Origin of the sequence: Chryseobacterium paridis (genome assembly GCF_016595215.1) — a bacterium.
GTDB classification, from domain to species: Bacteria; Bacteroidota; Bacteroidia; order Flavobacteriales; family Weeksellaceae; genus Chryseobacterium; species Chryseobacterium paridis.
On record NZ_JAENHK010000007.1, the window covers coordinates 230,685 to 346,027 of the forward strand.

Annotated in this window: 87 protein-coding genes (2 of these 87 cut by a window edge); 47 read left to right on the forward strand and 40 right to left on the reverse strand. The window is 35.0% G+C overall.

All coding sequences use genetic code 11. From position 1 onward, the window contains the following. The 5 genes from JHL15_RS07975 to alaS all read right to left on the reverse strand — a co-directional run. On the reverse strand, window positions 1–1,234 hold the 5' portion of the coding sequence (locus tag JHL15_RS07975) for a M20/M25/M40 family metallo-hydrolase (RefSeq protein WP_200244835.1). The gene continues 236 nt to the left of window position 1, outside the view; only the first 1,234 of its 1,470 coding nucleotides appear in the window; its start codon is at window positions 1,232–1,234; its stop codon lies beyond the left edge, outside the window. Between the two features lie 11 nt (window positions 1,235–1,245). Then, on the reverse strand, window positions 1,246–1,482 hold the full coding sequence (locus tag JHL15_RS07980; RefSeq protein WP_089029527.1) for a hypothetical protein: 237 nt from the start codon (window positions 1,480–1,482) through the stop codon (window positions 1,246–1,248). 10 nt (window positions 1,483–1,492) lie between these two features. Continuing rightward, the gene (locus tag JHL15_RS07985) at window positions 1,493–3,694 is read right to left on the reverse strand and encodes a hypothetical protein (RefSeq protein WP_200244837.1); all 2,202 of its coding nucleotides are present in this window, start codon (window positions 3,692–3,694) and stop codon (window positions 1,493–1,495) included. Between the two features lie 160 nt (window positions 3,695–3,854). Beyond that, window positions 3,855–6,308 (reverse strand): DUF5686 family protein, encoded by a 2,454-nt coding sequence (locus JHL15_RS07990; protein ID WP_200244838.1) that lies wholly within the window; start codon window positions 6,306–6,308, stop codon window positions 3,855–3,857. A 114-nt stretch (window positions 6,309–6,422) separates the two neighbouring features. Next, window positions 6,423–9,026: an alanine--tRNA ligase gene (alaS, locus tag JHL15_RS07995; RefSeq protein ID WP_200244843.1), complete on the reverse strand. Its 2,604-nt coding sequence runs from the start codon at window positions 9,024–9,026 to the stop codon at window positions 6,423–6,425. A gap of 353 nt (window positions 9,027–9,379) precedes the next feature. On the opposite strand from alaS, the gene JHL15_RS08000 reads away from it, so the two are divergent. The 4 genes from JHL15_RS08000 (at window position 9,380) to msrB (ending at window position 11,851) form a co-directional block, all read left to right on the forward strand. Further along, entirely contained in the window at window positions 9,380–9,934 is a 555-nt protein-coding gene (locus JHL15_RS08000; RefSeq protein ID WP_200244844.1) for a sigma-70 family RNA polymerase sigma factor, read from the forward strand. Between the two features lie 11 nt (window positions 9,935–9,945). Next, window positions 9,946–10,218: a hypothetical protein gene (locus JHL15_RS08005; protein ID WP_200244845.1), complete on the forward strand. Its 273-nt coding sequence runs from the start codon at window positions 9,946–9,948 to the stop codon at window positions 10,216–10,218. Between the two features lie 80 nt (window positions 10,219–10,298). Further along, window positions 10,299–10,748: a DUF417 family protein gene (locus JHL15_RS08010; RefSeq protein WP_200244849.1), complete on the forward strand. Its 450-nt coding sequence runs from the start codon at window positions 10,299–10,301 to the stop codon at window positions 10,746–10,748. 17 nt (window positions 10,749–10,765) lie between these two features. After that, window positions 10,766–11,851 carry a peptide-methionine (R)-S-oxide reductase MsrB gene (msrB, locus tag JHL15_RS08015; protein ID WP_200244852.1) on the forward strand — a complete coding sequence of 362 codons (1,086 nt, stop codon included), beginning with the start codon at window positions 10,766–10,768 and terminating at the stop codon, window positions 11,849–11,851. A 297-nt stretch (window positions 11,852–12,148) separates the two neighbouring features. Here the strand turns inward: msrB and JHL15_RS08020 are convergent, their stop codons facing one another. Continuing rightward, window positions 12,149–12,994, reverse strand: coding sequence for an ABC transporter permease (locus tag JHL15_RS08020; protein WP_200244854.1), 846 nt, complete (start codon window positions 12,992–12,994; stop codon window positions 12,149–12,151). Next, window positions 12,987–13,898 (reverse strand): ABC transporter ATP-binding protein, encoded by a 912-nt coding sequence (locus JHL15_RS08025; protein ID WP_200244860.1) that lies wholly within the window; start codon window positions 13,896–13,898, stop codon window positions 12,987–12,989. Before JHL15_RS08025 ends, JHL15_RS08020 begins: the two co-directional genes overlap by 8 nt. 119 nt (window positions 13,899–14,017) lie before the next feature. On the opposite strand from JHL15_RS08025, the gene JHL15_RS08030 reads away from it, so the two are divergent. The 4 genes from JHL15_RS08030 to JHL15_RS08045 all read left to right on the forward strand — a co-directional run bounded on the left by JHL15_RS08030 (window position 14,018) and on the right by JHL15_RS08045 (window position 18,610). Then, window positions 14,018–15,382: an AAA family ATPase gene (locus tag JHL15_RS08030; protein WP_200244861.1), complete on the forward strand. Its 1,365-nt coding sequence runs from the start codon at window positions 14,018–14,020 to the stop codon at window positions 15,380–15,382. 35 nt (window positions 15,383–15,417) lie between these two features. Further along, window positions 15,418–16,530, forward strand: coding sequence for an NAD(P)/FAD-dependent oxidoreductase (locus tag JHL15_RS08035; RefSeq protein WP_200244863.1), 1,113 nt, complete (start codon window positions 15,418–15,420; stop codon window positions 16,528–16,530). A 184-nt stretch (window positions 16,531–16,714) separates the two neighbouring features. Then, window positions 16,715–17,827: a peptide chain release factor 2 gene (gene prfB, locus JHL15_RS08040; protein WP_200244864.1), complete on the forward strand. Its 1,113-nt coding sequence runs from the start codon at window positions 16,715–16,717 to the stop codon at window positions 17,825–17,827. A gap of 87 nt (window positions 17,828–17,914) precedes the next feature. Then, window positions 17,915–18,610: a DedA family protein gene (locus JHL15_RS08045; protein ID WP_200244865.1), complete on the forward strand. Its 696-nt coding sequence runs from the start codon at window positions 17,915–17,917 to the stop codon at window positions 18,608–18,610. Between the two features lie 44 nt (window positions 18,611–18,654). Here JHL15_RS08045 and JHL15_RS08050 read toward each other — a convergent pair whose 3' ends face one another. From JHL15_RS08050 to JHL15_RS08065, 4 genes are all read right to left on the reverse strand, one after another. After that, on the reverse strand, window positions 18,655–19,524 hold the full coding sequence (locus JHL15_RS08050; protein ID WP_200244866.1) for an alpha/beta hydrolase: 870 nt from the start codon (window positions 19,522–19,524) through the stop codon (window positions 18,655–18,657). Window positions 19,525–19,580: 56 nt separating this feature from the next. Then, the gene (locus JHL15_RS08055; protein ID WP_200244867.1) at window positions 19,581–20,009 is read right to left on the reverse strand and encodes an SRPBCC domain-containing protein; all 429 of its coding nucleotides are present in this window, start codon (window positions 20,007–20,009) and stop codon (window positions 19,581–19,583) included. 61 nt (window positions 20,010–20,070) lie between these two features. Continuing rightward, window positions 20,071–20,664 (reverse strand): Crp/Fnr family transcriptional regulator, encoded by a 594-nt coding sequence (locus JHL15_RS08060; protein WP_200244868.1) that lies wholly within the window; start codon window positions 20,662–20,664, stop codon window positions 20,071–20,073. Continuing rightward, window positions 20,661–21,158 carry a tetratricopeptide repeat protein gene (locus JHL15_RS08065; RefSeq protein ID WP_200244869.1) on the reverse strand — a complete coding sequence of 166 codons (498 nt, stop codon included), beginning with the start codon at window positions 21,156–21,158 and terminating at the stop codon, window positions 20,661–20,663. The genes JHL15_RS08060 and JHL15_RS08065 overlap by 4 nt, the downstream gene beginning before the upstream one ends. Window positions 21,159–21,340: 182 nt before the next feature. Between JHL15_RS08065 and JHL15_RS08070 the strand changes: the two genes are divergently transcribed. Together JHL15_RS08070 and JHL15_RS08075 are read left to right on the forward strand one after the other, a co-directional pair. Beyond that, entirely contained in the window at window positions 21,341–22,222 is an 882-nt protein-coding gene (locus JHL15_RS08070) for a DUF808 family protein (RefSeq protein ID WP_200244870.1), read from the forward strand. Between the two features lie 90 nt (window positions 22,223–22,312). Then, a complete protein-coding gene (locus JHL15_RS08075; protein WP_200244871.1) occupies window positions 22,313–23,221 on the forward strand; it encodes an acyltransferase family protein in 909 nt (302 codons plus the stop codon). 106 nt (window positions 23,222–23,327) lie between these two features. Here the strand turns inward: JHL15_RS08075 and JHL15_RS08080 are convergent, their stop codons facing one another. From JHL15_RS08080 to proS, 6 genes are all read right to left on the reverse strand, one after another. After that, window positions 23,328–23,786, reverse strand: coding sequence for a hypothetical protein (locus JHL15_RS08080; RefSeq protein ID WP_200244873.1), 459 nt, complete (start codon window positions 23,784–23,786; stop codon window positions 23,328–23,330). A gap of 79 nt (window positions 23,787–23,865) precedes the next feature. Next, a complete protein-coding gene (dnaJ, locus tag JHL15_RS08085; protein WP_200244874.1) occupies window positions 23,866–24,987 on the reverse strand; it encodes a molecular chaperone DnaJ in 1,122 nt (373 codons plus the stop codon). Window positions 24,988–25,084: 97 nt separating this feature from the next. After that, a complete protein-coding gene (locus JHL15_RS08090; protein ID WP_200244875.1) occupies window positions 25,085–25,621 on the reverse strand; it encodes a nucleotide exchange factor GrpE in 537 nt (178 codons plus the stop codon). Window positions 25,622–25,697: 76 nt separating this feature from the next. Next, a complete protein-coding gene (locus JHL15_RS08095; RefSeq protein WP_200244877.1) occupies window positions 25,698–27,032 on the reverse strand; it encodes an Nramp family divalent metal transporter in 1,335 nt (444 codons plus the stop codon). A gap of 112 nt (window positions 27,033–27,144) precedes the next feature. Further along, entirely contained in the window at window positions 27,145–28,476 is a 1,332-nt protein-coding gene (locus JHL15_RS08100) for an OmpA family protein (protein ID WP_200244879.1), read from the reverse strand. A gap of 117 nt (window positions 28,477–28,593) precedes the next feature. Continuing rightward, a complete protein-coding gene (proS, locus tag JHL15_RS08105) occupies window positions 28,594–30,069 on the reverse strand; it encodes a proline--tRNA ligase (RefSeq protein WP_200244881.1) in 1,476 nt (491 codons plus the stop codon). 176 nt (window positions 30,070–30,245) lie between these two features. Here proS and JHL15_RS21340 point away from each other — a divergent pair, with 176 nt between their 5' ends. Then, window positions 30,246–31,316 (forward strand): prolyl-tRNA synthetase, encoded by a 1,071-nt coding sequence (locus JHL15_RS21340; RefSeq protein ID WP_317193024.1) that lies wholly within the window; start codon window positions 30,246–30,248, stop codon window positions 31,314–31,316. A 29-nt stretch (window positions 31,317–31,345) separates the two neighbouring features. Then, window positions 31,346–32,770 carry an OmpP1/FadL family transporter gene (locus JHL15_RS08115; protein WP_200244883.1) on the forward strand — a complete coding sequence of 475 codons (1,425 nt, stop codon included), beginning with the start codon at window positions 31,346–31,348 and terminating at the stop codon, window positions 32,768–32,770. Between the two features lie 71 nt (window positions 32,771–32,841). On the opposite strand, the gene JHL15_RS08120 is transcribed toward JHL15_RS08115, so the two are convergent. The 4 genes from JHL15_RS08120 to JHL15_RS08135 all read right to left on the reverse strand — a co-directional run bounded on the left by JHL15_RS08120 (window position 32,842) and on the right by JHL15_RS08135 (window position 38,880). Next, the gene (locus tag JHL15_RS08120; RefSeq protein WP_200244884.1) at window positions 32,842–34,494 is read right to left on the reverse strand and encodes a RagB/SusD family nutrient uptake outer membrane protein; all 1,653 of its coding nucleotides are present in this window, start codon (window positions 34,492–34,494) and stop codon (window positions 32,842–32,844) included. A 13-nt stretch (window positions 34,495–34,507) separates the two neighbouring features. Then, complete coding sequence (locus JHL15_RS08125; protein ID WP_200244887.1) at window positions 34,508–37,255, reverse strand: SusC/RagA family TonB-linked outer membrane protein; 2,748 nt, start codon at window positions 37,253–37,255, stop codon at window positions 34,508–34,510. Window positions 37,256–37,447: 192 nt separating this feature from the next. Then, a complete protein-coding gene (locus JHL15_RS08130) occupies window positions 37,448–38,155 on the reverse strand; it encodes a ZIP family metal transporter (protein WP_234047715.1) in 708 nt (235 codons plus the stop codon). Continuing rightward, window positions 38,152–38,880, reverse strand: coding sequence for a class I SAM-dependent methyltransferase (locus JHL15_RS08135; RefSeq protein WP_200244889.1), 729 nt, complete (start codon window positions 38,878–38,880; stop codon window positions 38,152–38,154). The genes JHL15_RS08130 and JHL15_RS08135 overlap by 4 nt, the downstream gene beginning before the upstream one ends. 135 nt (window positions 38,881–39,015) lie before the next feature. Between JHL15_RS08135 and JHL15_RS08140 the strand changes: the two genes are divergently transcribed. The 3 genes from JHL15_RS08140 to JHL15_RS08150 all read left to right on the forward strand — a co-directional run bounded on the left by JHL15_RS08140 (window position 39,016) and on the right by JHL15_RS08150 (window position 42,324). Further along, window positions 39,016–40,179 carry a THUMP domain-containing class I SAM-dependent RNA methyltransferase gene (locus tag JHL15_RS08140; protein WP_200244891.1) on the forward strand — a complete coding sequence of 388 codons (1,164 nt, stop codon included), beginning with the start codon at window positions 39,016–39,018 and terminating at the stop codon, window positions 40,177–40,179. Between the two features lie 68 nt (window positions 40,180–40,247). Further along, entirely contained in the window at window positions 40,248–40,646 is a 399-nt protein-coding gene (locus tag JHL15_RS08145; RefSeq protein ID WP_200244893.1) for a branched-chain amino acid ABC transporter substrate-binding protein, read from the forward strand. Window positions 40,647–40,893: 247 nt separating this feature from the next. Beyond that, window positions 40,894–42,324 (forward strand): endo-beta-N-acetylglucosaminidase H, encoded by a 1,431-nt coding sequence (locus tag JHL15_RS08150; protein WP_200244898.1) that lies wholly within the window; start codon window positions 40,894–40,896, stop codon window positions 42,322–42,324. A 73-nt stretch (window positions 42,325–42,397) separates the two neighbouring features. On the opposite strand, the gene JHL15_RS08155 is transcribed toward JHL15_RS08150, so the two are convergent. Beyond that, on the reverse strand, window positions 42,398–43,204 hold the full coding sequence (locus JHL15_RS08155) for a helix-turn-helix domain-containing protein (protein ID WP_200244899.1): 807 nt from the start codon (window positions 43,202–43,204) through the stop codon (window positions 42,398–42,400). A gap of 42 nt (window positions 43,205–43,246) precedes the next feature. Further along, window positions 43,247–44,257, reverse strand: coding sequence for an SDR family NAD(P)-dependent oxidoreductase (locus JHL15_RS08160; RefSeq protein WP_200244901.1), 1,011 nt, complete (start codon window positions 44,255–44,257; stop codon window positions 43,247–43,249). Between the two features lie 195 nt (window positions 44,258–44,452). On the opposite strand from JHL15_RS08160, the gene JHL15_RS08165 reads away from it, so the two are divergent. Continuing rightward, complete coding sequence (locus JHL15_RS08165; RefSeq protein ID WP_200244902.1) at window positions 44,453–45,484, forward strand: glycosyltransferase; 1,032 nt, start codon at window positions 44,453–44,455, stop codon at window positions 45,482–45,484. A 40-nt stretch (window positions 45,485–45,524) separates the two neighbouring features. Here JHL15_RS08165 and JHL15_RS08170 read toward each other — a convergent pair whose 3' ends face one another. Then, window positions 45,525–46,751 carry an aminotransferase class I/II-fold pyridoxal phosphate-dependent enzyme gene (locus tag JHL15_RS08170; RefSeq protein WP_200244904.1) on the reverse strand — a complete coding sequence of 409 codons (1,227 nt, stop codon included), beginning with the start codon at window positions 46,749–46,751 and terminating at the stop codon, window positions 45,525–45,527. A 145-nt stretch (window positions 46,752–46,896) separates the two neighbouring features. Between JHL15_RS08170 and JHL15_RS08175 the strand changes: the two genes are divergently transcribed. After that, entirely contained in the window at window positions 46,897–47,355 is a 459-nt protein-coding gene (locus tag JHL15_RS08175; RefSeq protein ID WP_200244905.1) for an Lrp/AsnC family transcriptional regulator, read from the forward strand. An 8-nt stretch (window positions 47,356–47,363) separates the two neighbouring features. Here the strand turns inward: JHL15_RS08175 and JHL15_RS08180 are convergent, their stop codons facing one another. From JHL15_RS08180 to JHL15_RS08190, 3 genes are all read right to left on the reverse strand, one after another. After that, a complete protein-coding gene (locus JHL15_RS08180; RefSeq protein ID WP_200244906.1) occupies window positions 47,364–48,386 on the reverse strand; it encodes a bestrophin family protein in 1,023 nt (340 codons plus the stop codon). A 208-nt stretch (window positions 48,387–48,594) separates the two neighbouring features. Next, on the reverse strand, window positions 48,595–50,667 hold the full coding sequence (locus JHL15_RS08185; protein ID WP_200244907.1) for an alpha-ketoacid dehydrogenase subunit alpha/beta: 2,073 nt from the start codon (window positions 50,665–50,667) through the stop codon (window positions 48,595–48,597). Between the two features lie 75 nt (window positions 50,668–50,742). Next, complete coding sequence (locus tag JHL15_RS08190) at window positions 50,743–52,857, reverse strand: S8 family peptidase (protein WP_200244909.1); 2,115 nt, start codon at window positions 52,855–52,857, stop codon at window positions 50,743–50,745. Between the two features lie 338 nt (window positions 52,858–53,195). Between JHL15_RS08190 and dnaE the strand changes: the two genes are divergently transcribed. The 4 genes from dnaE to JHL15_RS08210 all read left to right on the forward strand — a co-directional run bounded on the left by dnaE (window position 53,196) and on the right by JHL15_RS08210 (window position 65,058). Next, window positions 53,196–57,860 (forward strand): DNA polymerase III subunit alpha, encoded by a 4,665-nt coding sequence (gene dnaE, locus JHL15_RS08195; protein WP_200244910.1) that lies wholly within the window; start codon window positions 53,196–53,198, stop codon window positions 57,858–57,860. A 340-nt stretch (window positions 57,861–58,200) separates the two neighbouring features. Then, a complete protein-coding gene (locus JHL15_RS08200; RefSeq protein WP_200244912.1) occupies window positions 58,201–60,894 on the forward strand; it encodes a T9SS type A sorting domain-containing protein in 2,694 nt (897 codons plus the stop codon). A 114-nt stretch (window positions 60,895–61,008) separates the two neighbouring features. Further along, the gene (locus JHL15_RS08205) at window positions 61,009–62,970 is read left to right on the forward strand and encodes a T9SS type A sorting domain-containing protein (protein WP_200244918.1); all 1,962 of its coding nucleotides are present in this window, start codon (window positions 61,009–61,011) and stop codon (window positions 62,968–62,970) included. A 111-nt stretch (window positions 62,971–63,081) separates the two neighbouring features. Continuing rightward, complete coding sequence (locus tag JHL15_RS08210; RefSeq protein ID WP_200244923.1) at window positions 63,082–65,058, forward strand: T9SS type A sorting domain-containing protein; 1,977 nt, start codon at window positions 63,082–63,084, stop codon at window positions 65,056–65,058. A 46-nt stretch (window positions 65,059–65,104) separates the two neighbouring features. On the opposite strand, the gene JHL15_RS08215 is transcribed toward JHL15_RS08210, so the two are convergent. Then, a complete protein-coding gene (locus JHL15_RS08215; RefSeq protein WP_200244925.1) occupies window positions 65,105–65,263 on the reverse strand; it encodes a hypothetical protein in 159 nt (52 codons plus the stop codon). Window positions 65,264–65,306: 43 nt separating this feature from the next. Then, window positions 65,307–66,134 (reverse strand): ion transporter, encoded by an 828-nt coding sequence (locus tag JHL15_RS08220; RefSeq protein ID WP_200244927.1) that lies wholly within the window; start codon window positions 66,132–66,134, stop codon window positions 65,307–65,309. A gap of 60 nt (window positions 66,135–66,194) precedes the next feature. Here JHL15_RS08220 and JHL15_RS08225 point away from each other — a divergent pair, with 60 nt between their 5' ends. Both JHL15_RS08225 and JHL15_RS08230 read left to right on the forward strand, forming a co-directional pair. Next, the gene (locus JHL15_RS08225; protein ID WP_200244930.1) at window positions 66,195–67,292 is read left to right on the forward strand and encodes a Nif3-like dinuclear metal center hexameric protein; all 1,098 of its coding nucleotides are present in this window, start codon (window positions 66,195–66,197) and stop codon (window positions 67,290–67,292) included. Window positions 67,293–67,294: 2 nt separating this feature from the next. Further along, window positions 67,295–68,071, forward strand: coding sequence for a zinc ribbon domain-containing protein (locus tag JHL15_RS08230; RefSeq protein WP_200244931.1), 777 nt, complete (start codon window positions 67,295–67,297; stop codon window positions 68,069–68,071). Window positions 68,072–68,409: 338 nt separating this feature from the next. Here JHL15_RS08230 and JHL15_RS08235 read toward each other — a convergent pair whose 3' ends face one another. Further along, window positions 68,410–70,188, reverse strand: coding sequence for an AMP-dependent synthetase/ligase (locus JHL15_RS08235; RefSeq protein WP_200244933.1), 1,779 nt, complete (start codon window positions 70,186–70,188; stop codon window positions 68,410–68,412). 145 nt (window positions 70,189–70,333) lie between these two features. Between JHL15_RS08235 and JHL15_RS08240 the strand changes: the two genes are divergently transcribed. Further along, window positions 70,334–71,473 carry an acyl-CoA dehydrogenase gene (locus JHL15_RS08240; RefSeq protein WP_200244936.1) on the forward strand — a complete coding sequence of 380 codons (1,140 nt, stop codon included), beginning with the start codon at window positions 70,334–70,336 and terminating at the stop codon, window positions 71,471–71,473. Window positions 71,474–71,497: 24 nt separating this feature from the next. Beyond that, entirely contained in the window at window positions 71,498–71,863 is a 366-nt protein-coding gene (locus tag JHL15_RS08245) for a hypothetical protein (RefSeq protein WP_200244938.1), read from the forward strand. A 278-nt stretch (window positions 71,864–72,141) separates the two neighbouring features. Here the strand turns inward: JHL15_RS08245 and JHL15_RS08250 are convergent, their stop codons facing one another. Together JHL15_RS08250 and JHL15_RS08255 are read right to left on the reverse strand one after the other, a co-directional pair. Continuing rightward, window positions 72,142–73,074, reverse strand: a complete 933-nt coding sequence (locus tag JHL15_RS08250; protein ID WP_200244940.1) for a DUF4349 domain-containing protein — start codon at window positions 73,072–73,074, stop codon at window positions 72,142–72,144. A gap of 355 nt (window positions 73,075–73,429) precedes the next feature. Further along, window positions 73,430–75,022 (reverse strand): peptide chain release factor 3, encoded by a 1,593-nt coding sequence (locus JHL15_RS08255; protein WP_200244942.1) that lies wholly within the window; start codon window positions 75,020–75,022, stop codon window positions 73,430–73,432. Window positions 75,023–75,252: 230 nt separating this feature from the next. Here JHL15_RS08255 and JHL15_RS08260 point away from each other — a divergent pair, with 230 nt between their 5' ends. The 8 genes from JHL15_RS08260 to JHL15_RS08295 all read left to right on the forward strand — a co-directional run bounded on the left by JHL15_RS08260 (window position 75,253) and on the right by JHL15_RS08295 (window position 87,905). Continuing rightward, complete coding sequence (locus tag JHL15_RS08260; RefSeq protein WP_200244944.1) at window positions 75,253–76,083, forward strand: CPBP family intramembrane glutamic endopeptidase; 831 nt, start codon at window positions 75,253–75,255, stop codon at window positions 76,081–76,083. A gap of 9 nt (window positions 76,084–76,092) precedes the next feature. After that, window positions 76,093–76,689, forward strand: a complete 597-nt coding sequence (gene rdgB, locus JHL15_RS08265; RefSeq protein ID WP_200244950.1) for an RdgB/HAM1 family non-canonical purine NTP pyrophosphatase — start codon at window positions 76,093–76,095, stop codon at window positions 76,687–76,689. Between the two features lie 66 nt (window positions 76,690–76,755). Beyond that, on the forward strand, window positions 76,756–77,670 hold the full coding sequence (locus JHL15_RS08270) for a ribonuclease Z (RefSeq protein WP_200244951.1): 915 nt from the start codon (window positions 76,756–76,758) through the stop codon (window positions 77,668–77,670). Window positions 77,671–77,678: 8 nt separating this feature from the next. Continuing rightward, window positions 77,679–78,446, forward strand: a complete 768-nt coding sequence (locus JHL15_RS08275; protein WP_200244952.1) for a TIGR02757 family protein — start codon at window positions 77,679–77,681, stop codon at window positions 78,444–78,446. Between the two features lie 10 nt (window positions 78,447–78,456). Further along, on the forward strand, window positions 78,457–79,008 hold the full coding sequence (locus tag JHL15_RS08280) for a DUF1003 domain-containing protein (protein WP_200244953.1): 552 nt from the start codon (window positions 78,457–78,459) through the stop codon (window positions 79,006–79,008). Between the two features lie 251 nt (window positions 79,009–79,259). Beyond that, window positions 79,260–81,644, forward strand: coding sequence for a choice-of-anchor L domain-containing protein (locus JHL15_RS08285; RefSeq protein WP_200244956.1), 2,385 nt, complete (start codon window positions 79,260–79,262; stop codon window positions 81,642–81,644). A 171-nt stretch (window positions 81,645–81,815) separates the two neighbouring features. Further along, window positions 81,816–85,403 (forward strand): choice-of-anchor L domain-containing protein, encoded by a 3,588-nt coding sequence (locus JHL15_RS08290; RefSeq protein WP_200244962.1) that lies wholly within the window; start codon window positions 81,816–81,818, stop codon window positions 85,401–85,403. Window positions 85,404–85,529: 126 nt separating this feature from the next. After that, a complete protein-coding gene (locus JHL15_RS08295; protein WP_200244964.1) occupies window positions 85,530–87,905 on the forward strand; it encodes a choice-of-anchor L domain-containing protein in 2,376 nt (791 codons plus the stop codon). A 74-nt stretch (window positions 87,906–87,979) separates the two neighbouring features. On the opposite strand, the gene rsmA is transcribed toward JHL15_RS08295, so the two are convergent. Then, window positions 87,980–88,750 (reverse strand): 16S rRNA (adenine(1518)-N(6)/adenine(1519)-N(6))-dimethyltransferase RsmA, encoded by a 771-nt coding sequence (gene rsmA / locus JHL15_RS08300; protein WP_200244966.1) that lies wholly within the window; start codon window positions 88,748–88,750, stop codon window positions 87,980–87,982. Window positions 88,751–88,841: 91 nt separating this feature from the next. Here rsmA and JHL15_RS08305 point away from each other — a divergent pair, with 91 nt between their 5' ends. From JHL15_RS08305 to rluF, 6 genes are all read left to right on the forward strand, one after another. Further along, a complete protein-coding gene (locus JHL15_RS08305) occupies window positions 88,842–89,741 on the forward strand; it encodes a cell division protein FtsX (RefSeq protein ID WP_200244968.1) in 900 nt (299 codons plus the stop codon). A gap of 4 nt (window positions 89,742–89,745) precedes the next feature. Further along, window positions 89,746–90,042 carry a DUF3098 domain-containing protein gene (locus JHL15_RS08310; protein ID WP_200244969.1) on the forward strand — a complete coding sequence of 99 codons (297 nt, stop codon included), beginning with the start codon at window positions 89,746–89,748 and terminating at the stop codon, window positions 90,040–90,042. 80 nt (window positions 90,043–90,122) lie between these two features. Next, the gene (locus JHL15_RS08315) at window positions 90,123–90,941 is read left to right on the forward strand and encodes an undecaprenyl-diphosphate phosphatase (RefSeq protein ID WP_200244971.1); all 819 of its coding nucleotides are present in this window, start codon (window positions 90,123–90,125) and stop codon (window positions 90,939–90,941) included. A 29-nt stretch (window positions 90,942–90,970) separates the two neighbouring features. After that, window positions 90,971–91,669 carry a tRNA pseudouridine(55) synthase TruB gene (truB, locus tag JHL15_RS08320; RefSeq protein ID WP_200244972.1) on the forward strand — a complete coding sequence of 233 codons (699 nt, stop codon included), beginning with the start codon at window positions 90,971–90,973 and terminating at the stop codon, window positions 91,667–91,669. Between the two features lie 80 nt (window positions 91,670–91,749). Then, window positions 91,750–92,259, forward strand: a complete 510-nt coding sequence (locus JHL15_RS08325) for a hypothetical protein (RefSeq protein WP_200244973.1) — start codon at window positions 91,750–91,752, stop codon at window positions 92,257–92,259. Further along, on the forward strand, window positions 92,260–92,982 hold the full coding sequence (gene rluF / locus JHL15_RS08330) for a 23S rRNA pseudouridine(2604) synthase RluF (protein WP_200244975.1): 723 nt from the start codon (window positions 92,260–92,262) through the stop codon (window positions 92,980–92,982). Window positions 92,983–93,141: 159 nt separating this feature from the next. Here the strand turns inward: rluF and JHL15_RS08335 are convergent, their stop codons facing one another. The 3 genes from JHL15_RS08335 to JHL15_RS08345 all read right to left on the reverse strand — a co-directional run bounded on the left by JHL15_RS08335 (window position 93,142) and on the right by JHL15_RS08345 (window position 95,626). Next, window positions 93,142–94,431 carry a helix-hairpin-helix domain-containing protein gene (locus JHL15_RS08335; RefSeq protein ID WP_200244977.1) on the reverse strand — a complete coding sequence of 430 codons (1,290 nt, stop codon included), beginning with the start codon at window positions 94,429–94,431 and terminating at the stop codon, window positions 93,142–93,144. A 237-nt stretch (window positions 94,432–94,668) separates the two neighbouring features. Next, window positions 94,669–95,082 carry a copper resistance protein NlpE N-terminal domain-containing protein gene (locus JHL15_RS08340; protein ID WP_200244980.1) on the reverse strand — a complete coding sequence of 138 codons (414 nt, stop codon included), beginning with the start codon at window positions 95,080–95,082 and terminating at the stop codon, window positions 94,669–94,671. 199 nt (window positions 95,083–95,281) lie between these two features. Continuing rightward, on the reverse strand, window positions 95,282–95,626 hold the full coding sequence (locus JHL15_RS08345) for a MerR family transcriptional regulator (protein WP_200244982.1): 345 nt from the start codon (window positions 95,624–95,626) through the stop codon (window positions 95,282–95,284). Between the two features lie 155 nt (window positions 95,627–95,781). On the opposite strand from JHL15_RS08345, the gene JHL15_RS08350 reads away from it, so the two are divergent. Continuing rightward, the gene (locus tag JHL15_RS08350) at window positions 95,782–96,663 is read left to right on the forward strand and encodes an AraC family transcriptional regulator (RefSeq protein WP_200244984.1); all 882 of its coding nucleotides are present in this window, start codon (window positions 95,782–95,784) and stop codon (window positions 96,661–96,663) included. A gap of 10 nt (window positions 96,664–96,673) precedes the next feature. Here JHL15_RS08350 and ccoG read toward each other — a convergent pair whose 3' ends face one another. Further along, window positions 96,674–98,116, reverse strand: coding sequence for a cytochrome c oxidase accessory protein CcoG (gene ccoG, locus JHL15_RS08355; protein ID WP_200244986.1), 1,443 nt, complete (start codon window positions 98,114–98,116; stop codon window positions 96,674–96,676). Window positions 98,117–98,416: 300 nt separating this feature from the next. Here ccoG and JHL15_RS08360 point away from each other — a divergent pair, with 300 nt between their 5' ends. Both JHL15_RS08360 and JHL15_RS08365 read left to right on the forward strand, forming a co-directional pair. Beyond that, complete coding sequence (locus JHL15_RS08360; RefSeq protein ID WP_200244987.1) at window positions 98,417–99,310, forward strand: SMP-30/gluconolactonase/LRE family protein; 894 nt, start codon at window positions 98,417–98,419, stop codon at window positions 99,308–99,310. A 390-nt stretch (window positions 99,311–99,700) separates the two neighbouring features. Then, window positions 99,701–102,382, forward strand: a complete 2,682-nt coding sequence (locus JHL15_RS08365; protein ID WP_200244990.1) for a reprolysin-like metallopeptidase — start codon at window positions 99,701–99,703, stop codon at window positions 102,380–102,382. 78 nt (window positions 102,383–102,460) lie between these two features. Here JHL15_RS08365 and JHL15_RS08370 read toward each other — a convergent pair whose 3' ends face one another. Further along, entirely contained in the window at window positions 102,461–103,768 is a 1,308-nt protein-coding gene (locus tag JHL15_RS08370; protein WP_200244997.1) for a DEAD/DEAH box helicase, read from the reverse strand. Window positions 103,769–104,206: 438 nt separating this feature from the next. Here JHL15_RS08370 and rpsA point away from each other — a divergent pair, with 438 nt between their 5' ends. The 4 genes from rpsA to JHL15_RS08390 all read left to right on the forward strand — a co-directional run bounded on the left by rpsA (window position 104,207) and on the right by JHL15_RS08390 (window position 111,045). Beyond that, entirely contained in the window at window positions 104,207–106,003 is a 1,797-nt protein-coding gene (gene rpsA / locus JHL15_RS08375) for a 30S ribosomal protein S1 (RefSeq protein ID WP_200244998.1), read from the forward strand. A gap of 269 nt (window positions 106,004–106,272) precedes the next feature. Continuing rightward, a complete protein-coding gene (locus JHL15_RS08380; RefSeq protein WP_234047716.1) occupies window positions 106,273–108,858 on the forward strand; it encodes a T9SS-dependent M36 family metallopeptidase in 2,586 nt (861 codons plus the stop codon). 127 nt (window positions 108,859–108,985) lie between these two features. Then, the gene (locus JHL15_RS08385) at window positions 108,986–109,966 is read left to right on the forward strand and encodes an EamA family transporter (RefSeq protein WP_200245002.1); all 981 of its coding nucleotides are present in this window, start codon (window positions 108,986–108,988) and stop codon (window positions 109,964–109,966) included. Window positions 109,967–110,049: 83 nt separating this feature from the next. Further along, window positions 110,050–111,045 carry an alpha/beta fold hydrolase gene (locus tag JHL15_RS08390; RefSeq protein WP_200245003.1) on the forward strand — a complete coding sequence of 332 codons (996 nt, stop codon included), beginning with the start codon at window positions 110,050–110,052 and terminating at the stop codon, window positions 111,043–111,045. Window positions 111,046–111,149: 104 nt separating this feature from the next. Here JHL15_RS08390 and rplS read toward each other — a convergent pair whose 3' ends face one another. Beyond that, window positions 111,150–111,506 (reverse strand): 50S ribosomal protein L19, encoded by a 357-nt coding sequence (gene rplS / locus JHL15_RS08395; RefSeq protein WP_200245004.1) that lies wholly within the window; start codon window positions 111,504–111,506, stop codon window positions 111,150–111,152. Between the two features lie 298 nt (window positions 111,507–111,804). Between rplS and JHL15_RS08400 the strand changes: the two genes are divergently transcribed. Next, the gene (locus JHL15_RS08400) at window positions 111,805–114,546 is read left to right on the forward strand and encodes a fibronectin type III domain-containing protein (protein ID WP_200245005.1); all 2,742 of its coding nucleotides are present in this window, start codon (window positions 111,805–111,807) and stop codon (window positions 114,544–114,546) included. A 69-nt stretch (window positions 114,547–114,615) separates the two neighbouring features. On the opposite strand, the gene JHL15_RS08405 is transcribed toward JHL15_RS08400, so the two are convergent. After that, on the reverse strand, window positions 114,616–115,343 hold the 3' end of the coding sequence (locus JHL15_RS08405) for a membrane-binding protein (RefSeq protein WP_200245006.1). The gene runs 796 nt beyond the window's last position; the window shows 728 of its 1,524 coding nt (coding positions 797–1,524); its start codon lies beyond the right edge, outside the window — the gene reads right to left on this strand; its stop codon occupies window positions 114,616–114,618.

Here is a 115,343-nt window from a genome sequence, read left to right on the forward strand (position 1 = left end):
GATTAGGAGAATCCCAATCTTTCAGATATTTGAATTTGGTACTTTCATTATTGGCTTCCTCTGCCATTTTTACTAATTCTTCAGAGTTTTTGTGAGGGGCATTTCCTCCTAATAAAGCAGCTTCTTCAAGGCTGTTTCGTCCGATCATGTCACCGTTTAACACAGCAACAATCTGTTCTTTTGGGACCACGGGATGTGAGGCATGCCATCTCGATCCTAATAATCCCCTTTCTTCAGCACCGTGAAAAACAAAAAGGATACTTCTCTTTCCAGGTTGCTTTTTATAGGCTCTTGCCATAGCTAACATCGCAACACAAGTACTGGCATTATCATCGGCACCATTGTAGATCGTATCGTTTTTAACAGGGTGTCTTATTCCGTCATGATCCTGATGTCCACTGATTAAAACGTATTCATTTTTTAGCTTAGCGTCCGTTCCTTCAATTTTTCCAATAACGTTCACTGAAGGATATTTATAAGTTTCAGTAATTAGGTGTAAAGAAATTTTAGGATTGTTTTTTACCCATCCTGCATTTTCTCTTTTGATCCATAAAACAGGAATGTTATTCGTTACACTTTCCCGTAAACCTTCAACTCCATAAGAACCTCTTGTCATCTGAGGAAGAACCTCAACCCAACTTTTTTCTGAAGTTTCATCAGTGATAAAAATGATCGCTTTAGCACCAAGGCTTAAGGCTGTATTATAATATTTTGTTCTTACAAATCCGGGATACCTTCTGATAAAAAGGGTCATCTCTTTATCAATGTTTTTGTCTGAAGCATTGATAGCAAGAACTTTTCCTTTCAAATCTAATTTTGATAGATCTTCAGGTTCTGTATTTCCGGCATATACAACGTCTGCATCTAAATTAGCATTCACCGGTTCCGCAACGAGAAAGTCTTTCCATAATTTTAGTGTCGTTCCTCCCAGTTTCATACTGCTTTGCGGAATAACCTGATGCCTGTACATATCAAAATATTGGAAAAAAGTTCCATTATCACCTGCAGGACTCATTCCGGCTTCTTTTGCTTTATCAGCCAGCCACATTGAAACTTTAAGCTCATTTAATGTACCTGCTTCACGTCCCCAAAACTGATCTGCAGCCATTTCATACATGTCTTTTTTGATGTCGGATTCTTTGATAGCAGATACTAAAGGTTTTTTATAGCTTTGGGCATTGCCAAAACATACCATAAATAGGCCTAATAAAGACAGAAAATAATTCTTATTCATAACATTTGCTATTAATTAAGTGGAGCTAACTTTTCAGAAAACTGCTTGGAAAACTCTTTTCTATCTTCTTCTAACTTCTCCTTGTCTGCCGGTAAAATATAATTGAAAAGAATCTTTTCCTCACGATCGATAAAAATGATCTCTTTCTCTTCACCATCAATCATCTGTAGGAAGATCTCCCACATCGAAACATCTTTTAATCGTAATAATTCAAAAAAATCGTCTGCTTTTATTTCTATTTTTTTCATGTCCTAATTATTAAAATTCTAATAGCTTTAACTTAAACTGTATCGCAAAATTTTGCTTGAAGTTAGAGGTCGTATAATAACCCACTCTATAAAATACCCCTAAATTAAAATAGCTTGAAAGGAAGTTATTCCACTCTACACCTACTTCCTGATACAAATGATCCAGCTTTTTAAATTTGAAATCATGATACTCAGGATGCTTCATATCTCCTATCGTTCCCCTTAAAATAAAATCGAAACTCGATACGTTTTGTCCAATACTCTTTAAATAAAGCGGAAGCTTGTGAGTGAGGTAGTATGCTATAAATTTATCATTATAATATTTTCCTCCTTCTAATGTAGCAAATCCAAGGTACGAAGTAAGGTTAAAATTAATATCTCTTCCCGGAGAAGCCAAACCATTCATCGTGAAATTTTTCCAGATGGGAGCTTCCCCTAAAACTAATCCACCATACAATCTTACCCCTGTAGTTCCCAGTACTGTTTTAAAGTTATGAACAAAAAGAGCATCGAATCGGGTGTAATTGAAATCACCACCCAAAAGTTTGTAACTCTGTTCATAATTAAGATAGAGTTCAGGATATTTCTGGTCAATAATAGACTTACCCTGTGGCGTCATAATATTGGTAGAATTGGGAGAAAACTTTAATGTAAATAACGTGTTGAAATTTTCAAATGCCGGACCGCTATTTCTAAACTGATAATCGAACATCGCCTGTTCAAAGTTCCTCCTTGCCGCAAAAACCAAGGTAAGACCGTTCGTAATATCATTCAGATAGGATAGGGAAGCGCCTCTGAAATGATAATATCTGTCGTTATTTAAGTTGTTTCCATAATTCATCATCCGCATTTTAAAGTTCCACAGCCTTCTGTAGAATTCCCCTGAGGCGGTTACATCATTATAGTATTCAATTCTAAAGAATGAGTTTTTCTCAAGGGTGGTTTTCATATCTAGCCCAATTCCATACTTCCATTTATCATCCTTGAATCCGTAGGCGAAATAATAATCCGGAGAGAAATAAGGATTAAAAGTTTCATTTAATTTGGCTTTTAAACCCAGCCTGAATCCCTCGTATAAGTTGTAATTTACAATTTCATCTACCGCAAAATCGACAATGCCCAACCTGATCTGTCCATTGATGAGACCGGTTAATAATTTTGCTTTGTTGTCGATATTATAAATCTTGCCCAGACTATCGATTGTAGTGTATGTATTTCTTTCCCGATCTGTAAGAGGATCCGTTCTGTATTGATCCAGAGATCTTCCATCAGCATTTTTTACAGAAAAAGTATATCCTTTAAAATCTTTGGGATTCTCTTCAATAGGGGATTGGAAATCAAAATACCTAGAGGTCAGAAAGGCGTAGGTTCCAAAACTATTTTTGGTCTTTTTTAAAGAATCTTCATCGTGTTCCTTACCTTCATCCTTCATGGCCATTTTGCTCATGCGTAGTTTTACCTTTTCATGAGCTAAAAACCATTTATTATTATAGAAAACCCACGTACTGGTAATAATTCCGTCGTTTTTATTTTTACTGAAGTTTTCAATTTTTTTAATACCGTAGGTTTCAGTATCTATATAAATTGCTCCGTTATATTTTCTCTTTTTATCTGATTTTTTGTAATTCACCTCCCGAAAACGAATGACAAAATTTTTTCTTCCATCCAATTCGATTGTATCGGTAAGAAAATATCTGTACAAACCTCTGTTTTCCTGTTTAACTTGATTAGGAATATGATCTCTGTTACTTTGCTGTAGAGCAATCATCTCATAAATTGGCTGTTTGAGACCGGAAATTCTATTATCTAAAATATTAACCTTTTCCCCATATTTTTTTGAATACAAAAATTCCTGAGCTCTTTCCCAAAGGAATAGCTTACTTTTTGAAAATATCTTTCTGGCTGAGATGTTATTTAATGAGTCTTTCTGCCTTTTCTTTTTGAAGAAATTGGTGTCGTTGAAAAATTGATTAAACTGAGTAATGCTGTCTTCATCAATATCTAAAGATACTTTTTCATATGATTTAAAGGCATAAGAGTTCAGTGTTTTAGGGGAATTTTGTTTAAAAAGCTGATTAACCTTTTTTAATATTTCCAAAGCTCTGGGATCACTTTTATCTGCTATGACAACAGCTTCAATGGATGTAACTTTTGATTGTGAATAACCAAAAATGTAGACCCAGAAAAATATAAATAATAAAACCCTTTTCATGTAAAAAATCTTGGTAAAATTAATAATATTAATTGTCTTGGGAAAGTTTTGTTAATTGATATTAATATCATCTTTAATTGAATTTACCTTTTAGAATTAAATAGAAAAAACTCTAGAAATTTTCTAGAGTTTTTCTGTTGTATGTAAGAGATTTTATTTTTTAAAGGACATTGAATCTGATTTTGATACCCACATTATCTTTGAATTGTGATGTTTGATAATATCCAAGTCTATATGATAATCCTACACCAAAGCTAGTACCCAAAAATCTGTTCCAGACAAATCCGACTTCCTGATAATAATGGTCGAGTACCTGAAAGTCAAACTGATGGTCTGCTCTGTTTTTAAAGCCTCCTATAGCAGACTGATATTCGATTTCGATATTGGAATATTTCTTACCAACAGTTTTAAATCTGAATGGTAAATATTGTGAAATTTTAAATCCAACAAATTTATCTGCAAAGAAAGTTCCGGAAGGCATTGTTATAAAGCCTAAATTAGAAGGAGTATTGATATTGGAATACCATTTATCAGAATTCTGATCTTTTTGACCTGCTATTTCAAAGTTTTTCCAGATCGGAGCGGTTCCCGAAGATATTCCTCCAAAAAGCTTAATGTTGGTGTATCCCAGCTTAGATCTGAACTGATGAATAATCAAGGCATCTAAGCGGTGATAATCGAGATCCCCACCTAAAGCATCAAAGCCTTTTTCATAATTGACAAAGAACTGAGGATAACTTTTTTCATAGGTGAATTTTCCACCGGGAGTCATGATGTTTTTGTCGTTGGGGGCATATTTTAAAGATAATGTGGTACTCACATTGTCAAAAGCATTACCCATGTTTTTATATTGATAATCGAAAAGAGCCTGCTGTTTTTCCTTATTTACAGCAATTTTCATACTTAATGAATTGGAAATGTCATAAAGGAATGAAGCTCCCCATTTTTGACTTTTATAGAAAGTTCCATTGTGAAGATCTAAATTGATATCCGAAACCTTCATCATCATATCCCACATGTTATTGCTGAATCTTCCTGCTGCAAAGACATCATCTGCATAATCAATACGGAAAACAGATGTTCTTTTTGCGGATAATTTCACATCCAGACCCAAACCATATTTCCAGTGATGATCTTTGAAACCATATCCGAAATAACCATCAGGAGAGAAGATTTTATTGAACTTTTCATTCAATTTTATCCCGGCTCCCAAACGTACACCCTGGTATTTATCGTAACTGAAAATCTTGGTGAGATCAAAATCAATCATTTTATAACGCAGGTTTCCTCTCATCAGCTGTGTTAAAAAACTAAGCTTCTTCTCAAAATCGTGCTTTTGTACAAAACTATCTATTTTAGCATAGGTAGCACTTTCTCTTGCCGTAAGGCTGTTGGTTCTGTACTTCTGAAGCAAACTTCCATCCGAGTTTTTTATTTCAAGAGAATAGCCTTTGAAATCAGATGCTTTCTGCGTTTCATTGATTTCAAAATCGAAAAATCGGTTTTTTACATACAGATAAGTTCCAAATTTCTTTTTATTATATTTTACCTTTTCTCCTTCTTTTAAACTGTCTTTTTTAGAAGTATTAAAGCTTTGGCTGCTCATTTTAAACTTAATATCTTCATAATCTAAAAACCATTTGTTATTAATAGGTTTCCAGACAGAAACGATATTTCCTTCGTTTTGTTTTTTGTTGGTACTTTCAAACTTTTTTAATGCAAAGCTTTGTGCGTCAACATATATTTTCCCATTGAATTTTCTGGGATTTTGTTTTTTCTTATCTGTAATTTCTTTGAACTTAATGACGTATGTTTTTCGGCCATCCAGCTCTAAAGTATCCGAAAGATAAAAATTAAACAGTTCCCTGTTTTCAGGTCTCAATTGTCTTGGGGTTCTGTCTAAATTAGAAAAATTAATTGCCAATGCTTCATAAATAGGATTTTTAAATCCTGACATTCTGTTGTCTATGATATTGGTTTTTTCTCCATAATTTTTGGAGTATTTGTATTCTGAGGCTTTTTCCCAAAGGAACATCTGGCTTTCCTGAGATGCACTGAGGAGATCTTCATTGATCAGCGAATCCTTCTTTTCACCCTCTTTCTGCTTGAAATTCTTATGATCTACTTTGGAAAGAGAATCTTTTCTGATGGCTAAAAAGTTTTTAAAAGTATCGATAGAATCTTTATCTACATCAATAGAAGATTTGCTATATGATTTAAATTGATAAGACTCTAAAGACTTCGGAGAGTTATCTTTGGCTCTCTTATTGACTTCATCCAATATTTTTAATGCTCTCGGATCACTTTTATCATTAATGACAACCCTGTCAATATTGTCTATTTTTTCAGAAGACGGTTTTAGTGATACTTCCATCGACTTTTTTACATCAACCAAAGCATCTTCAAAATTGCTGGCAAGAATTTCTACTTTTTTACATTTTGTTTTAAAAGATACTACACCTTCATGATCGGTCTTTCCAAGTAGATTATCATCGCAATAAACTGCGGCATTTTGAATGGGCTTGTTATTATTTTTACTGAATACCTTCAGCTGCGTCTGGCCGAAAAATAATACCGTGAAGAATAAAAATAGGGAAGAGAAAAATTTTGCCATTAACTTTTTATAGATAAGACAACACTATGGATAGGAAAGTTACAAAATAGTATGAAAAAATAAAAAGCAGCTGTTAAAAAACAGCTGCTTTATTATATTTTGCTTGTAATAAAATTAAATATTCAAAGCTTTTTGATAAGCATTTTCCAAACCTGCAAGATTTTTTCCACCTGCAGTAGCAAAACCTGGATTTCCACCACCACCGCCTTGGATTTCTTTAGCAAGCTCTTTAATAATAGCTCCAGCCTGATAGCTGGCAGCCAGATCATCAGAAACACCTACTGTGATCATTGGCTTATCATCAGCATTGGAAAGAACGATCGTCACAGAAGTTGGGATCTCTTTTTTCAGCTGGAAAACAATATCTTTTACCGAACCGGCATCTAATGATGTTTTCTTAACCAATAATTGTTTATCTCCTTTCTGTTCATAAGAACCTTTCCAATCACCAATTTCTCCTTTAGCTTTTTCTTTTTTCAAAGAATCTACTTCAGATTTCAGAGATGCATTTTCCTCAATTAACTTTTCGATAGATCTTACAACATCTTTCGATTTTAATAATTGAGAAAGTTCTGTTATTTGCTGCTCAATATTTTTGAAGTATTCAGCGGATTTATCTCCGGAAATAGCTTCAATTCTTCTGATCCCTGCAGCAGCAGAGTTTTCGGAAGTGATTTTAAAGTGACCGATTTCGCTGGTGTTCTTAACGTGAGTTCCCCCACATAATTCTTTTGAACTTCCAAACTGGATCATTCTTACATTATCACCATATTTTTCACCAAACAAAGCCATTGCGCCTTTGTCTATCGCTTCCTGGATCGGAATATTTCTGAATTCCTGTAAAGCGATGCTATCTTTGATCTTTTGATTTACTTTTTCCTCTATTACAGCTAATTCTTCCTCTGTCATTTTATTAAAATGAGAGAAATCGAAACGTAAATAATCCGGACCTACATAAGAACCCTTTTGCTCCACATGAGTTCCAAGAACTTCTCTTAGAGCTTCATGTAAAAGGTGGGTAACAGAGTGATTCGCCTGAGAATTTTTTCTTTCCGTAGCATTTACTTTAGCATAAAAAACAGCACCGGCATCTTTTGGAAGACCGCTGATCAATGAAATGATCAATCCGTTTTCCTTTTTAGTTTCTAAGACCTCAAAGCTTTCAGTAGCATTTTCTAAAACACCCTTATCTCCGATTTGTCCACCCCCTTCAGGATAGAATGGAGAGCTGCTTAAAACAACCTGATAAAATTCACCATCTTTATTTTCTACTTTTCTGTATCTTGTTATATACGTTTCAGATTCAAGCTGATCATATCCAACAAAAGTCTCCGGTTTTTCTTCTAAAACTACCCAGTCATAAACCTTTGAAGCAGAATCTTTTTTAGAACGCTGCTTTTGTTTTTCCATTTCAGCTTTAAATCCTGCCTCATCAATGGTCAATCCTTTTTCTTCTGCAATGATTCTCGTTAAGTCATCCGGAAAACCATAGGTATCATACAATTCAAAAACCTCAACAGAAGGGAGTACTTTTAAATCGTCAGTAATTGTTTGCTGAATCAGTTTTTCAACTCTTACCAAACCACTCTCGATTGTTTTCAGGAATGATTCTTCTTCACTTTTAATTACTTCTGTAACAAGATTTCCTTGTTTTTCCAATTCAGGGAAATAAGGTCCCATCTGATCTTTAAGTACTGATACCAGTTCGAAAAGGAAAGGTTCCTTCATTCCTAAAAAACGATAAGAGTAAGAAATCGCTCTTCTTAAAATTCTTCTGATCACATATCCAGCACCTCCGTTGGAAGGTAATTGCCCATCAGCTATCGCAAAAGAAACAGCTCTGATGTGGTCCACAACTACACGGATAGCAATATCTTTTTCGTCCTCTAAAATTCCTGTATACTTTTTACCTGAAAGTTCTTCAACTTTAGCAATAAGCGGAGTGAAAACATCGGTGTCATAGTTGGATGATTTGCCCTGTAACGCCATACAAAGACGCTCAAATCCCATTCCTGTATCAACATGCTGTTGCGGAAGTTTCTCTAAGCTTTTGTCAGCCTTTCTGTTGAATTCCATGAAAACCAGATTCCAAACCTCTACCACCTGTGGGTGATCATTGTTTACCAATTCCAATCCGGAAATTTTGGCTTTTTCTTCAGGAGTCCTAAGGTCAATATGGATTTCAGAACAAGGTCCGCAAGGTCCGCTTTCACCCATTTCCCAGAAGTTATCTTTTTTGTTTCCGTTGATAATTCTGTCTTCAGAAATATGAGATTTCCAGAAGTCATACGCATCCTGATCTCTTTCCAGATTTTCAGAAGCATCCCCTTCAAAAATAGTTACATACAAGTTCTCTTTCGGAATTCCGTAAACTTCCGTCAACAATTCCCAGGCAAAAGCAATAGCATCTTTTTTAAAATAATCACCAAAAGACCAGTTTCCTAACATCTCGAACATGGTATGGTGGTAAGTATCTCTACCTACATCATCCAAATCATTATGCTTCCCTGAAACTCTCAAACATTTTTGGGTATCGGCAATTCTAGGGGCTGTAGGTGTTTTATAACCTAAGAAAAAATCTTTGAACTGCGTCATTCCAGAATTGGAAAACATGAGGGTAGGGTCATCTTTCAACACGATAGGTGCTGAAGGAACGATAAGGTGGCCTTTACTTTTAAAATAATCTAAAAATTTTTGACGTATCTCTTGTGATGTCATAAGTATGTATATTGCTTTGCTTTTATGATAAGATGCAAATTTAATGTTTTTAGGTGATTCTGTTTTAATTTATTGATACTTTTGGAAAGATTTGTATCAATAATCGCAAACAATTTCAGGAGCTATTTCCCGCTTTCCGCACTCGCTATTTTTCTTTTGCAAAGAAAAATGAGCTCAAACAAATGTGCAATCGGGGCTAGGAGAAAAATGCCGTTGGAAGCTACCTCGTCAAAATTCTTTTATAATTTTCTACAAGTCTCTTAAGGAAGCTGATTTTCATGCTGTATATTTTCTTGTACTTTTCCGTTTAACTTACTATCTTCGTTATCATCTGAAAAAGATAAAAGTGTACTATGACTAAAAATGAAGTGCTGAAAACCTGGGTTGAAAAGTATTCGGGATCGCTATTGAAAAGGGCGGCATATCTACTTTCAGACAAAGATGATGCAAAGGATATTGTTCAGGAAGTTTTTCTTTCAGCATTGTCAGCGTATGACTCTTTTGAAGGGAAAAGCCAGCCGTTAACATGGCTCACTACTATCCTTAACCGAAAGGTTGCTGATTTTTATCGTGGAAAATATAAATCTGAACCTCAGATTAAACTCGATCATTTTTTTGATGAAACAGGTTCATGGAAAAATAATGGGGTGCTAGCTGATTGGAACATTTCTAATAAGGAACCAGAGCTTTTAGACGACCTGAATTTTAATAAAACTCTGGAAGATTGTATTGAAGAATTACCGCTCCGATGGAAGATTCCGGTGAAAATGTATTATCTTCAAGAAAAAAAGGCTCCGGAAGTAAGTCAGGAATTGAATATTTCTACGACTAATCTATGGAAGATTTTACAAAGAAGTAGAATGCAGCTGCGAGAGTGTCTGGATTTTAATTGGTTTGCAAAATCATAAACTGTTTAAAAATGCTTAGGAAAATTATACACTTATTGTTTCTTCCCTGTAGTACAGCTACATTGCTTATGGAAAAGAAAAATGCAGGATCCATCTCTCCAAAAGAGGATCGGAAACTTTCTATGCATTTAAGAATTTGCAAATGGTGCCGGGCCTATCAAAAAAAACTGGAACTTCTGGATGATATCATGAAAAGAACTTTTACCCTGAAAGAAAATGATAAAATTAATGATGCTGATATTCAGGATTTTAAAGATGATATGATCAAAAAAATAGATTTTTGATACATATTCTGTCAGGATTTTGAATCTGTTCCGACTATACTTTTGAAAATAATAAAATAGTCATTCAAAATCTTAAAATTATGAACGGAACATCAAACCAACTAACCAAAGAATACCCGACGTATAAGCTTGGTTATTACATTTCTCTTTACGGAGCAGCACTTATTTTATTGTGGATTGGAATTTTCAAATTTACACCCACCGAAGCGCAAGGAATAAAAAGCCTGGTTGAAAACCATTTTCTAACTTTTTTCGTATATAAAATAGCAAGTGTTCAACTGGTGTCAAATGCTATCGGAACGATAGAAATTATCATTGCATTACTACTCATATTTAGTCCGAAATTTGTAGCTCTGAAAAAGTATGCAGGAATAGGAATGATTGTTACTTTCCTCGTTACTTTAAGCTATTTATTTACAACACCCGGAATCTGGAAAGTGGTGGATGGAGTACCCGTAACGGATTTCTTTATTCTCAAAGACTTGATGCTTTTAGGATTTGGACTGATGATATTTCAAAAAAATAAATAATGAATAAAAAGATAAAAATGAAAAGTATATTAATATTACTGGCAGTAATTTTAGGTATTGCAGTATTCGCACGCAGTTGCGGAGATTCAAAAAAATCAACAGAAACTAAAAAAGAAAATGAGACCATTATGGACAGTAAAAATGTAAAAGAAGTTTATTTTGCAGGCGGATGTTTTTGGGGAACAGAGCACTTTTTTCAACAAATCCGTGGAGTAGTAGGAACAGAAGTTGGATATGCCAACGGAAACAAAACCAATCCTACATATGAAGAAGTTGTAAGTCATTCTACAGGTTTTGCCGAAACGGTAAAAGTAAAATATGATCCTGAACAAGTTGATTTGAAATTATTAATTGATCTATATTTCAAAACAATAGATCCTACAAGTGTAAACAAGCAGGGAAATGATAGAGGAGATCAATACAGAACAGGTATTTACTCTACAGATAAAGATACAGAAGCTATTATAAAAGAAGAGGTTCAGAAATTAGCTAAAAATTATAACAAGCCGGTTGTAGTAGAAACGATTCCTTTGAAGAATTTCTACAGAGCGGAGGATTATCATCAGGATTATTTAGACAAAAACCCTGGAGGTTATTGCCACATTGAACCAGAACTTTTTGAAATGGCCAAAAATGCAAATCCACTTCCAAAAGCTAAATATCAAAAACAGGATAAAAAGGTTTTAAAAGAAAAACTGACTGCTGAACAATATAGTGTAACGCAGGAAAATGCTACAGAAAGACCTTTTCAAAATGAATATGATAAAGAGTTTCGTGAAGGGATTTATGTAGATATTACAACAGGAGAGCCATTATTTATCTCAACAGATAAATTTGAATCCGGTTGTGGATGGCCAAGTTTTTCCAAACCGATTACTAAAAATGTAATTGATGAGAAAATTGATAAGTCTGTTGGAATGACTAGAGTAGAAGTAAGAAGTAAAACAGGAGATGCTCATTTAGGACATGTTTTTACAGATGGACCTAAGGATAAAGGAGGTTTACGTTACTGTATCAACAGTGCTTCTCTTAAGTTTGTACCAAAAGCTGAAATGGAGAAAAAAGGATATGGTGAATATCTTCCGTTACTCGAGAAAAAATAATTTGTAAAGGTTGCTGAAAAGCAACCTTTTTTATTTTTATGTCATTCAGAACACAGACTGAAGGTCTGCGAACGTTGTTCAGTAGCGTAGTGTGGAATCTAAACTTACCAATAACAAAATTTGATCTGGATTCCTACGGAATGACAATGTGCTGTTGATCACTTTAGCTCAATTTATGTACTTGAATGGATTCTTTAAAACTTAGCATTGACACGAGTTTAAAAATAAAAAAGTGATTCATTTGAATCACTTTTAATATTTTAATTTTTCAATCTTTTAATCTTTCAATTAAAAAAACTACCAATCTCTCTTCCTCAAAATCCAGTAAGAACCAAAAATAAATACTCCACTCCAAACAATACAGGCGATTAAGCTTTCTGTAGGATAGGTAAACTCGTATTTCATTCCCATTGCTTTGGCCATGTCTAATCTCATGATGGGATTGGGTATCAGGTTGGACATACTTTCTAAAGGTAAAAGATGAGTGATGAAAAAATCATCCTTCATGATTTTCATTCTTTCCAGTTGTTGAGTACCACGAACTTTTTGAAATATTTCAATAGCACTTAATATTCCTTCTCCAATCCAGTACACAAAGAACCCAAGAAATACAAACATTGATTTTCTAAGAAGTACTGAAAGAAACATTAAGAAGCAGAAAAAGGTAAACAGTTTTACAAAATAGTTTCCTATAAAGAACATTTCTTTAAAGACCATGGCTGAATCTGTAGTCTTGGAATAACTCTGTCCCAAAAACAAGGTGATAATAAAAACAAGAATGGTTGAAACAGTAGTAAATACAGTTATTGTTAATAATTTTGATCCAATAAATTCCTTTCTGCTTAATCCATCAATAGTATTTTGTTTGAACATTCTGTTACTGAATTCCTGAGAGATTGAAAAGACAATGATCAATCCCAGGAAGATCTTTAATAACGCTACGATCCAGGTCGTAAAATTCCATATTTCAGGGAAGTTATAGATTCCTTGTTCTTTTAAATTGATTGTAGCTCCAAAAATATCCAGATCCACTAATCCGATGAAGAGAAGGGCTACTAATATGGCAAAATATAATAGGGTAAAAACTCTGAATGGTTGATAATTCAGGTTTTTGTAGTATTCGAGTTTTAGTAATTTAAGCATGGGTATCTGTGTTTTTTACAAGTTCAAGGAATTGAGTTTCAAGCGAAAGTTTTTTCTTAGACAAATGAGATAAGAAAATACCTTTTTCTGCTAATTTTTGATTCAGACTGGAAGCGGAAATTGAAGCATCCTCACGGATCTGAGCTTTTATAATATCATTTTCCATTGTTACGGAACTGAACCATTGGAGCTCTTCCAAAGCATTTAACAGCAGTGTATTATTATCAGCTTTTAATTCAAAAAAGCCTTTATTGTTGGTGATCTCATCTACCCGTCCACTATAAATGGAATTCCCTTCTTTTAAAACAATAACATGACTGCATATTTTTTCGATTTCATCCAAAAGGTGACTCGCAATAATGATGGTAATACCTTGTTTTGCAATATTGGAAATGATCTCTCTGATCTGAATAATACCTTCCGGATCCAGCCCGTTGGTAGGCTCATCCAGAATCATTACTTCAGGATTGTTTAGCATAGCAGAAGCGATAGCCAAACGCTGTTTCATTCCCAGTGAAAAGGTTTTAAAAGTATCTTTTTTTCTTTCTAAAAGATTAACTATGGTAAGGACTTCGTCAATTCTTTCATACGGAGCCCCTTTTATTTCAGCGACGATCTTTAAGTTGGTTTCTGCACTCAGATAAGGATAAAAATTAGGCTGTTCGATAATCGCTCCGATTTTTTTTAACGTTTCCGGGTCTGTGCCTTTTTTTCCAAACCAATACCAATCACCACTGGTAGGATTTATAGTAGAAAGAAGCATTCCGAATGTAGTTGATTTTCCACTTCCGTTGGGACCCAGAAGCCCATACACATTACCTCTTTCTACATCAAATGAGATATTGTTTACAACGACTCTCTTGAATTTTTTGGTTAAATTCTTTACTGACAAAACTTTTTCCATGTAATTTGTTTTACATAGTAGTAGTCTTTGTTATACAGAGAATGTTACAATAATTAATCAAATTGTTTGATATCTATTAAGATTAAAATATTAAATTTGATAGAATTAATCGGGTAGTTATGAAGTTAATTGAACTTGCAAAAGAATTAAATATTTCAGCAGAAGCGATCAAACAATTTATCCAGGATTTTGATCTGGAGTTGGGAGTATGTATGAGTGCTAATTTTGAGATCAAACAGGATTTTGAAAAATTTGCTCGCGAGAATATTGATTTTTTAAGGCGTTATGAAAAAGATCTCGACAAAAATAAAACACTGGAACAAATTGCCGAGACGATCAATCAGCCAAAGGAAAAAATAGAAAAGGCAATACAGGATACGACACCTAATATTTTTGATAACGGATTGTTCCGTTCCTCAATTTCCAGTTATGGAATTGATAATAAATTAGGTGGAAATTATCAGTTTGTGTATAACTATTTTGGGCACAAAACAAGTCTTCAACACAGAGATTTCATCGGATACCGAGATCTCTTCTTTTATATCTCAAGCGTTTTAGAACCTTTTTTAAATAAACAACAGATCAAAGACTGGGGCATTAATAAACCTGCAGGAATTATCCTTTATGGGCCTCCTGGAAGTGGTAAGATCTTCTGGGCAAATAAGATTGCAGAAATTATTAATTACCAGTTTAGAGAAGTTAAAAAGCACTATTTAGGGACCTCTTTAATAGATGGCAACAAAACGAACTTCAATGATTTTCTGATGAAGATGATGACGGAGGATAAAGTTCTTCTTTTTATGGATGATTTTGATGAAATTATGATGGAAAGAAGTGCAGAAAACAATGTGGCTTCCTGCAATCTGGAAACTCAGGAAATTATCCTTCATTATATAGGAAAATTTGCTAAAGAAGATATGGTGATGGTAGGATCTGCTAAGTCTGTTTCTGAAATCGATGAAGAAATACTTGCTCCCGGCAGATTTGATGTAATGATTCCCGTTTTCCCTCCAAATGCTTCGGAGCGCGCAGAAATTATCCTATATGGAATGACCAAAGGGTTGGAGAGCGATTCCCTACTATATAAGATTCTTAAAAATAATAAAGCAGATAAAGTTCCTTTCTGGAGCGAGAGTTCCTCAAAAATGAAAGCTTTTAGCAATACCATGCTAATGGATTTTACGCAAAGTCTGAAAAAAAGGATCAAAAATCTGTATCAACGGACTAAAAATGAAAAACTTGTTATTGACCAGACCCTTTTAAGTGGAGCTTTGAGAGATGCTGCAGGTAAACTTACTGAAGAGTATCTGGAACAAGTTGAAAGATTTTTGAATGATGCGATTATCAATAATTTTGATGATTTCCAATACAGAATAAAATCCCTAAGAACCGAACTTGAAACGTATAAAGTTGTAGAAGAACCACAAAGGATTATTGGATTTCATCATAATGGAGAAGATGGGGATGAAGAAGATAAGGGGTAATTATCTTAGTATTAATCATTATTAACCATCGCATGATGAGTCCAAGTATTTGGGAACTTGAAACCTTTTACAGAAAAAGGGATGTCATTATTATTGGAGCCGGTTTTACCGGGCTTTGGACTGCTATTTCCATTAAAGAGAAATATCCTGATCGATCTGTACTCATCATTGAAAGGAATTCAATTCCTTTAGGTGCTTCGACAAGGAATGCCGGTTTCGCCTGTTTTGGAAGTTTAACAGAGATTATTTCAGATCAAAATAAAATGGGCTGGGATAAAACTCTGGAATTGGTTCAGATGAGGTTTGAGGGACTTCAGAAAATTCAGAATTATTTTAAAAACTCAGAAATTGATTTTGAGTTGAGTGGTGGTTTTGAGATTTTAAATAATGATGAGCCTTTACAAAAAATGGAGGAAGTCAATGAAAAACTTATTTCCATTACAGGAATTCCAAATACCTATTCTTTACAACAAAACAGAATTCATGAATTTGGTTTAGGAAAATCTGACTTTCTTATTGAAAACCCATGTGAAGGAAGCCTACATTCAGGAAAACTTTTACAGAAACTCCTTGAAAAGTGTCATGATCTCAAAATTGAATTTATTTTCGGGAAGGAAGTAGTGGATACAACTGAAAATACGGATGGAGTTTCTGTCCAACTTTCGGATTCACTATCCATTCAGGCAGATCAGCTTATTCATTGTACCAATGCTTTTAGCTCAAAATTTTTGGAAAGTGAAGAAATAATTCCAGCACGAGGCCAGATTTTACTGACAGAACCTATTCAAAATTTAAAATTAAAAGGAACCTTCCACTATGATGAGGGGTTTTACTATTTCAGAAACCTGGGAAATCGGATTTTATTTGGTGGTGGAAGAAATCAGGATTTTAAAACAGAAGAAACAACAGATTTTGAAACAACAGAATTTTTACAACTTCACCTTGAAAATTTCCTAAAAGAAGTAATTTTACCCAATCGGGATTTTAAAGTTTCATTACGCTGGTCGGGAATTATGGCAATGGGATCTGAAAAAACTCCGATTGTAAAACAACTATCAGCAAGACAGTTTTGCGCTGTAAGACTCTCTGGAATGGGGGTTGCACTGGCTCCGAAAATAGGAGAGATCGTAGCAGACTTGATTCGATAATTATTGCTAAAATTGAAAATTGAAAGTGGAAAGAGGAAAATGGAAAAAAGAAATTTTTCTTGTTACATACTTTAATCTGTAATTTCCAACCTTCAACTCTCAACTCTCAACTTTCCATTTTCAACTTTCAACTTATAACTCCTAATCCCACTTTTATCCTTATTTTTGCACAAAAGAAAATTTCGTGATTAATAACGACCATATAAAAGATGTTCAAGCCAGAATTGAAGATCTCCATAAATACCTTCAGATTGAAAAGAAGAAAATAGAAATTTCCAATGACGATGAGAAAACTGCAGCCCCTGAATTTTGGGATAATCCAAAAGAAGCTGAGGCTTTTTTAAAGCAGCTTCGTTCCAAGAAAAGATGGGTAGAAGATTATGAAGAGATTACTACTCAGTTTGATGATCTACAGGTTTTAATGGAATTCGCAAAAGAAGATCCGGATTCTGAAAAAGAATTGGATGAAGTATTTCCTAAGCTGGTAGAAAAAATTGAAGATCTTGAATTCAAGAACATGCTTTCTAATGAAGGTGATGAACTTTCAGCAGTTATACAGATCACTGCAGGAGCCGGAGGTACTGAAAGTTGCGATTGGGCTGCCATGTTGATGAGGATGTATACTATGTGGGCAGAAAAACAAGGGTATAAGATCCGTGAATTAAACTACCAGGAAGGGGATGTAGCAGGAGTGAAAACAGTTACCCTGGAAATGGATGGTGAATACGCTTTTGGATATCTTAAAGGGGAGAACGGAGTTCATAGATTGGTTAGAATTTCGCCTTTTGATAGTAATGCAAAAAGACATACGAGTTTCGTTTCTGTATATGTATACCCATTGGTAGATGATACCATTGAAATTAATATCAATCCTGCAGATATTTCATTTGAAACCATGCGAAGCTCGGGAGCAGGAGGACAGAACGTAAACAAGGTGGAAACAGCCGTACGTCTTCGTCACGCACCTACAGGAATCATTATAGAGAATTCGGAATCTCGTTCGCAGCTTCAGAACAAAGAAAAAGCGATGCAATTACTTCGTTCAAGATTATATGAAATGGAGCTTGAAGAGCGTATGAAAGCCCGAAATGAAATAGAATCTAATAAAATGAAAATCGAGTGGGGAAGTCAGATCAGAAATTACGTTATGCATCCTTATAAACTGGTAAAAGATGTACGTTCCGGACATGAAACTTCTGATGTGGATTCTGTGATGAACGGAAATCTTACTCCATTCCTGAAAGCATTTCTAATGGCCGATGGAACGGCAGTTTCTGATGATGATCTGGACCTGTAAAATATTATTTTAGTTTTTTAGTTAAAATCTTATAATTAATTTCCTATTCAGAGTTTTTAGACCTATTTTTGTTACTTATCAATATGTATGGAAGATTTCAATAGCTGGAAAGATTTATTAAACCCAGAATTTTATATAAAAATGGGTGGGTTTTGGCTTATTCTATTTATTATTTTTGCTGAAACTGGTCTTTTTGTAGGATTTTTTTTACCAGGAGACTCTTTATTGTTTGTTTCAGGAATTTATGCCGTTGAAATCATCAAAGAGACTTTTGGCTCCACAGGGAGTGATCTTTTAGATACAACGATTCTAGCGACTTCTGTTGCTTTTGCTGCTATTGTTGGTAATGAAGTAGGATATTACTTTGGAGTGAAAGCTGGCCCGGCTTTATATAAGAAGCAGGATACTTTCTTATTCAAGAAAAAATATTTGTACCAGGCTCATGACTTTTTTGAAAAGCATGGTGCTTTAGCCATTATTATGGCCAGATTCTTACCTGTTGTAAGAACTTTTACGCCTATCGTTGCCGGAATTGTAAAGATGGACAAAAAAGAGTTTTTAAGGGATAATGTGATCGGTGCTGTACTGTGGTCATTTATCCTGATTTTTGCAGGTCACTATCTGGATAAATTATTCCAGGAGCAATTTGGAATCAACCTTAAGGAAAAACTTGAATTGATCATTATTGTTATTGTCCTTGTTACAACGCTTCCGATTATTATTAAGTTTCTATTTGGAAAGAAAGAGGATCATTCTAAGTATGAAGATAATTCAACTGAATAAAATTATAGTGAATATAAAATATAGTAACCTGCTTTTTTAGTAGGTTATTTTTTTATCCACTCCAGAATATTAGGATAAATAATACTGTCTCTTTTATGTTTACTGAAAAACCTTGGAGCATGACCTGTATTTTTCATGAAAACAAGTTTATGTATAACGTTTTGGTTGGCTAAAGCAGAATCTAATGCCAGACCTTGGTTTTTATTGACCAGGAAATCCTGGTTCCCCTGAAATATCAGAGTCGGTACATTCGTAATATTTGCGATAGGGCTTGCCTTTTTAAACTCCTCAGATAGATTATTACGCTCAAATTTTACTCCTACAACTTTTTGTATCGTTGGTGAAGTATATTTGGAATAAAATGATTGTAAAAATTCAGAAGAATAAAAATCGGTAGGGCCACTTAAAGAAATAATTTTTTTAATCTGATCAGGGTTTTGATACCCATACAATAGTGCCAAGTGACCACCAGCACTTTCTCCTAAAATAATATAATTATCAGGTTGCAGTTGTGCTTTTTCAGCTAAAGAATTAAATTTCTCAATAACCAGGCTAATGTCTTCCAGCTGCTCCCTGTAGGTGATTTTCTTAGATTTTGAAACCAGTCTGTAATTAATGTTAATGCTCGGAACATTATTTTTAAAAAGCATTTTCTGGATCTGGATCATATGTTCCTTTCTTCCATACTTCCATGCTCCACCATGCACAATAAGTACTACAGGAGAATTCTCAGAATAAACAGATGGAAGAAAAACATCCATCTTTTGTCTTTTATGTTCGCCGTACTTTAAATTGTAAATTTTCTGCTGATTGTTATCCCCCACCCAAACTCTGAATCTTGTATTACATGAATTTAATAAAAAGCCAATACACCCTAGAATAAAAAAATGATATCTGAGTATGAGCTTTTTCATAGATCAAATGTAAGGAAAATATGGGGATTGTAAGGATCGTAGATTCCTGTAATCTATCAGCTTTGCTCTGCCAGTTCTTTCAATTTCTGATTCATGGCATTGAATCCGGTAGCAGTACCATCAAAATTAAAAAAAGGAACGAGAAGTCCTGAGAATTTCTCTGATTGAACAAATCTTGTTGTACCGTTGTTATTATCGATCAGTTCAAACCTATGCTCCCCATCAAATAATCCCTTGAATAATAATGTACCTAACCATGCCAACTCTCTATTATCTTTTTTTGATATGATTACTGGTTTGAAGGTCATTCCTTTTCCTTTTTGTGGTTCAATTTTGACTTGTATCCGATTGCCTTCTTCTATTGCTCCCTGAATATCGGTAATAAATGGATTCCAATCTGGAAATTTTTTAAAATCAGTCAGTATCTCCCATATTTTTTCGGGGCTTGCATGAATCGTAATTTCTGTTTCAATTTTCTTTGACATGATAAAAATGATTTATAAGGACAAAGGTCGTTCAGAATACAATAGATCCACTTGATAAAAATCAAGGATTTCCAGTTGCTATTTTATTTCTTATCCTGCTGAAAGTTTCTGAGGTCATCCCAAGCATTGATGCGATGTACTGTAAAGGAATCTGATTAAATAATTTAGGATTTTCATTAAAAAAACATCTGTATCTTTCTTCAGCAGTCATTGATAAATGACTATAGATCCTGGTTTCCATCGTAGTAAAACAATGAACAATAAATGCTTTTTCCAGAATCTGCCACTTGGGAACACGATCCTGTAGTTTTTCATAATCGCTTTTGTCGATCGTATACAATTGAGTATCAGTAAGCGCCTGAATTGTCCAACGTGCCGGAATATCAGACATAAAGCTTGATAGATCTGTTACAAAATGACCTTTTGTGGAGATCCACTGTGTAATTTCCTTCTTTTCTGTTTCACAAAAAATTCTTAGAAATCCGGACTGGATAAAACTCAGTTTTGTGCTTTTCTTTCCAGCTGTTAGGAAAAACTGATTTTTCTTGATCACTTCTGGTTTGAAGAAAGACACAATTGTTTTCAGATCATCATGTTCAATGTTTGTAAAGTATGAAATAAGACTTAGCTCAAGATCGGTTGTTATCGGATTCATTTTTGGTGTGTTTCTAAATTTTCAGCATATCTGTACAATGAGTTGTTGTACCTTGGAAGATGCCGGGATAATGCTTTTAAAGTTAAAGATAATGCCTCTTTGTTTTCTCCTGCTGAATAAAGAGAAAGTGCTAAAAAGGAGTCAACAGCATCATCCAATTCATCTGATTGATTTGATTTTTCTTCCCTAAGAATCCGGATGCTTTCTTCAATTTTACCATTGTTTCTTAAAGTGCTGGACAACTGAATTCTGGCTCTCCTTCTTCGTAATCCCGATAATCCAAGCTCTAATGCTGATCTGTACAATGGTTCGGCTTCTATTTCGTTTCCTGTTGAGTCAAATGCGCATGCCATTTCAAAATCAGCGATAGCTTTTGAGTCTAAGAGCTGACCTGTATGATCTTTTATTTGCTGGATAAAATCCTCATTGTCTATTTTTCCTAATTGCTGCCAAATAGATTGCAGATCCTTTTCCCAATTTTCTGTTGCCGTCATAGTATAAAATTATCCTGTTGAGAATACAAATATGGGAAGATAATTGGATACGAAAAAAATAATGCTGGATGTTTAATATTCCATTTTTTATTCTGGTTTTTTTTCTCTGCTAAAATGATTTTAAAAGAAAATGAGAAATAGAATTAAATAGTTATTTTTGCTGATAAATAATAACGAAAAATATGGCATCTGGTTTTTTTGCAATTTTAGATGATCTTGCTGCTTTAATGGATGATGTAGCTGTAACAAGTAAAATAGCTACCCAAAAAACGGCGGGGATCTTAGGGGATGATTTAGCTGTAAATGCAGAAAAAGCCACAGGTTTTATTTCTTCGCGTGAAATACCCGTTTTATGGGCGATCACAAAAGGATCATTTATTAATAAACTGATTATACTTCCCATTGCATTCTTGCTTCATTGGCTATATAAACCGGCCATAGAGATCATATTGGTTTTAGGAGGTTTTTATCTTGCATTTGAAGGGGTAGAAAAGATTATTGAATTTTTATTCCACCGCGACAAAAAAGGGCATGAAGTAGTAGAAGAGAGTGTAATAGATGAAGATGAAGGCAATTCTGAGAAATCAAAAATAAGGTCTGCAATTACTACGGACTTTATCCTTTCCATAGAGATTGTTATTATTGCTCTAGGAACAGTTCTGGAGGAGCAGCACCCACTATTAACACAAATCATTACAGTAAGTCTTGTTTCATTTTTGGCAACAATAGGAGTATATGGTATTGTGGCTCTGATTGTAAGGATGGATGATGCCGGTTTTAAACTGATCAAAAAGAGTAACGATAAAGGGTTTTTTTCTAAATTGGGGCATTTATTAGTAAAAGCTTTGCCTGTGATTATTAAAATATTGGCAATTGTTGGAACGATAGCTCTGATTCTGGTTTCAGGTGGTATTTTTGCCCATAATATATCTTATTTACATCATTTCCTGCCTACGTGGCCTTCTGCTCTTAAAGATCTTGTTTTGGGGTTGAGTGGAGGATTGCTTGCAGTAGCTCTTTTTACGATAGGCAAAAAGATTTATACACTGGCAATTCGTAAATAGTTAAAGGAAATTCAACCTCTGAAATTGAAAATATCAAACAAAACGATTCAGTATAATTACATATGGTAGTGTATCCGGTTTATTGATGTTATGAGAAACCTGTCGATTGATATATTAAAAATTATCCTTGCATTCTTCGTTGTTTTCCTGCACATGCATCTTCTTCGGGACTCTTATCCTGTTTTAAGCTTTGTGCTTGTTAATGGAATTTTCAGAATGGCCGTACCTACCTTTTTAGTTATTACGGGCTATTATTTTTATTATGTTGATGATAAGAATAAACTGAAGAAGTGGTTAATAAGGATATTCATACTGTATTTGATCTGGTCCATTATTTATATACCTTTTTGGAAAGAAGGAGATGCGTGGATGAATATTATATTTGGTTATCATCATTTATGGTACCTGATCGGAACCTTCTTTTCCGGGATTATTTTGTTTTTTATGAGGAAAATATCTGTTAATTTATTAGCAGGGCTTGCTGTTTTATTATTTAGCCTGGGATATGGAATACAGACTTTAGGAAACCTCCATTATTTTGAATATGAAACCGATTCGGTGATCAACCTTTTTCCATCATACAGGAACTTTCTCTTAGTATGCTTTCCTTTTTTGACTATTGGATACCTGATCAATAAACTGAATCTTGATAGGAAGTACAAGTTTTCCTTGATAGATGTGGTTATTGCAATGGGGTCTGTTGCTTTAGAATCGCTTTTCAACTATAAAATGATCAATTCAAGGGAGAATATTGATTTATTATTTTCTCTGTTAATTGCTTGTCCCGTACTGTTTATCTATTGTAAAAATCTTTCTGTGATGGTAGATACTAAGCTTTTAGCAAGCCTTTCCACAGCGATTTATGTTATACATCCATTGATCATGAAGTGGGTGTTGGACAAGTATTATCCATTCGAAATTCCCATTTTTATTATCATAGTGTTGATTTCCAGTTTTATTCTTGTATTGGCTAACCGGAAACTAAAGTATCTGTTGTAGGAAACGTTTGGTTAGTTGTCTGTAATTTTCAGTCCATTGATAAATGCAAGTTTAACTTTTCTGCATAAATGAGTTTTTAATGAACTTCAATGTTTTAAAGCAATAATTAATATTTGCCACAGAAATTTTTTATGTTTTGATCAAAGGAATAAGCTATCGTGAGAAAATTAGCATCTCTATTAGAGAATTCAATTTGGTTCAAAATTTTTTTTTGAGCTATATCATACACTTCGTCATGAGCTTTCATGAAATCAATTTGCATTTCGGGCTTGGGGTATCTCTTTAATGCAATGGAATAACATGAGTCATCTATTTCAAATTCTCTTTTTACAAAGTCACAAAAGCTTAAATTTTTTTTATCTAAAGAATTCAAGAGCGTAATGAATTTCTTTTTATCATTTTCATGTCGTATTTTATATAATACTTTCTCTCGGAATTCATCATTTGGCAAACTATATTTTTTAATCTCCATTTTATTATTCTCAATAATCAGTTTTCTTTTTTCCTCCTTACAAGAAATAATCAAAGTTAATAGGAGTAAAAATAAAGTAGTTATTTTTTTCAAGGTAATTTATTTGCTTACTAAAATAATATAAGCTACATTAATAAAAAAAGGGATTCCGTAAAGAACCCCTTTTATATATTTAGTTGAATAAATCTTTTACTTTATCAAAGAACGTTTTTTCCTTTCCGGAAGGTTCTGCAACCATTTCTCCGCTGGACATTTGCTTTTCGAAAAAGTCTTTCTGATCTTTCGTTAGTTTTTGTGGTGTCCATACGTTGATGTGTATAAACATATCACCTTTACCATAGCTATCGATGCTTGGTAAACCTTTTCCTGCCAATCTTAAGATTTTTCCAGATTGTGTTCCAGGGTCAACGGTGATCTTTACTTTTCCACCTACTGTAGGTACTTCTTTTTTAGTTCCCAATGCAGCCTCTGCAAAGGAGATATACAATTCCTGATGAAGGTTATCCCCCTCTCTTTTAATTGTTTTATCCACTTCCTCTTCTACGATTACAAGTAGATCTCCTGCAATACCTCCAAAAGGAGCATCATTACCTTTTCCTCTTACGTTAAGCTGAATCCCATCTCTTGCTCCTGCCGGAATGTTGATGGTAATTTCCTCTTCGTCTTTTATTAAACCTTGTGCGTTAGCTCCTGCCGGAATTTTATCGGCAACCTTTCCGATACCCTGACAAGTTCCGCAAGTTGTTTGAGTCTGCATTTGTCCGAACATGGTGTTCATTACTTTCAGCTGAACTCCGGATCCGTTACATGTAGGACATGTTTTTGAAGTGGCACCTTCTGCCATCTTCATTTTTTTTACTTTAAGAGTCTTTTGGGTTCCATTCACCATTTCTTCAAGGTTCAGCTTGATTCTGATTCTTAAATTAGAACCTTTCACCTGCTGACGTCCTCCGCCTCCGCCGAAACCTCCGCCACCGAAATGACCACCGAAAATATCTCCAAACTGACTGAAAATATCTTCCATATTCATTCCGCCTCCGAATCCGCCACCTCCGAATCCGCCATTTCCACCAACACCTGCGTGACCGTATTGGTCATATCTTGCACGTTTTTGGTCGTCGCTTAGTATTTCGTAAGCTTCAGCAGCTTCTTTGAATTTTTCCTCGGCCGCTGTATCACCCGGATTTTTATCTGGGTGAAATTTGATAGCCATTTTACGGTATGCTTTCTTTATTTCGTCGGCTGAAGCAGATTTGCTTATCTCAAGAACCTCGTAATAATCTCTTTTTGACATGACAATTGTATAATTGATTAGATAAATGACAATAGATATTCAGAGTGTATAAAGTGAAATAGATCAATTACCACTCACCATTTATCATTTATTAATATTAGTTTCCTGTTACTACTTTAGCAAAACGAATTACTTTATCACCTAACATATAACCTGTTTCGATAACATCTACGATTTTACCTTTCAGATCATCAGATGGAGCAGGAATTTGAGTAATTGCTTCGTGAAGATCTACATTAAATGAATCTCCAGCTCTTACCTCCATTGTTTTCAGTCCTTTTTCAGTAAGTTTATTTTTGAATTTTTGATAGATAAGTTCAACACCTTGTAAGTCTGCTGCATTTCCATTTTTAGCAATTTCTTTTAATGCTCTTTCGAAATCATCCAATACTCCAAGCATAGAAACCATCATATCCTGGTTTGCGTACTGGAAAAACTCCATTTTCTCTTTTGAAGTTCTCTTTTTATAATTTTCAAATTCAGCATAAAGACGAATATAACGGTCTTTTTCTTCTGACAAAAGTTCTTCTGCAGTTGGAGTATTTGTCACATTTTCTTCAGAAGTATTTTCATTCTGAATATTGTCTTCTTGTTGCTTATTGATGTTTTCTTCGTTGATATCCTGATTTTCCATATTCAATAACTATTTTACAGAGTTGTTTGTCAAAGATTCTGCCAAATAGCAAATATGGACATTAAGGCAGAAAAAATTATTTGCCTGAAAATGTCTGATACAATAAATAAACATTCAGAATAATAATGATGATAGAAATAGCCCAAACACAGATCTTCATGAATGGTTTATTGACGAAATCGCCCATTTTAGCTTTATCATTGGTGAACATAACGAGAGGGACTACAGCAAAGCTGAGTTGCATAGATAATATGACCTGGCTTAAAACCAATAGGTCTGTTGTTCCCTTTTCACCATACAGGATGGCTACTATTAAAGCTGGAATCACTGCAATAAGTCTGGTTATTAATCTTCTCAACCAGGGTTTTAATCTGATATTTAAAAAGCCTTCCATTACAATTTGTCCTGCTAAAGTTCCTGTTAATGTAGAATTTTGACCCGAAGCCAATAAAGCGATTGCGAAAGCAATACTTGCCATAGAGGCTCCCAGAATAGGGGTAAGCATTTTATAAGCATCATGGATATCTGCAACATGTTTATTTCCGGTAATATGGAAAGTAGCAGCAGCAAGAATCAGAATAGCAGCATTAATGAAAAAAGCGAGCATTAGAGAAATAGTACTATCTAGTGTAGCAAATTTTATAGCCTCTTTTTTACCTTCTTTATCACGGGTATAATCTCTTGTTTGTACAATACTGCTGTGTAGATAAAGATTGTGAGGCATTACGGTTGCTCCCAGGATTCCGATCGCGATATAGAGCATGGCAGGATTTTGAATGATTTCCTTTTGAGGAATCAGTCCTCCTAACATTTCATTAATTGCAGGTTTGGAAATGACAATTTCATAAACGAAACAAGCAAGGATAATAAAGATAAGCCCACCTACAATACTCTCTATCCATCTGAATCCTTTTGCTTGTAGCAAGAGAATAAGTAATACATCTACTGTAGTGATCACAATACCCCAGGTCAATGGAATATGGAAAAGCAGGTTAAGAGCAATTGCTGAACCTATGACTTCCGCGAGATCACAAGCTGCGATAGCAATTTCACAAAGTATCCATAAAATAAAATTAGTGGTAGGATTAAAATGATCCCTACAGGCCTGTGCAAGATCTCTTTCCGTTGCTACACCTAATTTTACAGATAAATGCTGTAAAACCATTGCAAAAATATTAGAGATGAGTATAACTGAAAGTAAGGTATAGCCAAACTGTGCACCACCTGCAATGTCAGTGGCCCAATTTCCAGGATCCATATATCCTACGGCAATCATTAAACCAGGTCCGGCAAATGCAAGATATTTCCTCCAAAAAGAACCATTTTTTGGGACTTTTATGGATGAGTATACTTCTGGTAATGAATGGAGTGTTTTATCTTTTCGCCAAGGCGCCTTTGTATTTAAATTCATAAATGTTAGAAATGACTAACAAATTTAATTAAATAAATGAAAATAGAAAACTTAATGACAAAAAAATCCCGAAAAAAACTTTCGGGATTTATGTGTAATGTATTCTTTTAGATTATTTTGCGAATCTGATAGACATTTTTCTGTCTACGGCTCTTTCTGCATCAGAAGCTTTAGCATCTACTGTAGCAAATTTACTTCCGTATCCATCAGCTCCTATTACTTGTGCTCCAAGATTTTGTTTTCCTAGCCAATCTTTAATATAATTAGCTCTTGCAGCAGAAAGTTTTACGTTGGAAGCTTCATTACCTGTTTTATCAGTATATCCTCCAATCTTAATTTTTGCTTCCGGGAAAGCTTTTAAAATAGCCACCAGGTTTTCTAACTGTCCTTGAGAACCTGCTTCTAATTCAGTAGAGCTTCCCATTTTGAAGTTGACATGGTCAAAGTCATACCAGGTAGTTTTCAATGCAGCATCGTCAGCAGCATTTTTATATCCACCAGATTTTAAGAATGCAATCATTTTGTCTTCCATTCCTCCTTTATAACCCTTAAGAGCAGTACCATTCAGGTCAATGTTCTCATCAACTTTTGCAGGCGCAGCCACTGTTGCTGCTGTATCTGTAGGAGATACTGCTGTAGCGGTATCAGAATGTGTTCCAGTAGAATCTGCTCCCATTGTTGTGGTAGTCGTTTCTTTTTTCTCACATTGCTTCCATAAGAAATATCCTGCAGCAATCAATAATAAAAGTGGAAGTAACCATTTCCAGATTGACCCTCCACCTTGATTGTTGTTGTTATTATTGTTAAATTGTTCTTTTATTTCTCTTGTTCCCTCTGATACACTTTCTTTGGCTGTAGCAACACCTTCAGCGATGTTATCTTTGGCTGTAGAGGTAACTGATGAAACCGTTTCTTTAGCCTGACCAAACCAGTTTTCTGCTCCCAAGCCAAAAGAAGCTAAAGAAAGTCCTGCTGGTAATAAAGAAGAAACAATGCCTTTTTGGTCATTTAATAAACTTGAAATTCCAGATTGGCCCAAGTTATTATCAGCTGCGTATTTTCCTACTGTACCTACTGTTGCCCCTGTTACTAAGTTGAGCAAAGAGCTGGAGGAATTATTACTAATTCCAGCAAAAGTAGCAATAGAATTGACTAAGCCACTAACCTTGTCACCAAATATGGAGGATAATAGGCCTGTGATTACAGAATTATTTGAAGAACCACCTAATAAATTACTTAAAATTCCACTAGATGAAGCTCCGGAAATTGCATCTAAAACACCAGGATTATCAGCATTATTAGCTAATCCACCCACAACTGCAGGCAATAGCCCGCCAATTGCTTTTGAAATACCAGACTCACTTTCTCCAAACTGTGAAGCAGCCTGAGAAACTAATGCGGGACCCAATTGTCCTTTAATTAAATCAATAACGTTTAAAGACATAATAAATATTTTTTTAGATTAATGTTGACATAAAATTAAACAAAAATCTGTCCAAATGTCATTTTTTTTAAATATTTATTTGAATTTCAACGTTTTTTTTGTAAATGATTAAAAAAATTAATACGCTTTAGCGAACAGAACTCGTCTTTTTGAAGGCTTTCCTGAAACAAGAGAAATTCCCTCTTCAACATCATCATCCAAAGGAATACATCGGATTGTTGCCTTTGTTTCTTCTTTTATTTGTTCCTCTTCTTCAGCTGTACCATCCCAGTGAGCATAAATAAAGCCACCTTTTTCTTCCAGTACTTTTTTAAACTCTTCATAGGTATCAACCTTAGTCAGATTATCTTTCCTGAAATTAAAGGCTTTATCGTAAAGGTCTTTTTGAATTGTTTTTAATAACTCTTCAATATGAGAATCTAACCCTTCAAGAGAGTGGGTTTCTTTGGTAAGATTATCTCTTCGAGCTATTTCAACCGATTTGTTTTCAAGATCTTTTGGACCAATGGCAATTCTTATTGGAACTCCTTTTAGTTCATATTCAGCAAATTTCCAACCTGGTTTATTTTGAGTATCATTGTCAAATTTCACAGAAATACCTTTAGCCTTCAATTTAGCCTGGATGTCCGAAGCAACTTCACTTATTTCGTTTAATTGTTCCTCTCCTTTGAAGATTGGAACGATTACAACTTGGATTGGAGCAAGGGTAGGAGGTAACACCAATCCGAAGTCATCAGAGTGTGTCATAATAAGTGCCCCCATCAATCGGGTAGATGTTCCCCAGGATGTAGCCCATGCATGTTCAATTTTTCCTTCTTTATTGGTGAATTTTACGTCAAATGCTTTTGCAAAGTTTTGACCTAAGAAATGAGAAGTTCCAGCCTGAAGGGCTTTCCCATCCTGCATTAATGCTTCTATACAGTAAGTTTCATCAGCTCCTGCGAATCTTTCAGATGGAGTTTTTAATCCCTGAACAACAGGCATTGCCATAAAGTTCTCAGCAAAATCTGCATAAACGTTATTCATTTTTTCTGCTTCTTCAATAGCCTCATCTTTAGTAGCGTGAGCGGTATGCCCTTCCTGCCATAAGAACTCGGAAGTTCTCAGGAATAAACGTGTTCTCATTTCCCAACGTACCACATTGGCCCATTGGTTGATCAGGATAGGTAGATCTCTGTATGATTGGATCCAGCTTTTATAAGTGTTCCAGATGATCGCTTCTGAAGTTGGACGAACAATAAGTTCTTCCTCCAGCTTAGCATCCGGATCTACTATTAGTTTATGAGGATTATTAGGATCTGTTTTTAATCTGTAGTGAGTAACAACGGCGCATTCTTTTGCAAAACCTTCTGCATTTTTTTCTTCAGCCTCAAATAAGCTCTTGGGCACAAAAAGCGGGAAATAAGCATTAACGTGACCTGTTTCTTTGAACTTTCTGTCCATTTCATCACGCATTTTCTCCCAGATTGCATATCCATATGGTTTAATAACCATACTTCCGCGCACTCCTGAATTTTCAGCCAGATCTGCTTTTACAACTAACTCGTTATACCACTTGCTGTAATCTTCGCTCCTTGCGGTTAATTTCGCCATTATTATTTAATTTTTTTTTAACTTTTTAACATTATTGTTATCTAAAAATAAAAATCTATTTTTGATAGATTTTTTAACCGATGTTTGGTACATTTTTGGTACACATTGCAAATATAATTTAAATTAAAAATTTTTACGTTATCATGAAAAAAAATATACATAAAAATTTATTTGGTATGCTAAAATCCAAAGGCGTTTTAGCAATATCAGGTGGATTGCTACTGATGTCTTGTGGTGCGCAAATGGGTGGGTACAGCGAGACCGACGGGGTCTATTATGATCCCAATAAAGATACGCTGCCAGAGGGAGTGATCATCAATGGAGGAAACAGGGTAGGTGAATATTATGATTACTACCAGGATTCAAACGTTATCCAAAATGCCGAAACGAATTCTAAAGATCAGGATAACAAATACAGCACGTGGGGAGGAAACTCTTGGAACAATACAGCTACAGATTCTGACTGGGGCTCTTTTGCCGGAAGTCAAACCAACTACTACGACAATTCCTGGGGTTCGCCTTGGGGCTGGGGAGGCTGGTATGGCGGTTATAGCCCTTATTGGGGCTGGAACCGAGGCTGGGGTATGTCCTTTGGTTGGGGCGGTTCATGGGGTTGGGGCGGCTCTTGGGGCTGGGGCAATCCTTGGGGCTGGAACTACGGATTTGGTGGATTTTATGACCCATTCTGGGGTGGTGGCTACTATGGTGGTTATTACGGAAACCCATACTGGGGCTGGGGAGGCGGATACTGGGGTAATGGATATTACAACAGACCTGATTACCGAAGAAGTGGAGCTAATGGAAGACTTGGTTATGGTTTAAACGGATATAACGGAAGCAATGGTTCCGTGTATAGAAATAATATTAACAATTCAGCATTTAGAAATAATTCAGCCGGTTCCGGATTCAGAAACAACAATAATGGCTCTGGATTCAGAAATAACAATGGCAATTATACTGGTGGATTCAGAAATAATAATTCAGGATTCAGAAATGGAAATATGAGTGGTAACAATAACGGATTTAGAAATAATAATTCCGGTTACCGTAATCCTAATATGAACACACAAAGTCCTAGACCAAACTACGACAGCCAACCTAGATACAGAAATGACAGTGGATTCAGATCTGGTGGATTTAATTCCGGATCAGGCGGTGGCGGATTCAGAGGAGGTTCTTCCGGTGGTGGCGGTGGATTTAGATCTGGCGGCGGCGGTGGCGGCGGTTTCAGATCAGGAGGTAGATAATTTTCAACTTAATAACTATTCAAAAAATAATGTTAAAAAAATCTTTAGTAGTGATGAGTATTTCTGTGGCTTATTTTGCACAGGCGCAGGATGTCTCTACGATCAGGAACTCCATTGATGTTTACTCTAATACTCCAATGATAGGTTCGTCAAAGTTCAATGCGATGGCGGGATCTAATGGAGCGTTGGGAGGAGATGCTACTTCATTGATGACCAACCCTGCCGGATTGGGTGTTGCTATAGCAGGAGATGTATCTGCGACTTTATTTCTTTCTAACAGTAAGAATACAAGTTCTATAGCTGGATCTTCAGTTGACTATAAAATTGATAAATTTACTCTTGGAAATGCCGGAGGTGTGGCGACGATTCAATTGATGACAGAGTCTCCATGGAAATTTATTAACATAGGTGCCAACCTCTCAACACAATCTATAGAGGATTATATTGAAAGCCCGGGAAATACGAATATCAAAATTCCTAAGAATTTGGTAGATGCTGGTGGAAATGCTGTTGTAGGAAATCTGTCTTATATGGGACATGCATATAACAGATATGGAAATCAGACCAAATTTAATCTGGGTGTAGGGGCTAATTATAACAACTCATTATATCTTGGTGCCAGTATCAATATGCACTATGCTGAAATTGATCAATACGACAGTGCTATGTTGGGGCTTAACTTAGATGGATCTGTTAATACATTTGATAAACAATATTCTCCCTTCTCTGAAAAATCAAGTGGTTTTTCAGCGACAGTTGGGGTTATTGGAAAGTTAAGTAACCAGTTTAGATTAGGTGCGGCAATTGAGACACCAACATGGTGGAACATAGACAGAGTTTTTCGTGAGTATTCAATAGGAAATGATGGTGTTTTATATAACAACTATGTAGAAGACAGAAACTTCAGATCGCCAATGAAGGCAACTGTAAGTGGAGCCTTTGTTCCTAATAAAAACTTTGCCATCAACGTAGACTATACTTTAGGTTTAACAAAGCCTAAATACGAAGTACAGGGTGCTGCTGAAAGAGAGTTGAATTCTTTCTTTAGTGATAACTACAAAAACCTCTCAGAAGTAAAAGTAGGGGCAGAATATAGAATTAAAGCATTTAGATTAAGAGGTGGTTATTCTTACGCCTCAAGTCCTTTTGATGCTGTAACAATCAATGCTTATTCAAATGCAGGAGTTGCCGGAGATACTAATTACAGTAATCTGATCCTTGGTGAAAGAAATACGATAGGAGCTGGTGTTGGATATGATTTTGGAAACTTTTACGTAGATGCAGCTTACCAGAATGTTAGTTCAAAATATAATAACCCGTTCCTTCAGGGCAGTGCCGCTAATGGAACAGGATACTACTCGGGAGATTTTGATGTGAATACACCAACCTCTGTTGTTTCTAGTGTAAAAAATAACAGAAGTAACTTCTTCCTTACAGTCGGCTGGAAATTCTAATTTCCGGATTGTGTAGCGAGTGATTAAATTGAGGCTCCGAATTTTTAAATTCGGAGCTTTATTTATTATAATCAGTCTGGATTTTGAACCAGATTAGGCTGAATTTGTATCTGTTGTTCAGGAATATATTCTATTATTCTGTTGTTTGTATAAGGTACAGTATAGAATGGATTGTTTCCGCTCAGATGGGTACCTGGATACTCTCTGTTAAGGGTTAGTTTATTTCTGAAAATATCATACTTTCTTTGCGCTTCAAAAGCCAGCTCAAGTCTTCTTTCTTCAAGAGTCGTATCTAAAAGAGTTTGTCCGGCAGGAACAGAGGTGTATGCCGGAATTCCAGCTCTTACTCTGATCGTATTAATATCTGCCAGTGCAGAAGCTGTATTTCCTTTTTTTGCAAATGCTTCAGCTCTGTTAAGGTATATTTCTGCTAGCCTTAAAATAACCGGAGACCACAATTGGGGAACACCTTCCTGCAAAGAACATTTTAAGATATAAAATTTAGGATATCCATTTCTTTTATCCATATCATTTCCTAAATTGACATAGGTTTTACTACCTCCTGAATTAATGAAGTAATAATTGGTTTTATTAGGGAGTACTTCAGAGAATACCTGATAATTGATATTATTCATTGTAAAATAGGTGTTGCTACCTTGCTGAAATGTTTTCTGAAAGCTATAATTATAAGTTACTCCTCCTGAAGCATTCGTGCCTTGCTGTACCCAATAAGCGACCGGTGTAGCAGGAGTGATGTATTTTGGAGAAATAAATTTCAATCTTGCATCCTGTGGATTTTTATTAATGAGATCCAGATACGAAGAAGATGCATACATTTCGCCCCAACCTACATTTTGAATAGTTGCATACATGGATCCTATGGTATACCAACCATCACTATAATCACCGTCTCTGTTATATTTGAATGCAAAGATGGTTTCTTTATTTGTTTCAGGGGTCTTGGTTGCATAAGAAGGTAGTTCAGCATTAGACAAGAGAGAATACTTCCCTGAATTGATCACCTTATCAGCATATTCGATTGCTTTATCATTATTTTCCATGTACAGATATACTCTGGACAGTAGTGCCTGGGCTGCTTCTTTAGAGGCATATGTATTGTTTTTATCAAGGGTCATCAGCTGTTCGGCCTTTTTAAGGTCACTTACGACCTGATCATATATGGCACCAACTGTTGCCCGACCAGGTAGTTCGTTCACGTCATCAGAAGTCTTTAATGGTACTCCAAGATTTGCTGTTCCCTGACTGTAAGGTTTTCCAAATACATTTACCAGTGAGAAGTATACATAAGCCCTAAGGAAATAATTTTCACCAATCAGTTGATCGGTATTGGCGTCTTTTCCTTCAGAGATTTTTGAAATCACCCGATTACAGCCGATAATTGCTTTGTACCCCGCATTCCAGATCGTATTGGATCGGCCATTATTTTTAATGCTTCGGTAATTATAATAGTAGAAAAACTGATCAGTTGTGGTTCCGCTGATATCGATATTATCACCTCCATATTCACCAATTCTGTAAAGGTTATTGAAAAAACCACCTCCGTCTGCATCTCCTTTTAAAAGAGCATAGTTTCCAAGCGTAATGGTTTGTAATCCTGTGGGATCTGTTAATATTTCGTCAGATTCTTTGGAGTTGTATGGAGATCGGTCTATGTCGCATGCAGTCAGGGTTAATGCTGCTAATACTAAAAATATTTTTTTCATGATTTTTTACAATTTAAAATGAGAAGTTAATACCTAAAGAAAATCTTCTTGGGATGGGATATATTGCTCCAGCGGTGCCAGAGTATGTGGTTTGACTATCTGCCGGCCCTACTTCCGGATCTACTCCTGAGAATTTAGTGATGGTAAATAAGTTTTCCCCCATAATGTAAATACTTGCTGAGGTTACTTTGATCTTTTCTGTCAGTGATACCGGGAAATTATAACCTAACCTCACTGATCTTAGCTTCAGGTAGCTCGCATCTTCCAGGTAGCGTGAAGAAGGTTTGTTGGTCAGGGTATTGTTATTGAAAATGGCTACCGGATGGGTTGCAATATCACCAGGTTTTTCCCATCTGTTCCAGCCATCTTTTAATGCCATTTGATTATAGTAAGGATAAGCTCCATCGGAATCAAATAATTCCCTGTATGAATTATAAATCAGCCCTCCTTGTGAGAAATAGACATTCGCATTAAGGTAGAAACTCTTTACCGTGAGATTGGTACTTACAGATCCATAATAATCTGGTGTAGCTGCACCAACGATCTGTAGGGTAGCCTGATTGTAATTGGAGGTCAGGCTTTTGCTTCCATCAGCATTGACTACTTCCCATTGTCCGGCACCATTGTCTGGATTTACACCCATCCATTTTCTCATATAAAATGAAGTAACATCATTTCCGGCAATCGCCGCCCGGTTATTAGATAAAAGCTGTGTACTATTATTTCTCGTCGAAAGAACCCTGTTTTTATAGGTGCTGATATTAAACCCGAAATCCCAATTAACATTATCTGATTTCAGGATCGCATAATTGAAACTAAATTCCCAGCCCTTGTTCCGAACATCTCCAACATTCAAATATTGTTGGTCAACCCCCGTTAATGAAGGAAGAGTAACCAGCATTAATAAGTTTTTAGTTTTATTATTAAAATAATCAATATTCAGACTTAATCTGTTGTTGAATGCTCTGATGTCCGTACCAATATTATTCTGATAGATCGACTCCCATGTTAAATTCGGATTCCCTAACTGGTTCCAGGTTGCACCAATTTGCCCATTATAAGTTTGTGTCAAACTATATAGATCCTGCCATCCATAATTTGGGCTTGGGGTATTTCCTACAAGGCCTCTGCTGGCTCTTAACTTCCATTCATTAATCTGTTTTACATGGAAGAATTTTTCCTTTTGAATGTTCCAACCTATACTATAAGAATAAAATAATCCATTTCTTTGACTGGCTCCGAATGCAGAAGAAGATTCACTTCTTAATGATCCCTGAACGAAATATTTTTTATCATAAACATATTCAGCGTTGAACAGGAAAGCATTGTAGGCTCTGTCATACTTAGTTCCCGATGGCTTCCTTCCTGTTGTGGCCCCGGTGTCAAAGATGTCTGTTCCGGGAACTACACCATAAACACCTGCTTTTGATAATTTGTAGTACCTGTCGGTATATTCATAGGCTGCTAAAGCATTTACATTGTGGATGCCAAAGTCTTTATCAAATTTCAACATCTGATTAAAAAACTTGCTTATATCCTTAAGATAAGATTCTGTTAATTCACCTTTATTACTTACTCCAGGTATAGATCTGGGATCTACATATTTCATATCATCAAAATTTTTATAAGTGACATTATTAGTAGTGACAAACTTCAGGTAATCCGTAAATTTAATTTCTGCATCTAGATTCCCAATCAAATCCAACTGATTGCTTTTACCGTAATTCCATTGCAAATCATATAAATAATTATTGAAATCCCTTCCATACCATGTTCCTTTATAAGCTTCATCCAGTCTGATTAATTCTCCATTGCTGTCTCTGGGATTATCCCATGGCATGTTGAGATACATTTGATAGAGTGAGCCTTGTCTGTCTTTTCCAGTCGTATATGATAAGCTTACTTTTGGCTTTAAGGTTAGCCAGGATTGTACTTTTTGTTCATGGTTGATTCTAAATGATAATCTATTGAAATCATAACTTTTTACGGTTCCGGTTTCATTATAGTAATTTCCTGAAATGTAGGTTTTGGAAGTCTGGGAGCCTCCTCTGAAGTCTATCGTATAGTTTTGTACTGCACCCGTTTGCGTTCCATTTTTCAGCCAGTCGTAACCTTTGTTTCTAACTTCTCCGGGTAATGCTGGTGCATTTTTGAGTGAGGTGAAGTAGTCATAGAGCTGGATTCCATCCATGAGCTTAAAGCGCCCATTATTAAAAGTGTTAAAAGAATTGTTCATGGAAACACTTAATGTTCCCTTTCCGGAAGTACCGGACTTTGTAAATACCTGAACAATACCATTTGCTCCTCTGGATCCATAGAGTGCCGTGGAGGTAGCATCTTTTAGGATATTAATACTTTCTATCTGGTTGGGATCCAAATTCGGGGTCCCGGTCATCATAACTCCATCTACGACCCATAAAGCCTGGCTGGGACCATTGATAGTAGAAGTTCCTCTTATTTTTACAGTGGCCGAAGATCCCGGGGCACCACCTCCTAAGCTAACCTGAGCTCCGGATGCTTTTCCTTGTAGAAGACTTGATACATCTGAAGTGTTCGCGTCTTTTAATTTCTTGTCAGAGATAATTGAAACTGCTGCTGTAAGGCTGGATCTTTTCTGTGTTTTGTATCCAACGACGACAACGTCTTCAATGCTATGTTCTCGTAAAGAATCTGTCTTGTTCTGGGTTTGAGCCGATAGTAATCCGGACAATAAGAAAAAGAAGACCCCCGTCTTCTTGAGATTTTTTGTTTTAAAGGTCATACATGTGATTTCTGGTATGCCGAATATACAAAAAATTGTCAACTAGATCTCTGATAAGTGATAAATTGTGTTAATTCATTAAGTTAAATTTAAATTATAGTGGTGAAATAAGTATTAATTGCAATTAATAAGTGTTTTTTTTGCAGATGTAAAAATTGTAATTTACGCTATATGTTGCTTATAATAAGGGCTTTAATGCGAGTGTGAAAGATGCATAAGAAGTGCCAGAGAAACTCCTACACAAACCAATCCTATTTTAGTCCAGTCAATATTATGATTTTTATTGCTTTCAAAAATAATTACCGAAGAGATATGGAGGAAAATACCACCTACGACAGCCAGGAAGTAAGGTTGGAGATCAGGATTAAAATAGTTACCCAGGAGCATTCCCATTGGTGAAGCGAGCGCAAACAATGCGATGATCATGTAGGTAGGATAGGGTGACCTGCTCTGACCTTCCTTTCTGTTGAATAAGAACGCTCCCAAAATAAAGGAAATAGGAATATTATGAAAAACAATTCCTAAAAGGTAAGGTGATAAAACCTCCTTTTCATTAGCCAAAGGGATTCCTTCTATAAAAGCATGCACAAATAAGCCTACCATGAGGGCAACAGGTAGAATATTATGGTCACTGTGATGATGGAAATGACCGTGTTCGAAACCTTTGGTTAAAGCCTCTAAAATCATTTGCAGCAGAACTCCAAAGATGACAAAAATACCTATCACACTGCTTTTCTCTGAAGTATAAACCTGTGGGAAAACCTCATTCAAACAAATGGTGATCAAAAAACCTGCACTTAGAATCAAAAGATTCTTTGCTAGCTTTTCTTTTTTACCAAAATGCTTTCCAAGGAATACCCCTGCAATTACACTTAAAATCAGTAGAAGAACTATGATCATGCTTTTTTCTTAAATAAATTGATACAACGAGGTGAATCTTCTTTTTTAAAATCGTTCAACTGATAATCACCCCATATTTTTATTCTTTCAAAACCACATTCCAAAGCGTATGAGTTGATCTCTTCCAATGTATGAAGTTTTACTTTTTCAAAGAAATGATAAGGTTTGCCTTTTGATTCAAAGCGGATATCCTTGATAATATGTCTTCCTTCGATCTTTTTACGAATTTTAAAATCGATATCTCCACGATTAATAATAGATTCAGGAACGATCTTGTTTCTTACATATTCCTCGTTAAGATAGTCCAATACAAAATAACCTCCAGGCTTTAGAACAGAATAAACAGATTGAAAAACCTTTTTGTCATCACTTTCCCGGTCGAAATATCCAAAACTCGTAAACAAATTGAAAACAGCGTCCATAGGATCAGCATCAATAGGATTTCGCATATCGTGAACATTAAAGATAAGAGTCTGATTTTCAAATTGCTTGTCAAACTCTATACTTTGTCTTGATAAATCGAGCCCTAAAACGTCATATCCTAATTTATTAAGGAACACTGAATGTCTTCCCTTTCCACAAGCTAAGTCGATAATTTTAGATGAAGGAGGTAGCTGAAGACTAGCAGTAAGCTCTGTAATGAAGTTTTCTGCTTCCGTATAATCTCTATTGCTATAAAGTAAATGATAATAAGGGGTATCAAACCAAGATTCAAACCATTCCATAATGCAAAAATAACTAAATTTGTGCGGTAAAAGGAAAAGTATTTTAATATTGAGAGATTGAAAAATTCAATTGATTCAGATATTGAGCAGCTAATCTTTTAGTTTTTAAATTATTAAATCTTTCAATGACTATTTATGGATACAGAAAATATAAAAATTCAGATAAAAACCTTCTTTGGGCTGGAGCAAGTTTTAGCAGAGGAAATTAAGAAATTAGGAGGTAGAAATGTTGAGGTGAAAAACCGTGCAGTAAATTGTGAAGGAGATCTGGGTTTTCTTTATAAAATCAATTATTCAGCAAGAACAGCGTTGAAAATTTTGGTGCCGGTTTTTGAGTTCAAAGCTTTTAATCAACACCAATTCTATGATAAGCTTTTTAAGATGGAATGGGAACAGTTTATGGATGTGGATCAGTCATTTGCAATCGATTCCACTGTAAACTCTGAAACATTTAAGCATTCGCAATTTGTTACGCTTAAAATGAAAGATGCTATTGTAGATTACTTTCAGGAAAAATTCAAAAGACGTCCTAATGTAGAACCTAAAAATCCAGACATTAAATTCCATCTGCATATCGATAGGGAACTGGTGACCATTTCTTTAGATTCTTCCGGTGATCCTTTATTTAAGAGAGGATATAGAAAAGAACAAGGTGAAGCACCGATCAATGAAGTATTAGCCAGTGGAATGCTTCAGCTTGCAGGTTGGGATGGGAAAGGGAATTTTCTTGACCCGATGTGTGGTTCGGGAACTCTTTTAATAGAAGCTGCAATGATTGCTCTGGATCTTCCTGCTCAGATTTTCAGAAGGAGATTTGCATTCCAGAACTGGAATAATTATGATGCTGATTTATTCACAAAGATCAAAGAATTCAGAGTTAACAGAGTACGAGAGTTTCATGGAAAGATCATAGGTTACGATATTGATGGAAAAATGCTGAATGCTGCCAGTGTAAATATTGAAGCTGCTGAAATGGAAGATATCATCGAAGTTAAGAGACAAAACTTTTTTGAATCTAAAAAGGAACTTTTCCCATTACTCATGGTCTTTAACCCTCCGTATGATGAAAGAATCTCGATTAATGATGATGATTTTTATAAGAAAATAGGAGACACCTTCAAAACACATTATCCGAATACTTTGGCTTGGCTGATCTCTTCAGATCTGGAAGCTGTAAAGAAAATAGGACTTCGCCCATCGAGAAAAATTAAGTTATTCAATGGTAAATTGGAAACAAGATTTTTGCAGTACGAAATGTATGAGGGAACGAAAAAAGTTCATAAACTTGAAAATCAATAAATATGATATAAAGCCTTCCAATCTGGAAGGCTTTTTGCTTTCTGATGGTCAGATTAAAATATGCATGAATGTCCTGGAATATTTTTGAAATTATAGATGTTACTCTTGATGCGTTGGATTTGTTGGGTGGCTCATCTACACCTAATTGGAAAAGAGATCAAAGGCCTAAGAAAAGAAAAAAATCAACATATAATGTAGAATGGATGAGTGTTGGTATGGCTTTTATAAGTGCCGTTATCCTATTTTCTATTCTTAAAGAGCCTCTACCTGTACAATATCCTGTTCAAACAATGGTTATTGCCGCGTTAATTGGGATTTCTATATCGGCAGTGGGATTTATTGGACTCTATTTTGTGGAATTATTTTATTTCAGGAATATATTTTCTATGATCTTTTTCTGCTCTTCCGTAATCTTTTTTTCAACATCATTACTATTATGGTTGTATTTTAAGTCTGGTTTGTTCTAATGAAGGATTAACAGCATAATTTTATTTTATGTTTTTGTTAAATTTTAAGGTATTTTATTGTACGTCTGCTTATTTGAAATAACATGATCATTTTTATGATTTTTTTAATGTCATTGTTGTTTTGTTTTATTGTTAATTAATGATTTTAAATTTCGTTGATAAAATAGTAGGTGATTTTGATAATTTATTATTAATTAATTGTTAAGGTTTGTTTTAGATTCGTAATAAACAGTTAAATACTTTTATTATGAAAAAAATTAGTGTACAATCTCTACTTATCCTATTGATAGGTGTTTTCAGTGTAATCTCGTGTAATTCCGACCGCTTGGAGGAATCAGGTGCTCCTCAAGGAGAGTCCTTATCGAATAAAGGCAATCAAACCTCAAAGGTTGCAGCTTTTGGGAAAAATCCACTTTCTATCATGTATGTAGAAGTAAACAGCAATGATATTAGAGAGGTAGGGAAATACAAACTGGCAGATGGAAGGCAGCTTTTTGATGTTGCTATTATTTTTGCTGCAAACATCAACTACAATACTTCTACTCAAAAAGCATATTTATCTTTTAACACTCAGGTTACAAATGTTCTTACTAATAAAGATACCTACATAAAACCTCTACAGGATAAAGGGATCAAAGTAATGCTGTCCATCCTTGGAAATCATCAGGGAGCCGGATTTGCTAATTTTCCAAACCAGGCAGCTGCTCAGGCTTTTGCTCAGGAATTGGCTGATGCAGTAAATACCTATGGCCTGGATGGAATTGACTTTGATGATGAATATGCAAATTATGGTGCAAATGGAACAGGACAGGCTAATCAGTATTCATTTGTTTATCTCGTGACAGCATTGAGAGATTTACTTCCTAATAAGATTATTTCTTTTTACAATATTGGTCCTTCTGCAAGTAATCTTTCTTACAATGGTGTGACAGTTGGGTCAAAAGTTGATTATGCCTGGAATCCATATTACAGTACTTATTCTGCTCCTAATATTCCAGGGTTGGATAATGCCCATAAAGGTGCAGCAGCTGTAAATGTAAATCCTTCTACTTCAAGTTTTACAAGCAGTTCTACAGTGAATAATTATGCGCAGAGAACTAAAGATGATGGATATGGTGTTTTCTTATATTATGATTTAGGAGCGACCAATATAGCCTCTTATTTTTCCGGAGCTACTAATATACTGTATGGACAAAACACGACTTATGGAGATGGGACAACAACGCCAACTACCGGAATTACCTCAGGTGCGACTTATCAGTTGGTTTCCGGGACTAACGGAACAAGTATGCTGGATGTTTTGAATGCTGGTACGACAGATGGTACCAAGGTTCAGCTATGGGGATCTAATGGTAACACTGCACAAAAATGGAAAATTACCGATGTAGGAGGAGGGTATTATAAACTTCAGCCTTTAAATGCTCCTACGAAATCTTTAGATGTATCCAATTCAGGCACTACAAATGGAACACAAGTTCAGATTTATACTGATAATGGGACTAATGCTCAGAAATGGAAAATAACATCTGTAGGAAACGATTATTATACATTGTCGCCTGCTCATGCTTCAGGTTTTAATCTTGATGTAAATAATGGTTCTGCGACTAATGGGACAAAAATTCAGATTTGGACAGCTAATACAGGGAATGCCCAAAAATGGAAATTGGTAAAACTATAATTTTTAGTAATAATTTGTAATAATTAATTGTAAGGGCAAATTTCAAATTGAAATTTGCCCTTTTTTGTTTCTTTTATCTGATCATAGATGGTGCATAACCATATTGTTTTTTAAAAGCATATGAAAAATGTGATAAATCTTCAAAGCCTACTTCCATGAAGATATCGGAGGGTTTCTTATTCTTTTCGGTAAGATGATAAAAAGCCAGTTCCAACCGTTTCTGTGTAAGCCAGCGTTGAGGGGTTTCCTGATAGGTTTTCCTGAAATCCCGATTGAATGTTGATAGGCTTCTGCCTGTGAGATACCCAAATCTTTCTAACGGCATATTGAACATATAATTCTTCTCCATAAAGTCAACCAGATTGATCTTTCCAGGTTCTTCAAAATCAGCTAAAACACGATCAATATCCGGATTTATTTCTCTTAGAATACTGATTGATTCCATGATTTTTAGTGAAGCAATATTTTCCGGAAAAGGCTGTGTCATTTCAAAATAAGGGATTAAAGAAGCCAGGCAGCTTTCCAATAAAGGATGATTACTAAAGCTAAAAATCTCAGGATCCTTTCGTATTATGGTTTGTTCTGTATCAATATGAGAATAGAATTCTTTCAGGCGCTCCGTGGTAAGATGCATGACCACGGCTTTATGTGGACGTCCATCCTTTGGATAATTTATGATCGTGGCTAACTGATTTCTGGGTATAAGAAAGATATCTCCCGACGTAAAATGGTAAGAACGATCCGCCTGAATTATTTTCGTTTCACCGGATATAAACCATACCAACATATGAAACTCAAAAACAGTTTCAGTCTTGAAGAGCTTGTCATCATAGGTAGAAAGTTTGATATCCGGTGTAATATATTTGATATGAAAATCCATGATTTTTAGTTTTCAATAACAAAATTATTCATTTATAATTCATTATTCAACATTGAAATGAATTCCTGTCATTTCTTCGCTTAGTTTCCATAAACGTTCTGCATTTCCTTTATCCAGAGAATAATATTGTACACCTCGTATGGTTGAAGGCTGATCAAATCTGTGCTCAATTTGGCCATTATCAATTTCTGCAATGTCACAATTTTCACAATATACACCTCCGATAGTATCTAACAACGGACTTGTTGCACACCAAACAGTAGTTGCCGCTCCCTGTGGGATTGTTTTTAAGCTTGCTTCTACTTCGGGTTTTATGTTTCCGTCAGCATCATGCGTTCCCAATTGTTTAAAAAGTTCAATAGGCTCTTCTCTGCCAAGATCCGTTCCGTAAACAGACCCGGGGTGTAAAGAATAGGCTCTTACATTAAATGCTTTAGCTTTTGCATCCAATTCAACGGCAAAAAGATTACTTGCAGTCTTTGATTGTCCATATCCTAATAACGTCTGGTACTCACGGTTTTCAAAATTCGGATCATCGAAATCAAACGGTGCCATCTGATGTCCATAAGATGAAACATTGATAACTCTTGCTCCATTGGCTTTTTTGAGTGCGGGCCATAATCTTGCAGTTAACTGAAACTGTCCTAGATAATTGGTTGCTAATTGCGATTCAATTCCTCGGCTATCTCTTCGTAAAGGAACCCACATAATGCCCGCATTATTGATCAGCAAATCTAGTTTTCTATCTGAAGAAAGAAATTTCTTTGCAAATGAATCTATAGAAATCGGATCTATCAGATCGAGTTGTTCGATTTCAATATTTTGGATACCAGATAAGTTCCTTGTTGCTTTTTCAATATCTCTTGCTGGAACAATTACTTGTGCTCCGGCTGAAACCAATGTTTTGGTGGTTTCTAAACCTATTCCGGCATAACCGCCTGTAATAATCACTGTCTTTCCTGTAAGATCAATTCCTTTGATCACATCCGTAGTAGTAGATTGTGCATTAAAACCTGAATGGATAGGATTCTGTAAATTTTTGTCTTGTATCATTTTTTTTATCTTTAATTGTAAGACAAAGGTATGGGGTGTAATGAATTTTCATTTTGTTTAAAATGTCAATTTACTTTGTTTAAAATTTCATTCTTTTTAAAGATTAAAAGAATTTTGCTATATATCTGCCTGGATATACTATTAGGTGTTAATTTCGGTGAATACCTGTTAAACTGTTTGTATGTTCTTTTATGAATGGTTAATTTTGACAAATTTTCAATTTTGAAACCTACAATCTCCATCGTCATCGCTATATTTAATCGAAAAGATGAACTTTTCGAATTACTGAATTCCTTAACACAACAAACGGATAGGGAGTTTGAAATTATTATCGTGGATGATGGTTCTTTAATTGATCTTAAACCAACCATAAAAAACTTCGAAGAAATATTATTGATCAAATATTTCAGGAAAGATAATTCAGGACCGGGTTTATCAAGAAATTATGGAGCTCAAAGAGCTGAAAACGAATGGCTGGTTTTTGTAGACAGTGATGTAATTGTAGAAAAAGATTATATCGAAAATATTAAGAAAGATATTTTGCTGATCCCTTGTGATGCATTTGGCGGTGCAGACAAAGCCCATAAAGGATTTAATCTTATGCAAAAAGCCATTTCCTATTCTATGACTTCGGTTTTTACAACCGGAGGTATCCGTGGAAATAAAAAAGCAGTTTCGAAATTTCAACCTCGTAGTTTTAATATGGGGGTCAAAAAAGAGGTCTTTGATAAAGTAGGAGGTTTTTCCGAGATGAGAATCGGTGAGGATCCGGATTTATCGATGACACTCTGGGAGAATGGCTATACAACAGCTTTTTTTGACAGCATTGCAGTATATCATAAGCGTAGAGTGGATTTTGGAAAATTTTCCAAACAGGTATTTCAGTTTGGTTGTGCGAGACCAATTCTTAATCAGAGGCACCCTAACTATGTGAAGCTTTCTTTTGCTTTTCCAAGTCTGTTTTTATTGGGATATATCCTGGGCTTCATTGAGTATTTTATACTTGGAAGAGGAATCATTCTTGCTTTATATGGTTTATATACATTTCTTGTTTTCTTTCATGCTTTGTGGGTAACCAAAAATATAAGTATAGCAGGGATGGCGGTTATTTCTACTTATGTTCAGATGTTTTCCTATGGATATGGATTTTTAAAATCCTGGATCTTACTGAATGTTTTTAGGATGAAACCGGAAGATGCATTTCCAAAACATTACCATAAAAAATAAATGCTGTTGAAATTTCAACAGCACTTATTACAATGATAGATTAGTATATGGATGTGTTTTCATAGTGGAGAACGCCTGTTTTTACCATGCATTCTTTCATTTTTTGGTAGGTTCTTTCTATATCATGATCCAGACCTATTGAGAATCTGATCAAACCATCAGAAATTCCCATTGCCATACGCTCTTCTTCAGGAATTTCAGATGAGGTTGAGCTTCCTGAACATGAGAATAATGTTTTATAAAAGCCCAGACTTACTGCCAGATATCCTAAATTTTCTTGTTGCATCAGCTCCATTAGTTCATTGGCTTTGTCAGTTGTGCCTGCATCCAAAGTCATTAATCCTCCAAAACCATATTCTTCATGCATCATGCTCTTCATCAGTTCATGGTTTTTATGAGAAGGTAATCCCGGATAAGAAACCTTTAAACCATCGTGCTCGAATCTTTCTGCAAGATATTGGGCATTGTAACTATGTTGCTTCATACGGATGTGAAGTGTTCTGAGGTTTTTTAAAATGCTTGCGGAACGGAAGCTGTCCATTGTCGGGCCCAGTAGCATACATGCTCCATTATTTACATTTTTCGTGTCATTGATAAATTCCTGTGAACCACAATAAACACCACCTACAGTATCACTGCTTCCATTAATGAATTTCGTTAAACTATGAATCACGATATCAGCTCCCAATAAAGTAGGGGAGATGGAAAGTGGAGAGAAGGTATTGTCAACAATCAGTTTTAGATTGTGTTTTTTGCAGATTTCAGACAGTTTTCTTAGATCAGCGACTTCAAGAAGCGGATTGCTTACACTTTCACAATAGATAACTTTTGTGTTAGGTTTTATAGCATTTTCAATAGCTTCAATATTGTTGATATCTAAGAATGTTGTGTCAATATTAAAAGGAGGAAGGAAGTTTTTAAGAAACGCATAAGTTCCACCATAAATTGTTCTGCTGGAAATGATATGATCACCACTTTTACAAATCTGTAATAGAACAGAAGTAATTGCTCCCATTCCTGAAGCGGTAACATTAGCTGCTTCTGTGTTTTCTAATTTTGCTAAAGCCTGTGCTAGATACAAATTCATTGGAGATGAATGTCTTGAATACAAATAGCATCCTTCTGCATTTCCTTCGAAGGTATCAAACATCGTTTTAGCGGAAAGAAAAGTATAGGTTGAACTATCAGAAATTGAAGGATTTACTCCGCCAAATTCTCCGAAATATTGCAAATCCTGTATCTCATTTGCTGCGTTAAAATCTTCCATTGTTTTTGTTTTTAAATTTGAGTTATTTTAAGTTTTATTACAATGGTTGTTTTAAATATTAGAATATAAATCTATGATTTTGTATTAATTTAGAAAATATGTTTATTATATTTGATCATTATAAACTTTTTCCAAAAAAAAATCTATGAGCTTTGATGAAATTGATAAAAAACTGTTATCATTTTTACAGGAAGATTCCAAGCAGACAACCAAAGAGCTGTCTTACAAGTTAGGTTTGTCGGTTACAGCTGTATATGAACGTATACGTAAACTCGAAAACACGGGTGTGATTTCCAGATATGTTGCATTACTGGATAAGCATAAAATTGAGAGAGATTTTATGGTATTGTGCCACGTAAAGCTTATTCAGCATAAAAAAGAATATGTGCTACAATTTGAGAAAGAGGTGATGAACTTGAACGAAGTTACCGAGTGTTTTCATGTAAGTGGTGATTATGATTATATTCTTAAAATCTGTGTACAGGATATGGCGGATTACCGAAACTTTATGTTGACAAAGCTTACGACTTTAGAGCACATAGCAAGTACTCACAGTTCTTTTATGATCTCTGAAGTAAAAAATACAACGGCTGTTATCTTGTAGGAAGTGGACTATACAAGAACTCCATTCTTAGACGCAATAGGATCAGGGATGTCTTGTTCACCCATTATTTGCAGTACGTCAATCTCTATTGTTCTGCAAATGGATAACATGGGGATGTCAAACATTAATCCTCCAAAGGGGTTTTCAGAATAATCTCCAACCAGTTCCATAACGATATAGATCCATCCCACGATTACACAAAAAGGAATACTTGTCCAGATTCCCCAATCTCCCAATTTTGCAAATTCATTAACCAAGCCCAGTGGAAGAAGCATAATAAAAATGACATTGAAAACGAATGCTGTACTTGCAAACTGTCTTGGCGAAGGGAATTTTTTAATTCTTTCTGCCTGTCCCTGAAAATCGTAAAATTGATTGAGACAGCTTTGTAATTGCATCTGGTTAAAATCTGAGATTACCTTATCATTTTTGAGTTCATTGATTTCCTTTGCCTGTTTTGAAATCAGATAGGTAGCAAAGTTCTTGTAGTCTGACTGTAATGTAAACTCTTCTGTTGAAAGGTATTTATGTAAAAAAATAGGGGTTCTTCCATAATCAGGAAAACCGGCTTTCATAAGTCTATGACGCTTGATATTAATAGCTCCAAAATGTTTTTTCAGACTGATGTGCTCCCATTCGGTAGGAGTGAGAAGTTGCTCGCGGAAAGTATATAACCAGGCTATGTGGCGGTATGCAATTGCCTTTCTTCTCTCATTCAAATCGGTCTGGTTACCATCTTCCGTTTCAAAAGCATATAACATTGCAGCAAAGGAGCGGCTTGAGTTAACAATTGCACCCCATATTTTTCGGGCTTCCCATAATCTATCGTAGGCCTGGTTGTTTTTAAAACCAACGTAAAAAGCCTCTGCTGTACCAATTAATGCAAGAGGAACCCATGGAATGATCATCCATTGCCAATTGAAAAAGTAGTATATCGTAGCAACAAGAGTACACCAAGCAGCAAGCCATATTAAGTGGGAACCTGCAAGATTGAAAATTTGTTTATAATTAAAATACTTGGTTGTAATCATAAGAAATGGATGTGTTTTTATTTGGTGTGTCTTTAGCAAAATGGGTACCAAAGCTGACTTTGAAGCGTCGGTGTTTATTTTTTCACTGTGCTAAAGGAACTATTATTTCCTACATTTTATTTTCTAAAAGATAAATGTTTATTAAAAGTAATAAAAAATTGCATAAAAAAACCTCTATGTAAATAGAGGTTATATTTTTTATATAAATTTAATATTGGAGCATTTCTTCAATTTTCTTCGCCAGCTTCTCGGCATTTGGAAGCATTTCTTTTTCTAAGACCAGATTGATAGGTACTGCTGGGGTGTTTAGTGATCCCATTGTTTCTACTGGTGCATCAAGATACTTGAAACAGTTTTTAGAAATACGGTGAGCAAAGGCTTCTGCAAATGAATTATTGATCTGTTCTTCAGTTAGAACGATACACTTTCCATGTGCCTTTACTCGTTCGAAAACAAGTTCTTCATCCAGAGGAATTAATGTTCTTAAATCAATAACTTCAATTCTTCCATCAAAATTCTTAGCAGCTTCTTTAGCCCAATAAATCCCCATTCCGTAGGTTACCACCAATAATGTTCTGCCTTTAGATACTTCATTAGTATTGGCTTCAATAATTACTTTCCCTTTTCCAAATGGTAGAACATAATCTTCTGCAGGTTCTATCGTTTTAGCATCTTCAGTCCCGGGAACCTTACTCCAGTATAATCCTTTATGTTCCAACATAATTACCGGATTCGGATCATAATATGCTGCTTTTAATAAACCTTTAAAATCTGCAGCGTTGCTTGGGTAAGCTATTTTAATACCTTTGATATTGGCTAAAATACTTTCCACGCTACCACTATGGTAAGGGCCTCCACCACCGTAAGCTCCAATCGGAACACGGATAATATTGCTTACCGGAAATTTTCCATTGCTTAAGTAATTGGACTTGGATATTTCAGTGATCAGCTGGTTGATACCAGGATAAATATAATCTGCAAACTGAACTTCAACGATTGGTTTTAAACCAACAGCACTCATTCCAACCGTAGAACCTATAATATAAGCCTCCTGAATAGCAGTATTGAAAACTCTTTTGCTTCCGAATTTTTTACCCAGGGTAACGGTTTCACGGAAAACTCCACCAATTCTTTCTCCAACATCCTGACCGTAAAGTAAGGCTTCCGGATGCTTCCACATTAATTCCTGAATAGCATGAATCGCAGCATCTACCATCACAATTTTCTCACCACCTGCAGGTTCACGGGTTCCCGTTTCTTCTGTTATAGGTGTAGGAGCGAAAATATGCTGCATGACAGACTCCGGTTTTGGGTCTTCTGCTTTTTGAGCTCTTTCAAAAGCTTCTTCAGCTTCCAGTCTTGTTTTCTTAGTGATTTGTTTTAATAGATCTTCATCAATTCCTGTTTCCAGCAATTGTTTTCTAAGAATTTCACCCGGATCTTTTGCTCTGTGTTTTTCAAGATCTTCATCATCTCTATAGAATTCTCTTCTTACTCCTGATGTATGGTGTCCGATTAGTACTGTTTTTGCACAAACTACTAATGGTTTTCTTTCTGTTCTTACAAAGTCTACAGCTTTCTTCATCACTTCGAAACTTTCCGCGAAGTCGGTTCCGTCCACTCTCATTCTGCTTAAACCTGTGAACCCGGCAACAAAATCATAAGCATCACATGTTCTTGCCTCTTCTTTGGTTACGGAAATTCCCCATTCATTATCCTGAACAAGGAATATGATAGGAAGCTGATGTAGCGCAGCAAATTGTAATGCTTCACTTACTTCTCCTTCAGTCACGGAATTGTCCCCCAAGCTGCACACAACAACAGGATTGTTTTCAAAATCCTGAAGTTCAAAATCCTGAATATACTTTATTCCCTGAGCTACTCCGGTAGTTGGGATGGTTTGCATTCCTGTAGCAGAACTCTGGTGGATGATCTTTGGCATCTTTTCGCTTCTGCTTGATGGATGTGAATAGTAAGATCTACCTCCGGAAAAAGGATCCTCAGCTTTAGCTAATAGCTGCAACATGAGCTGGTATGGTTCAAAACCAATACCTAATAAAATACTTTCGTCTCTATAATAAGGAGATACCCAATCTTCTTTTTTTAATTGGTAAGCGGTTGCTAACTGGATAGCTTCGTGACCTCTTGAAGTACTATGAACATATTTACAGACATTTCTGTTTTCTTCGTAGATGTCCGCCATTGCTTTGGCAAGCATCATATGGGTATAAGCTTTAAGTAAAATATCCTGAGAAACTTTCTCGTGAAGTGTATTTTCCATAGGAAGCAAATATACATAAAAAAACAAAATACTAACAATCGTTAGTATTTTGTAATTGTCTATTTATTTCATTTGTTATTCTTTTATAACTTTTTTAGAAATAGTTTCTTTTTCTGTCTTTAATTCAATGATATAAATGCCTTTTATGTAGGTAGATAGATCTATATTGAATTCGGTATTGCTGATTTTACCGCTTTGTAATCTTTTTCCAGAAAGATCATAAATAGTAAAGGTTGTGCCTTTTGGAGCCTTGATTACTTTAACAAAATCTTTTGTAATGGTAGGTGCAATAATAAGCTTATTTAGAGCTTTCCCTTCTTCTTTCGTAGCTAATAACTGTTCAGCACCATATCCTGTCACGATAATGCTATAGTTTTGAGGGGTATTTTGGCCTGTGTTATCAACCAGAGTTCCTTTATTTGAAATTTCAATTCTATAATTCCTGCCAGCTGTTGGGGTGTCAATTAATACTTGTTCAACATTGTCAACAATGTTGTCAGCTTTAGTGGCTGGGGTCATAGGAGAATTAGCATCAAGTTTCCACGGATAATAAATAGTATTGGTAACTGTATCGATAATTCTAAGATCAAGATCATTTATTAATTTTGATGCTCTATTGTTATAAGCCTCTGCGTTTGTAGTTGGAAGGTTTGTAAAAGCTGGGTCAATCCAGGATATGGTCACTTTCAAAGGTTCGGTTCCTGAAGCTGTAACATCTCTTTTGTTAGCGGTACCACTATTTAATGTTTCATTATCGAAAATGATCGTATTATTTGCTTTTCCTACTAATAATTCTGCCCCTTTTTTAGCATTAATGTAACCCCAACCATACCATGGATCCGGGCCAACATTACCTGCTTCTGAAGCTGAATGAATGGTTAATGTTTTTGCAGACGCAGCAGTAAGTTCAGTATTAAATAACTGTTTGTTGATCTGAGTCCAAAGTCCAATAATTCCTGTTACTATGGGAGCTGCATAAGAAGTTCCACTGCCAATGGTTATAGAATTACTACCTGTTGTATCCTGATTTGTAGAAGCACTGGCAACATTAGTTCCTGTTATTGAAATATCGGGTTTTATGCCCCCGTCATCTCTTGGTCCTGCACTGCTATAGCTGGATTTTATAACGTCAGCCGCTGTGGTGTATCTGCCTCCGTTTGTTGAAATAATATCAGTTGCACCAACAACAATTATATTTTTAGCCAAAGAACCTGCATTGACACAGTCATATCCTAATGCGCAGTTATTTTGAGGAACAACATCTGTAGTTGCAAACTGAACCTGATTGCCGGATGAATTGGTGTAATATTTTGGAGTCGTGTTTCCGGTTGGTCCCATTCCATAATAATTACCAGTAGATTTTACGATAATGTAAGAAGGATTATTATAAACAATCTGATCATAATTCCGGTCATTAGACAGGTAAGTTCCCTGGAGATCCGAAGAAGTTCCCGAATTGTATTCTCCATTCCAAAGCCATGATGAGGTTCCGTTTATGGTAGCTCTGCTCCATCCAAAATTGTTCCCATAAGAATGGTTGGATATTTTAGGCTGGGCAATTAATATCTTTTGGTATATATTACTTGTCGTTGTATTTCCTGGTAATGTAGTTGTGGTGAAGGTGTAATTATCGAAAGTTGCATTTTGAGCAATTCCTCTGAAGTTGACATCCCGTGTAGTTCCATTCGTAAAGGTAACTGTGTAAGGGTAGTTCTTTGCTCCGATAAATCCGGTTACTGCAGTGGAATGTGAGCTGTAATTTAGGTTGCTGTTTTCTTTATTGGTGATTCTGCCAGGTGCATTGTTGAAAAGAAAGTGGTCGGCATAAGCTCTTCCTCCATCAAATACTGTATACTTAATATTTTCTCCGTTAAAAGAACCTGTTAAACCAGTTACTGTTCCACCTTGCAGATAATCCGTGTTAGAATTTAGGATTTGATCCATATCTTCAGGTTGATAGAAGTAGGGTTTTCCGGAAGGGGTGAATCCTGATAGATTCATTCTTAGTTCTTCAATGTCTTTTTGATCTTTACTAATTGTATTTGTTTTGTATTGCTTGGAAATGTAAAGGTCAAATTTTTCGTTGTTTATCTTTTTTTGCTGCTCAAATTCTTTTTTTAAAGTTTCATTATTTTGAGCGCTTATTGTAAAAAATGCAATTGTGTTGATAAAAATTAAAGTTTTCCTCATATTAAAAATGTTTTTATTTGTTTATATGTAAAATTATATATAAAAATCATTAATTTTAATAAATAGAATATTATTAATTAATCTCTAGGTGGTCATTTAAAATATATTATTTGATTGTTTTTATATGTTAGTAAATTAATTGTATTGACTATTTTAATGAAAAAAAATATCAACTTTTTTGTTTGTTAGTTCTTTAGATACGTAAAATTTTGTTTTATTGTAAGTTAATTACAATTGATTTAAATTGTAATTATGGATGATTCATAAAAACTAATTAAAGACAAAAAAAATTGGAGTAACTTTACATTCTCTTTTTTAATTAAAAAGCTAGAAAATACATGTATTTAGTTTTTGACACAGAAACCACAGGGTTACCAAAAAATTTCAATGCTCCTCTTTCAGATTCAGATAACTGGCCAAGAATGGTTCAGATTGCGTGGCAGTTACACGATGATGATGGAGCTCTGGTTGAAAATCAGGATTATATTATAAAACCTGAAGGATATGATATTCCCTTTAATGCTGCCCGTATTCACGGGATTACAACAAAGATTGCCAATGAGGAAGGTCGGGATCTGGAAGAGATTCTTCAGGAATTTTCTAAAGTTCTGGAGAAAGTAAGGGTAGTATCCGGGCATAATGTAGAATTTGATTACAATATTGTCGGAGCTGAATTATTCAGAAAAAACATAAAAGATAATCTCCAGGAAAAGCCAAAGGCTGATACCATGATCCTGGGAACCAATTTTTGCCAGCTTGGTGGTGGTAGGGGAGGTCGATTTAAACCTCCGAAACTCGAGGAGCTTTACGAAAAATTATATGGAAGTAAATTCGATGAAGCGCACAATGCTGCAGCTGACGTAAATGCTACCGCTCAGGTCTTCTTTGAGATGATGAGGATAGGAATTGTTCCTTCCGATGTATTAAAAATTTCTGAAGATCAGCTTGCTTATTTTAAGTCATTACATCCTGATCCGATCAAACCTTTTGGAATTATAATCAGAAGGCAGGTTGCGGATTTTCATAATAAGAAAAAACAGCAGGATTTCGGGAGTGTTGATGAGATTGATCTTGGAAAATATTTCAATTTCAATAACCATAGTGTTTTTTCAACATTAATGGCCACATCAAGCATTAATGATCTTATTAACAGAGCTTCTGATGATAATTTTCCGGCCGTCGGTATGGTGGACTTAGGGAATATGATGGGAGCTTTTAAATTTGTTTCTGCGGTAGAAGGAGCAAATGGTGATAGAGTAAAAAAACATAAAGAATATTTAGCAAAAAAACAGGAGGCAGAAGAGAACGGAACGGATTTCAATGAAGAAGAACCTGTTTCGGAACCTCTGATCCCTGTTGTTGGTTGTGAATTTTATATTTCTGATCGCTATGAACAGAAACAATTTACAAAAGATGATCCTGATAGAAGGACACAGGTTGTATTATTGGCCAAGGATTTTAATGGATATAAAAATTTAGCAAAACTTTCCAGTATCGGATTTTTAAAAGGATTCTATTTTGGAGTTCCAAGGATTAGCCGCGAATTAATTGCTGAATATAAAGAGGGATTAATTGCTCTGACTTCTGGTATTTTGGGAGATATTCCAAGTGCTATTTTAAATACCGGGGAACAAAAAGGGGAAGAGCTTTTTAAATGGTGGAAAGATACTTTTCAAGATGATTTTTATGTTCAGATTCAGAATCATAATTTGCCTGAAGAAGAGCATTTAAATGAAGTCTTATTGTATCTGGCAGATAAATATGATACAAAAATACTGGCTCAAAATGAAACTTTTTATACCAATAAGGATGATTCTAATATTCAGGATATTGTAAGCTGTATTAAAGATGGTGAAAAGTTGTCAACACCTGTCGGAAAAGGTTTTGGAAAGAGACGTGGTCTTACAGCTGGCGAGTACTTTATTAAAAATTCGGATGAGATCAAAGAAACATTTCTTGCTTATCCTGATGCGTTTGATGCGTACGAAGAATTTACAGCTAAATTTAAACCTTATACCTTAAAAAGAGATGTTCTTCTTCCAAAGTTTGATATCCCCGAAGAGTTTATTCATGCGGAAGACGATGTAGATGGAGGAAAACGTGGTGAGATGGCATATCTGACTTATTTGACTTATGAAGGGGCAAAGAGAAGATATTTCGAGACAGGAATCACAGATGAAATTAAAGAACGTCTTGATTTTGAATTGGAAGTAATTGCTAATACAGGATATCCGGGATATTTCTTAATTGTTCAGGATTTCTGTAATGAAGCACGAAAAATGGGAGTTTGGGTAGGTCCCGGAAGGGGTTCAGCTGCTGGATCTGCTGTTGCATATACAATTGGAATTACCAATGTAGACCCTATTAAATATGATCTCCTTTTTGAGAGGTTCCTAAATCCTGAAAGGGTTTCGATGCCCGATATCGATATTGACTTTGATGATGAAGGTCGGGATAAGATTATTAAATGGGTAATTGAAAAATACGGCCAGAGCCAGGTAGCTCAGATTATTACTTACTCAGTGTTGGGTGGTAAATCTGCAATTAAAGATGCTGGGCGGGTTTTGGATGTTCCGATTCCTGATACGAATAATATTGCTAAACTTATTCCTTCCACACCAGGAATGAATATTGCCAAAGCTCTGGCAAAATATGATAAACTGAAACCGGAGGAACAAATGCTTGTTGATGAAATGAGGTATGTTCTTGATAGTCCCGGAGATGCTCGTCATGATGTTTTGGCAAGTGCTAAAAAAATGGAGGGCTGTATTCGGAATACCGGTATTCACGCCTGTGGTGTAATTATTACGCCTGAAGATGTGAGTAATCTGGTTCCGGTAACCATTGCTGCAAAAGATGCTGATATTTTGGTTTCTCAGTTTGATAACTCGGTAGCAGAAAGTGCTGGTCTTCTAAAGATGGACTTCCTTGGTTTAAGAACTTTGACAATCATTAAAGATGCTTTAAAGCTGGTCAAGGCAAGGTATAATGTTGATATAGACCCGGATGAGATTCCTTTAGATGATGCTAAAACGTATCAGTTATTTAAAGAAGGAAGAACAGTTGGGATTTTTCAGTATGAAAGTCCCGGAATGCAAAAATACATGCGGGAGCTGAAACCTACGGTTTTTGCGGATCTTATTGCAATGAACGCGTTGTATCGTCCAGGTCCTATTAAATACATTCCAAACTTTATTAATAGAAAGCATGGAATTGAGGAGATCGTTTATGATTTACCTGAAACAGAAGAGTATTTAAAAGAAACGTATGGAATTACGGTTTACCAGGAGCAGGTAATGCTTTTATCTCAAAAGTTAGCCAACTTTACAAAGGGTGAAGCGGATACATTGAGAAAGGCGATGGGTAAAAAGCAGATTGACGTTCTGAATAAAATGTATCCCAAATTTATTGAGGGAGGAAGAAAGAATAATCTGAATGAAGAAAGATTAGAAAAAATCTGGAATGACTGGAAGGCCTTTGCGGAATATGCCTTTAATAAATCTCACTCCACTTGCTATGCTTTTATTGCTTATCAGACTGCTTATCTTAAAGCAAATTATCCCGCAGAATACATGGCGAGTGTTATGAGTAATAACATTAACAATACAGATTCTATCACCATGTTCATGGAAGATTGTAAAAGTATTGGAGTAGATGTTTTAGGTCCGGATGTTAATGAATCTCAATATAAATTCTCAGTAAACGAAAAAGGCCAGATCCGTTTTGGTTTGGGAGCGATAAAAGGAATTGGAGAAGGTCCAAGTGAAGGGATTACAAAAGAGAGAGAGAATGGAAGGTTTAAAAATATATATGATTTCTTTGAAAGGATCTTGCCTTCCCAAATGAATAAAAGAGTAGCGGAAAGTTTAGTGCTGGCGGGTGCTTTTGATGAATTAGATTCTTTCCATCGAGGGCAGTATTTTGATATCGATCCTGCGGGAAGAACGAACCTGGAGAGATTGATCAGATATGGTCAGAGTTTTCAGGAAGGTAAGAATGAAATGGAAAACTCTCTTTTTGCTGACTTTGCAGAAGAGGTACAGATCGAACAGCCGAAATTGGCTCCTTGTCCGGAATGGCCTAATATGCACAAGCTGAATAAAGAAAAAGAAATTATTGGTTTCTATCTTTCTGCGCATCCTTTGGATGAGTTCAAGTATCAATTCCAATTTATACAGGGAAGTCTTTCCAGAAAGTCAGTTTTAGAAAAAGAAGAGCATAGTAAGGTGGTGGTTGATGAGGCGCCGATTCTTGAAGTGGATTCTACAGAAGAATCAGTTGATTTAACGGAGATTGTCTCTGACGAAGTTCTAACTGGAGAAGAGATTATTGAAGAGGTGACTAAAAAAGCAGAACCAAAAGGTAATTTCTTATTTTTAAACCTTGATGAGGTGGACGCCTATAAGGAGCAGGCTTTTGCTAATAAACAAGAGGAGCTATTTGAAGAAAAGAAAAAAGACTGGAAGACATTACAAAAAGAAAGAGAGAATGGTGGCGGCGGAAAAGAATATACGGTTGCCGGTTTGATCACTGAATATAGAGTTCAGGATGGTTTCAGAAGTGGTGAAAAAGTAGCTTTTGTTACGCTTGAAGATTATTCGGGGTCTTATTCCTTCAGATTGGGTGACAGAGATTATATGAAGTTGAAAGAAAAGTTGGAAGTTCAGCGTTTTGTTATTTTCAAGATCAAATTTGCTCAGGTGAAAGATGGTAGGGTATTCGTTAATGTAAATGATGTAATTGAGCTCCAGGAGGCATTTGAAAGATTTGCAAAAAGTATCTCTTTAGTTATGGATGTAATGGATTTCAGGCCTGAGGATCTTGAATTTTTCAAGAATGTCCTGGATAGGAATCGGGGAGATCAGAAGTTTAAATTCTATATAAAAGATATGGATGATGATGCTCAGATAGAGGTTCAGTCGATGAAGCATTCGGTTGATCTCAATGGGGATCTCATTAAAGAAATTCAATTACTCAATAAGTATGAATTTTATTTAAACTAAAGTATAATATTTTTATAAAAAAGCGGTTTTTTGACCGCTTTTTTTGTGGAATTTAAGGTCGTATTTAAAAATAATTCAAAAAAAATTAATAAATGATTTTGCACTGTTTAGTGTATAATTTTCACTACACTTTAGTGGAGTTTTGTTTGTAATGTATTGATTTTCAATTATTTAATTTGGATAGTTAATTGTTGATTTTTTAGTTAAAATCAAATGATCGTTTAGTTTTGTTTAATAAAATTGGTTAAATAGCATTGTTATTGATAATGATTTTAAGTTTTTTTTGAATTTAATTGAAATATTTTTTTACTTTTAGTGCCTAATTTAATTTTATTAAAGTATGAGAAAATTATTTCTACTCTTTGTACTTTTTGTAAGTTTAATGGCTTACCAATCGTACTCCGGACAGGCCTATCCGGTAGCTACCTGTAGCGTAGGTGTTTCGTCCAATACCTATGGACCTATGAACAGTAATTCTACTGCGGATAGTAAAAACAGAACGGCATTTATTCTTCGTGCATCCCAACTGGATGCTATTTCCAACGGAACGATTACTTCTACCTATTTTAGAAGGCTATCTTCTTCCGGAACTTTGAATAATACGGCGAATTTTAAGATTTACTTAAAAAATACCACAATGTCAGATTTCGGATCAGGTTCTCCTGACTGGGCTACAGAAATTGGTACAGCAACTTTGGTGTATGATTCAAATCCTGATACGGCTGTTGGTAGTACTGCAGGATTTAAACAATTTTTGCATACTGCAAACTTCGTTTACACAGCGGGTAGTAACCTGGCAGTATATCTTGAATATACCCAGACTACAGCTCAGGCTTCTACTATTGGCTGGGATTATGAGTACGGAACTACTTGTATAAATACCGGTAATAGTAATACAACAAAGTATTTAAATACTACAGGAGCCTTTGGAGCTACACTTACATCATCCAACTACAGAAGACCTGTGATTGGTTTTGATGCTAACGTACCTCCACCAACAACAGTTCCTGCTTGTACAACGATTTCAGCACCTACAAATGCTGCTACCGGAGTTTCTGTTACGCCAACAATTACATGGGCAGCAACTTCTATTACTTCTAGTTATTTAGTAAGTGTAGGAACTACTCCAGGTGGTACTGATGTTATGAATGCTGTAGACGTAGGAAATGTTACTACCTACTCAATACCTACATCAACACCGTTGAATTATTCAACTCAGTATTATGTTACTGTAGTACCTAAAAATGTTGTCGGACCAGCTACAGGATGTACGGGTGTGTCTTTTACAACTCGTAATATTGTTTGTCCAACTGTTTCTGCTCCTACAGCTGGGGCTACAGGACAATCTTTAACTCCTACAATTACCTGGGCTTCAGTAGCAACCGCTACCGGCTATAAACTAAGTGTAGGAACTACGGCAGGTGGAACAGATATATTGAATAATCAGGACTTAGGAAATGTTACTACATATACATTTGCAACTCCGCTAACTACAAGTACTACTTATTATTATACTGTAAATTCATACAATGCAAATAGTGCTTCAGCTTCATGTACGGAAAGAACTTTCTCTACAATTTGTGGTGCTACGAATGTTCCTTATAACCAGGATTTTGAGAGCGTAACAACTCCTGCTTTACCTGCATGTACTTCTCTTGAAAATGCAGGAACAGGAAATAACTGGACGACGTATTCGTCTGCTGGTGGTAGTTTCAATACTAAGGTTCTTAATTACACATATAACAGTACGAATGCTGCTAATGCATGGTTCTATACACAAGGGATTAATCTTACAGCAGGAACGTCTTACAGAATAAAATATATCTATGGTAATGCAAGTGGTACAACGTATCCTGAAAAACTGAAAGTGGCTTATGGTACATCTGCATCAAGTGCTGCAATGACTACTGTTTTGGCAGATTATCCAAACGTTACGAATGGTACTACTGCTATTTCTGAAATAATTGATTTTATTCCAACTGCTACAGGAGTGTATTATTTTGGATTTAATGCATATTCTACTGCGGATCAGAATAGATTATATGTTGATAACATCAATATCAATGTAACGCCTGTTTGTACAGAGCCTTCTGCATTGACGACTTCAAATATTACAACTACAGGAGCTACCATCAGCTGGACGGCACCTACAACAGCGCCTAACACTTACGAGTATGCATTTACAACTACCAATGTTGCTCCTGCTTCAGGAACTACGACAAGTGCAACTACTGCTAACTTAGGACCTTTAACTGCACAAACAGCTTATTATGCTTGGGTAAGATCTAATTGTACTGCAGGAAACAGCTCTTGGATACAAGTTGCATTTACTACTCTTGCTTTACCTCCTGCTAATGATGATTGTTCAAACGCAATTAATTTAGTTCCTGGTGGTACTTTTGCACAGAATGCAGTAACAGGAACTACAGTTGGTTCTACAAATACTCCTGCTTTACCGGCAAGTTGTCTTTCAACTCCTACCAATGTTGCAGGTAATGTTTGGTACAAAGTAACAGTACCAGCTTCCGGTAATATTACGATAGAATCTGATGCAGTTACAGGAAGTGCATTAACAGATACTGTAATGTCTATATTTGCAGATTGTACGGGTGCAAACTCTATTATGTGTGATGATGATACAGGAAACGGAAACTTCTCTAAGGTTTCTTTGACAGGACAAACGCCGGGTACAATCTTATACGTAAGCTTATGGAGATATTCTAATGCTGGTGGAGGAAGTGACGGACAGTTCCAGATCTCAGCTTATGATGCTTCTTTACTTGGAACAAGTGAAGTTTCGGGATCTAAGAATGATCTAAAAGTGTATCCGAATCCGTTTAGTGATATCTTGAATATTTCTGATATTTCTAAAGTGAAATCTGTTTCAGTTTCTGATATAGCTGGAAGATTGGTGAAAACGATTACAAACCCTGGTTCAGCGCTTCAGTTAGGAGAATTGAAATCTGGAATGTATCTTGTGACACTTGAGATGAAAGATGGTTCAAAACAAACGATTAAAACGATCAAAAAATAAAATTTGATTTAGTTTATAAATAATGATAGCAGTTAAGTTTTTAACTGCTATTTTTTTATTTTATACGCTATTTTATTAGTAAATTAGTATTCTAAACACTAAATACTCTAATTTATGAAAAAATTTCTACTCTCATGCTTAGTGATGCTAAGCGTGGCTTTGAATGCCCAGATCAATTTAGGTACAGGAAGTACTGATGTTGGAGTGGCCCCGATCAGTTCTTATTATGGATATTCTTATGTGCAACAAATTTTCCCCAAGCAGGAAATCAATGCAAACGCAGCAGGAAACATTACGGGTCTTACCTTTTATCTTGATCCGAATATGTCTTTAACGAATTCGTCGGATTGGGTGGTCTACTTAGGGCTTACAACAAAATCAAGTTTTACCTCTGATACAGATTGGATACCCGTTTCTCAATTAACACAAGTATATGCCGGGACAATTACTAATGCAAATGGGGTAGTAACCATTACTTTCCCTACACCATTTCCATATAATAATGTAGATAATTTAGTAATAGCTGCTGAAGAAAACTCTGCAGGCTATGATGATAATGGAGATGAGGTGATGTATGTGTATCCTTCAGCTCCTAAATCTACTCTTTATTACAGGAGTGATATAACTAATCCAAGTCCCTCCTCACCTCCACAAGGAACACTAGAGGGATATAAATCAGTAGTTACAATTAATGGGTTAACTGAAAGTGCAATTCCGGCTTGTCCATTAATCACTTATCCAACTAATAACGCGACTTTTGTTCCATTGTTACCTGCTATCACATGGAATGCCATTTCAGGAGCTACTGGTTATAAAGTATCAATAGGTACAACACCAGGAGGAACCGATGTTGTCAATCAGCAATCTGTAACTACTAATAGCTTTACTCCGTCTACAGCACTCAATAATAATACGACATATTATTTACGCGTAGTTTCTGTGGCAGCAGCAGGTGAATCATCGGGTTGCTCAGAAATTACATTTAAATCAGTTCCACCTTTGCCTTCAAATGATGATTGTGCAGGAGCAACGACTTTAACAGTAAACCCGGATTTGAATTGTGGTACTGTAACAGCAGGTTATACTTTAGGTGCAACTGACTCTGGATTGATTCCTGATCCTTGTTATGGTAATCCTGATGATGATGTCTGGTATAAGTTTGTAGCTACTGCTACATCGCATAAAATTTCTCTTATGGATATCACTTCAGTTGGAACAATTGACGACGATGATACTTACTTCCAAGTGTTTAGCGGAGCTTGTGGTACTTTATCCAGCATTTTATGTTCTGATGATGTTTCTTCATTGGTTACCGGGCTTACTGTTGGGGATACTTACTATGTGAGAGTATACAGTTATTCTGATACAGGTTCTAATCAAAGTTTTAATATCTGTGTAGGTACTGTACCGCCACCACCTGTAAATGATGAATGTTCAGGAGCATTATCTGCCTCTACTTTCCCTTACACTTATGTACAGTCTGATGGTGGTGGAGCAACTAATAACGGTGGCTTTGTTACTGCATGTTCCAATAGTATGAATGATGGAACATGGTTTACATTTGTTGGTGATGGAGGGGTTTTTGATATCACGGCTACAATGCCTGCAGGAAGTGATTTCGATTCACAAATTGGTGTTTATAGCGGTACATGTGGAAGTTTATCATGTGTAGATACTGTAGATGATACAGGTTCCGGAGAGACAGAAACCATTTCTATACCTACTGTTTTGGGAACTACGTATTATGTGAACATAGGAAATTACAGTGGGTTTACGGATGATATGGAAGGAACATTTACAATTACTATAGTTAAAAATACATTGGGAACTTCTGAAGTAGCAGGAAATAAAAATGGAATTAAAGTTTATCCAAATCCATTTACTGATGTTTTAAATATTTCAGATATAGCCAAAGTAAAATCTATTTCAGTTTCTGATATTTCAGGAAGATTGGTTAAAACGATCGATAATCCTGTTTCAGTTCTTCATTTGACTGATATTCAATCAGGTTTGTATTTAGTAACATTGAATATGAAGGACGGTTCTAAACAAACGATAAAAGCAATTAAAAAATAGAATCTGATTTTATTTATAAATAATGATGACAGCTAAGTTTTAGCTGTCATTTTTCTGTCATGTTTGCTGTATTATTGGTAAATTAGTACCTCGATACCAAACATTTTAATTATGAAAAAAATTTTACTTTCATGCTTATTGATTTTAAGTATGGTTTTAAATGCTCAGATTAACCTGGGCGCAGGAAGTACAGATGTTGGACCAGCTCCAATCAGTACCTATTATGGATACTCTTATGTGCAGCAGATTTTCTCAAAACAGGAAATTAATGCTGATGCAGCAGGGAATATTACCGGACTTACATTTTACAGTAATCCATCGATGTCGATGATTCATTCCTCAGATTGGGTAGTATATTTAGGACTTACTACAAAATCCAGTTTCGATACTGAATCTGATTGGATCCCTGTTTCTGAGCTGACCCAGATGTATACAGGAACGGTGACTAATGTAAATGGAGTGGTAGCAATTACTTTTGCAACACCATTTCCTTACAATAATGTGGATAATTTGGTCGTTGCGGTGGATGAAAATTCACCTGATTATGATGATAACGGAGATGAGATCATGCATGTGTATCCTTCTACTCCTAATTCAACTCTTTATTTCAGAAATGACGGTACCAATCCGAATCCTACTTATCCTCCTATGGGACATCAGGCTTCTTATAAATCGGTAATTACAATCAATGGATTGACCCCAAAACCAGTACCGGTTTGCCCAATGATAACCTATCCAACTAACAATTCGTTATTTATTCCATTATTACCTACCGTTGTCTGGAGTCCGGTTGCTGGTGCTACAGGTTATAAAATATCTATAGGTACAACACCGGGAGGAACTGAGATTATCAATCAGCAATCTGTTTCAGCAAGTAGCTTCGTTCTACCTGCTTCATTAACTGCCAGTACCACCTATTATTTACGAGTGGTTGCTGTATCAGCAGCAGGTGAATCATCAGGGTGTTCTCAGGTTACGTTTAAAACAGCACCTCCATTACCGTTGAATGATAGTTGTATAGGAGCTGTTTCACTAACAGTAAACTCTGATTTGAATTGTGGAGTTGTAACTTCAGGTTATACGTTAGGAGCTACAGGCTCTGGATTAGCTGCGGCTCCATGCTATGGAGATCCTGATGATGATGTATGGTATAAGTTTGTAGCTACAAAAACAAGTCATAAGATCTCTCTTTTAAATGTAGCTTCCATTGGAACAGTGGATGATGACGATATTTATTTTCAGGTATTCAGTGGTACTTGCGGTATTTTGTCAAGTATCCTGTGTTCAGATCCTACATCATCTATAGTTTCAGGGCTTACAGTAGGTCAGACTTATTATATAAGAGTGTATAGCTACTATGGAGCTGGAAGTCACCAAAGTTTTGATATCTGTGTTGGCAGTATTCCACCGCCACCTGTGAATGATGAATGCTCAGGAGCTTTATTGGCATCTGCTTTCCCTTATACTTATGTACAGTCTGATGGAGGAGGTGCAACTAATAACGGAGGGTTTATTACAGCTTGTGATAATGGAATGAATGATGGAACATGGTTTACATTTGTGGGAGATGGTGAAACCGTTAATATTACAGTGAGCATGCCGACAGGGAGTGATTTCGATCCTCAGATAGGTGTTTACACTGGTACATGTGGTAATTTTACATGTGTAGATACTGTGGATACTATGGCAGATGGAGAACCGGAAACATTATCAATACCTACAGTAGCAGGAACAGTGTATTACATTAATGTGGGTCATTACAGCCAATATGTAGATGGAGAGGAAGGAGCATTTACTATCAATATTAATAAAGAAAGCTCTGACAGACATGCTTCAGGGATTTCCGCTCCTGCTATGAGCAAAAAGAATAATGGAGTTTATCCGAATCCGTTTACTGATGTTCTGAATATTTCAGATATTACAAACGTGAAATCTATTTCTGTTTCAGATATTGCCGGAAGGTTGGTTAAAATGATTGTAAGTCCTGATACAACTATTCATTTAGGAGATTTGAAATCTGGAGTATATTTGGTTACGCTGGATATGAAAGATGGTTCTAAAAAGACCACCAAAGTAATTAAAAAGTAAAACAAAGTATTATAATAAAAAAGGTGGCTTGTATAAGCCACCTTTTTTATTTATTGGGAACAGGTTGTATATCACCTGTGCTCATATGTTCGAAAATAGTAGGGAAGAACATTGCAAGTATAAAATAGACAACGATCATTAATACGACTAATGCAAAAAGAATAATGACTAAACTGTTTGGCTTGTTTTTCTTTTGTGGTTCCATGATTTTGTGATATTGGGTTAGTAGATTAATTTGATAAAAGATATCAAGCTAATTTCTTGCCACACTGTTTACAATATCGTGCATCATCGTCAATATCTTCATTTCCACATTGTTCACATATCTTTTCCAGGTTTTGCCTTTTGTTTCTCATCTCTGCTGTTACAATTCCAGTAGGTACAGCAATAATTGAATAACCCGCAAGCATAAGGATCACTGCAAAAAACTTTCCCATTGGTGTAATAGGTGAAACGTCTCCATAACCAACTGTAGTTACTGTAACAACCGCCCAGTAAATGGATTGCGGAATGGTCTCGAAACCTGTCCTGCCACCTTCTACCATAAACATCAGAGAGCCTACAATTACTGAAAATATGATCAGGAATAACAAGAAAATATAAATCTTTCTGGAGCTGTTTTTCAACGCCCTTACGATGAGGTAGCCATCATTCATAAAATCCAATAGATTGAAAATTCTAAAGACCCTCAACATCCTGAGCATTCTGAAGATCAGGAAATATTTTGTAACCGGGAAGAAAAAACTTAAATAAAATGGAACAAGCGCCAGAAAATCAATAATTCCAAAGAAGCTGAAAATATAGTTTTTTTTATTTTTGACAACTGCGATACGCATAATATACTCAGCAGAGAAAAATAGAGAGATGATCCATTCTAAAACGATGAAAGTAAGATGAAACCTCTGATCCAGTTTAGGAACACTTTCCATCATAATGATTAATGTGCTGACAAGGATTAAAGCTAATAATACAATGTCAAAAAGTTTTCCAAGCTTTGTGTCTGAACGGTAGATGACACGGTAAAGAAACCTTTTCCATAGCTTATCTTCGGGAATAAGATTATGCTCTCTTTCCATAATTTGAGTTTTTTAAATGTAAGAAATTATCCTTATTTTCGTAGCAAACATACATAATAAATGACAATAAGTGAAGTAATTTCGGAAATAGAAAAACGTATTCCTATACAACAGGCTGAGGACTTTGATAATGTAGGCTTGTTGTGTGGAACTCCGCAGCGTGAAGTTACTGGAATTCTGGTGTGTCATGATGCTTTGGAAAATGTTGTAGAAGAAGCTATTCAGAAAAGCTTGAATCTGATTGTATGTTTCCATCCCATTATTTTTTCCGGATTGAAATCTTTGACAGGAAAAAATTATGTTGAAAGAGCGGTTTTAAAAGCTATTGAAAATAAGATTGCAATCTATGCTATTCATACCGCTTTTGATAATGATTTCTTTGGAGTCAATGCTGGAATATGTAATCATCTGGGATTAAAGAATGTGAAAATTCTTCAGCCAAAGAAAAACAACTTAAAACAACTTACTGTATTTGTTCCGAAAGACTATTCTGAGCAGGTAAAAGAATCTCTTTTCTCTGCAGGAGCCGGAAATATTGGATTTTATGATGAATGTAGTTTTAGTATCAATGGGAATGGGACTTTCAGGCCAGTTGCAGGATCGAATCCATTTTCCGGACAACAGAACATCAGGGAGAACGCAGATGAAAATATGGTTTCAGTAATTTTTGAAAGCTATAAGCAAGGGCAGATTATTTCAGCTATGAAAAATGCACACCCCTATGAAGAAGTCGCTTACCAGATTTATAGTTTGGATAATGAAAATCAATTTTCCGGTTTAGGAATGTATGGTGAATTTGAAGAAGAAATGAATGAAGAAGATTTTCTGAAATTTGTTAAAAATCAGTTTAATCTCCAGGTTATCAAGCATTCGGGATTCAATAATAAAAAAATAAAAAGAGTAGGTGTTTTAGGAGGCTCCGGAGCAAGTGGAATAAAATCTGCACTCTCTAAAAAATGTGATGCCTACCTGACAGGAGACATTAAATATCACGACTATTTTTTAGCAGAATCTAAAATGCTGATCTGTGATATAGGACATTATGAATCAGAACAATGGGTTGCGGAACAATTATTTGAAATTTTGTCACAAAAATTTAGTACATTTGCAATCTCAAAATCCAACGAAAAAACAAACCCAGTAAATTATTTCCTTTAGATATGGCAAAAACCAACGATATTTCAGTTGAAGAGAAATTAAGAGCTTTATACGATTTACAAATCATAGATTCAAGATTGGATGAAATCCGAAATACAAGAGGAGAATTGCCAATTGAGGTTGAAGATCTTGAAATCGAGATAGAAGGGCTTGAAAAAAGAGCTGAAAAATTTCATGCAGAAATTAAAGATCAGGACGATCAGATCAAAACAAAGCATGAAGTAATTAACCACGCAAAAACTTTAATTGATAAATACAAGTCTCAACAAGATAACGTAAGAAACAATAAAGAGTTTGAAGCTTTAGGTAAGGAGATTGAATTCCAAGATCTTGAAATCCAATTAGCGGAAAAAAGAATTAAAGAATTTGGTGTTAAGATAGCTCATAAAAATGAGACTGTTGAAGAATTGAATTCAAAAATCAACGATCTTAAAAACCACTTGAAATTCAAAAAAGAAGAACTAGAAGGATTGGTTTCTGAAACACAGAAAGAAGAAGAATATCTGATAGAGCAATCTAAAGAGTTTGCAGGTAAAATTGATGAGAGATTACTTGCTTCTTATAACAGAATTAGAACAAACTCTATTAACGGTTTAGCAGTTGTAGGATTGGAAAGAGGTGCTCCAAAAGGATCATTCTTTACAATTCCACCTCAAAAGCAGATGGAGATCGCTCAAAGAAAGAAAATTATTATCGATGAGCACTCTGGAAAAATCTTAGTAGATGATGAATTGGTGATGGAAGAAAATGAAAGAATGAAATCTGTGATTAAATTTTAATTACCGTTTTTAAATATAAAAGCTGTTTCAGAAATGAAACAGCTTTTTTTGTTTATAATAACTTGTACGAGGCTTTGTTATCCCCATCGAAACCTATATAAAACTTAAAATCTGGATTTCTACAGAACGACTTATTAGCCTAATTTTTAAGCTAAGATTAAAGCGCGTAGACCCTTTTTCATATAATTAAAAATCTGCGTCATCTGCAAAATCTGCGAGAAAAATAAAATATCAATAGAAAAGGACTTTAGTCCGTTTATGAAAAAATGAAATTCAAAATTGGCTTTAGCCTAAATAATAGTAAATAAAAAAGCCGCTCCAAAAAGCGGCTTGTATTTTTATTCATGATGCTCATACATTTTATTGTATAAGTCAATGAACTTTTCCTTAATAGCTTTTCTCTTTAGCTTTAGCGTAGGAGTCAGAAGACCAGCATCTATGCTCCATACTTCAGGAGTAAGTTCAATTCTTTTAATTTTTTCCCAATTTCCTAAGTGTTCATTAATGCCATCGAATTCCTTTTCTATTCTTTCCTTTAATTCCTGGCTTTTGGCTATCTCCTGTGGAGTAGAACCGATATTTAAGTTATTTCTCATTGCCCAGCTTTTAGCAAATTCAAAATCAGGTTGTACAAGAGCACATGGCATTTTTTCGCCATCCCCAACGACCATGACCTGTTCAATGAACTTAGAAGCTTTAGCAAGGTTTTCTATGATCTGTGGAGCTATATATTTTCCACCAGATGTTTTAAACATTTCTTTCTTACGGTCGGTAATCTGTAAAAATCCATCAGCATCTATATTTCCGATATCTCCTGTTTTGAAGTATCCATCATCCGTGAAAACCTCTTTTGTCATTTCCTCATTCTTGAAGTATCCTATAAAAATAGAAGGACCTTTTACTGTTATCTCACCATCTTCCTGAATTTTTACATGTAAATTATCAAGTGGTAAACCCACTGTTCCAATTTTCATTTTGTCAAAACTGTTTACAGAGATCACCGGGGAAGTTTCTGTCAATCCATATCCTTCTAAAATAGGAATTCCTGCATTTTGGAACATCAGGTTTAATCTTGTAGAAAGAGCGGCAGAACCGGAAACTAAAGTAATAATTTCACCACCTAGCCCTTCTCTCCATTTAGAAAATACAAGTTTATCAGCAATCAGTTCTAATAGCCCTGATGGTTTTGAAACCTCTTTCTTTTTCGATATTAAATTCAATGCCCAAAAGAATATTTTTGATTTTAATCCACCTGCAGAAGATCCTGTATTGTAGATTTTATCGTATACTTTCTCTACTAATCTTGGAACGACACTCATATAATGAGGCTTAACTTCTTTTACGTTTTCCCCCATTTTATCAATGCTTTCTGCAAAATAAACGGAAAAGCCATTGTACTGAAACAGATAGAAAAGCATTCTCTCGAAAATATGACAGATAGGTAAGAAGCTTAACACTCTTGTGTCTTTATAATCAAGGCTTTTTTTCTTAGGAATTCTGGGAATAGATCCCAAAACATTAGAAACAATATTATGATGCGTTAGCATAACCCCTTTAGGTCTTCCTGTAGTTCCTGAAGTGTAAATAATTGTTGCCAGATCCTCAGAATTGATTGCATTGGAAAGGTCTTCAACTTCAATTTGGGTAGAATCGTCTTCACCCAGATCCAATATTTCGCGCCAATTGGGAGCGCCACTTATTACATCAAATGTGAAAACTCCCTGTAGGGACGGAATATTATGCTTTACCTTCATTACTTTATCCAGTAATGCTTTGTCGGAAACAAAACAATATTGTATTTCAGCATTGCTGAAAATGAATTCGTAGTCTTCGTGAGATATACTTGGATAAACAGGTACTGAAACAACACCAATCTGGGAAAGTCCCAGGTCCATAATAGCCCATTCTGTACGAGTGTTGGTAGTAATGAGTGCAATCTTATCACCTGGTTTTATACCAAGTTTTAAAAGTCCTCTGGATATTTTATTTCCCTGATTAATAAATTCTTGTGTGGAAGTTTTTTTCCATTCACCCTGATGCTTTGTAGCAAACATATCCGTTTTCGGATATTTCTCCAAAGCATAGTGAGGTATATCGAATAATCTTTTGATCGTCATAATTTTTTATGTAATTTTTAAAGAAATTTAAATATAAGCATTTTTGTGAAAACAGCATTATTCTACCTGCAATTTTCAAATACCAAATATTTTTTCAGGTTTGCTTAAAAAGTGTAAATTTACGACCATCTAATTATTAATTTTTATGGACTTTAATTTATCCGAAGAACAGCTGATGATTCAGCAGGCAGCAAGAGATTTTGCACAAAACGAACTATTACCAGGAGTTATTGAAAGAGACCGCGATCAGAAGTTTCCGACAGAACAAGTGAAGATGATGGGCGAAATGGGACTTTTAGGAATGATGGTAGATCCTAAATACGGTGGAGCTGGTATGGATAGTGTTTCTTACGTTTTGGCTATGGAGGAGATTGCAAAAGTAGATGCTTCTGCTGCGGTTGTAATGTCTGTAAACAATTCATTAGTTTGTGCAGGTCTTGAAAAGTTTGCTTCTGAAGAGCAAAAACAAAAATATCTTACACCTTTAGCAAGTGGTAAGGTGATTGGAGCGTTTGCTTTATCTGAGCCTGAGGCTGGATCTGATGCTACTTCACAGAAAACAACAGCTGAAGATAAAGGTGACTATTATCTTTTAAATGGAATTAAAAACTGGATTACAAATGGAGGAACTGCTTCTTACTATATCGTAATTGCTCAGACTGATCCAGAGAAAAAACACAAAGGAATCAATGCGTTTATCGTGGAAAGAGGTTGGGAAGGTTTTGAAATCGGACCGAAAGAAGATAAATTAGGAATCAGAGGAAGTGATACACACTCTTTGATGTTCAACAATGTAAAAGTGCCTAAAGAAAATAGAATCGGAGAAGACGGTTTTGGTTTCAATTTTGCAATGGCTGTATTAAACGGCGGTAGAATTGGTATTGCTTCCCAAGCTTTAGGAATTGCTTCAGGAGCTTATGAATTGGCTCTTAAGTATGCTAAGACAAGAAAAGCTTTTAAAACTGAAATTATCAATCACCAGGCTATTGCATTTAAATTAGCCGATATGGCAACTCAGATTACAGCAGCAAGAATGCTTTGTTTCAAAGCAGCTACTGAAAAAGATGCCGGAAAGGATATTTCTGAAAGCGGAGCGATGGCTAAATTATATGCGTCTCAGGTAGCAATGGATACTTCTGTTGAGGCTGTGCAGATTCATGGTGGATATGGATATGTAAAAGAATACCATGTAGAAAGATTTATGCGTGATGCTAAAATCACTCAGATCTATGAAGGAACTTCTGAAATCCAGAAAATTGTGATTTCAAGAAGTATTGCAAAATAAAAAAACCAACAAACACAACTACTTATGAAAAAAGGCTGGTGGATCACTCTAGGTATCGTTTTACTTCTTTTAGGAGTATTCGTATGGTATAAATACTTCTTTGTATTTGGTGAAGGAGTAAAATCAGGTTATCTGAATTATGCGATCAAAAAAGGCTATGTTTTCAAAACGTACGAAGGTAAGCTGATTCAGGAAGGCTTCGGACGTGGCAAAGCAGGAGGTATTACCAGTTATGAATTTGAGTTTTCAGTCAGTGATCCAGAAGTATTCAAACAACTGGAGACCAATAGTGGTAAAAGCTTTGATCTTCATTATAAAGAATACAAAGGTGCATTACCATGGAGAGGAAACACAAGATATGTAGTAGATAAAGTAGTGAATATGAAATAGCAAAAGGCTCTCGGATTGAGAGCCTTTTACATACACGCACCACAAAATATTAAGATATAATATTTACTTTTATCTATGATTTTCTTTTTAAATACGGATTAAAAAGAACATTTTTTTTCATGCAGATAATTGAAATTGAGAAGATTGTTCATTGGTGTTAATCTTTATTATTTCAATTTGGTAGTATAAATTTAGTGAAGAATATTATTCTTAAAAGGGTACTTATCATTAAAATATTATTAAAATAAAAATCCATCCTGTCAGATGGATTTATAGATTTAGTTAGAATGATTGTCAGTCATGTTTTTACTTTTCTTTTTATAAAAATAATATCCAAGCCCCAGAATTAAAAATAGAGGCCAAAAGGGAAGGAAAAAGAGGAAAATACCTGTTATTACATTCCAGCCTGAAGAAACAGCGGCAAATGATTCCTCCATAAAAGTTTTCGGTTTATCATCTTTTACATAGCTTTCACCTGTTCCGTAAAGTGTTATTTCCAGATCACACATTGTATTTTCAACATAATTTTGACCTGATATCTCAACTCCTTTGTTTTCTATGGTGCCCATACTGCTGAGATCATCCATTAGATAATCAAATTTCTGGATTGGAATCTTCACTTTGAGATAAGCAATTTTCCTATCATTATTGTTTAAAGAAATATTTTCACTTCTAATGAAGCCATCATATTTTCGCACTTCTTCAGCTACGATGTCTTTTGCTGTTTCAGCGTTTTCAACATTTAATTCCAGTGTTCCGGTTTTTACGATATTATTTTTAGGAACATTCAAATCCGTGTTTTCTTTTTTGATCTTATCCCTGTAAATAATTTTAGTTTCTTTAATGACTTTTGGGGAAGGTACATTGATCACTATTTTTTCAGATTTCTTATCTGTTGAATCTTTCTTGTGAGTTTTTGATTCTAATTTAGTGGTGGCAATTTTATTGGATAGTGAATCAATACTTTTTGAAGTGGCTTCCATTTTTTCTTTGATCTCACTTTTGGTATCATCAAACTGTTTGATTTTTACATTCGCGGAATCGAAAACAGCATCCGCTGTGTGGTTGATATCATTGATCTTTTCAGATGTGGCAGCAATGGTACTGTCTGCAGATTGCATTGCTCCTTCAAGCCGAGATTTTGTTGCTTCACTTTTTTTACACATTATAAAAGTACTGGACATAGCAACAAGGAAAATGAACTTTTTCATACGATTAATTTTTTTGATGAAGTAAAATTACTGGGGTGATGAAAGTTGTACTTGTAAAAAGAATGTATTCTTTTGGTAAATTCATAAGTGATACATAATGAGATTTTTGTATTCTTTGTAAAAGAATTTTACAAAGAACTAAGACTTTATTTTACCAATTTTGAAAGTCATTTTTGAACAATCTGTTTTATGTAAATACCAAAATCTTTTTTATATCCTCATCTGATATGGACGAATAAAAAATGAACAAATTCTAAAAGAAATCTGCGATCGAATTAAAATCGTTGCTTGAATTAGCATAAAAAAACCGTTCAGAGTAATACTAAACGGTTCTTTTTATTTTTAAAATCAATTCTTACTGATTAAATTCACTGATGAAATGTAATTTCACATTAGGGAATTTTTCCTGTGTCATATGAATGGTGAATGATGAGTCCGCCAAAAATACCAATTGATTGTATTTATCTCTTGCTAAGAATCTCTGTTTTAATCTTGCAAATTCTTTAAATTCTTCAGATTTTTCATCCGCTTCTACCCAACATGCTTTATGCATAGATAGAGGTTCGTATGTACATTTAGCACCATATTCGTGCTCAAGACGGTACTGAATAACCTCATATTGAAGTGCACCCACAGTTCCAATAATTTTTCTGTTATTCATTTCAAGAGTAAACAGCTGGGCAACCCCTTCATCCATAAGCTGATCAATACCCTTAGCCAATTGTTTAGCTTTAAGTGGATCATTGTTATTAATGTAACGGAAATGCTCAGGAGAGAAACTAGGTACACCTTTAAAGCTCAATTTTTCTCCACCTGTTAAAGTATCACCGATTCTGAAACTTCCTGTATCATGTAGACCAACAATGTCTCCTGGGAAACTTTCGTCAACGACTTCTTTTTTATCAGCGAAAAAGGCATTAGGGGAAGAGAACTTCATCTTTTTACCCTCTCTTACCAATAAGTAATTTTCATTTCTTTTGAACGTTCCCGAAACGATTTTTACAAAAGCCAATCGGTCTCTGTGTTTTGGATCCATATTCGCATGGATTTTGAAAACAAAACCTGTAAAGTTACTTTCTTCTGGTTTTACTATACGGGTATCACTTTCTTTGGGCTGTGGCATTGGTGCAATTTCTATAAAAGCATCCAAGAGCTCACGTACCCCAAAATTATTTAATGCAGATCCGAAGAAAACAGGCTGTAAATCACCTTTCATATAATCTTCACGGCTAAACTCAGGATAAACAGACTGTACCAGTTCAAGTTCATCACGTAACGTTTTAGCTGCTTTTTCACCAATCAGTTCATCGATTGCAGGGTCATTGATGTCGTCAAACTTAACTGAATCCCCAACTTTCTGCTTCTTTTCTTCAAGGAATAATTGAATATTATTCTCCCAGATATTATAAATGCCCTGAAAATCACTTCCCATTCCTATTGGTAAAGAAAGCGGGACAACACTTAATCCTAATTTTTGTTCAACTTCATCCAGCAAATCGAATGCATCCTTACCTTCACGGTCAAGTTTGTTAATGAAAACCAACATGGGAATGTTTCTCATTCTACAAACCTGAACCAATTTTTCAGTTTGCTCTTCGACCCCTTTTGCAACGTCGATTACCACGATTACGGAATCAACGGCTGTCAATGTTCTATAGGTATCTTCTGCGAAATCCTTGTGACCTGGAGTATCGAGAATATTAATTTTGTGTCCTTTGTATTCAAAAGCTAATACGGATGTGGCTACGGAGATTCCTCTCTGTCTTTCAATTTCCATAAAGTCGGACGTAGCTCCTTTTTTTATTTTATTGGATTTTACAGCGCCTGCTTCCTGGATAGCCCCTCCGAAAAGTAGTAACTTTTCTGTAAGTGTAGTCTTCCCGGCATCAGGGTGAGAGATGATCCCAAACGTTTTTCTTTTTTGTATTTCTTTGATTAAGTCTGACATAGTGTATTTTGAAGTTGCAAAAATCGTGATTTTTTGCGAGGTTGTCAAATAAATTGCCAAACAAAAAGAAAACTCCCTGTATATTCATAGCCTGGCATCAAAAGGTAGGGTATTATAAAAATAATGTGGCTTTCATAAAATGAATAACAGGATTAAGAATTTTCTTTTTTTGTTGTCTAAGGCTCTTAAAAAAATTACCTTTGTTTATTACAATTATTACAGAGAAAAATATGAAAAACAGCAAATATCCAAACTATACTTTTACATGGATCGGAGGCGTTGTTTTATTAGGTGGATTATTCGTGGGAATAATGTTTACCGATTTGTTTAAGTCCCTTTGGATGATTATTTTTAAAGAAAACCTACAACTAAAAGATTGGTTTTTGATGTTTTCAAATGCTGTGATATTCTTTACAGCAATTGCTTTTTTTGATTTTTTCATTGTAAGGCCAAATACAAAACAAAAGCTTAATTTTAATTTTGCTCCAACTAATTTTTATACCTATCTCTTGATTTTTCCTTTAATGATAGGAATGATGTTTATTTCTGAATTTATTACTTCGCAAATTCCAATTACAGGGCCCTTTTTTGGTAAGTATTATGAGTTTTTCACTGAGCTGATGAGCCAGTTAACAAGTGATCCTGTTACCATGATTCTTGCAACAGTGATTTTGGCCCCTCTTTCTGAGGAGATCATATTCAGAGGAATTATTCAGAAAGGTTTAATCAATAAAGGGGTAAAACCGTGGAAAGCAATTTTATATGCCTCTATTATCTTTGGATTAGTACATGGGAATCCATGGCAGTTTGTGGGAGCTGTATTATTAGGATGTGTTCTCGGTCTTGTTTACTATAAAACGAAATCCCTGTTATTGCCTATACTATTGCACGGATTCAATAATTTATGTTCATCATTATTGATAACATATACAAAAAATGAAAGTTTTTCAGATGCATTTAAAGTTTCTGAATGGATATTATTAGCAGTTGGAGTAGTACTTTTTTCTTTATTCTATTATCTTTTTATGAAGAAATATAAAGTACATTACTCAGAAATTTAATTTAAAAAAATGAAAAAGGATATGGAATTATTGGTTGCTACACATAATCAGCATAAAAAAGAAGAAATTCAACAGATTTTAGGATCAGAATATATTGTTAAAAGCCTTACGGATTATGATATCCATGAAGAGATTGTAGAAGATGGAGATTCTTTTAACGCTAACGCTCTGATAAAAGCGAAATATTGCTTTGAAAAAACAGGAATTCCAAGTTTAGGTGATGATAGTGGATTGGTTGTTGAGGCGCTAGATGGTCGACCGGGTATTTTTTCTGCCCGCTATGCAGGAGATCATGACTTTGGTAAGAATATTGAAAAGGTACTAAGCGAGATGGAAGGTGTAGAAAACAGAAAGGCATACTTTATTACTGTTTTATGTTATTATGATGAAAGTGGTGCTCAATATTTTGAAGGGAGAGCACACGGGAATCTATTGACTGAAAATAAAGGACATAAAGGTTTTGGGTATGACCCTATTTTTGTTCCTAATGGATATGACAGAACCTTTGCGGAAATGAATCCTGAAGATAAAAATGAGATCAGTCATCGTAAGCAAGCTTTGGATATGTTTTTAGATCATCTGAAAGTTGCTGATCAGCAGCAATAATAAATCCGGAAGTGACTATATCCAGATTTTCTGTCGTACATTTGTTTGTTATAATAAACTATTGATTTGAGTACTTATTTAACGATATTAGGCTTTAACTCAGCTATTCCTACAATTAATACGTCTCCAACTGCACAGTTGTTAGAAATGGAAGAAAGACATTTTCTAATCGATTGTGGGGAGGGAACGCAGGTTCAGTTGAGAAAAGCAAAAGCCAGGTTTTCAAAGATTAATCATATTTTTATTTCTCACCTTCATGGGGATCATTGTTTTGGACTTCCTGGACTTATTGCATCCTTTAGATTATTAGGTAGAGAAACGCCTTTGCACGTATACGGTCCCAAGGGGATTAAAAAGATGCTGGAAACCATTTTTACCATCACAGAAACCCATCGAGGTTTTGAGGTTGTTTATCATGAATTGGATAAGGATTATTCTGAAAAAATTTATGAAGACAATAGAGTAGAAGTATATACAATTCCTTTAGATCACAGAATCTACTGTAATGGGTATCTTTTTAAAGAAAAACCAAAAGACAGACATATTAATATGAAGGAGATCGCGAAGTATAGTGAAATAGAGGTTTGCGATTATCATAACATAAAAGCAGGAAAAGATTTTGTCCTGAGTGACGGATATGTTCTTAAAAATGAAATTTTAACTGTAGATCCTATTCCATCGGTTTCTTATGCTTTTTGCAGTGATACGAGATATCTTGAGACTGTAATTCCAATCATCAAAAATGTAACTGTTCTATACCATGAATCAACATTTTTGCATGATCTGAAAGAAATGGCTGATTATACCGGTCACGCAACAGCTCTTGAGGCTGCAACTATCGCCAAAAAAGCTGAAGTTGGTAAATTGATTTTAGGACATTTTTCTAACAGGTATGGTGATTTAACAGTATTTACGGATGAAGCCCGAACTGTTTTTCCTAATACATTCTTGCCAAAAGCACTTGAAAGTGTGAAAATTTAAAATGGGTTATGAAGTTTGAAGAATTAAAAGATTTTTTAGATGAGAAAGCGGATCAATATAATAATTATGATTTTATTGAAAATGATCCTGTGCAGATTCCGCATCGCTTTTCCCTGAAACAGGATATTGAAATTGCCGGGTTTTTATCAGCAACCATATCATGGGGAAACAGAAGATCTATTATTAAATCAGCCGAAAAAATGCTGGATATTATGGGGAATTCTCCCTATGATTTTGTGATGAATTTTTCGGAGAAAGATTTGAAATCAATTCAGGATAAAAGTATCCACAGAACTTTTAATGGAGAGGATTTTACTTATTTTATTAAACAATTCAATAAGATCTATAAAGAAAATGAAAGCCTTGAAAACCTATTTAAAGTAGAGGATTCTGAAATTAATTTTCTTCATGCCATAGAAAGGTTTAGAGCTTCCTTTTTAGATACAGAAAAACACAGGAGCCATAAACATGTAAGCTCACCCTATAAAAACTCTTCATCAAAGAGAATTGTGATGTTCCTGAGATGGATGGTTCGAAAAGATAAACGAAGTGTGGATTTTGGAATTTGGGAGAATATTGATCAAAAATATTTATCCATTCCATTGGATGTACATACTGGAAATATTTCCAGAAAACTGAATTTAATTACCAGAACTCAAAATGACTGGAAGACGGTAGAAGAACTTGATCTGGTAATAAGACAGTTTGATGATAAAGATCCTGCAAAATATGATTTTGCGTTGTTTGGGTTAGGAGTAAGTAAAGAATTTTTATAAAGGAGAAATCATGAAATCGAATATCGAAAAAATAGAAATGCTGGAAAAGATCGCTAATGGTATTACCTGGTGGATCGGTTCTATTCCATCGCTGATTGCTCATACATTGTTCTTTATTATTTCATTTCTCCTTCCCATATTGCATATTGTAGAATTTGATAAAATGCTTCTTATTCTTACTACAGTAGTATCATTAGAGGCGATTTATCTGGCGATTTTTATTCAGATGTCAGTGAACAGGAGTCACGAGAAAATTGAAGATATCCAGGAAGATATTGAAGATATTCAGGAGGATATCGAAGAAATCAGCGAGGATATTGAGGAGATCAGTGAGGACATTGAAGAGATCAGTGAAGATATTGAGGAGATCAATGAGGACATTGAAGATATTCAGGAAGACATTGAAGAGATCAATGAAGATGAAGATGATGAAGATCACAATGAAAGAGCTAAAAAAGTAATACTCAAAAGCAGTGTAAGTTCAAATAAGAACGAGATAAAAGCTTTGAAAGACCATATACTTCGACTTCAGAATGAGATTGATAATTTGAAGAAAGAATAATTCCATAGATCTAATTATAAACTCCAGGTATTTACTTTTTTTTTTATAATAATTTTTTTTAGGTTTCTCACCTTAATTTTTTTCTGACTTTAAGGATAAAACTAAATATTTTATTTCTAAATTCTGCTTCTATAATTGTTTAGTTACAGTGAAATATTAAAATAGCATTTATTTTATCTAATGTTATTTTGATTGGTAAAATTGTAACATCATATCTTTATTTTTGTTATTTTTGAACAAACAATAACAAAATGTTAAATTATAGACTAAAAAACTACTTTTTCTTTTTAATATTGCTATTAGCTCCTCTTTTTATGTTTTCTCAAAATAAGAAGCAACTGCCTCAGAGAAAGCCACAAAAGGAGAAATCTACGGCAGCAAGTTTAAAGGCCGGAGCATTTATTGATGTAAACGTTCCTCCGTACGCTCCTTCCACGTATACCCCAGCACAGCTTGTTACAGACATCCTGATCAATGGTGGAACGAATTGCTCAACACCCAATGTGACGAATGTTACAGTAAGCCCAAACCATGATGTTGCTAATAATAACAGATTTTGGGGATACTTTAATAAAGGGACTACCAATTTCCCTTTTACAGATGGAATTGTTTTGACAACCGGCTATGCCAGAGAAGCAGGAAATACTTTATATACTGGTGGAAGTTTGTCTGGGTCAATTTCTCAACAAGGTGATCCTGATCTTGCTGCAGCTACCAATACCAATTTAAGTAACCAACGCGATGCAGTGGCTTTGGAGTTTGATTTTGTACCTAATTCAAATCAGGTTAAATTTAATTATCTATTTGCTTCTGAAGAATATACCGGTGGATATCCGTGTAATTACTCTGATGCATTTGCATTGCTTATAAAACCTGTAGCAGGAGGACCTTATGTAAACGTAGCAATACTTCCCGGAACAGCTGGTGCAGTAAGTGTAACTAATATACGTCCTGCCACTCAGGATAACGGAAGTCCATTAACTTGTGGAGCTTTAAACGATTCGTATTTTGCAGGATATAATACAGCAAACGTTGAAACAAATTATAATGGTAGAACAATTCCTCTAACAGCTATTGCTGATGTGACTCCTGGAGTTGCCTATCATTTTAAAATGGTTTTGTCAGATTATAATGATAACTCTTTAGATTCTGCTGTTTTCTTAGAAGGTGGGTCTTTTGATATCGGAATAAAAATTACTGATGGAACAGGAGCTGTGTTGCCTGATACAATTCATATGTGTGATAATACTCCTCAGATATTAAAAGCACAGGTAGCTACAGTTCCTGGTATGACTTTCCAGTGGTTTAAAGATGGAGCTCCGATTCCGGGTGCTACCAGTATTCAATATATAGCAACTCAACCTGGGGTATATGAAGTAAAAGTTTCCGTACCTGGAAATCAATGTCCGGGATCTGCTACTATTACTATTATAGGAGGAACAACACCTACCGCACAAGATGCTGTATTAAAAATTTGTACGACTCCAAATGCTCTCAATTTTGATTTAAATACGGCAATGCCATTGATCAGTACAACTACAGGTGCTGTGTTCCATTTTTATGTGAATCAGGCCGACGCTGTTGCACAAAATAATAACTTCATCAATAATGTATCAAGTTATGATGGAACGGATGGACAGATCTTATATGTGGTCGTTTCTAATGGAGCATTTTGTAGTAAAATGGTGAAGCTGACTTTAGTAAAAGAAGCTACGCCGGTGGCTCAGGTGACTTCATCAAAAATGAAAATATGTTCAGGTGAATCTGTTCTATTAACAGCTTCTGGTGGTGTAACTTATTTATGGAGTGATACAACTACAGCTGGACCTACAAGAACTGTAAGCCCTACTCAGACCACTACTTATACCGTATATGCAATTGGTGCAAAAGGATGTAAATCGTTGTTACCTGCAACAGTAACTGTAGAGGTGGTCCCTGCAATTACATCTAATCTTAGTGGAGGAATGATATGCACAGGTGATCAGATCACGTTGGATGCCGGAACAGGACCAAATTATAGCTATACCTGGAATACAGGCTCAACTACGCAAACGATTACAGCAGCTACACCAGGTACTTATACTGTGCTTATTGATAATGGTGTTTGTTCTAAACTATTTACGACACAGGTAATTCAGGCTATCATACCTGTAGTTATCAAAGCGGATTATAATGCTGATGGAACAATGATTATTACAGCAAGCAATCCAAGTAACGGAATTCTTGAATATTCAATTGATAACGGATTAACGTGGCAACCTTCAAACGTGTTCCACAATGTTCCAAATAATAAATTAATATCAATCAGAGTTCGGGTGAAAAATACGAGCTGTGTTGGATTCCTGGAATATTTTACATTCATCATGAAAAATGTAATTACACCAAATGGAGATAACGTGAATGATATTATTGACTTCAGAGGAATTAATCAGTATAAAGATTTCTCAGCAAGTATATTTGACCGATACGGACGTGAAGTATACAAGGCAGAAAAAGTAAGACCTTATTGGGATGGTTACTTCCAGGGCAAACGTTTACCTACTGCTTCTTACTGGTATCAGGTGACATTTGAAGATCCTGCAAGTAAAGAAAAGGCTGTAAAAACGGGCTGGATCCTATTGAAAAATTTCGAATAATCTATTAATCATATTTCTAAAAAGACTAACAATTTGTTAGTCTTTTTTTGTTTTTTAATTAAATTAAAAAGGATAGTTTAAGATAATTTAGTTTATATTATTAATAATACAATTTGAATTGATGTAAGTTTCAATCAAAAAAAATAGTATTTTTGTTGAAAACAATATAAAATGTTAAATAGGAGGACGAGAAGTTTATTTCTGGCTTTATTTGTAGTTCTTGTAAGTAATTTGATTTTCGCTCAGAACAGAGGGCAAAATACCAAGTTAAAACAACCCTCAGCTGCAAGTATGAAAGCCGGAGCATTTATTGATGTGAATGCACCCGGATATCCAGAATCAAACTACGATATTACTCAGCTGGTAAAAGATGTCCTCATAGCAGGGGGATCTACCTGTACAACAGCGAATGTCAGTAATGTTCAAGTGTCGCCTAACTTGCCGGCAAGTGATCAGAACAGAAGTTGGGGGTATTATAATAAAGCGACCACCAATTTTCCTTTTGCAAAAGGTATTGTTCTTGTTACCGGCTTTGCGAGAAAAGCAGGTAATGACTTTCAAAATACATTAAGTGATGCACTTCCTTCTGGTGGAGATATAGATTTAGCAACAGCTTTAAATGTTAATAATGGTAGTTTAAGAGATGCAACTTATATAGAATTTGATTTTGTTCCAAGTTCTACAGAGGTTTCATTTAGATATTTGTTTGCTTCAAAAGAGTATTCTCCCGGGAATATTTTTACGTGTAGTATATCAGACGGTTTTGCTTTATTACTGAAAAAAGTAGGTGATCCTAATTACACCAATTTGGCTGTTTTACCAGGTACAACTACTCCTGTGAGTGTAACTAATATTATTCCAGCCAGTTTACCTTGTGGACCTAAAAATGCTCAGTATTTCCATGCTATCAATAACCCTCAGATTGAAACTAACTTTGATGGACGTACTGTTCCATTAACAGCAAAAGCCACTGTAATTCCTGGTCAGACTTATCATTTTAAAATGGTATTGGCGGATTATCAGGATAAGAATTTTGATTCTGCTGTTTTTTTAGAGGCCGGTTCTTTTGATATAGGAGTTCAGATTCTTGGACCTGCAGGAGTAGCATTACCACCATCGATTAATGTTTGTGATAATGCTCCACAGGTACTTACTGCTTCTATACAGAATTCCACAGCAACCTATCAATGGTTTTTAAATAATAATCCTATTCCTGGAGCAACCAGTGCTACTTATACAGCTACACAACCCGGAGTGTATACCCTTCAGGTTCTTCTTGCGGGAAATACCTGCCCTGGAACGGCGACAGTGACAATTGTAGGAGGTACATCTCCGACTGTACAAAATGCTACATTAACGACTTGTTATGCTCCTGGCAATGCAATTTTTAATTTGACCAATGCACAGGCATCTATTAGTGGAACGCCTGGCGCCACATTTACTTATTATGCAACCCTGGCTGATGCAAATGCGGGAAATGCAAATACGATTGCTACACCAACAGCTTATTCAAGTCCAGGTGGACAAACAGTCTATGTGCTGGTTAAAAATGGATTTTGTTCAAAAGTTGCTCAGTTGCAATTGGTCAAAGCACCACAGATGACAGGGAATATCGCCCCTCCAACTGCTTTGACATGTGCGAATTCCCAAATAACATTAAATGCTTCAACGTCAGTATATCCGGCAGGGGCTACATTCAATTGGACAACAACTGGTGGAAATATTGTATCAGGAGGAAATACTTTAACGCCTGTTGTAAATACTGCGGGAACTTATACATTGACAATTTCTAATACCTATCAACCAGGAAATGCCGTTTGTACGGCTACAGCAAATGTTACAGTTGTTGGAGATAGTGCACCTCCGGCAACAACTTTAACAGCCTCTAAAGTATTAATTTGTGCAGGAGAAACTGTAACGTTGACTGCTTCGGGTGGAGCTACTTACAATTGGGTAGGACTGCCAGGGAATGGAAATACACAAACCGTTACCCCTGCCACAACCACTACGTATACGGTAACGGCAGTAGGAGCTAATGGATGTGTTTCTCAGACTCCGGCTACCATAACAATACAGGTTTCTCAGCCAATTACGGTTCAAAACGCTACATTACTTAAATGTTATCAAGCTGGTAATTTAACATATGATCTTACTTCAGCACAGCCACAAATAACGACTGTAGGAACGGCTACATTTGCTTACTATGCAAACCTTGCAGATGCCAATGCTGGAAATGCCAATACAATTGCAATACCTACGGCCTATTCAACGCCTGGAAACGTAACTGTTTATGTATTGGTTAAAAATGGAGGTTGTAGCTACGTAGTTACATTACAGTTATTGAAAACACCAACGACAACTTTAACAATAGCAGCACCACAAACTATCACTTGTACGAACTTGCAGGTGACCTTAAACGCCTCAACTTCTGTGATTCCTGCCGGTTCAACAATATTGTGGACCACGGTAGGAGGGAATATTGTTTCTGGTGCTAATACGTTGACTCCCGTTGTTAATGCTGGAGGAACGTATACATTAACTGTTCAAAATACCAATCAGCCTGGAAATTTAAATTGTAGCTATACGGCGGATGTTACAGTGGTAGAAAATAAAGTACCACCAATAGCTACAGTAACATCATCGCATGCACAGATTTGTGTTGGCGAATCAGTTACACTAACAGCTAGTGGAGGAGTGTCATATAACTGGACGGGATTACCCGGAAATGGCAGTACGCAGACTGTATCTCCAACAGTGACGACGACATATACCGTTTATGCTGTAGGGGCAAATGGGTGCGTTTCCACAAACCCTGCTACGGTTACAGTAATAGTTGGACCTCCAGTCGCTTCGGTAGTAGCTTCAAAAATTAAAATATGTGCAGGGGAGTCTGTAACCTTAACGGCTTCCGGTGGTATTACTTATAACTGGGTAGGATTAACCGGTAATGGAAATACTCAGGTTGTTTCACCAACAGTTACAACTACGTATTCTGTGTATGCGTTAGGAGGAAACGGATGTACTTCTGTTGTTCCTGCTACAGTCGAGATTGTAGTCGTACCAGCTATTACCTCTACTTTAGAGGATGTATATGTATGCGCTGGTGATACTGGAATTTTAGATGCCGGCAGCGGCCCTAATTATACTTATATATGGAGTAATGGAGCAACTACCCAAACTATTTCGACTAATATTACAGGAACATATACAGTGACAATTAGTAATGGAGTGTGCTCGAAAGCATTCACTGCCCAGCTATTAAACCCTAATTTACCTCAGTTTACGAATATTGTTTATGAAAATCATGTCCTTACATTGAGCGCAACCAATCCTACAGGTGGAACTTTAGAATATTCTATTGATGGTGGGGTTACGTGGCAAAATTCTAATATATTCTATAATGTACTGAATAATAATAATTATAATTTAATGGTAAGAGTAAAAGATGCTAAATGTAGTACATCTTTAAGTTACTTTACTTTTGTTATTAACAATGCTATTACACCTAACTCTGATGGACTAAATGATACCATCGATTTTTCAGGAATCAGTGGATATAATAATTTTGCAGCTTCCATATTTAACCGATATGGACAGGAATTGTTTAAAGCAACCAAATTAGAACCTGTCTGGAGAGGTAATGTAAAAGGTCTTAATCTGCCTACTGCTACCTACTGGTATAGAGTACAATGGGAAAATCCTGCCAGTAAAAAGTTGGAATTACGAACTGGATGGATATTATTAAAAAATAGGAATTAATATCTAAATATATATACTTAAAGCAAAACCTTTCATAATTGAAAGGTTTTATTTTTTTAACATTATTATGTTAAATATATATGTGGTATGTTTAAAAAAAATTAAATTTGTTGAAACAAAAATATTATGAAGAGATATCTACTATTGTTTTCTTTTTTTTTAATCTCGTTGAATTTTTATCATTCACAAAATATTTATCCCAGAAAGGTACCGAAACCAAGGCCCAATTTAGCAGCAAAAGCTGGAGCATTTATTGATGTGAATGCACCAGGCTACCCTGAGTCTGCTTTTAATATTACACAGTTGGTAAAAGATGTATTGATTTCATCCGGAACAAATTCATGTGTTACTCCCAATGTATCAAACGTTCAGGTAAACCCGGGGTTACCGGCGACTGATGTAAATAGAGCCTGGGGATATTTTCATAAAGGAACAACAAACTTTCCTTTCAAAGATGGAATTGTTCTGGTTACAGGAAAAGCAGAAAGAACAGGAAATACTTATATAGATGTAAATAGTCCGTTAAGCGATCTTGTAGGAACAGGAAGTGATCCTGATTTGGTTGCGGCGACTAACCCTTCAGTTCAGTTGAAGGATGCTGTTATACTAGAATTTGATTTCGTTCCTACCTCTTCGCAAGTGAAATTTAATTATTTATTTGCTTCGGAAGAATATACCACTACCTTTCCATGTAGCTACTCAGATGCATTTGCATTATTGTTAAAACCTGTAGCTGGTACTGCACCTTATGTTAATATGGCTGTACTGCCAGGAGCGGCCGGACCTGTAAGTGTAACCAATATTCACCCTGACACAGAGTTTGATGGAAGTCCATTGTTCTGTGGGGCAACTAATCCAACTTTTTTTGGAGGTTATAATACAACCAATATTGAAACTAACTTTAACGGAAGAACGATTCCTCTTACTGCAACAGCTACTGTTGTTCCTGGACAGGCCTATCATTTTAAAATGGTTTTAGCGGATGCAATTGATACGAACTATGATTCTGCGGTTTTTCTTGAAGGAGGATCTTTCAATATAGGTGTAGAATTACTGGATCCGGATGGTGGAACATTACCAGCAGATATCAATGTATGTGATAATGCTCCTCAGGTATTGACAGCTTCAGTAAGTGATCCGAATATGGCTTATCAATGGTATTATAACGGAGCTATTGTACCAGGGGCAACTACGAATACGATTACTGCTATACAGCCGGGAACTTATACCATTGAAGTAAGTTTTCCAGGGAACCCTTGTCCGGGTAAAGCATCTATACAAATTCACGGAGGAACAACACCTACGGCAAATGATGCTACATTATTGCTCTGTACAACACCGGACATTACTACATTTGACCTTACTACTGCAATGCCTTTATTAAGTACGACACCAAATGCTGTTTTCCATTTTTATGTAAATCAGGCTGATGCTGTAGCTCAAAATAACAACTATATTACAACTCCACTTAGTTATAATGGCAATGATGGACAAATCTTATATACAGTAGTATCTAACGGAGGCTTTTGTAGCAGATTGGTAAAACTTACCCTATTAAAAGAAACGACGCCTACAGCACATGTTATTTCTTCAAAACTGAAAATATGTCCGGGAGACACTGTGGATCTTACAGCAACTGGTGGGGTGACTTACCAATGGAGTAATTTTTCAGGTACGGGTAATACCCAGACCGTGACATTATACAATACAACAACATTTACGGTATATGCGATAGGAACAAAAGGATGTAAATCCTTACAGCCTGCTACAGTAACAGTAGAGGTGGTACCAGAGATTACTTCTCCGTTAAAAGATGTTGAAATGTGTATTGGCGATAGAGTAACGTTGGACGCCGGAGCAGGACCTAATTACAGTTATTTATGGAGTACCGGTGAAACGACACAAACCATTTTTGTAGATCAGCTGGGTATTTACTCTGTTACTATTGATAATGGATACTGTAAAAGAACATTCACCTCTAAAGTAATGGCTGCTACATTGCCTTTCATTACAGGATTAGATTATAACAATAGCAATACCTTAACGGTTACTGCTGTCAATCCATTTATCAATAATAATCCTGGAACACTGGAATATTCTATCGATAATGGAATTTCCTGGCAGGCTTCCAATGTGTTTACAGGATTATTAGACAATACGACCTATAATATTCAAGTGAGAATACAGGGGACTCATTGTGTAGGAACAGTGGATTTCTTTACTTTGAAAATTGCTAATATTATCACTCCTAATCAAGACGGGATCAATGATGTACTTGACCTTACATCCCTTGGAGACTTTAATAATTTCACAGGATCAGTTTATGACAGATATGGAGTTGAAATGTTCAGGTTCTCGAAAACGACCCCGATCTGGGATGGTACAGTAGGAGGTAAGAGATTATCGACTGCTACGTATTGGTATAAATTTAATTTCCAATATCCGAAATCAAAAGTTCAGATGAATTGGTCTGGTTGGATCTTACTTAAGAATAGAGAATAACTTATCAAAAATATATGTAAACAAAAAGCCTTTCATATACTGAAAGGCTTTTTTATGTAATAATTCTTTTTGTATTAAAGATTTTCTTTCCACTGTTTTGTGAATGCTATAAAATCATTTACACTGAGTTCCTCTGCTCTTTTATCTAAGAACTCATGAGTTTTCAATGCTTCCGGAATGTTTAATACCTTAAGTGAATTCGATAATTTTTTTCTCCTTTGGTTGAAACCTGCCTTTACAATCTGTTTAAATAAGACTTCATTACCTACCAATCCTTCCTTAGGATTTCGGGTCAACCTGATAACTCCGGATTTTACTTTTGGAGGTGGATTGAAAACATTTTCATGAACCGTGAACATATAGGAAACATCATAGTAAGCCTGGATCAGAACCGAAAGGATTCCGTAATCTTTTGTTCTTGGGATAGCTGCAGTTCTTTCAGCAACTTCCTTTTGAAACATTCCTACCATTTCCGGAATAAGTTCATAATGATCTATGATTTTAAATAAGATCTGGGAAGAAATATTGTACGGGAAATTACCAATAATAGCAATCTGCTCATTATTAATAAAAGCGAAATCCTGTTTTAAAAAATCTCCCACAAAATTTTCTTCTGTAATCTTAACGTAATTTTTTTTCAAATACTCAATAGATTCATTATCTATCTCAGCCAGATAGGTATATTGATCTTTTTCCAGAAGATATTTCGTAAGAACTCCCATTCCCGGGCCAACTTCCATGATCTTGTTGTAGTTTTCAAAGCTTAGGCCCTCTACAATTTTTCTTGCTATATTTTCATCTGTCAGGAAGTGTTGACCAAGATGTTTTTTTGCTTTTACACTCAAAGTTTTTTATGATTTCGTTAACAATGATTTTCTCTTTTTCGTCCCAAATTTCGGAAGATTTTTTCTATTTTAGCCAAAAATTTTAATATTAATGGCGAAATCTGTAGATGAATTTAATAAGAAAAGACTTAGGTCCAGCAATATTACAGTAGTAATTAGTATTGCCTTAGTGTTATTTTTGTTAGGATTAATGGGATTGATTTTAATTAATGCCCAGAAATATTCTGACTATATCAAGGAGCAATTGGTTGTGAATGCATACTTTGATGAAAACTATGACGCTAAAGATTCTGTAAAAATTGCGAAACTCGAAGAAGAAACTTTTAAAAAGGTACAGACTTTAGCTCCTGTAAAGAGAGCAACCTATATTTCAAGAGAAATGGCAGCCAAAGAAGCAAAAGCAAGTATGGGGATAGACAGTGATGCTCTTTTTGAGGATAATATCTTCCCATCATCTATCGAAGTTGCTTTGAAACCTGAATATGTAGATCCTGCTAAAATTGATGAAGCGATCAAAACATTGAAATCTGTTCCTGGTATTGTCGATGTAAAAAACAACAGTACACTGATGGTAGATGTGTACAATAATTTGAACAGAATTTTAAAATGGATATTAGGGTTTTCCGTACTCTTCCTGATTTTAGCGGTTGTTTTAATTAACAATTCGATTCGTCTGAAAATATTCTCAAAGAGGTTTATTATTAAAACCATGCAGTTGGTAGGAGCCAAGAGAAGATTTATTTTGAAACCCTTTATTGTGGAAGCTCTTATTTTAGGATGTATAGGTTCTGTTATAGGACTTCTTGCACTATTCGGAGTATGGTATTATTTTACCAGTCAGATTGGATCTACTTTTGTACAGGACAATCAGCAGTATTTCTGGTTGATCGTATTGGTATTCGGAGTTGGAATTTTTATTACTGTTTTAAGTACCATAGTTGCAACATGGAGATTCTTAAGAACAAACGTTGACGATTTATATTACTCTTAATAAGATGAGCAAAAAAACAAATAAATTTTCTGCAGCAGAATTTGGTGCTGATACCAAAGCTCCACAGGAAAACAATTTTTATTTCGGACAGCAAAACTTTAAGTGGATGCTGATCGGATTAGCATTTATTGTAGTTGGTTTCCTTTTGATGATGGGAGCTGATGCAAATACTGTTGACGGGAAATATGACCCCAATTCATGGAACGATGGTATCTTCTCTATTAGAAGGATCAGAATAGCGCCATTATTTGTGGTTATAGGTTTTGCTATAGAAGTATACGCGATTTTAAAAAGAAAATAATTTTTTATTGAAGATTAAGAAGTTGTGAGATTTGGATTTTTCTGAATTTCAAAACTTCTTAATCTTTTAATTTTATATATATGGATTTAATCAAAGCAATTATTATTGCAATCATAGAAGGTCTGACGGAATATCTTCCGATTTCTTCAACTGCCCACATGGGGTTTACTGCCAACTTAATGGGATTAAAAGAAGATGAATTTTTAAAGATGTTCCAGGTTTCCATTCAGTTTGGTGCTATCTTATCCGTAGTGGTTGCCTATTGGAAAAAGTTCTTTGATTTTAACAATATTAAGTTCTATTATAAACTGGCTTTTGCTGTAGTACCTGCCTTGGTTCTTGGTTACCTTTTTGATGATAAAATCGAAGCAGTTCTAGGGAATCAGATAGCTATTTCATCAGTTTTGGTTTTAGGAGGAATTGTTCTTCTGTTTGCAGATACATGGTTTAAAAACCCTAGGATTGATGATGAAAAGGGGATTACTATTAAAAAAGCAGTTACCATCGGTTTTTGGCAGTGTTTGGCAATGATGCCCGGAACCAGTAGAAGTGCAGCTTCTATTATTGGTGGGATGACTCAGGGATTAACACGAAAAGCCGCTGCTGAGTTTTCTTTCTTTCTGGCAGTTCCCACCATGTTGGCGGTTACAGTATATTCTGTTTTTGTAAAAACCTGGGGAAAAGAGACCGCTAATCCTCAAAAAGGGTATGAGATGATTCTATCATCACAAGATCACCTTACTATTTTTATTGTAGGAAATGTAGTGGCATTTATTGTTGCATTAATTGCTATTAAAGCTTTTATCGGAGTGCTTAATAAGTACGGTTTCAAACCTTGGGGATGGTATCGTATTTTTGTTGGTGTTGCTTTGTTGATTTATTTTTATTTTTTTAAATAAAAGCTATTCTTATTATTTCTCATTAATTTATGACTGCTGAAAACATATTAGAAGGTCACATATTTTTACTTGATAAGCCATTGGATTGGACTTCTTTTCAAGCGGTCAATAAAATGAAATATAAACTCAAAAGTGAGTTTAACCTTCCTAAAAAATTTAAAATAGGACATGCTGGAACTTTAGATCCAAGAGCTACTGGTTTGCTTATTGTTTGCACTGGAAAATTCACAAAGAAGATTCCTGAAATACAAGATGCGCCCAAAGAGTATTGGACAGAGATTAAAATTGGAGTTCAGACAGAATCTTATGATACTGAAAAGCCTGAAATTCTTCATCAGGATATTTCAAATGTTTCAGAAGAACAGATCAAAGAAGCCTTGCAAAATTTTGTGGGCGAAATAGATCAGAAGCCGCCAGTTTTTTCAGCAATAAAGATTGATGGTAAAAGAGCTTATAATCTTGCGAGGGCAGGAGAGGAGGTTGAAATGAAGTCAAGAAAGACTACTATTTTTTACCTTGATAATATAGAGATTAATCTTCCTTTTGTAAGCTTTACAGTAGGGTGTTCAAAGGGGACTTATATCCGAAGTCTTGCTCATGATATTGGGCAGGAACTTGGAGTAGGTGCTTATTTGACACAATTGAGGAGAACAAAGATTGGAGAATACAAAATTGAAGATGCTACAGATCAATTTTTAGAAAATGATTTTAAATTCGAAAATGCATGAGAAAAGCTCTCCTTTTGTTTATAATTTTATTTTCAATAACCTTATCCTATTCCCAAAATATTGAAGGTAAAAAACCAAAAATGAATTTTTATATTAATCCTTCTCTTAACTTAGGATATAACCTGGGAAATAGTATTAAGGATGATCAGAATAAGGATTCTGCCTATTATCAACAATATATAGCTCCTTATCTTCCCAATAAAATCACTTTTGGAATGACGTTTATTGGAGGATATAACTTTCTTCCTAACTTTGCATTAGGATCAGGGGTAAAATATAGTTTTACTGATAAAAATTTCCATTTACTGTATTGGGTTATTCAGCCTAAATTTATAATTGGACCTGGTGATGAGCCTTTTTTTATTGATATTAATTATGGGAAGCAGATCAATCACTCTATTGTATCAAATGCAGAATTTTGGGGAATGAAGTTAGGTAAGCAAGTATCTTATTCAAAAAGATTAAGTCAGGAAGGAGGACTTGTTCTTGAAAATCATAATTTTGGAAAGTCAAATGCCTTTTTTATTGGCTTAAGTTATGGGATAACAATTTTTAGTAATAAAGACTATACAGATTACGGAGACGATTAGATGGAAAAAACACGTATTAATAAATATTTATCGGAAGTTGGCTTCTGCTCAAGAAGAGCGGCGGATAAATTATTGGAAGAAGGAAGAATCAAGATCAACGGACAAATACCTGAATTAGGGACAAAAATTTCCGATGAAGATATTGTAGAAGTAGATGGTAAACCAATCCGCGAGTCAGAAGAAAAACCTGTTTACATTGCTTTCAATAAACCCGTAGGTATTGTCTGTACCACTGATACTAAAAGAGAAAAAAATAATATTGTAGATTATATCAATCACCCGAAGAGAATTTTTCCTATCGGAAGATTGGACAAACCTAGTGAGGGGCTGATTCTTCTTACAAGCGATGGAGATATCGTCAATAAGATATTGAGAGCTAGAAATAACCACGAGAAAGAATACCTGGTAAGAGTTGACAAGCCTATTAATCCTAGATTTTTGGATAAAATGAGAAATGGGGTTCCTATTCTGGACACAGTTACTAAGAAATGTGAAGTGGAAAAGGTAGATGATATGACTTTTAGAATTATTCTTACTCAAGGACTCAACAGACAAATAAGAAGAATGTGCGAGTATCTGGGATATGAAGTGAAAAAACTCAAAAGAATTCGTATCATGAATATTAAGCTGGATCTCCCTCCCGGAAAATGGAGAGATTTAACTGATGAGGAATTAACAAGCCTAAATAAGCTTCTCGAAGATTCAAGCAAAACTTTTGACTAAATATTTAGTTTGATGACTCCAGTAAAGCGGTAGATTAAATTTGGCAAGGTGATAAAAAGTGAAGGATGCTAAGCGTAATTTAACTAATAGGGATACTCTTTTAATCTTACTGCGATATTAGTCATTAATACATGAATACTTTTTACATTTTACAATTAATCATTTCAGATACAACTTCATTCTGGTCTCATATTCTGGTTTTAATTTAAGTAATTTCCATATTTTTTTATCATCAGAATTACTTTGTCGGTATAGGATTATTTTATCCGCTGAATATTTGAAATAAGGATGATTCTTTAACCATTCTTCAGGAGCATCAGTTAGTGTATATTTTGCAATATGCGAGGAATCTAGTTTACAGGTAGAAATTAGTTTTTGAACGATATCCCGATCAATATTATATGTATCTAAGATTTGCTGCTTATTGATAAATCCTCCAAGTTTTCTTCTAAATCCAATAATTGATCCGGCACTTCTCTCATCCAATCCGAATTCTAAAAGTTGTTTATAGGTGATTGAGTTTAAATCGATTGTTGTAAAATCTGTTTTCTGTTGGATGACCTCAGTTTTCTTTTCTTTTATTTGCGGTTTATGTATTTTGATGTATGGTTTTAGTTCTTCAAATTTTTCTGGAGAGATCACAAAGCATTTTTTGATTTCATCTTGATTCTTAAAATGACCCTTTAAGTTTTTATCCCTGTAATTAACGATAGTCCGGGCTTGATTTTGTGAAAACCCCAGAGATTGCCAGCCTTCTATATCTAAAACATTAGGATCAAAAGGTTTGAGTTGGATTGTCAATTTTAAACCCTCACTGTTTTTTGTAAAACTTTTATAGTTCTGAGGCGTTTTTTCTGGTAGAATTAAGTATGGAGCTAGTAATTGATAGTTTTCATCATTAATAATAAAGCAATCTTTGAACTTTTCCTTACTTACAAAACTCCCTCCTAAATAGTTTTTATACTTTAATATTGCCTGTGCCTGCTTCTCGCTAAATCCAATTTCTATCCATTCCTTTACAGAGAAATAATCGGGGTTAAATTTTCTGGAAACCGTAACTCTTTTTTTATCTGAGTCTTTGGAAGAATGAGTCTTTGCTTCTTTACTGGTTTCCGGAAGCAAAATATAAGGATGGATTTCTAAAAATTTATCATTGGAAATGGCATAACATCTTTTTAATTGCTCCTTAGAGGTAAATATTCCTCCTATAATTTTTTTATAGTTTAATATGGTTGAAACCTGTTTTGAAGTAAATCCCAGATTTTGCCATTGTTGTTCATCTAGATCATTTGGATTAAACTCTACCAATAATAACGGGTCTACTTTTTCCGTGACAAATTTTACGTCTTGGAAATTTTCTTTTTTAGTACTGGTATATTCTTTAAACGCTAATAGAATAAGCAGAAGTATACCTAAAAATGCAACCTTTTGGTAGTAGCTTCTTTTCATGATAACATAAACTTATGAATAATACCAGGTTGCTCAAAGAAGAATTCTTTGAATTTCAATTAGTGATAAGAATAGGGGATTTTCATATGTTTTCTGTGATAAAAGTAAACCGGAATTCTCAATCAGTAAAATTATTTTAATATTGAAATATTGAATTTGTCAGGATTTACTTCCCAATAACACAAAAAAATCCCCAAATATATTTGGGGATTGTATGTAAATAATAATTAAAAACTCTTACTGACGAACTAAATTATACTCAGTTCCTTTTGTTTCTTTTGTCCATGCACTACCGGCATGCATTTGAATTGTTTTATCATTAACAATGGTAAATGTAGTTACTCTATCGGCAATATTTGAATAGATCAAAATTACTTTGTTAGAGTTTTTGTCATACTTCCAAGTTCCTGTACTTGACATAGGATCTGTACTTCCGGGCAGGGTTTCAGCCAATTTGAAAGTGTTATCACTCTTAAAAGTGATTTCCGTATTTTGTTTTGCGTTCCCTGAAGGAATCATTCCGCTGTATGTTCCAACCATGAAAGTTGAAGTTTTAGCAGTTGAAGTTTCGTCTTTTTGCTGTTTCATTGTACTACAAGAAGTAAATCCGATTAATGATGCGCAAAGTGTTGCTATAAATAAATTTTTCATAAAAAGGTTTTTTAAATATGCCTTCTTATTAACTAAAATGGTGCCAAAAGTATGGGAACAGAAAGAATATATAAGAGTTTATGTTGATCAAAAATTAAACAGAATGAAAGTATATTAATCAATTTACTGATTAATATACGTTTGAGATAAGTTTGAATCTAAACTTATATAAAGATAAAATTCTTGTGCTAGTTAAAATCTATTCAGAATCTTTTTCTACTAACGAATCTTTTAGTTTTAATAATTCTGCTTTTACAAATTCCAATCGATCGATAATGGTAATTGTTTCAGAAATTTTGCTATTGGTAGTCAAAGCAATCTTTGCTCCATCAAGCGTGTAGCCCTTTTCCTTAACCAAATGGTAGATAATCTGTAGATTTTTAATGTCTTCAGGAGTGAAGTATCTGTTACCCTTTTTATTCTTTTTAGGTTTAATAATAGGGAATTCCTGTTCCCAATAGCGTATTAATGAAGTGTTTACATCAAATGCTTTTGCAACTTCTCCTATTGAATAATACAGCTTATCGGGTAAATTAATTTTCATTTTGCAAATCCTAATCTTCAAAGATAATTTTTTTTAGTTTTTTTTACAAGTGTAAGTCTTAAAATATACCTTTCAGACAGTATTATTTTTATTAATTCGGTAGTTATTCGCGTTGAATGAAACTCTTTTTCTATTTTTGGATTAAATTAAAAAGTTTGGGCTCTATATCAGTACTTCATATTGATCTTTTCCAATCCGGGAAGAACCTTTCGGATTTTTATTTCAATACGATGAAAGATCATTTGGTGACCAGCCATAAACATATTGAGAAGCCACACCGGCATGATTTTTACGTTACCGTTCTTTTTACTAAAGGGAGCGGAATACATGAAATAGATTTTCAGAAGTATGAAGTTTCTGAGGGAAGTCTTTTCTTTCTGTCACCAGGACAAGTTCATAGCTGGGAGCTATCAGATGACACGGATGGATATATCTTTTTTTTCTCTCAGGAGTTTTATGATATGCATTATGTGAATCAACATCTTAGAAATTTTCCTTTTTTTAATTCTGTAGGTTTTTCCAGAAAGCTTCAGCTTGAAGTATCAGATTTAGAGAAAATGACAAATATTTGTAAAGAGATTCAGGATGAATATAATTCTCAGTTTCTGATGAAAGATGGGTTTATTCTTTCGCTTATTACTAAAATGTATATCAGTGCCTCACGACAATTTTCCAAGGATTATAGCAATCTCGATTCCTCTGCAAGTATTTCTTATTTTAAGCATTATCAGGATTTCGAAAACTTACTTGAGGAATATTTTACCACCGAAAAGTCAATTTCTTATTATGCTTCCCGGCTTACTATCTCTTCAAAACATCTAAACAGAATTACGCAGACTGTGGTTAAGAAAACGGCAACTGAAGTCATTACGGAGAGAGTGATGCTGGAAGCTAAGCGTATGCTCATGTATCTAAATGAAAGTCTTGTAGAGATTGCTTTCCGATTAGGGTACGAAGAATATTCCTATTTTGTAAGAGTATTCCGGAAAAGCTCCGGAATGACTCCCACTCAGTTTATTAAAAAATATAAGTCCTGATTTCTGCTGTTTATAGCAATAGCTTAAATGGTCCTTCAAAAGTGGTTTCAAAGGAATCTAAAATCTTTCCATTTTCATCGTATACCCCAATGATCATATTTTGCTTTGAAAATCTTATTTCTTCCTCTGGAAATGTAATGTTAATATTTCCTTTTAATATCTGATCTCCTTTCAAGACAATTTGCTTTGGACCAAAAAATGTAATCTCTCCATTTTTCGGGCTCACCACCTTAATGGTCAATACCTTTCTCTCATTGGTTTTATTCAGGAATGTATAAATAAAGGTGTTTGTTATTTTCCCGTTTTTAGTAAAAAATGTTGAACCGGCAGGTTTGATAAATTTAGCTTCCATCGATCCGCGATCATACATGAGGAATCCAAGAAATCCAATTAGTAAAGCAAGAAAGACTGTTGTCACTTTCATTCTTGAAGTAAATGTGAATTTTGATTGATTTTCGATTTCAGCTTCTGTTGCATAACGGACCAATCCTTTAGGAAGACCCACCTTTTCCATAATCTCATCACAAGCATCGATACATGCAGTACAGTTGATGCACTCCAATTGTTGTCCGTTTCTGATGTCAATCCCTGTCGGGCAAACTACCACACATTGCTGGCAATCAATGCAATCTCCTTTTCCAGATGATTTTCTGTCTTCTCCTTTTCTCCATTTAGAGCGATTTTCACCACGTTTAAAATCATAATATACATTGATGGTCTGTTTGTCAATTAAAACTCCCTGTAATCTTCCATAAGGACACACCAAAGTACATACCTGCTCACGAAGCCATGCAAATGTAAAATAGAAGACTGCTGTAAAAGAAAGCATTACAATAAACTTTAATGAGTGCTCTGCGGGACCTTCACTCATGATTTTGAAAACCTCTTTGTATCCGACGATGTACATAAACATAAAGTGACTGATCACTAATGAGATCAGTATAAATACCGACCATTTCAGTCCTTTTTTCCTAATCTTTTCTACATCCCATTCCTGACGATCCAGTTTCATTTGTTTATTTCGATCCCCTTCGATCCAGTATTCTATTTTTCTGAATACCATTTCCATAAATAGAGTCTGAGGACAAAGCCATCCACAGAATATCCGTCCAAAAACCACAGTAAAAAGCATGACAAAGATGACGGAAGTAACAGCTCCCAATGCCAAAATAAAAAAGTCCTGTAAATAAAATGGCTGGCCTACAATGAAAAATTTTCTATCAATAACATTGATAAGTAGGAATGGATTGCCATTGATCTTTACAAAGGGGAGCGCAAAAAATAAAGTAAGCAACAGATAGCTTGTATAATTTCTGTAGTTAGTGTATTTCCCCTTAGGTTTTCTAGGGAATACCCATTTTCTTTTTCCGGTATCATCCATAGTTCCTACCGAATTTCTAAAAGCTTCATTTTCTACAATTGGAGCTTTTATAGGATTGGTTTCTGTGTTCATTCTTTCTATTTAATGTCAACCTAAATAATTTCTTATTTCAAGGTTATTTCCTATTTAATAATTTCGTTGACTTTCTTACTGCAAAGCTCTTAATTAAAAGAATTTATTACTAATAGTATATACTTACGAAATAGGACAATTAAGACATTTTTATGATATGAAGAAAGAAGATGATATGTTATAGAAATATGCCATAATTCGAATTCAATATGATTTTTTAATTATTTTCTCAATTTGAGAGAATATAATTTGAATTTTATTTCTTCATGTTGTACATTGTGGGCATTAAATGAAAAGGAAATGAAAAATCTCTTTAAAATAGGGTGGATTGGTTTGGTTTTAGTATTACTGAGTTGTAAATCAGTAAATTATTCAAATATGTTTTATCACGATATTAAACCGCAAAAGATTTCTGATAAATTCGGTTTTACTGAAGGGCCGTCTTCAGATAGAGAGGGGAATGTTTATTTTACTGACCAACCCAATGATAAAATTTATTTTTGGGATTGGAAAACGAATGAAATTAAAGAATTTCTAAATAAAACAGGGAGAGCAAACGGGACACATTTTGATAAAGATGACAATCTCATTACATGTTCCGATGATCAGGGAGAAATCTGGAAAATCTCTAAGGATAAAAAAGTTCAGATTTTACTTAAAGGTTTTGAAGGTAGGAGATTAAATGGTCCTAATGATGTCTGGGGGGATTCTTCTGAAGGGATGTACTTTACTGATCCTTTGTATAAAAGGGATTACTGGGTTAATTTTAAACAGGAAACTCTTCATAAAAGTCTTTATTACAGAAGTAAAGATGGAAAAGTTGTTAAGCTTGATACTTTCACACAACCCAATGGTATTGCAGGAAGTGAGAAATATAAAAAGCTATATGTTTCAGACATTGATGCAGGAAAAACATATGTCTATGATATTTTGGATACAGGAAAACTTTCAGAGAAAAAATTATTTTGTGAAATGGGCTCAGATGGAATGACACTAGACAAACACGGAAACCTATATTTAACTGGTAAAGGTGTAACTGTATTCAATCGTGAGGGTAAAAAAATCTATCATATTCCAATAGAAGAGGATTGGACTTCAAACGTAACATTCGGGGGAAAGCATAATGATGTTTTATTTATTACTGCTTCAAAGTCAGTTTATATTTTGCCAACAAGAGTCAAGGGAACAAAATAGAATATGATCAATTAATATAATTACAGTAGATCGCTATATAGTGATCTACTGTTTAATTTATGGTGTATAAAATTCATGTAATCAATCAGATAATGTTGTATTATTATATATTTTATTCATAGGGCTTTGAATTTATTTCTATTTATTTATTTCTTTAATTGAAATTATTCATTTGTTTGTAAATTTTGTGAAATTATTTAAGTTAATTATGAAAATGTTAATAATGAGTATTGTTTATTGTTGATTTTGTGATTTTTGTGTTGATTTTTTCGCTTTTTTTGTAAAGTATTTAAAGGCCTAACAAAATATTTAAAATATGATGTATTGTTTACTTGTAATTATATTTTTTATATAAAATCCATATAAATCACAACCGTTTAAATTATAGATATGAAATTTTACTTATTAATTGCACTGTCAATGATCCCTTTTTTAGGGTCTTCACAGTGGACAAAAACAGAGCTGCGGTCTCAGAGTGTTAAAAAAACTCAAGAAAAGTTGCAGTTTGCTGGTCTGTATTCATTAGATACAAATCTTTTGAAACAAAATCTGAAAGGAGCGTCCTCCCGGTCTTCAGGAGGGAAAGGAGTTGTTGTTTCAATTCCTGGTGTTGATGGGAAGCTAGAAAGATACCAGGTTTGGGAATACTCTAATATGGCTCCTGAGTTGCAGGAAAAATATCCGGACATAAAATCATATGTGGGGATAGGTATTGAAGATCGTTCGGCTTATTTAAGATTTAGTCTTTCCCCGGTAGGTTTTTCATCAATGATCACAAGATCTGGTGTTTCTGAATTTATTGAGCCTTATTCTCAGGACAGAACTGTTTATGTGGTTTTTGATTCAAAAGCGAGACAAAATCAAGAAATAGAACCTTTTAAGTGTTCCACACCTGAAGGACTAGGGAATAAATCTACAGGAAGTAAAAATAATGCTGTCAACAAAAAAGCAGCAGGTTTTAACACTTTTAGATTGGCAATGTCCTGTACCGGTGAATATGCACAATATCATTTAACGGCTGCAGGAACACCTGCAAATGCAACGGATGCACAGAAAAAAGCAGTTGTATTGGCTGCGATGAATACGACATTAACCCGTTTAAATGGCTTGTTTGAAAAAGATTTATCTGTTCATTTCAATTTAATTGCAAATAATGATGTTCTTATTTTTTTAAACGCTGCTTCTGATCCATACAATAATGGAGGTCCGGGTGAAGCTCAAACTCAGATCTCGGCACGTATTCCCGCTCAGGATTATGATATGGGGCATTTATTAGACAAAAAAAATGGGAATGGCCAAGCTGGAGATATTGGAGTTATTTGTGATGATAATGCTAAAGCAGAAGGATGGACAGCTCATAATTTCCCGGAAGGAGATAAGTTTGATATCGACTATGTAGCTCATGAAATGGGGCATCAAATGGGAGCTAATCATACATTTACACTTTATAATGCAAGTAATACAGATGATTCTTTAGTAGAGCCAGGTAGTGGTTCCACGATTATGGCATATACCGGGATAATGGGTGGAAATAGTGATGTGCAGTTTAATTCTTTTGATTATTTCCATGCATTTAATCTTAAGGAAATCAAAGATTTCATCAACGGGGTTGCATGTGGTGTAAATGTTCCATTTGCAAATCCTGCACCTTCAGTTAATGCAGGAGCTGATTATACAATTCCTAAATCAACACCATTTGTATTAAAAGGGACAACTACAGATGCTAATTCTGCTTCTTATACGTATACATGGGAACAAATGGATTCTGGAGCTACACAAACCGGAACTGTTAACTCTCTTGCTTATGCTACAAAACCTGCAGGACCCACTTTCAGATCTTTACCACCGATAAGCGCACCTGTAAGATATTTTCCTGATTTTAATAAAGTGTTGGCTGGGGTATTTTCAACCCGTTGGGAATCTCTATCAAGTGTTGCAAGAAATCTGAATTTTACATGTACCGTAAGAAATAACCATCCTACTGCTCCTCAGACGAACAAAGATGAGGCGGTAGTAACCATAAATGCCGCCGCCGGACCATTTAAGGTTACTGCTCCTATATTTGGACAGTCGACTAGCTCTGGAAATGCAGTTAATATAACATGGGATGTTGCAGGTACAACACAAGCTCCTGTAAGTACAGCTAATGTAAATATTAAATTATCTACAGATGGAGGCCAGACATTTACAACTGTTTCTACGAATACCCCTAACGATGGTAGCGAACAGGTTACGATTCCGGCGGGCTCTACATCAGCAAATGCTTATATTTTGATAGAAGCAGTAGGGAATATTTATTACGCAGTAAGCCCAAGTTTTGTAATTGATTATAATGTTACGGGTGAAACATGTACTACATATACATACAATGGAGGAGCTATTAACATAACTGATGGGCCTGGAGGTACTGATATTTCTTCACCTAAGATTGCAATCCCCTTAAATGTAAACAATACAGGAACTATTACCAAAATTAAAGTAACTCCTACAATTGCGCATACAAATGTCAGAGATTTAGCTATTGGTATCGAAAGTCCGGCCGGTTCGTCAGCTTTGATTTGGAATAGACAATGTAATAATAAATCTGGTATTACGGCAACATTTAGTGATGCTGGGAATGCTGTGGCATGTAATTCGCCGATACAAGGTGAAACATTATCGAATGAATCTTTAGCAATTTTTAAAGGACATAAGGCACAAGGGGAATGGAAACTGTTTGCTTCAGATAATAATGCAGGTAATGTTGGTACGATTAACTCTTGGTCACTTGAAGTTTGTACAAGAGAAACTCAAAATTTAGGAGTTAAAGAATCTTCTTCTTCCAAATTAGGAGATGATATTAAAGTATATCCTAATCCAAGTAATGGAAACTTCTTTGTGAAGTCCAGAAATTTATCAGGAGAAGTTAAAGTCACATTATTGGACTCAAGTGGAAGATTGATCTCTTCTGATTCTTACCAAAGTAATGGAGATTATACAAAAGAATTTAATTTGAATATTCCAAAAGGAGTATATATTATCAATATCAATTCTTCAAAAGGAGCTTATACTCAAAAATTGATTATTAAATAAGCTTTAATATTGTTATAAAAAATAATGACCCATATAATATATGGGTCATTATTTTTTATTTTAAATGATTGAGTCCTGTTAATAGGCTACTTCCATCTTTACTTTTTTACCTTTCAGTTTTTCGTTGGCCAGTTTTTTCAATAAAGCATTTACTTTTTTTCTTGAAACCGCAACATAAGAAGTGGTGTCTTTTACTTCAATCAGACCAATATCTTCTTTTTGTAATTCCCCTTTTTTGATCAAATAACCTACAATATCCACCTTATTGACTTTGTCCTTTTTTCCTGCACTGATATATACCGTTTGAAAAGGTGTTTTTTCAGGAACTTTGTGGTATCCGGAAACACTTTCTTCAGGCGTATTGCTTTTGATGAAAGGGAACTTTTCTTCCGCAGTCATAATCAAATAAGCGAAACCTTTAGCATTCATTCTGGCAGTACGTCCATTTCTGTGAATGAAAGCATCTTCTTGTGAAGGAAGTTGATAATGAACAATAGATTCTACTTCAGGAACATCCAATCCACGAGAAGCTAGATCGGTAGTAATTAGAATTCTTGCGGAGTCATTTCTGAACTTTAGCAAAGCTCGTTCTCTTTCGTCCTGCTCCATTCCACCATGGAATGTTTCTCTGTCAATCCCTTTTTCATGTAAAAGGTCTGAAATACGATCTACTGCTTCACGGTGATTGCAGAAGATCAATGTTCTTTTATTTCCTATTTTACAAATCAAATTAAAAAGAGTATCCAGTTTTTCCTCAGAAATGGTCATTACTTTCCTTAATTGAATATCAGGTTTTGCTTCGGCCAATTTTAAAAAATCAATTATCTTTTCATTTTTCAAGCCTGTAAAATATGGGATTTCATCCATTGAGGTGGCTGAAGTTAAAATACGTTGCGCAAGGGCTACTTGAGAGTTAATAATATATTCCATGTCATCATGAAATCCCAGTTCTAATGCTTTATCAAATTCATCCAAAACCAATGTCTGGATGGTTTTAGCATCAAAATTTTTATTTCTAAGATGGTAGGCAACTCTTCCTGGAGTTCCTATTAAGACAGCTGGAGCCTCAATTAGATTATTGACTTCAATTTTTTTATCGTGACCTCCATAGCAAACAGAAACTTTAAAGTCGGTTCCCATTGCTTTAAAAACCTGTTCGATTTGTAAAGCTAATTCTCTGGCTGGAACTAAAATCAATGCCTGAATTCCTGAAGCATCTTTTTTAAGATTACGAAGAACAGGAAACAAAAATGCCAAAGTTTTTCCTGAACCGGTAGGGGACAGTAAGATAACGTCGGTATTGTTTTCAGTGGTTTTATAAGTAGATTTCTGCATCTGATTCATATCCTGAATCTGCAGTTTTTGATAAATTGATTCTAATTCCATTTTGCAAAGATAGTGATTTTGGGTGGTAGGTTGAAGGTGATAGGTTGCAGGTGTAAGGGAGTTGAAAGTTGAAAGTTGAAAGTTGAAAGTTGAAAAGGTTATTAGTTATTAGTTATTAGTTATTAGTTATTAGTTATTAGTTATTAGTTATTAGTTATTAGTTATTGCGACGATTTATGTTGTTGATGTCCTTTTCGTTAATCTTTCAATTTTTAAATCCTTCAATCTTTTAATAATGAGTTTGACAGTCAATGATTTATGTCTGATATTGTAATGGTGAAAAATATTGTTTATTTAAATAAAATTCGTACATTTGCACCCACTTTTTGTGGTCAAGGTTTGAAAAGGTAAATTATTAAAAATTAATTACTTCCGTATTTTTTAAATCCACATTTATTCAAACCATTAAAAAAGAAGGAATACAAATTTTATTAGAAAATGTCAAAAGAGACAAATTCAGCAGAGGTTTTATTAAACCAAAACGTAGCACCAGAACAATTTGATTGGGATTCTTTCGAATCAGGTCTTGATGCAGATGCAAGAAAAGAAAAAAGTGACTTAGAAGAAATCTACAACGGATCTCTAAACAGCCTAAACGATAACGACGTTTTGATTGGTAGAGTTGTAAGATTAACTGATAAAGAAGCTATCGTAGACATCAACTTCAAATCTGAAGGTGTTATTTCTCTTAACGAATTCCGTTACAACCAAGGCCTAAGTGTAGGTGATGAGGTAGAAGTAATGGTTGACAGAAGAGAAGACAAAACTGGACAATTACAATTATCTCACAGAAAAGCTAGAACGCTTAAAGCTTGGGATAGAGTAAACGAACTTCACGAAACTGGAGAAATCGTTAACGGTTTTGTGAAATCAAGAACTAAAGGAGGTATGATCGTTGACGTACACGGAATCGAAGCATTCTTACCTGGTTCTCAAATTGATGTTAAGCCAATTAAAGATTACGATCAGTTCGTAGGTAAAACTATGGAGTTCAAAGTTGTGAAAATCAACCCTGAGTTCAAAAACGTAGTTGTATCTCACAAGGCATTGATCGAAGCAGATATCGAAGGTCAGAAAAAAGAAATCATCGCTCAACTTGAAAAAGGACAAGTTCTTGAAGGAACTGTTAAGAACATTACTTCTTACGGTGTATTCATTGACTTAGGAGGTGTAGATGGATTGATCCACATTACAGACCTTTCTTGGTCTAGAGTGAACCACCCATCTGAAATCTTAGAAGATGGACAAACTGTAAAAGTTGTTATCCTTGATTTTGATGATGAGAAAACAAGAATCCAATTAGGTATGAAGCAATTAGAAGCTCATCCTTGGGATGCTCTTTCTGCTGACATGAAAGTTGGAGACAAAGTAAAAGGAAAAGTAGTAGTTCTTGCTGACTATGGTGCATTCGTAGAAATTGCTCCAGGTGTAGAAGGATTGATCCACGTTTCTGAAATGTCTTGGTCTACTCACTTGAGATCTGCTGGTGATTTTGTAAAAGTAGGTGACGAAGTTGAAGCTGAAGTACTTACTTTAGATAGAGAAGATAGAAAAATCTCTCTAGGTATGAAACAATTATCTAAAGATCCTTGGGAAAATATCGAAGCTAAGTATCCAGTTGGATCTCAGCACGTAGGAACTGTAAGAAATTTCACTAACTTTGGTGTATTCGTAGAGCTAGAAGAAGGTATCGATGGTTTAATCTACATCTCTGATCTTTCTTGGACTAAGAAAATCAAGCATCCATCTGAGTTCTGTGCAGTTGGTGATAAATTAGATGTTGTAGTTCTAGAATTAGACATCCAGGCTAGAAGATTATCTCTAGGTCACAAACAACTTCAAGAAAACCCTTGGGATAAATTTGAAACTAAATATGCTGAAGGAACTGTACACGCTGGTAAAGCTGTAGAAGTACACGATAAAGGTGCTTCTGTACAATTCGAAGATGCTGAGGTTGAAGCATTCTGTCCTTCAAGATTATTAGAGAAAGAAGATGGATCTAAAATCAAAAAAGGTGAAGATGCTGAATTCAAAGTAATTGAATTCAACAAAGAATTCAAAAGAGTAGTAGTATCTCACACAGGTATCTTCAGAGACGAAGAAAAGAAAAATGTAAAAGAATCTAACAACAGATCTAATACTACTTCTTCATCTTCTTCTAACGAAGAAAGATCAACTCTTGGAGATATTGATGCATTAGCAGAATTGAAAAGAAAAATGGAAGAAGGTAAATAATCCTTAACCATTTATGAATATGAAGCCACTCGAAAGAGTGGCTTTTTTTATGGCTAATTATTACTTTTTCAATGAGAATACGTAGGATTTTGATATAATTTAAGGGTGTGTGATATATTTTATGAATGATAAAAACACTTATGAATGCTTATAAATCACGTGTATTATTATTTTTATATAATAAATCTAATTAAAATGATTTTTGATTGGTAAATATTTGTAAATTAGCGGCTTTGTTAACGTATATGAAAAAGATAAATCTACCTCTTATGATTGCTGCATTCGCAGTTTTTCCATCTTTACAATTATTTTCGCAAGAAAATAAACAACTCATCAAAGATTATATTTCTCAGAATAAAATCAGGGAATATAAGAAGTCTGATCTTACCAATTTTATTATTGATAATACAGATCCTTCAAAATCTTTAAATGGTGATGTCGTCAAGTTTCAGCAGACATATAATGGGATACCTGTTTATAGCTCTGCGGGAACTGCTCTTATCAGAGATCGTAAGATTGTTTATTATACGGATAATTTTGTAAAAAATTATGGAGAATCTACTTCAGGATCTGCAGTGATAAGTAAAGGCTCTGCTCTTCAGAAGATAGCAAATGAACTAGGTAATTCTGAAATTTCTGATTTTTCTATTTTAGGTTTTTTTGAGAAAAGCGCAAATAATCTAAAAACAGCAAAACAAAGACTTGTATATGCTAACACAGCGAATGGAGATTTGAGATTAGCTTATGAATATATCGTAATGGAGCCAAAGTCTTCAAATTATTGGAATATTTTGGTGGATGCTAATAATGGAAGTATTATTGAGAAAAATAATTTAACATTATCTTGTAATTTTAAACCAGATTCATATGCTTCTGATGCTTTAGCAATAAATGATAATAAATTAGTTGGCCCGGAAAATAATATTCAACAGCAAAATCTGTTTTTAATAGCTGATCCTGCAAGTTATAATATATTTCCTACACCAATAGAGGCACCTACTTTCGGATCTAGATCGGTTGTTTCCAATCCTTGGATGCTAGCATCTTCACCTGAGGGATGGCATTCTGATGGTACAACACATTATACGATCACAAGAGGTAATAACGTGTATGCGTATGAAGATACTGCTAACACAAATAACCCTGGCTTTTCTCCTGATGGAGGAGCTTCGAGAAATTTTAATTTCCCATTCAATATTAATGGTACTCCAGCAGCTAATCAGAGTGCTGCAATTACTAACTTGTTCTATATTAATAATAGAGTGCATGATGTTTTCTATAAATTTGGATTTACTGAATCCGCAAGAAACTTCCAGCAGAATAATTTTGGATTAGGAGGTCTTGATGATGATTCTGTTTATGCAGAAGCACAAGATGGTGGTGGTACTAATAATGCCAACTTCTCAAGTCCGCCAGATAATTATAATGGAAGAATGCAGATGTATTTGTGGTCTACTAGAAATAGACTTTTCTTTTATAATACTCCTAGTGCTGCGGTTCCACGTCAACCAGCAGCGGGGGTTGCACAGTTTGGTTCTCCATTAAATGCTACCGGAGTTACCGGGAACGTACAATTATCATCCGTATTGGATGGATGTACTGCATTACCTGCAGGATCACTTACTGGAAAAGTAGGATTGGTAGAGAGAGGGACTTGTTCTTTCGTTGTTAAGACAAAAAATCTACAAGATGCAGGAGCAACAGCTGCTATTATTTATAATAATGTGGCTAATGGATCGACAATAGGGAATATGTCTGGAACGGATGCGACTGTTACCATTCCTTCTGTATTAATTGCAAATGATGAGGGGGAATATATTAAAGGTCAATTGTCTGCATCTACTGCTGTAAATGTAACTTTGAAAAATGATCCAGCAACAAGTGTTACTCCAGATGGTAGTTTTGATAATGGAATCGTAACTCATGAGTATGGTCATGGAATTTCTAATAGATTAACGGGGACTGGATATAATTGTTTAAATTCTTCATCAGATAAAGAGCAAATGGGAGAAGGGTGGTCTGACTTCTTTGCTTTAATGTTAACTAATAAAGCGGGAGATAATGCTTCTGTTCCAAGAGGAATGGCAACATATGCTGCAGGACAACCTTCAAGTGGAGATGGAATACGCCCAGCTAAATATTCGCCTAATTTTTCAATCAATGATTTTACCTATGGAGATACTAATGGTATGGAATATACCAATCAAAGTGGGAATATTGTTCCGGATGTACACTCGATAGGATTTGTATGGGCATCCATGTTATGGGATCTTCACTGGCAATATGTTGCTAAATATGGTTATTCATCAGATGTAACAGCTAATACAACAAACGGTAGTTCAAGAGTATTACAACTTGTTACTGATGCTCTAAAGCTTCAGGTATGTAATCCTACATTTATCGATGGTAGAACTGCTATTTTAGCGGCTGAACAAGCTACTACTGCAGGAGTAGATAAATGTATGATCTGGAGAGTTTTTGCAAAAAGAGGACTTGGAGTAGGGGCAAGCGCTGGGGTAAAAACTAATATCAATGATCAGGTTGAAAGTTTTATAGTTCCTGATGAGTGTCCTTTATTAGCTACTAATGAAGTGAAATCTGTAAAAGAGAACTCAATTTCTATCTATCCTAATCCTGCTAAAAATGAATTCTTCATCAACTTCCCAAGCAATACGATGGGTAAAGTGAGTGTTGAAATTTATGATATGTCTGGAAAGTTAGTTTTGACTGAAGATAAAATTTCTCCGGATGCTAAAAAAGCAATCTCAACTGATAGAATGACGAGCGGAACTTACTTGGTAAAAGTAAAAGGCCTTGGCTTTGATGCTACTTCTAAAGTAATTGTAAAAAAATAAACAATTTAATTATTATATTTTACATCACCTCAGATTGGTCTGAGGTGATTTTATTTATCTATAAGGTATATTACCTTCAGGTGAATTAAATTATTATATTGTACCTTTGCAGGCTGTAAAAAAGATTATGAAGAAGAAAAATTTACTGAAAGGAGTTTTATTTGTGGGTATTGGAGCCAGTGTTTATGGGATGTTGGCTACATTTGTTAAAATGTCTTATCATGAGGGATATACCACATCGGAGGTTACTACATCACAGTTTGTACTAGGATTGATCGGACTTTTGATTCTGAACTTTATCCAGACAATAACCTCTAAATCAAAATTATCATCACCGAGCCGTAAGGAAATTAAAATGCTGATGTTGGCTGGTACATCTTTAGGTTGTACGAGTCTGTTTTATTACATTGCTGTTCAATACATCAATGTTTCAATAGCTATTGTACTATTAATGCAATCTGTGTGGTTTAGTGTGGTTGTAGAAAGTTTTTTAACAAGAAAATTTCCTAATGCAAGAAAAGTAATTGCTACCATTATTGTTCTTTTGGGAACCGTATTGGCTACCAACCTGATCAATGTTGATATAGAGCTGGATTGGCATGGTGTTTTTTGGGGATTAATGGCAGCGTCATCGTATACACTAACGATGTTTACTTCAAATACGCTGGCAACGCATTTGCCTGTTCTTAGAAAAAGTATGATCATGCTTGCAGGTGGTTCTATCGTTATTCTCGCATTTTTATTCTTTGCTCAGATTGGCCCGCTTTATTTCGATGGCTTAAAGTCTGTCTATTTAAACTTTACTGAAAATACAGAACATATCCACGCTTTTGATTATTCAATTTTTTGGACGTATGGATTTGTTTTAGCGGTATTTGGAACAATTATTCCACCTATATTATTTAATATGGGATTCCCGAATACTGGATTAGGATTAGGAAGTATTATTTCATCTTTAGAGCTTCCTGTATCTGTGACAATGGCGTATGTGTTGTTGGGAGAGAAAGTAATTTTAGTACAATGGGCAGGGATTGCATTAATTCTTTTTGCTATCGTTCTGATGAATTTGCCTGCTAAAAAGGAGCTAAAAGTGGCCGAAGTATCTTGATGTTATAATTAAATTGAAAATAGTAATAATAAGCCGTTTCTTTTGAAACGGTTTTTTTAATTTTATTACATAAATAAAAATAAATGATACATTTTAAGAATGCAGTTACGATCTTACTGTTCATGGTAATGCCTGCTCTATTGTTTTCCCAGCTCAAACCTTTGGATGCAATGCTTACAAATTATGAATATCCTTTCGAAGTTCATTTTACTGATTTGAATTCTCAAAATCAAAAATTGAAAATGGCCTATATGGATGTGCAACCTAAGGTATCTAACGGAAAAATAATAATGTTGCTTCATGGAAAAAATTTTAATGGGGCATATTGGGAGCAAACAGCAAAAGATCTTTCAAGCAAAGGATTCAGAGTGATTATTCCTGATCAGATCGGATTTGGAAAGTCTTCAAAACCTCAAAGTTATCAGTTTTCTTTTGCTCAACTGGCAACGAATACGAAGGTAATTCTGGATGAACTTAAAATTGATAAATTAATAGTTTTAGGACATTCTATGGGAGGGATGGTTGCAACAAGGTTTACATTGATGTATCCTGAAATGGTTGAGAAATTAATTCTTGAGAATCCTATTGGATTGGAGGATTACAAGGTTTTAGCAAAATATCAGACAATTGATACTGCATATCAATCTGAATTAAAGAATACTTATCAAACCTATAAAGACTATCAATTGAAGTTTTATTATGATAATCAATGGAAGCCGGAATATGATAAATGGCTTGATCTATTAGCTGGCTGGACGCTGAGTAAAGATTATCCTCAGGTAGCCTGGAATGCGGCACTAACCACAGATATTATCTTCAATCAGCCTGTAGTATATGAATTTAAAAATATAAAAGTGCCAACATTACTTATTATTGGAACAAGAGACCGAACTGCTATAGGAAAAGACAGAGCTCCTAAAGAAGTACAAGCTAGAATGGGACAGTATCAGGAATTAGGGAAGAAAACGCAAAAAGAGATCATGGGATCAAAACTTGTAGAAATTGAAAATGTGGGTCATCTTCCACATATTGAAGTGTATCCAAAGTTTTTTGATGCTTTATACAACTTTATAAAATAAAATAGACCTTGAGATTTTCAATTGAAATTATCTTAAGAATAGTATCAATAAAAAGAGGCTTTCTAAATTTAGAAAGCCTCTTTTTGTATGTATTGTTGTCTGAATTATTTCTTTTTGTAAGCAGCGTCTTTGATTCTTGCTTTCTTACCTTTAAGATCTCTGAAGTAGTAGATTCTTGATCTTCTAACTCTACCTCTTCTGTCAACTTCAATTTTTTGAAGAGCTGGCATGTTGATAGGGAATACTCTTTCTACACCTACATCACCACTCATTTTTCTGATTGTGAAAGTTTTTGTAGAACCAGTACCTCTTAATTGGATAACTGTTCCTTTGAAGAACTGAGTTCTTGTTTTTTGTCCTTCTTTAATTTCGTAATACACTGTAATTGTATCACCAGCTTTGAATTCAGGGAATTCTTTTTTAGCAATGTACTTCTCTTGTACGTACTTTAATAAATCCATTATTAATTATAATATAATGTTAAGGCTAAGCAACTTACACGTTTTTCGTCAGAGGTTGAATAACAGGTTGCAAATGTACAAAATTAGTTTTGAATAATCCAAATAAATTTATATTATTAAATAATACATTTTTCAATAGATTTTTCATTCAAAACTTAACATATCCTTTACTTTCCCGTGAAACTGTGTTTATAGGGGAATTCTACTTTTGCACGAAGTAAAAATTATAAATTATTTCTCTTATTTTATTGGAAAACAATAAATTATTGAGGGATGCAAATCTAAAAAAAATTATTCTATGAAACATTACTTCTTCTTTTTTTGTTTTGTCGTCGTCCAAATGACATTCGGGCAAGCTTTATTTCCCTATTTGCAAAATCCAACACCCAATTCGATGATCGTGAATTGGAAAACAGGATCAAACAATGAAACTACAGTACTTTATGGAAATTCTCCAACAAATCTGAATGTTACTGTAACAGGAACAACTAATATCTTTTCAGACACAGGCTACAATAACAATTATTATTATCATACTGCGAAAGTTACCAATCTCCAGCCTAATACGAAGTACTACTATAAGATAAAAACAGGTACCAGCGAGTCTGCGGTCTATAATTTTAGAACGCTTCCTTTGCCAGGACAACCAAGCACAGTAGATGGTAAAATACGTTTCTTTATTATGGGAGACAATCAGATTAAAGCTGAACCAAGATATGATACCCTAACTCTGAATGCATTCAAAAAGCTAAAACAAAAATTTGGTGCAAATTCAGATCCTTCCGATAATGTTGCTCTTACTTTTATGGTAGGAGATCAGGTAGATGTTGGGACGCTGGATCATTATGAAAATGTTCACTTTAAAAAGAATATCAAGTTATCACCATACCTTCCAATTCAAACCACTGTTGGAAACCATGAAACCTATGGTACAATGGGAATGAATTCTTATTATGCACACTTTTATATAGATGAGATCAAATATAAAAATATCAGCTCAGGAAATGAAAACTACTATGCTCAGCAAGCTGGAAATGTGTTGTTCATAAGTTTAAGTTCTGAACATACTGGATCAGCTCAGCAAACATGGTTGCAAGAAATCCTGACTGCTGCTAATAATGATCCTACGGTAGATTGGATCATTTCATTAAGCCACAGACCTTATCAGGCAGAGCAATATGTAGGAGATATTTCAACATGGGTGAGAAACAATGCTGTTCCTTTGTTAACTTCTTCAAGCAAATATTTAATGCACGTTGGAGCGCACCATCATTTATATCACAGAGGACAATTGAAAGATACTCCGAATTACCAGATTATCTCAGGAGGAACTGCATGGGATCAATATTGGGGGATGTCTACTGAACAGGATTTTGATGATGTTCAGAAAACATTAACGGACTGGACATACCAGATTGTAGAAGTAGATGTAACTAATGGTAAAGTAGATGTAGAATGCTATTCTATCGGAGGAGTTTATACTAAGAAATACAATGAATTGGTAGATTCTTTCCACAGATACAAGAATCAGCCAAAACCGGGTAAGCCAAGTATCACCAATGTTTTTTCAGCGCCAGTAACTCTTCCGCTAACTTTAAACGGAAGTAACTTTACGTCACCTAATAACGAACTTTTAAATACAACACAATTTTTAATCAGTAAGGCCGTAGATTTTTCTGTTATTGAAAAAGAATTTTATCGTGATTTTGAAAACTGGTTTGGAAAAGATGGAGCTGTAGATAAGGCTAAAAACCTAAATGCAGGTGTAGATATTACAAAAGTTACTTTTCCGGCGAACTCAATTTCTAACGGAACATATTATGTGAAAACGCGCTACAGAGACAGAAATCTGGAATGGAGTGAGTGGAGTGATGTGAAACAATTTGTAGTAACAGGAAGTGTAGTTTCAAACCCTACATTTACTTTAGATAAAACCGAATATTTACAAAATACACCTGTAACTGCAACCTACACTGGTGGACCAGGTAATCAGACAGATTGGGTAGGAGTTTATAAAAAAGGACAGGTTCCGGGTACTACAACTTCGCAGGCTTATATTTATACCAATGGACAAACAGCAGGAACAGCTACGTTTACGAATGGTTTTGCAGCAAAAGGTCAATATTTTGCAGGATTTTTTGCCAATGATGGCTATACAGAAATTACACCGCGAAAGAATTTTTATGTAGGACCGAAGGTGATTCTACAGGCAACAGCAGATGCATATCCGGTAGGTGGAACGGTGAAAATAAATTTCAGTAACGGACCCAATCTTGTAAAAGACTGGATTGGTATTTATAAAATGGGACAAACACCAGGAACCAATACATCAGCTACTTACAAATATGTAACAACTCCTGCTGGAAGCCTTGATTTTACGGGATTACCAAAAGGGTATTACTTTGCTCAGTATTTCCTTGAAGATGGCTACACTGCGATTGGTGAAAAAGTCTTCTTTAAAGTAGGAGATATCGTTACAGATTTATGGATCAATAAACCAGTTTATACACTTGGTGAAAGCATTACTGCTTCCTGGACCGATTCTCCGGGAATCATTAAAGACTGGCTGGGAATTTATCCACAGAGTGTTCAGACACCAGATGATAACTTTGTTTCTTATACTTATTTTGATGGAATAACCCAGGGAACCAAGGTATTGAATGGAGCAGCATTGCCTACAACTCCAGGAAATTACTATATGGTAATGTTTACCAATGATTCTTATACTGAGGTTTCAAATAGAAAGCAATTTCAGGTAACATCAGGACCTACTTTAGGAACAGGTGAAGTACAAAAAAGTACTGAAAAAAATGTGATACTTTATCCTAACCCAACAAAACCAGGTGAACCAACATTTATTAAGAGTGATTACCCGATTGATAAGATTGAGCTATTATCTGCAACAGGAGATTTGCTTTATGAATCTAAAAATGTTCATAACCAACGTTTCTCTTTAGTGAATGAGAACCTTCCAAAAGGAGTCTATTTTGTCAAAGTTCATACACGAAAATTATTTACAATAAAGCTTGTTGTACAATAACAATTTAAATAAATAATAAAAAATGCGGTTCCTCACAGGACCGCATTTTATTTTAGAATGTCTTTATGTTTACAAATTACTAGAGAGTAAAATGTCTTCAGTTATACTGGTTTGCTTACTATAGTTTGTATCATCTTGTTCCGACTCTGCTGAAATTTTTGAATCCTGAACAAGTTTCCCATTGGCATCATACACTTTTAATATGATCCATTTTCCGCTACGTTCTATTTCCTTAGTGACATAATCTGTTTTAAATTTGATCTTTCCACTTTGAATGATTTCGTTTTTTATTACAGATTTATTAGCAGGTTTTCCATTGATGTATTGTACAATCTGTGCTGAGAATGAAGAATCTTCATTCAATGATTGGATATAGGTATAAAGAATAGATCCTTTATCATTATAAATAGTTGATTCATATGTGTTCTTGGCCGCATTGAATTTTTTTTCTGATTGTATTTTACCCGTTTCTGAAAAAACCTTGGAATGAATTAAAACCCCATCTTTATACTGTTCCTCAAGATTAGTTTCATATAAAGTACCACTATAGGGTAAGCCATCCTTGTAGATGATACTGGATTTTAAACTTCCATTGTCATTATAATATTTGATTTCCTGTACTGCATCATCTTTGAGGGTTTTCTCCGAAAACAATTTTCCAGTCTCATTAAACTCTTTATTTAATATACGTGATCCATTTTTGTACACCTCAATGGTTGAAAATTGTAAGAAATTATAGGACAATTGATAGTCCTCTCCTTCGTAGGGTGTAAGATACTCTCCTTCAGAACTCAATT

What these genes read in the sequence shown, in the direction of transcription:
- JHL15_RS08160 (WP_200244901.1), bottom strand. Translation starts at nt 44,257, where the DNA reads ATGATACAAGACAAAAATTTACAGAATCCTATCCATTCAGGTTTTAAT.
- JHL15_RS08030 (WP_200244861.1), top strand. Translation starts at nt 14,018, where the DNA reads ATGAAGTTAATTGAACTTGCAAAAGAATTAAATATTTCAGCAGAAGCG.
- JHL15_RS08075 (WP_200244871.1), top strand. Translation starts at nt 22,313, where the DNA reads ATGAGAAACCTGTCGATTGATATATTAAAAATTATCCTTGCATTCTTC.
- rplS (WP_200245004.1), bottom strand. Translation starts at nt 111,506, where the DNA reads ATGGATTTATTAAAGTACGTACAAGAGAAGTACATTGCTAAAAAAGAA.
- JHL15_RS08275 (WP_200244952.1), top strand. Translation starts at nt 77,679, where the DNA reads ATGAAGTTTGAAGAATTAAAAGATTTTTTAGATGAGAAAGCGGATCAA.
- JHL15_RS08210 (WP_200244923.1), top strand. Translation starts at nt 63,082, where the DNA reads ATGAAAAAAATTTTACTTTCATGCTTATTGATTTTAAGTATGGTTTTA.
- JHL15_RS08205 (WP_200244918.1), top strand. Translation starts at nt 61,009, where the DNA reads ATGAAAAAATTTCTACTCTCATGCTTAGTGATGCTAAGCGTGGCTTTG.
- JHL15_RS08090 (WP_200244875.1), bottom strand. Translation starts at nt 25,621, where the DNA reads ATGGAAAATCAGGATATCAACGAAGAAAACATCAATAAGCAACAAGAA.
- dnaE (WP_200244910.1), top strand. Translation starts at nt 53,196, where the DNA reads ATGTATTTAGTTTTTGACACAGAAACCACAGGGTTACCAAAAAATTTC.
- JHL15_RS08005 (WP_200244845.1), top strand. Translation starts at nt 9,946, where the DNA reads ATGCTTAGGAAAATTATACACTTATTGTTTCTTCCCTGTAGTACAGCT.
- JHL15_RS08215 (WP_200244925.1), bottom strand. Translation starts at nt 65,263, where the DNA reads ATGGAACCACAAAAGAAAAACAAGCCAAACAGTTTAGTCATTATTCTT.
- JHL15_RS08095 (WP_200244877.1), bottom strand. Translation starts at nt 27,032, where the DNA reads ATGAATTTAAATACAAAGGCGCCTTGGCGAAAAGATAAAACACTCCAT.
- JHL15_RS08295 (WP_200244964.1), top strand. Translation starts at nt 85,530, where the DNA reads ATGAAGAGATATCTACTATTGTTTTCTTTTTTTTTAATCTCGTTGAAT.
- dnaJ (WP_200244874.1), bottom strand. Translation starts at nt 24,987, where the DNA reads ATGTCAAAAAGAGATTATTACGAGGTTCTTGAGATAAGCAAATCTGCT.
- JHL15_RS08225 (WP_200244930.1), top strand. Translation starts at nt 66,195, where the DNA reads ATGACAATAAGTGAAGTAATTTCGGAAATAGAAAAACGTATTCCTATA.
- rpsA (WP_200244998.1), top strand. Translation starts at nt 104,207, where the DNA reads ATGTCAAAAGAGACAAATTCAGCAGAGGTTTTATTAAACCAAAACGTA.
- JHL15_RS08200 (WP_200244912.1), top strand. Translation starts at nt 58,201, where the DNA reads ATGAGAAAATTATTTCTACTCTTTGTACTTTTTGTAAGTTTAATGGCT.
- JHL15_RS08125 (WP_200244887.1), bottom strand. Translation starts at nt 37,255, where the DNA reads ATGACCTTTAAAACAAAAAATCTCAAGAAGACGGGGGTCTTCTTTTTC.
- JHL15_RS08335 (WP_200244977.1), bottom strand. Translation starts at nt 94,431, where the DNA reads ATGAAAAGAAGCTACTACCAAAAGGTTGCATTTTTAGGTATACTTCTG.
- rluF (WP_200244975.1), top strand. Translation starts at nt 92,260, where the DNA reads ATGGAAAAAACACGTATTAATAAATATTTATCGGAAGTTGGCTTCTGC.
- JHL15_RS08245 (WP_200244938.1), top strand. Translation starts at nt 71,498, where the DNA reads ATGAAAAAAGGCTGGTGGATCACTCTAGGTATCGTTTTACTTCTTTTA.
- JHL15_RS08060 (WP_200244868.1), bottom strand. Translation starts at nt 20,664, where the DNA reads ATGAATCCGATAACAACCGATCTTGAGCTAAGTCTTATTTCATACTTT.
- JHL15_RS08120 (WP_200244884.1), bottom strand. Translation starts at nt 34,494, where the DNA reads ATGAAAAAAATATTTTTAGTATTAGCAGCATTAACCCTGACTGCATGC.
- JHL15_RS08260 (WP_200244944.1), top strand. Translation starts at nt 75,253, where the DNA reads ATGAAAAACAGCAAATATCCAAACTATACTTTTACATGGATCGGAGGC.
- JHL15_RS07985 (WP_200244837.1), bottom strand. Translation starts at nt 3,694, where the DNA reads ATGAAAAGGGTTTTATTATTTATATTTTTCTGGGTCTACATTTTTGGT.
- JHL15_RS08400 (WP_200245005.1), top strand. Translation starts at nt 111,805, where the DNA reads ATGAAACATTACTTCTTCTTTTTTTGTTTTGTCGTCGTCCAAATGACA.
- JHL15_RS08035 (WP_200244863.1), top strand. Translation starts at nt 15,418, where the DNA reads ATGAGTCCAAGTATTTGGGAACTTGAAACCTTTTACAGAAAAAGGGAT.
- alaS (WP_200244843.1), bottom strand. Translation starts at nt 9,026, where the DNA reads ATGACATCACAAGAGATACGTCAAAAATTTTTAGATTATTTTAAAAGT.
- JHL15_RS08010 (WP_200244849.1), top strand. Translation starts at nt 10,299, where the DNA reads ATGAACGGAACATCAAACCAACTAACCAAAGAATACCCGACGTATAAG.
- JHL15_RS08185 (WP_200244907.1), bottom strand. Translation starts at nt 50,667, where the DNA reads ATGGAAAATACACTTCACGAGAAAGTTTCTCAGGATATTTTACTTAAA.
- JHL15_RS07990 (WP_200244838.1), bottom strand. Translation starts at nt 6,308, where the DNA reads ATGGCAAAATTTTTCTCTTCCCTATTTTTATTCTTCACGGTATTATTT.
- JHL15_RS08190 (WP_200244909.1), bottom strand. Translation starts at nt 52,857, where the DNA reads ATGAGGAAAACTTTAATTTTTATCAACACAATTGCATTTTTTACAATA.
- JHL15_RS08150 (WP_200244898.1), top strand. Translation starts at nt 40,894, where the DNA reads ATGAAAAAAATTAGTGTACAATCTCTACTTATCCTATTGATAGGTGTT.
- JHL15_RS08340 (WP_200244980.1), bottom strand. Translation starts at nt 95,082, where the DNA reads ATGAAAAATTTATTTATAGCAACACTTTGCGCATCATTAATCGGATTT.
- JHL15_RS08100 (WP_200244879.1), bottom strand. Translation starts at nt 28,476, where the DNA reads ATGTCTTTAAACGTTATTGATTTAATTAAAGGACAATTGGGTCCCGCA.
- JHL15_RS08315 (WP_200244971.1), top strand. Translation starts at nt 90,123, where the DNA reads ATGGATTTAATCAAAGCAATTATTATTGCAATCATAGAAGGTCTGACG.
- JHL15_RS08045 (WP_200244865.1), top strand. Translation starts at nt 17,915, where the DNA reads ATGGAAGATTTCAATAGCTGGAAAGATTTATTAAACCCAGAATTTTAT.
- JHL15_RS08240 (WP_200244936.1), top strand. Translation starts at nt 70,334, where the DNA reads ATGGACTTTAATTTATCCGAAGAACAGCTGATGATTCAGCAGGCAGCA.
- truB (WP_200244972.1), top strand. Translation starts at nt 90,971, where the DNA reads ATGACTGCTGAAAACATATTAGAAGGTCACATATTTTTACTTGATAAG.
- JHL15_RS08065 (WP_200244869.1), bottom strand. Translation starts at nt 21,158, where the DNA reads ATGACGGCAACAGAAAATTGGGAAAAGGATCTGCAATCTATTTGGCAG.
- JHL15_RS08345 (WP_200244982.1), bottom strand. Translation starts at nt 95,626, where the DNA reads ATGAAAATTAATTTACCCGATAAGCTGTATTATTCAATAGGAGAAGTT.
- JHL15_RS08165 (WP_200244902.1), top strand. Translation starts at nt 44,453, where the DNA reads ATGGTTAATTTTGACAAATTTTCAATTTTGAAACCTACAATCTCCATC.
- msrB (WP_200244852.1), top strand. Translation starts at nt 10,766, where the DNA reads ATGAAAAGTATATTAATATTACTGGCAGTAATTTTAGGTATTGCAGTA.
- JHL15_RS08390 (WP_200245003.1), top strand. Translation starts at nt 110,050, where the DNA reads ATGATACATTTTAAGAATGCAGTTACGATCTTACTGTTCATGGTAATG.
- JHL15_RS08360 (WP_200244987.1), top strand. Translation starts at nt 98,417, where the DNA reads ATGAAAAATCTCTTTAAAATAGGGTGGATTGGTTTGGTTTTAGTATTA.
- JHL15_RS08250 (WP_200244940.1), bottom strand. Translation starts at nt 73,074, where the DNA reads ATGAAAAAGTTCATTTTCCTTGTTGCTATGTCCAGTACTTTTATAATG.
- JHL15_RS08070 (WP_200244870.1), top strand. Translation starts at nt 21,341, where the DNA reads ATGGCATCTGGTTTTTTTGCAATTTTAGATGATCTTGCTGCTTTAATG.
- JHL15_RS08115 (WP_200244883.1), top strand. Translation starts at nt 31,346, where the DNA reads ATGTTAAAAAAATCTTTAGTAGTGATGAGTATTTCTGTGGCTTATTTT.
- ccoG (WP_200244986.1), bottom strand. Translation starts at nt 98,116, where the DNA reads ATGAACACAGAAACCAATCCTATAAAAGCTCCAATTGTAGAAAATGAA.
- JHL15_RS08180 (WP_200244906.1), bottom strand. Translation starts at nt 48,386, where the DNA reads ATGATTACAACCAAGTATTTTAATTATAAACAAATTTTCAATCTTGCA.
- JHL15_RS08290 (WP_200244962.1), top strand. Translation starts at nt 81,816, where the DNA reads ATGTTAAATAGGAGGACGAGAAGTTTATTTCTGGCTTTATTTGTAGTT.
- JHL15_RS08385 (WP_200245002.1), top strand. Translation starts at nt 108,986, where the DNA reads ATGAAGAAGAAAAATTTACTGAAAGGAGTTTTATTTGTGGGTATTGGA.
- JHL15_RS08280 (WP_200244953.1), top strand. Translation starts at nt 78,457, where the DNA reads ATGAAATCGAATATCGAAAAAATAGAAATGCTGGAAAAGATCGCTAAT.
- JHL15_RS08145 (WP_200244893.1), top strand. Translation starts at nt 40,248, where the DNA reads ATGTCCTGGAATATTTTTGAAATTATAGATGTTACTCTTGATGCGTTG.
- JHL15_RS08325 (WP_200244973.1), top strand. Translation starts at nt 91,750, where the DNA reads ATGAATTTTTATATTAATCCTTCTCTTAACTTAGGATATAACCTGGGA.
- JHL15_RS08170 (WP_200244904.1), bottom strand. Translation starts at nt 46,751, where the DNA reads ATGGAAGATTTTAACGCAGCAAATGAGATACAGGATTTGCAATATTTC.
- JHL15_RS08255 (WP_200244942.1), bottom strand. Translation starts at nt 75,022, where the DNA reads ATGTCAGACTTAATCAAAGAAATACAAAAAAGAAAAACGTTTGGGATC.
- JHL15_RS08310 (WP_200244969.1), top strand. Translation starts at nt 89,746, where the DNA reads ATGAGCAAAAAAACAAATAAATTTTCTGCAGCAGAATTTGGTGCTGAT.
- JHL15_RS08130 (WP_234047715.1), bottom strand. Translation starts at nt 38,155, where the DNA reads ATGATCATAGTTCTTCTACTGATTTTAAGTGTAATTGCAGGGGTATTC.
- JHL15_RS08000 (WP_200244844.1), top strand. Translation starts at nt 9,380, where the DNA reads ATGACTAAAAATGAAGTGCTGAAAACCTGGGTTGAAAAGTATTCGGGA.
- JHL15_RS08220 (WP_200244927.1), bottom strand. Translation starts at nt 66,134, where the DNA reads ATGGAAAGAGAGCATAATCTTATTCCCGAAGATAAGCTATGGAAAAGG.
- proS (WP_200244881.1), bottom strand. Translation starts at nt 30,069, where the DNA reads ATGGCGAAATTAACCGCAAGGAGCGAAGATTACAGCAAGTGGTATAAC.
- JHL15_RS08380 (WP_234047716.1), top strand. Translation starts at nt 106,273, where the DNA reads ATGATTGCTGCATTCGCAGTTTTTCCATCTTTACAATTATTTTCGCAA.
- JHL15_RS08365 (WP_200244990.1), top strand. Translation starts at nt 99,701, where the DNA reads ATGAAATTTTACTTATTAATTGCACTGTCAATGATCCCTTTTTTAGGG.
- JHL15_RS08305 (WP_200244968.1), top strand. Translation starts at nt 88,842, where the DNA reads ATGGCGAAATCTGTAGATGAATTTAATAAGAAAAGACTTAGGTCCAGC.
- JHL15_RS08025 (WP_200244860.1), bottom strand. Translation starts at nt 13,898, where the DNA reads ATGGAAAAAGTTTTGTCAGTAAAGAATTTAACCAAAAAATTCAAGAGA.
- JHL15_RS08055 (WP_200244867.1), bottom strand. Translation starts at nt 20,009, where the DNA reads ATGTCAAAGAAAATTGAAACAGAAATTACGATTCATGCAAGCCCCGAA.
- JHL15_RS07980 (WP_089029527.1), bottom strand. Translation starts at nt 1,482, where the DNA reads ATGAAAAAAATAGAAATAAAAGCAGACGATTTTTTTGAATTATTACGA.
- JHL15_RS08285 (WP_200244956.1), top strand. Translation starts at nt 79,260, where the DNA reads ATGTTAAATTATAGACTAAAAAACTACTTTTTCTTTTTAATATTGCTA.
- JHL15_RS08235 (WP_200244933.1), bottom strand. Translation starts at nt 70,188, where the DNA reads ATGACGATCAAAAGATTATTCGATATACCTCACTATGCTTTGGAGAAA.
- JHL15_RS08020 (WP_200244854.1), bottom strand. Translation starts at nt 12,994, where the DNA reads ATGCTTAAATTACTAAAACTCGAATACTACAAAAACCTGAATTATCAA.
- JHL15_RS08370 (WP_200244997.1), bottom strand. Translation starts at nt 103,768, where the DNA reads ATGGAATTAGAATCAATTTATCAAAAACTGCAGATTCAGGATATGAAT.
- JHL15_RS21340 (WP_317193024.1), top strand. Translation starts at nt 30,246, where the DNA reads ATGCTAAAATCCAAAGGCGTTTTAGCAATATCAGGTGGATTGCTACTG.
- rdgB (WP_200244950.1), top strand. Translation starts at nt 76,093, where the DNA reads ATGAAAAAGGATATGGAATTATTGGTTGCTACACATAATCAGCATAAA.
- JHL15_RS08135 (WP_200244889.1), bottom strand. Translation starts at nt 38,880, where the DNA reads ATGGAATGGTTTGAATCTTGGTTTGATACCCCTTATTATCATTTACTT.
- JHL15_RS08155 (WP_200244899.1), bottom strand. Translation starts at nt 43,204, where the DNA reads ATGGATTTTCATATCAAATATATTACACCGGATATCAAACTTTCTACC.
- JHL15_RS08175 (WP_200244905.1), top strand. Translation starts at nt 46,897, where the DNA reads ATGAGCTTTGATGAAATTGATAAAAAACTGTTATCATTTTTACAGGAA.
- JHL15_RS08230 (WP_200244931.1), top strand. Translation starts at nt 67,295, where the DNA reads ATGGCAAAAACCAACGATATTTCAGTTGAAGAGAAATTAAGAGCTTTA.
- JHL15_RS08140 (WP_200244891.1), top strand. Translation starts at nt 39,016, where the DNA reads ATGGATACAGAAAATATAAAAATTCAGATAAAAACCTTCTTTGGGCTG.
- JHL15_RS08050 (WP_200244866.1), bottom strand. Translation starts at nt 19,524, where the DNA reads ATGAAAAAGCTCATACTCAGATATCATTTTTTTATTCTAGGGTGTATT.